Raw genomic sequence first — 106,479 nt, 5'->3', positions numbered from 1 at the left:
AAGATTACGAGCTGATAGGTTAATGTTCTACATCAGTTTCTTCATCTCATCAAGAGCAGGTAAAACATTCTGATTGGAAACCTTTTTTATAGGGAATTATATTTTACTGCTTACCCGTTCACGAATTTTATATCTTCAAATTTGCGTGTTTTTAAATTCAGCCTTAAAATTAAAATAGTTTATTCAAAAAAACAGCACATTTTGGCAATTTGCTTTTGCTGTGCAAAAAAATTCCAATTAAAAAGGAGTGCATAGTTTTATGAAAAAAGTTCTTGTCTGTCGGGAAAAAGACGAAAGAGAAACACGTGTTTCACTTATTCCCGACGATGTAAAAAAACTTATTTCAATGGGTTTTGAAATCAAAGTGGTTTCTAAAGCAGGTTTAAAAAGTGGTTTTAGCGATGAAGCGTACAAAAATGCTGGTGCGCAAATTGTCGATTCTGAAGAAAACGCATATTCAGATTCGCAGATTATCGTCCGCATTATGAAGCCAGAAAGCATAAAAGGCATTCAAAAAGATTCGTTGCATTTAAGTTACATGGATCCGTTCAATCAAAAAGAACTCCTTAACGAATTTGCTTCTCAAGGTGTTCAAGCCGTTTCTCTCGAAATGATTCCGCGCACAACCCTTGCACAAAAAATGGACGTTCAGTCTTCGCAAACTTCTCTTGCAGGCTATGTTGCCGTTTTGAACGCGGCTTCCCACCTGCCAAAAGCCCTCCCAATGATGGTAACTCCGGCAGGAACAATCAATCCTGCGCGTGTTTTTGTAATCGGTGTCGGAGTTGCAGGTTTGCAGGCAATTGCAACGGCAAAGCGACTTGGAGCACGCGTTGACGCCTTTGACACCCGTCCTGTTGTCGAAGAACAGGTAAAATCCCTCGGAGCGTCATTCTTAAAAATCGACCTTGGAGAAATGGGACAAACTGCTCAGGGTTATGCAAAAGAACTTACTCCTGAACAGATTGCAAAGCAGAAAGAAGCGCAGGCAAAAATTTGCGAAAAATCAAACATCGTTATTACGACGGCAAAAGTTTTTGGCCGCAAAGCACCTCGTCTTATCGAAAAAAACGTTCTTGACCGTATGATGCCAGGTTCAATCGTTGTTGATATGGCTTGCTCAACTGGCGGAAATGTTGAAGGTTCTAAACTTTTTGAAAATGTCATAACAGAAAACGGCGTGACGATTATGTCCGGCGACATGCTCGAACGACAGGTTCCTTACGATGCGTCAAAAATGTTCTCAGGAAACATAACGGCCTTCCTTACACATTTTTACGACAAAGAAACAAAAGAATTTAACGTAAACCTCGAAGACGAAATAATGAAAGGGTGTCTGTTAACACAGGGCGGAAAAATTATCCACGAAAGATTTAAGAACTAAAATTTTGTGGCAGTTTTTCCACTTTTGATAAAGCCAGCAGGATTTTAAGGGCGCAGCCCTTAGGAGAATGGGGTGTCGCCACAACGAAGTGTGGCGCAGGGGAAAGGCTTTTCCCCTGCTTTTTTATATTTTTAACTGGAGAAAATTATGGATATAATGCTTATTTTTGTTTTCGTAATTGCGGCTTTTTTGGGACTCGAACTTATTGCTAAAGTTCCAAGCCAGCTTCATACACCGCTTATGTCGGGAACTAACGCAATTTCAGGAATTACTGTTGTCGGAGCGGTGAGCATTACGGCGGTTGCTGTTAAAGCCGGTGGAAAACTTGGTGCAATCTTGGGTTTTCTGGCGATTGTTTTTGCAACTATCAACGTAATCGGTGGATACATGGTTACTGACCGCATGCTCGGAATGTTCAAGAAAAAGGACGATTCTAAAAAATAAATTCAACCTTCATTGCTTCGTAATGATTTACATTTTAGGAGAAATTGATGAACGATATATTTATTAAAATTTTGTATATGATTTCGTGTATTTTCTTTATCCGCGGAATCAAACTTATGGGAAAAACTCCGACTGCACGAAAAGGAAACCTTCTTTCTTCTGTCGGCATGTTAATTGCTGTAATTACGGTTCTGTGCGAAAACGAGGTTCTAGGTTCGTGGAATTCGGCAAACTGGCTGGCAAACGGATATGTTTGGATCGCAGTCGCAATTCTCTTAGGAACAATAATCGGCGCAATCTGGTCTAAAAAAGTTCAGATGACGGGAATGCCGGAACTTGTTGCTTTGTTCAACGGTTTTGGCGGTCTTTCTTCATTTTTAGTTGCTTTAACGCAGTATCTCTGCCAAAAAAAAGGCGACAGTTTTACAGCGATTTCTCTCGGTCTTACAATTGCAATCGGCGCAGTTGCATTTACAGGTTCGCTTGTTGCCTGGGGCAAACTGAGCGGAAAAATGACTTTTAAGGGCTGGAAAATTCCTGCAAAAAATGCGGTAAATGCGGTTTTGTGCGTAATTGGACTTGCAGCAATTGTGTCGTATTCGTTTTTTGACAGTGTGGCGGTTTGTGAAAGTTTGAATGTTGGTCAACTGGGAATTATCGTTTCGAGCGCAGCCTTTTTGATTCTTGGCTTTACGATGGTAATTCCAATCGGTGGCGGTGATATGCCGGTTATTATTTCGTTCTTGAACGCACTTTCTGGTCTTGCGGCGGCTTTTGCCGGTTTTGCAATCAACAACACAGTTCTCGTTGTTTCCGGCTGTCTTGTCGGTGCTTCCGGCTTAATTTTAACTTTGATTATGTGCAAAGCCATGAACCGCACTTTCTCAAGTCTTTTATTCAAAAGTTTTGGCGGAGCAAAAAAGAAGGCTGGCAATGGTCCTGTAAAAGAACCAAAAGCCATGTCTGTCGAAGACGCTTATCTTATTCTCGAAGCTGCTAAAAACGTTGTAATTGTTCCAGGCTACGGAATGGCGGTTGCCCAAGCTCAGCACGCAGTAAAAGAGCTTTGCGACAAACTTGAGGCAAACGGCGCAGAAGTAAATTTTGCGATTCATCCAGTTGCAGGACGAATGCCTGGTCATATGAATGTTCTTTTGGCAGAAGCCAATGTTCCGTACGAGCAGTTAAAAACCGCAGACGAAATGAACGCTCAAATGAACAATGTTGATGTTGCAATCGTAATCGGCGCAAACGACGTAGTAAATCCAGACGCAATCAACGATAAATCAAGTCCACTCTACGGAATGCCGATTGTAAATGCTCACGAAGCGCGTACAGTCTTTGTCCTCAAGCGCGGAAGAGGAACAGGTTTTTCTGGCGTAGAAAATCCACTCTTTACAAACGACAACACAGTAATGCTTTACGGAGACGCAAAGCAGACCGTAACACAACTTGTTGCAGAATTTTCAGAATAAAATTTGAATTGATTTTATTTGTGTCCGCAAAAAAATGTCCGCATTTTTTTGCGGACATTTTTTTAGATAGCTTGAACTATAGTGTAGATGCAGTCGCCAGCTTTTTCAATTTTTCTTACCAGGTCAATATAAGCAAGTTCTGCTTTTACATCGCTTCCTGATTCAATTCGTTTGCGACTTTCGTATTTTAAACTCTTCTTTGTACGGTCAATTTCGTCTTCGAGTTTTTCGTATTCGTACTTCTGTTCACCCGTCATGCCAATCGTAAAGTTTACACAAACACGTTCATAGAACAGGCGAACCGATTCAAGATAACCACAGATTTTTTTTGTCTGGTCTGAAACAAAATTAAAACTTTCGCTTTCAATGTACTTTTTGAGCGTGTACATTATCGAAGAATTTTCATCACTCAAACTTTCAAGAGTATCTGTAATCGTCATTAAACGCAAAAAATGAATCCTGTCTTCATGGTTTGCATTCGGTAGTCGAGAAACATGCTGCAAAAAGTGAGTGATTGCTTCGTTCATTTCGTCAATATATTCTTCCAGCTGCTGAACCAAATCAACCGACTTTTCAACCTCAACTTCCTGAGGATTTCTGCCTGCGCTCGCAAGTGTATTCGAAATAATATCGAACATTTCCATTATTTTTGCAGACATTTTTGAAATTTCTTTCTGAATCTGAAAAAGGTAAACATCTGCCGAAACGTGGCTGTTAGGCAAAATTGCTGGAAATCTATAATGAGAATTGTTTTCTTCTGGAGTGGTTTTAATAATTTTAGTTGCAAGAAATGCAATCTGATCGACAAAAGGAAGGAAAATCAACGTAGAACAAACGTTAAAAATCGTATGGAGCATTGCAATATGAGTTGTAATATTTGAAGCTGGAGTTCCAGGAACAATCATATCAACAAGACTTAAGAAAGGTTTAAAGAAGCACAGAACAATTACAGTTCCCACAACGTTGAACATAACATGCACAAGCGCCGTACGTTTTGCATTGGTCGTAGCACCAAAAGCCGACATAACAGCATCAATCGTCGAACCAATATTACTTCCCAAAACCAAGGCAGCCGAAAGTTCCCAGGTTAAAAAGTTATTTGCCGCCATTGTAAGAACAATCGCTGTCATAGCCGAAGACGAATGTATAAAAGCCGTAACCGTTGCTCCGATAAAAACACCGAGCAAAAGTCCGCCAATTCCCAAATTCGTAAGATGCTGCAAAACTGCCGCCGACTCAGAAGTCAAGGTCAAGGTTTTTTGAAGAAGGTCAAGACCCATAAACAAAATTGCAAATCCCATAAAACAATCTGCAAAATTGTGAATCTTGAATTTTTTCATGCGTTTTAAAAGAAAACCAATTCCAAAAAGCGGAATTGCCGCATCAGCAATCGAAAAACTGAATCCGAAAAGCGAAACAATCCAGGCAGTAACAGTCGTACCAATGTTTGCACCAAAAATTACACCAATCGCCTGTTTGAGCGTAAGCATTTCCGCATTGACAAAACTCACAACCATTACGGTAGTAGCACCAGACGACTGAATAATCGCCGTAACGCCAATTCCGGTCAAAACCGCCGTAAATCTGTTTCCTGCAATTTTTCCAAGCAACTTCTGTAAATTACTTCCCGCACCTTTCTGAATCCCGTCGGAAAGCATATTCATTCCAAAAAGCAAAAGACACAGCGAGCCAACAAAACCAAAAACCTGAGCAAAAATGTTCAAAATCATAAAAAACTACTTACTTAAAAATAACAAAACTCGCCACATTTTAATCAATTTTTAATAAAAATGATAGGTAATTCACCAAAAAAAACATACAAGTTTTTACTTCTTAACCTTATTTTATTTTGGACGGCATTTTTTTTCGCAGTTTAGCCTCGCCTTTTCCGTAAAATTTTCCCAAAAACCGGCTGCTCTGGCTTCGCTCACGCTCATTGCCTCCGGCAACTCCGGCCGCCGCATCCGGCGTAAAATTTACTTTTTCGGTTTTTTACCTTTCAAATTCCAGGCCAATACACAAAACTCAAAATTCCAGTTATCATAAAAAAATGACAACTGGACAATTTAATATTTTTTCAAATTTTCGCAACGATTTTCGCACTTACTGCAAAAAACTTTCAGAAGAATTCTCTTCAATTCTAATTCCGCTTCAAAAAAACGCAGCGCAAAAAGACACTCCAGATTATCCTATCGAAAATTCAGTCGTTTACAACAACGCGCTCGACGAAATTACAGAACAAAGCCAAATTCGGCTGATTGTAATCGGCGACAATCCCGGAAAAGACGAGCAGTTGTCCAAAAATCAAAAATACCTTGTCGGTCAAAGCGGAAAAATAGCGACAAGTTTTTTTCAAAAAAATCCCGAATTCAATACTGATTTCCGCAAAAACGCGATAATTTTAAATAAAACGCCAGTTCACACGGCAAAAACAAAGCACATAAAATTTCTTTTGAGCAATGGCGACGAAAAAATCCAAAAACTGATTTTAGAAAGTCAGGTTTACATGGCTCAAAAAACCGCAGAACTTCACATTTCCCTCTGCCGTGCTGCGCAAACCGAAGCCGAAAAACCAGAAATTTTTCTTGTCGGCTACAGCGAACTCAAAAAAAACGGCATTTTTACCGAATACAAAAACGAGCTCATAAAAGCTTACTGTTCTGCTCCAGAAGAATGGAAAAAAGTTTTTGTATTTCAGCATTTTTCTATGAACCGTTTTTCAATCGACCTCAAAAGCTTTATGCTCGCTCAAAACGGCCAAGACATAGTTCAAGCAGCACACGCTCTCGGAACAATTCACAAAAACGAAATCTGGACTTTGCCGTAATTCCAAACCAAATTTTATTTTAAAATCGTAATTTCAACGCGGCGGTTTTGCGCCCTGCCTTCGTTTGTTTCGTTAGAAGCAACAGGTTTTGTTCCGCCAAATCCACGGCAAATAAACGCTCCAGCTTTTACACCACGCGCCTTGAGTTCTTCCGCAATTTTATGAGCGCGCTGTTCAGAAAGTTTTTGTTCGCCAGCTGGTTTTCCAACGCTTGCAGTATGGCCTTCAACCAGAAGCTGCGCATTTGGAGCCATTTTTAAAACCTCTGCAATTTCGTCAAGCCGCTCACTTTCTCCAGACAAAATCTGCGCACTGTCCGGAGCAAATTTAATGTCACGAATGCTCAGGCGGATTCCTGCCGAAACCTCTTCCGCAACAATATTGTTTTTTGGCAAAACGTCATCAACCTTTTCGAGAACAGTTTTTCCACCAGAAACTGTATTTTTTGTATTTTCTGCAACCGTTTCTTTTTTATCAAAATTATCAAAAATCTCATCTGGCACAAATTTTTCTGTTTTAACCGCGCCCGCTCCAGTTTTTTTGTCAGAACCAATTTTTTCTGCACTTTGTCCAGTTTTTGCCGGCGATTTTGTAGTTTTTTCGGCAGATGCAACTTTTTCAGACTTTTCAGTCGAAAGTTTTTTGTCAGAACCAATCACAGTTCCGTCAGAACCAAATTTTTCCGTTCCAGAATTTTTTTTATCCGTTCCGTTTTGTCCGTTCTTAACCGTCGCTACACGGTTTAACGCCGCCATAATTCTCTGAGAGTCAAATGCCGGCGGAAATTCCGTAAAAAGCGTAATCGTTCCTTTAAAATTTACCTGAGTTCCATCAATCCAAAAAAAAGTTTCGTCAACATTATCAATAGTCAAAATCGGCTCACCAGTTTCCTGCAAAACAATAATATCCGCCTTGTGCCCGCCACGCGCCTTTTGCAGCGAAGGATCTCCTCCAAAATCGCGGTTTTGCGCATCATAATAAGTCTGCCAAATTGCCTTAATTCTATAAACCGCCTGTCCTTTATAAGTTTCTGCGCCAGAAAAAGTATAAAGAACCTGCATCGGAATTTTTGTAAAAACACCTTTATTGAGCGGATCAACCGAACGTTCCGCCACAGCCTTCCAACTTTCTCCAACACTCACCTTTTCCGCAGTATAAGCCGGAAAACTTCTAAAACTCGGATAACCGTTATCCTTGTACATTGTAAGCTGCCCGTTTTTAGAAATATGAAAAACCGACTGAACCGCTTCGTGAATTCCTGCTCCAGCAGCCTGAGAATTACGCAAAGTTTCTTCCATAACATAAAAACTTCCGTCATACCACTGGTCATTTTCGTAAACAGAACCTTTTGCCTTAAAACGCATCAACGGAGGCTCACTCGGACTCACAAAAGAACGCACTTCCCTGCTCGTCAAACCGACATATTTTCCGTTCACATAACGGCGCAAGTTTGTCCGTTCCACAAGCGAATATCCGCCTTTTCCCGAATAATGCAATTTTACAGCCTGCGCCTGAGCAAAAATTTCGGTATCTGACGTCATAAAAAGAGCCATCAAAAAAAATATCCAAAAAGTTCTGTGTTTCATATCGTAATTATCGGCCAAAAAATATATATTTAAAGAAATCCGGGCGTTACTTTTGGCTTTACAGCCAAAAGTCGGGTCTTCCGTGGCTATCGGTGCTTTGCACCCGCTTTGCGGCCACTCCAACCCCTAACGCAAATAATTTTGGAGACGAAAAAAAATGGCTTACAAAGTTTTTATTGACGGCAAAGACGGCACAACTGGTCTTAAAATTTATGAACGTTTTGAAAAACGCAGCGACATCGAAATTCTTTTAATCGATGAGGAAAAACGCAAGGATCCTCAAGAACGTGCAAAAATGATAAACGCTTCCGACTTTACGTTCCTCTGTCTGCCAGACGCAGCCGCAATCGAGGCCGCAAATCTTTGCACAAACCCAAAAACCCGTATTTTAGACGCTTCAACAGCTCACCGCACAAACCCGGATTGGGCTTACGGTTTTCCAGAACTTTCAAAGGAACATCGCCAGAAAATCGAAACTTCAAACAGGGTTGCCGTTCCAGGCTGCTACGCTTCCGGTTTTATTTCTCTCGTTTATCCGCTTATCAAAAACGGAATAATCGCTCCAGATTATCCAGTTGTCTGCCATGCAGTGTCGGGATACTCAGGAGCAGGAAAAAAAGCAATCGCCCAGTACGAATCTACAGACCGCAATCCGGAATTAAAATCTCCTCGTCTTTATGCGCTCACACAAGAACACAAACACCTTCCGGAAATGCAAAAAATAAGCGGACTTTCATACAAACCGATTTTTAATCCTTATGTCTGCGATTATTTTGAAGGCATGACCGTAACAGTAAGCCTTTTTACAAGACTGTTACAAAAAAAACTCAACGGCCAGCAACTTACAGAAGTTTTTAAGGAACATTACAATTCCAGCCGGTTTGTAAAATGCGCAGATTTTTTGGGCAAAGGCACTCTTACGGAAAATTTTATCCCTGCAAACACACTCGCCGGCACAAACAGCATGCAGATTTTTGTCTGTGGCAACGACGAAAGACTGGTTCTTACAAGCCGCTTTGACAATTTGGGCAAAGGAGCAAGCGGAGCCGCCGTTCAATGCATGAATATTATGATGGGAATTGACGAATCTACAGGCTTAACTTACGCCGGATTGTAGTGGTTGCAAAGCAAGTCCGAAGGACCGCAGCCACGAAAAGCCGGATAGACGGTTAACTTCGTCCATATAAAAAACTGCGTTTTAAAGTGTTTTGCGTACTCAGATTATTGATTTTGATACTTATTAAATGTTATTATAATGAAAGTAATTTTTAATTTATTACTGTTAAGAGGATTAAATGGCTAAGATTGAACTTAAAGGTATTACAAAAATCTACGACGGCAACGTTCTTGCTGTAGAAAGATCTAATGTAACAATTGAAGACCGCGAATTTTGTGTATTCGTAGGTCCGTCTGGTTGTGGTAAATCTACAACTCTCCGCATGATTGCTGGTCTTGAAGACATTACTGGTGGTCAGCTTTTAATTGATGGCGAAGTTATGAACGATGTTCCGCCAAGAGACCGCAACATTGCCATGGTTTTCCAGGATTATGCTCTTTATCCACACATGACAGTTTACGACAACATGGCTTATGGTCTTAAAATCCGCAAAATTGACAAAGAAGAAATTGATCGTCGTGTTCGCGAAGCTTCTAAAATTCTTGACCTCGATACATATCTCGACCGCAAACCAAAGGCTCTTTCTGGCGGTCAGCGTCAGCGTGTTGCTGTAGGACGTGCAATCGTTCGTTCTCCAAAAGTATTCTTGTTCGACGAACCACTTTCTAACCTTGACGCAAAACTCCGCGTTCAGATGCGTGCAGAGATTTCTGCTCTCCACAGCCGTCTTCAGGCAACAATGATTTACGTAACACACGACCAGATTGAAGCTATGACAATGGGTACAAAAATCGTTGTAATGTCAGAAAAACGCATTCAGCAGATTGGCGCTCCACTTTATCTTTACAATCACCCGATTAACAAATTCGTTGCGGGATTTATCGGAACACCTCCAATGAACTTCTTCAAAATGAAGATTGAAGCAAACGGTGATAAAGTTGTAGCAAACGAAGGAACATTCAAACTCGTTCCAACAGAAAACCAGCAGAAACACCTTAAGGCTTATGTTGGAAAAGAAGTATGGTTCGGCGTTCGTCCAGAAGACCTTATTTATCAGGATGTTCCAGCAGCAGAAAACAATATTTCTGTAAAAGTTACAAACAAAGAACCACTCGGTGCAGAAACACACGTTTTTGTACAGATTCAGAACACAAAGGTTGTTGCAAAATGCCACCCTACTGTAAATCCAAAACTTGGCGACACAGTAAACTTTGTTCCAAGAATGGACAAATGTAAGTTCTTTGATTTTGACACAGAAATCAACATCTGCGAACCAGAAATCGAAAAAACATGGTAATTTAAGCTATATATGCAGACCAGCCGAAAGGCTGGTTTTTTTATGCAAATTTACACAAATTTTCCGGTGTCTATAACTAAATGAAAACTTCTGTTATACTGATTTTATGGCTAAAACATTCGACGACAAAAAAATCATTTATACCATGGACCGCGTTAGTCGCGCTTATGGTACAAAAGTAGTTCTTAAAGACATTTCGATTTCTTATTACTACGGTGCTAAAATTGGTGTTATCGGTGAAAACGGTGCCGGTAAGTCTTCGCTTTTTAAGATTTTTGCTGGAATTGATAAAGATTACACTGGCGAAACTCAACTTTTGCCGGGATATTCAATGGGCTATCTTGAGCAGGAGCCTTATCTTGAACCAGGAAAAACAGTTCTTGAAGTAGTAAAAGAAGGCGTTAAACCAATTACAGACCTTCTTGAAGAATTTGATAAAGTTAACGAAGCTTTTGGCGATCCTGACGCTGATTTTGACAAACTTTGTGCACGCCAGGCAGAAATTCAGGAAAAACTCGATGCCGCAGATGCCTGGAATTTGGACAATAATCTTGAACTCGCAATGGACGCACTACGCTGTCCTCCGCCAGACCAAATTGTTGATGTCCTTTCTGGAGGAGAACGTCGCCGTGTCGCTTTGTGCCGTCTTCTTTTGCAAAAACCGGACATTCTGCTTTTGGACGAACCAACAAACCATCTCGATGCAGAAACTGTCGCATGGCTTGAACGCCATTTAAAAGATTATCCGGGAACAATTATTGCAATTACTCACGACCGTTACTTTTTGGACAATGTTGCTGGCTGGATTTTGGAAATGGATCGAGGCGAAGGTTATCCGTTCAAAGGAAACTATTCTGAATGGCTCGAAGCAAAACAAAAACGTCTTGAACTTGAAGAAAAACAGGCAAGCGTTCGTCAGCGCGAAATGAAAGAAGAATTGGAATGGATTCACGCAGGAGCAAAAGGCCGTCAGGCAAAACACAAGGAACACATTACAAAATACGAAGCGCTCCTTGCCGAAGAATCAAAACGAATTCAGCTTAAAGACAGCCAGATTTCTATTCCAGCAGGTCCACGCCTCGGAAACGTTGTGATTGATGCTGAAAAATTAACTAAATCTTTTGGCGACAAACTTCTTTTTGAAAACCTTGACTTCCATATTCCTGCTGGAGCTGTTGTTGGAATTGTCGGTCCAAACGGCGCAGGAAAAACAACTCTCTTCAAAATGATTGCAAGCGCCGCTGGACAGGATATTGAATTACCTGACGGAACAACAGGAAAAGAACTTCCTGATTCTGGAAAACTCAAGATCGGCAAAACCGTAAAATTGGTTTATGTGGACCAGATGCGCTCAAAACTCGATCCAAACAAAACAATTTACGAAACTTTGAGTGGAGGAAGCGACCTTGTAAAGCTTGGTGCCGTAGACGAAAAAGGACGTCCGCTTAACGGTGCAGTTCGCGAAGTAAATGCCCACGCTTACTGTTCATGGTTCAATTTTAATTCTGCCGAGCAGAACAAAAAAATCAGCGTTCTTTCCGGTGGAGAAAAAAACCGCCTTAATATGGGACTTATGTTCAAAGAAGCAGGAAATGTTCTTCTTTTGGACGAACCTACAAACGATTTGGACATTTCGACAACACGTTCTCTCGAAGAAGCAATTAACAGTTTTGCTGGAGTTGTGCTTGTAGTAAGCCACGACCGTTACTTCCTGGACCGCGTTGCAACCCACATTCTTGCGTTTGAAAACAATTCGGACATTCACTTCTTTGAAGGAAACTGGTCTGAATACGTTGAATGGAAAAAGAGCGTTCTTGGAATTGATGATGAAGTTCCACACAAAACGGTGTACCGCAAACTTACGCGATAAAACATTCAAAAAACTAAAAAGCCCTGGCCATAAAAACCAAGGCTTTTTTTAATTGCAATTAAAAACTTTTTTCTTGAAAATTTATTTCGCCTTTGAATTTTTATTCAATTTTAACTGCAAAAGACAAAGACCTGCAAATATAACAGCAACAACTGCCAGAACAAACCAAACTGGAACAACCGCATCCGAGCCTTTTACCGCAAGACTTTCCTGCAAAAGCGACAATCCTTGATAAACCGTAAAAATTCCAAATCCGGCAAACAAAGCGAACGAAAGAATTTTCAAAATTCCATCCGGGGCCTTTGTTTTTAATAGATACCCAATTAACATTCCAATTATATCGGCAGCAAAAAGTCCGATTGAGCAAGCAAACCAAATGAGAAAAACTTTGCTCAATCCGTAATTTGCGCCAAAAGTTACTGCGGTCAGTTGCGTTTTGTCACCAAGTTCAGCAATAAAAAAAGTACAAAAAACTGCCAGCGGAGCAAATTTTATTTTATTTCCGTTTTCTTTTTCGTCTTCATCATTGTCCAATTTTAAAGTCGTTACGGCAAAATAAATAAAAGCGCCTGCTGCTACGAATTTCACAACCCATAAAAATGAATTCAAAAGTTCATTTAACGCTCCACCAATAAAAACTGCAATTCCGTTCAAGACAAAAACAGCCACCAAAGTTCCAAGAACAATGTCGCGGATTTTATATTTTGAAGTCATTCCTATCAAAAGCAACTGAGTTTTATCGCCAAATTCAGCAACAAAATCCGTAATCATAACCGTAAAGAATACCGCTAAAAAATTGTCCATCATTTTCTCCAAAAAATTAAAATAAGCAAAAAAAAGACCTGAGCAAAACTGCACAGGTCAAAATCTACAATTTTATGACGCATGCACAGAATTCCTATTTTTTCTGCACATGAGTCTCGCAAATTAAAGAAAGCCAGGTAAAACCAGTATGTTGACTTTCTACTTAAAAATAAGTCTGCTACTCCCTCAAGAGTTAAGTTATGTTTAAACTATAGCAAAATTATTTTTGTTAGGTGAATTTAAAAAATGTTAGTCTAAAACAACCATTTTTCGTCAAATTAAATTCACATTATTGCATTAGTCCGTCCATTTTTCTAAAATACTTCAATATAAGACATAAAACGTCATGCAAATTAAAAAAAACGAAAAGAAATTCACAGTTTTTATTTTTCTCACTTTTTTCTGCATTTTTGACAGTTTTTCGGCAGCGGTAAAGCATGTGTCGCCAATTGAAGGAATCGACTGGACTTTTGAAACAACAATGGGTTTTCAGACGCTAAACAACTCAATAATGTCAAAAGAATCCAATTCTGCTTCTATCAAAAAAGAAGTTCTTTTTTTCTACGGAATTTTATATCACGCATATTTAAACAAAATTCCTATGCTAAAAGCGCAGATGAATTTAGGTCTTAAGGAACACAAATTTATTTTATGGTCGGATAATCCAGATTTTAACCACTCAAACGAACAACTCAACGAACTTTTGCGTTGCATCGAAGTTGATGTTCAGTATCTTCTGCCTTCAGTTAGAATTTACAAAGGAACATTTATTCCATTTTTTGGTTATTCTTTCTACAATTATTCTTATTCAAAAAGTTTTTCTACCGCAAAAGACGACACTTTTAAATTCAACGCTTTTTCTGTTGGACTCGAATATAACACTAAAATTTCAAAATCAATCAGACATAACTATTATTTTTCGTTCGCACCGCTATTGTTCAACGAAAACCAGCACATAAAACCGTATCTTTATTTTAATTACGGAGCAGAAGCAATTTTTGACACAAAACCAGTCGCAGTCACGCTTTTTTTAGCTTTTAAAAACGGACTGAATGCGGATTCAAAACTTTTGCATAAAAAATCCTATGTCTTTTCAAATACAGAACTCGGACTTTCTTTTCATATTTCTCTCAACGGTTAATTACGGTAAAACGCACAATCCTCGACCGCGCATAATTTTTTCGTCAGAATCAGCATTTACTTCCTGCATTTCGCCCATATAATACCAGCGCAGTTTTTGACCGTGTTTTGTCTTTACACGAATTTTTTCACCGCCAAGCCAGAAAATTTTTTCTTTATCTTCAGGAAGAGGTTTTGAAAATTCAAAATCGCGCTTTTTTTCATATTTTTCAATCATTTTTTGAATAAAGTCTGGTCCAACATCTGGTTTTGGAACATTAAAACCAAACCACTTATAAACTGGTTTTTCTAAATTTCTGCCGTGCATCCACTCGTCAAGCGAAAATTCCAGTGCTTGGGCATATTTTTCGGAAGATTTTTCTCCTTCAAAATGCAAACCATTTTTTGCAAATAAAGGAATATTTTTTTCTGCAAGAACCTTTAATTCTGGGTGCAGACCTTTCTTCCATTCATCGTAAACCCGCGAATGTCTGGTCAAAACAAATTTATGCCAAAAACAACTGTCCAAAAGACCGTTTGCATAAAATTGCCGAAGAGTTTCCATCGAATTCATCAAATCCAAAGGTTTTTCAAACCAGTATCCAAAAATCATATAGGCATGAACCAAAACGCCAGCTTCCTTAAAAGCACAGCACGCTCCAACAATCGATTCCAAATCCGTACCTTTATGAATCGCGTTCAGTCCGTTTCCAGTAGCACTTTCAAGCCCGGCACTGACACCGACCAAACCGCCATAAGCCAAAAAATCTGCAATATCGCGAGTAAAATTTTTTTCAAAGCGGATATTTCCCCACCAACTCAAAGGAGATCCGTGAGCAATATTTTCTTTTGCAAAAGCAATCATTGCAGCAGGAGGCATAGCTTCGTCAACAAAATGAATTCCAAAAATATTTTTTTCTGTGCATTGTTTTAAAAGTCCTTCGTACAACAACTTTATATCCGTCATACAAAAACTTTTTACATAATCCAAAGTAACGTCGCAAAATGCGCATTTATGCCAATAACAGCCATGCGCCATATATGCTTTTATCCACGCTCCATCCGACCAAAGACGGTGCATTGGGTTTGTGTCGTCAATCAGCCGCGGATATTTTGAAAAATCAATATCCAAAAAGTTAGGAATTACGGATTTTGTCATTTGAATTTCATAATTCATTTCTTGAGAATTTGGTTTTGCTGGTTCCAAAATTTGAACGCTTTCCGTTCCACAAGAATCACCACGCAAAACAAACTGACGCAAATTATAAATTTCTTCCGTTTTTCGTTCTGTTTTTAAAATTTCCAGCAACTTTTTATAAGAAGCATATCCGCGGTCATAACTAATCGCATCGCAATATTTTGTCAGAGATTTTTCTTTTGTTTCGCGAAGTTCCGTATTAACAAAACCACCGCCAAAACTTACAAAAATTTTTTCTGAATATCTTTGCTTTAAGAATTTCCCAGTGGCCAAGGCTGCGGCAAAAACGCCCGGAAAAGGAATACTTACACAGACAAGAATTTTTTCATTTTTTTTGGCAGATTTTGCCTCAGAAAGCATTTTTTCAATTTCTGGAACAACTTCTTTTTCCAAAAGAGGAACATAAAATTCTTTTAAGATCGGGCTGTCAGCACCTTTTTCGATTTCGCTAAAAACAGATTCGCTTATCGTAAGACTTTCCGCATAGCGGACAAGACTAAAATTTCTGTCAAAAGCAACATTTATAAAATCCGCAAAATCAACCAACGCAAAACTTGCAAGACTTCGGGCATCGTCGGTCGTTAAATCGTGATCGAGATTTGCCAGAAAATTTTCCATTCGGTTTCCACGAGGAACATGCGCTCCAAAAACAAAGGCATGGGCACTTTCAAAACCTTTTCCACACAAGATTTGAACAATCCTGTCAATCCAATCAATCCAATTTTTTTTCTGACAGATATATCTGCGCAAGTTAAAGGCTGTATTTTCATCACTAGAATTTTCCGCTTTTTGGGCAAGTTTTAAAGCATTTTGTTCAGACAGCTCAAAAATTTTTTTCAGCCCGGATTTACAGAAAATTGAATAAAAAAGTTCGATATTTAAATCCAGCCACTTGGTCAGGCAGTTTTCACGCTTAAAAAAATCAGAAAGATACGCTCCGCTAGGATATGCAGTATTAAGTTGCATAACTGGAGGTTGAAGAATCAAAACATTCATAAAAATATTTTAACACATTTATCAAAATGAAAGAAATTACTCAGAAAAAGCCTTGACAGCAAAAAAAAAGCCCCAGAAAAAAATCTGCGAGCTACTGAGAATTAAATAACCAGAAAACTTTTAATGTTTTCTATAAAATCTATAATATCTCAAATTATTTTTTATAGCAATATTTTAACAAAAAATTAATGATGCCGAAAAATTGTTTTTTTAGAAGATTTACAATCTTTCCATTATAAAGCAGTTTCAAAGGTGCAAAATATCCGTTATGTAACATTACTTGTTCTATTGCTTCTGAATATGTCATTTATAAAAACCTTTTATCATCTTTTTAATCTAAGCTATTTTTCCTTTTTTTCTATGCCTTGGGGCGTTGCGGGGTGTCCCCGCTGGGTGGGTAGCGGAAAACCGAAGGATTGGAGCGAGGGAGGGGCTCCTCCCTTCTTTTATAAATTTCTTTTAAGAATTTTTTTTTTGTTTTTTTTCTTGTATAATTTTATATCGAATCTTTTAAGTAAGTTTTATTTATTTTTGAATTTTAGAGGTATTTAATTTCATGCTATTGGACAATATTTCTTCTCCTGCCGACTTAAAAAATCTTTCTTTTGACCAGCTTATTTCTCTTGCCAGCGAAATCCGCGAAGGTCTTTTTAACCGTCTTACGAAAAAAGGCGGACATTTTGGACCGAATTTTGGTTTTGTTGAAGCGACAATCGCCCTTCACTTTGTTTTTGACTCTCCTAAAGACAAAATTGTTTTTGATGTAAGCCATCAGTGTTATCCGCACAAAATGCTGACTGGCCGGGCGTATGGCTTTTTTGACGAAACTCAATTTTCAAAAATCAGCGGCTATTCTAATCCCGACGAAAGTGAACACGATTTTTTTAAGGTCGGACACACTTCAACGGCCGTAAGTCTTGCCTGTGGTCTTGCAAAAGCACGCGACCTAAAAAGTCAGAACGAAAATATTATTGCAGTTCTTGGCGACGGTTCTTTGAGTGGCGGCGAAGCGCTCGAGGCACTGGATTTTGCCGGTGAACAAAATTCGAATTTTATCGTAGTTTTAAACGACAACGATATGTCAATTGCAGAAAACCACGGAGGAATTTACAAAAACCTAAAAGAATTGCGAGAATCGAACGGAAAATACACGTCAAACATTTTTAAATCGTTCGGACTAGACTACATTTACGTGGACAAAGGCAACGACATTCCGTCTTTAATCGAAGCATTCCAGAAAGTAAAGAACATTGATCATCCAATTGTTGTACACATAAATACGCTCAAAGGCTGCGGCTACAAACCAGCAGAAGAAAACAAAGAACTTTGGCACTGGACAGCGCCTTTTAACCGTCAGACAGCAGAACGTCCAGTTGCTAATGCAGAAAATTACAACACTATGACGGCAGAATTTCTTCTCAAAAAAATGACCGCTGATTCAACAGTCGCATTTGTCTGCCCGGCAGTTCCAGCAAATTTTGGCTTTACAAAACAAAACCGCGAAAAAGCCGGCAAGCAGTTTATCGACACGGGAATTACCGAAGAACACGCAATCGCACTCGTAAGCGCAATGGCAAAAAACGGAACAAAACCTGTTTTTGGCACACATTCAAGTTTTATCCAAAGAACTTACGATCAATTGAGCCAGGATTTATGTATCAATAAAAATCCGGCAACACTTCTCGTAAATACAGCAAGCGTCTGGGGAATGAACGATATAACCCATCTTGGAATTTTCGATATTCCTTTAATGTCAAACATTCCGGAACTTGTTTACCTTGCACCCACGAATTGCGAAGAATATTTTTCTATGCTCGACTGGTCAATTGAACAAAATAAATTTCCAGTTGCAATCAGGATGCCATGCAACGGCATAATCCACACAACAGAACCTGTTCAAAAAGATTATTCGGATTTAAATAAATACAAAATTACGCAAAACGGAAGCAAAATTGCAATTCTGGCACTTGGCGACTTTTTCCAGCTCGGAGAAAAAACGGCAGATTATATCGAACAGCAGAGCGGACAAAAACCAACGCTCATAAATCCGCGCTACATTACAGGTCTGGACAAAGAACTTTTGATCGAACTCAAAAAAACGCACGAAAAAATAATCACACTCGAAGACGGAATTTTGGACGGTGGGTTTGGACAAAAAATTGCGTCTTTTTACGGCGCGTCGCCAGTCAAAGTGTACAATTTTGGCTTAAAAAAGGAATTTCTCGACCGTTACAACGCACCTGAAATCCTAAAAAATAATCATCTTACTCCAGAACAAATCTGGCAAGATATAAAAAATTAAATGGGCGACTTTGGGACTTCGTTTATGCACATAAAAACTGTCAAAAAATAATAAAATTTACAAATAAAAGAAAAAAACAGTTTTTAGCAAGTCCCAAACCGGGCTATCCGCCATTATCATTCTAAAAAAGCCGGATAATTAAAAAATTACCCGGCTTTTTTAGAACGCCTTCGGCGTGGCTCCTATCCCTGTCGCAAAACGCTCAAAAATTCAATCTTCATCCCAGGCATCATAATCACCTTTAGAACTTTTTAGAGCACTCCAGCCAGCAGATTTTTCTTCCAACATTTCGGCATCTTCCCTGCCCTGAAAATTCGTCCACTGCGTAAATTCATGCGGTTTGATTTTATTCAACTCACAATTTTTATTTTTTTCTTTTAAATCTTCAATTCCATTCGCCATAAGTTATCCTTATTTTACATTATTTAAACTAAAAAAAGCATCCGTTTTTAAGCAAGATTTCTTAAAAATGGATGCTTTTATTTTAACGCCTAGATTTTATATGCTTATGCGCTGGTTATTGCAATGTGTTTTGGTTGCGCAAGGGCTTTTCTTGGCATTGAAACTGTCAAAACGCCGTCTTTTACGTTGGCTGTTAATTTTTCGCTGTCTACATCATCTGGAAGTGTAAAGCTTCTCTTAAATGATGAAACTGTGCGTTCACGAATGAGCCATTTTGTCTCGTCTTTTTTGTCTGATTTTTCTTCTTTTTTAACTTCGTCTTTAGAAGAAACTGTCAAAACATTCTGGTTCAATTCAATGTCAACGTCTTTGTCTGTTTTTCCAGGCATATCCATTGTCAAAGTATAGTTTTCTTTGCTTTCCTTTACGTCTACCTTTGGCATATGGAACATTTTTTTGTAACTAAATGCCGGCATTGTATAACCGTCATCTCCAAAATCATTAAACAAGTCATTAAAAAGTGCTAAATCGTTCATACATTACCTCCAAAGTTTTGAAAACTTAGTTTTTTCTAGCTTTCATATATCTATAAGCAAAAAGTGTGCCAAGTTAAAAACCTTAAATAAAAAAGCATTTTTTCAATCTAAAAACGAATTTTTTGCATAAAATAAACTTTAAAAACCGCAAATTTTTGTTTTTATATTTTTTATCGGGCAATTTTTGGACAGTTTTCTGAACAAGCTCATTTTTTTGAGCACTTTTGTCCGTTTTTTGCAATTTTTTTTGAAAATCCGGGTAATTTTGACACAGTTTTATGTGCGCTAAAAGCGCACGACCGGGCTTTCAGCCTGGATTGCTGCATGCTATCGCATGCTGCGGCTTTTGCTTGCGCAAAACCCGTTTATTTACGTGTGCGCTAAAAGCGCACAACCGGGCTTACAGCCCGGATTGGAACCCCGGAGTTGCCGGATGGCAATGAGCGCTAGCGAAGGGTGGAAAGCCGGTTTTGACGCCAAGCGTTTTTTTAACCGAATTTCTTTTCTGTTTCGGGAAATGTGCTCCTAAAATTTTTATTTTTTTTCTATACTTATGCGTTTTTTTTTATTATTTTTAAAGTGAAAAACTTTTAAATTTTGGGAGATAGATAAATGGCAAAGTATCAGTTTCAGACAGAAGTTAATCAGCTTCTTAAATTGATAATTCACTCAATGTATTCAAACAAGGATATTTTCCTTCGCGAAATCGTTTCTAATGCTTCCGACGCTTTGGACAAATTGAACTACCTTATGGTTTCGGAAGACGCTTACAAAAATTTAAAGACTGAACCGAGAATTGACATCAGTTTTAACGACGTTGCAAAAGTGCTCACTGTTCAAGATTCGGGAATCGGCATGAACGAAGATGACTTGAACAACAACCTCGGAACAATCGCTCGCTCAGGAACTAAGGCTTTTATCGAAAAATTTTCAAACGACAAAAATGCCGGCGAATCTAATCTAATCGGTCAGTTTGGCGTTGGTTTTTATTCAGCTTTTATGGCTGCAAAAGAAATAAATGTTTACACACGAAAGGCCGCATCTGACAAAATTTACAAATGGTCGAGCGACGGCACAAATTCTTACTCAATTGAAGAAATCAAGGCTGATTCTGACGAAGCAAAAAAATTTGGTTTTGACAAACCAGAAACTCACGGTTCTGCAATAGAGATGGTTTTGAACGATGACAGCAAAGATTATGCTTCTCGCTGGAAGATTGAAGAACTTATTAAGCGCTATTCTGACCACATTGCTTTCCCGATTTATTTGCACTACACACAGAACAAATACGACGACAAAGGCAACGTTACTGGAAGCGAAAACAAAGTTGATCAGGTAAATACTGCATCTGCTCTTTGGAAACGTCCAAAATCTGAACTTAAACCAGAAGATTACAACGCTTTCTACAAAACAATCAGCCACGACAGCCAGGATCCGCTTCATTATGTTCACACTCATGCCGAAGGAACTCAGGAATATACGACTTTGTTCTATGTTCCACAGCAAGCTCCGTTCGATATGTATCAGGCAGATTACAAAAGTGGCGTAAAACTTTATGTTAAACGCGTATTTATTACGGACGATGACCGTGAACTTTTGCCGTCTTATCTGCGTTTTGTGAGAGGAATTATTGATTCGGAAGACTTGCCTTTGAACGTAAGCCGCGAAATTTTGCAGCAGAATAGAATTTTGGACAATATTAAGTCGGCTTCTGTAAAAAAACTTTTGAGCGAATTTAAAAAACTCGGCGAAACAGCGGACAAAGCGCGCAAAGCAGAAAATCCTACAGACGAAGATAAAAAAGCGATTGAAAAATGGAATAAATTTGTAGAAAACTTCAATCGTCCAATGAAAGAAGGACTTTATTCTGACTACACAAACCGCGAAGAAATTGCAGAAATCGTAAGATTCAAGTCTACTGACGAAAGCGGAAACGGCGACGGAAAATGGACAAGCTTTAAGGATTACGTTTCGAGAATGAAGCCAGAACAAAAAGCAATCTACTATATTACAGGCAACAACGAAAAGAACCTTCGTGCAAGTCCTCTCCTCGAGGCATATAAAAACAAGGGTTTTGAAGTATTGATTATGGCTGACGATATTGACGACATTGTAATTCCAAGCCTTATGAAATACAAAGACTTTGAACTCAAGGGTGTAAACCGAGCAGGTTCAGACGAAGAACTCGGAATCGACAAAGACGAAGCAAAGAAAAAGGAAGAAGCATTTAAGCCTGTTCAGGAAAAAATAAAAAAAGCGCTTGGAGAGCGTGTAAAAGATGTAGTTCTTTCAAAAAGATTGAGCGACAGTCCGTCTTGTATCGTTGTTGACGAAAACGATCCTGGAATCCAGATGGAACGGATGATGCGCGCAATGGGTCAGGCAGCTCCAGAAGTAAAACCAATTCTCGAAGTAAACGCTGACCACGCAATCGTAAAAACGCTTGAAAACTCAACCGATGAAGGTTACATTTCTGACGTTTCGGAAGTTCTTCTCGACCAGGCACTTCTCGTAAGCGGAGCCGAACTTTCAAGCCCGACAGACTTTATAAAATCTATGAACAAGTTGATTGCAAAATAGAAAAACCGCTTTTAGAGCAATGTCCCCGCTGTACGGAAAATGTTCTGTTCAGCGGGGATTTTTTTTTACTTTTAAAAATATTTTTCAGTTTCTCAATTTCCAACAAAACCGCTTTTGTTCTATAATAATTTTATGATTATATTTGCTTCTGGACGGACGGATATTCCCGCTTTTTATTCTGAATGGTTTATAAATCGTATCCGCGCTGGATTTGTCGACGTGCGTAATCCTTATGTTCCGCAAAAAATCACACGTTACAGACTTGAACCAAAAGTCGTTGATTGCCTTGTTTTCTGCACAAAAAATCCCAAACCTCTTATTCCTTATCTGGACGAACTCAAAAATTTTGGAACTTATTTTTTTGTCACAATCACTCCGTATGGAAAAGAAATCGAACCCAATGTTCCCGAAAAACAAACCGTAATCGAAGCTTTTGCTGAACTTTCTCAAAAACTTGGAAAAGAAAAAGTCTGCTGGAGATACGATCCGATTTTTGTTGATTCAACTTACACAGTGGCAACTCATATCCGCGAATTCAAAAAAATGTGCGAAAAACTTTCTCCTTATACCGACCGTTGCATAATCAGTTTTGTCGACTTATATTCAAAAACAATTAAAAAATTTCCAGAATTAAAAGAAGTAAGCGAAAACGACCAAAAATTTTTAGCTGGAAGTTTTGCAAGAATTGCTGGAGAATATGGAATAAAAATTGAATCTTGCGCAGAAAAACTCGATTTATCTGACTATGGCATTCAAAAAGGCGAATGTGTTTCAAAAGAACTTATCGAAAGAATAACTAACGTTCGTTTGTCTAAAAATGTGCATCAAATCCTGCGAAAACATTGTTCCTGTCTTCCAACACGCGACATTGGATATTACAATTCCTGTCCAAACCTTTGCAAATATTGTTACGCAAATTATGATGAAAAAACCGTTCAAAAAAATTTTTTACAGCACGACAAGAACTCATCTTTTTTAATTGGAAATTCCCGTCCAAACGACATTATTCAACAAGCAAAGCAGGAAACTTTTAAGGATTCGCAGCTTTTTATGTTTTAGTTTTCGAGCAAACACGAACCTTTAGACCGAGTATGTTTTCAATTTTAACAGAAATTAACTACCGTTCGTTCGACATATTCCGTCTGCCTTTTTCTTTTCTCTTGCTCGCTTCAGAAATTGCAAGGCCTGCAATCGTCAAAACCGCGCCTATGCTTCCCATTAAGGTAATTTTGTCACCCAAAATTAAAAACGCAAAAACAATCGTTACAACTGGAGTCAAATAAAGAAAAACCGTCACCCTTACAGTTCCAAGATTTTTACAAACCAAATTCCAAACCGCAAAAGCAAAAGCACTTGCTGCAATTCCTAAAAATCCAAAATTTAACCAGTTAAAAATATCCGACCAGCGTTCAGCATTTGCCGCTTCAGAAAGATTTATATAAGTCATTGGAGAATTTTTACCGTTCAAAATTCCAAAAACCGCAATAGGAATCATACAAACCAGAGCCCAGAAAAATTGTCGTCGAGTAGAACTTATCGGGTTTAAATTGAACGAAGCAATTTTCGTAACGCTTAAAGAATAAAATGCCCAGCAAACCGCAGCGGCCAAAGCAAGAAAATCGCCTTTTGGGCTCAAATGAAATACAAGCGCACCATTAAATGTAACAAACACAATTCCAGAAATTGCAACAAAAAAACCGACAACAAAAAGTAAGTTAATATTTTTTTCTTTCAAAAAAATCTGGGCAATAATCGCCGTAAACATTGGACAGATTGAAACAATAATGCAAACATTCGCCGGCAAAGTATAGTCAATCGCAATATTTTCCAAAAACTGATAAACAGAGACGCCGCTCGCTCCTGCCGCAAAAAACCACAATTCATCCTTTTTGCGAGGCAGTTTTATCCGCTCTGGCTTCATGAGCCAAAGCATTGCGTAAGCAGTTATAAAGCGGACTGTAAGAATTTCAAACGCGCTAAAGCTTCGCAGTAAATATTTTGTGCTAACAAAAGTAATTCCCCAAATTAGAATTACAAACAACGCAAAAAAGTAATTAAGACCTTTGTTTTTTAAGAGAGGTAAATTAAGCATTTCAGTTTTTCCAAAAATCTTTTGTAAAAAGAATTATCAAATTGTAAATTTCAAGACGACCGGCAATCATCATAAAACTAAAAATCCATTTTAAGAACGACGGAATCCAGCCGTAATCCATAAACGGACCAAAAGCAGGTCCAATATTTCCAAGCATCGAAAAACTTGCCGTAAACGACTCAAAAACAGAAAGTCCGCCAAGAGTTCCAGCAAAAGTCGAAATAAACGCAAGCCCAAAATAAACAAAGACAAAAGATGCAATGTTTAAAACCAAGTCTTCGCGTCCTGCCGAACCATTTACTCGAACAGAAAAAACTCCGTGAGGATGAATCATCTTAAGCATTTCGACGCGCGCTTTTTTTGCCAGAATTACCCATCGAATAACCTTAAATCCGCCAGAAGTTGAACCAGAACATCCGCCTATAAAAAACAAAATGAATATAAAAAACTGACTTGCCGCTGGCCATTTCATAAAATCCGCAGTAGCAAAACCAGTCGTACTCATAATCGTTGCCACCTGAAATGAAGCGTATCTTAAAGCTTTTCCAAAACCGCCATAAAATTTAACAAGCGAAAAAGCCAGGCATAAAACAACAATTCCAAAAATACCGACATAAGCTTTGAATTCGCTGTTATTTTTTAATTCGCTGAATTTTCCGGTAATCACGTAAAAATAAAGGCTAAAATTTACACCTGCCAGAAACATAAAAACAGTGCAGACAATTTCGGTGGAAAGAGAATTAAATCCTGCAATACTTGCATTTTTTGAACTAAAACCGCCTGTTCCCAAAGTCGAAAAAGCATGGCTTAGAGCGTCAACAAAATCCATTCCGCAAAACATTAAAATTACAGTCTGGATAACCGTCAAAGCAAAATAAATTCCCCACAAGGCTTTTGCAGTATTTGCCATTTTGGGAGTGATTTTTCCTTTTTCTGGACCAGTTGATTCAGCTTTTACAAGCGCAAAACCGCCAACACCAAGCAAAGGCAAGACCGCAGTTGTAAGCGCTATTATTCCCATGCCACCAAGCCAGTGCATTTCCATTCGCCACAAATTTACAGCGCGAGGCAAAATTTCAACATCTTTTAAAACCGTTGCTCCCGTCGTACTAAAACCGCTTACAGATTCAAAAACCGCACTCGAAAAATCGTTAATCCAACCGCCGGCAAAAAGAGGAATTGCACCAAAAAAACTTATGGCAACCCAAGCAAAACTTACAAAAACAAAAACCGCTCTTGTTCCAAGTTTTACGGGAACTTTTTTTCCGCCAAAATAAAAAGCAGAACCAAAAATCCACGCAACAACCATTGGAATTAAAAACGGAAGAATCACTTCATATTCACCAAAAGCAAGCGCCGTCCCAATCGGCAACAAAAACGAAGTTCCAATTATCGAAAGAATAATAGCAAAAATTCTTACAAAAACAAAAACCGTCTGCATTTAAAGTTCCGCCCCAAATTTTTCAAGCACATGTTGATTTTCTTCAAGAGTCGTAATCATTACAATTTCATCGCCAATTTCAATTTTTGTGCTTCCAATCGGAATAAAATATTCGTCTGATCCGTTTTTTTGCATCATCAGAACCAAAAATTTACCGTTTTCCGCAATATCGCGAAGAGTGCTGCCAACTACTGGACTTTTTTCGTCAACTTTTATTTCCATAATTTCAAGAGAACCGTCATTGACCGTATGAACACCAGTTACCGCTTTTCCCTTTAAGTGGCTCATAATCGAATCAACAACCGTATCCCGAATCGGAACAGCAACTTCAATTCCAATTTTTCTGGCAATTTCGCCAAAAGCATTATTTTGAACCAGTGCAATGCTATTTTTTATACCAAGGGATTCAAAATAAGCCGCCATTACAATATTCAATTCGTGGTTAGAAGTAGTACAGATTACAAGGTCATATTTATCAATTCCTTCTTCTTCAACAAACCCTTCTTCCGTAGCATCCGTACAAAAAACTTTTATTTTAGAAAATTTTTCTGCAGCAGCCTTAGCAAGATTTTCGTCGCTATCGATAATACAGAATTCTTGAGTTGGATTTCCTTCACGCTTAAAAAGTCGCGTAATAAAACTAGACTTTCGTTCTATCAATTTTTCGGCAACGATCGTTCCAATCCTTCCAGCACCAATAATTGCAATTTTTTTAATTTCTTTAAGTTTTGAACCGCAAAGTTTTAAGAATTCCGGAATATCCTGCTTTAACATCAGCGCGCCAATGCAATCTTCCGCCTTAATTACAGTTTCGCCACTTGGCAAGCGAGTTTCGCCGTTACTTTCAACATAGGCAACCAGAATCGGTCTGTCCGTAATTTTCCTAAGACTAATAATTTTCTGGTTTTCCAGACGACTTCCCTTTTCTACGGTAATTCTAATAAGTTCATATTGATCGCCAAAAGGCATAACATCGGTAATGGCTCCGTGATTTGCCGCATTTGAAATTGCTTCCGCAGCTTCAACGTCAGGATGAACCATATAATCAACACCATAAAGTGGCCGGCGGTTTTTAGCTTTTTCAACAGATGTCGTGTCCACATAATAAGCATAGTTCCGCACACGCGCAATTTTCGTAACATCCGGATAAACAGCGTCAACCAGCGAACACGTAATCATATTTACTTCGTCATTTGAGGTAACGCAAACAAGGGCATCGGCATTTTTAATCCCAGCTTCTTCCAAGACATCCAGATTATTGCCTTCTGCATGAATTACATTGCAATCCAGACTGTTAGAAGCATGCCTTACAACTTCATCATCGTTATCAATTAAAACAACATCATTTTTTCCGTTTACAAGTCTTTTAGCCAATTGAATTCCTGTAAAACCAGCGCCAACAATTACGATTTTCATAATTTAATTATACTCAATAATAAGAACTTTTGACATAATTTTTGGAGCTCATCTTCCTCAGAAAAAACAACTCTGCTTCAAAAAACACAGTTGCCACAAAAACCGGCTTTCCACCCTTCGCTCTCGCTCATTGCCATCCGGCAACTCTGGGGTTCCAAGCCGGGCTACAAGCCCGGTCGTGCGCTTTTAGCTTAACAAAAAGTCCATATAAAAAAATCCGCGCACCTACTTTATTTTTTTTTTACAAAACTGTATGTTAAAAAAGCATTGACTGTCGTTGGCAGCAGTGACTACAATTTTTTTTCACATCTTAAAAGGCATTTGCCTTAATAGACTTGATCTTAAGGACAGGTACTATGACGCTTACTCTCGATGTTGGAAATTCAAACATCACAGGAGGGGTTTTTGACGGCGACCAGCTAATTTTACAGTTCCGCCAGACAACCCACAAAAATTCATCCTCCGACGAAATTGGAATTTTCCTTCGCTCCGTTCTTCGGGAAAACAATATTTCTCCCGAAAAAATCACCCAAATTGGAATTTGTTCAGTTGTTCCGCCAATCAACTATTCTCTTTCCAGTGGAATCCTCAAGTATTTTGGAATCGAGCCTCTTTTTATTCAAGCTGGAATCAAAAACGGTTTAAAACTAAAAATGCAAAATCCAAAAGAAATCGGTGCAGATTTAATCGCCGATTCTATCGGTGCAGTTGCACTTTGTCCAAACAAAAATTTAATCATTGTTGATTTAGGCACGGCAACAACAATTCACGCACTTACAAAAAACAAGGAATATTTAGGCGGCACAATTCTTCCTGGCTTAAAAATTTCAGTTCAGGCACTTGCTTCTGGCACTTCAAAACTGCCACATGTCGACATCAAAAAGAGCGAAAAAGCCTGTGCCACTGCAACAATCGAAGCAATTCAATCTGGAATTTATTTTGGGACAGCAGGCGCAATAAAAGAAATTTGCCACACAATCAGTTCAGAAGTCTTTAAAAGCGAAAATCCCGAAGACAAGCCGTACATTATTGGCACAGGCGGTTTTGCAAAAATTTTTGAAAGTTACAATATTTTTGACGAAATTTTTCCAGAACTTACGCTTATCGGTGTAAAAAAGGCGCTTGAACTTAATTCTTAAAAAACATGCGGTTAATTTTAGACCGTAAAAAACTAACAAGTAGGCATGATAAAAACAGCCGAAAACAGCGTCTGTTTTTATCTTTAAATCATAGGAATACAAAAATGAAAAAATCAATAAAATTTCTTACACTGGCATTGATTGCCGCAACTTTCACATTTTCTTCATGTGGAACAAAAAAATCTCACGACACTTTGAGAATGACAATGTGCTCTGAACCGGACAGTTTTTTTCCATGGAAATCTGCCGCTGCCGAAACTGCTGCCGTTATAGACAATATTTTTGAAGGACTTTTAAAATACGATGGAAACGGTTCGCTTTACCCTGCTCTTGCAGAAAGTTATTCAGTTTCTGAAGATTCTTTAACTTATACTTTTAAACTTCGCAAAGGCGTAAAATTTCACAACGGAACAGAATTTACTTCTGCCGACTGCATTTACACTTACAAAAATTTGGCAGGCCTCGACGGTCTTACAACACGTTCCGACAATATGCAGATTGTAAAATCAGTTTTTGCTCCAGACGACTATACTTTTGTAATTGAACTGAAAAAAACTTCTGGCGCCTTTTTGCTTCTTGTAGCAACAAGTCCAATTCTTTTGCACGATTACAACGACAACGAAACAATGCCAATTGGAACTGGTCCTTATAAATTCGTTTCATATTCTCTCCACGAAAAAATAGTTTTTGAACGCAACGATGATTACTACGACAAAGAACGTGCTGGAAAGATCAAAAACATCGAAATTCTCATCATGACCGACGAAAATTCAACAATTTCCGCACTTCAGTCTGGTCAAATCGACGTTGCACAGATGATTTCTGGAACAAACGCAAAAATGCTCAAAAAGAATTTCAAAATCATAAGTCATCCGCAAAATATGGTTCAAATTCTTGGAATGAACAATTCTTATCCTCCGCTTGCCGACATCAACGTTCGAAAGGCAATTACCTGCGCAATCGACAAAACAGAAATCATAAACGGTGTTTTTGACGGTTTTGCAACTGAACTTTATTCAAATTTTAGCCCAATTTTAGGTGATTGCTACAACGACAAACTCGTCGGAATTTTTTCTTACAATATTGAAAAAGCAAAAGAATATATGAATCAGTCATCTTTCAAAAACGGGTTCGATATGACGATTACTGTTCCTGCAAACTACCAGCCTCACGTTGATACCGCCCAGATTATCGTAAATATGCTCAAACCACTTGGAATCAACTGCACAATTGTTCCCGTTGAATGGACAACATGGCTCGACAAAGTTTATTCAAAAGCTGAATATCAGACGACTGTAATTGCATTTGCAGGAAAAATTGATCCAGCAGAAGTTCTTCGCCGTTACTGTTCAGATTACAAACGCAACTTTGTAAAATATAGAAATCCTGAATACGACAAAAATTTTGCAGCCGCAGAATCAGAAATCGACCTAAAAAAACGTGCAGATTATTTTAAGAAATGTCAGGAAATTCTTACAATGGACTGCCCTGCTGTTTTCATCTGCGATCCAGGCCGCAATATCATCACTCAAAAAAATGTAGCTGGCTACACTCCTTATCCAGTAAATTTTTACGATTTTTCAACACTTTACTTTGTTGACTAGAATATTATTCAACAAAACAGGAACAAAAAATGAACTTTTATGTAAGAAAATTCATCGACTTTATGACAACCCTTCTCCTTGTAACTCTGGTGACTTTTCTTACATTCCAGCTTCTTCCAGGCAACCCGGCGCTTGCCATTCTCGGACCAGACGCAGATCAAGCTCAAATTGAAGCTCTTGAACTTCAACTTGGATTAAATCAAAGCCTTCCATTACGCTATGCAAATTGGCTAAAAGGAGCATTTTGCGGAAATCTTGGAATTTCCTACAAATATAACCAAAGCGTTTCTTCTTTAATTGCAGGAGCCCTAAAAACAACCGCCTCTCTATCGTTGCTTTCGCTTGTTTTTACCATTGCAATCGGAACTTTTCTGGGAATCACATTTGCACTCAACAGAAAAAAAAAGGTCTGGCGCTGTCTTTCGGTTTTAAATCAAATTTGGGTTTCAATGCCGTCATTTTGCACAGCCCTTATTTTGATTTTAATTTTTACGGTCGGATTAAAACTGTTACCCTCGGTAGGTTTTGACGGTCCAAAAAGTCTTATTCTGCCTTCACTGGCAATTTCGCTGGGTTCATCTTCAATTCTCGCAAGATATATAAAAACAAGCATGGAAAATGAATTGAAGCAGGATTATGTAAGAACGGCAAAAAGCAAAGGTTTGAACGAAAAACAGGTTATCGTTCGCCACGTGCTCAGAAATGCGCTAATTCCATCAATTACAACCCTCGGTCTTATTACCGCAGATATTTTTGGAGGAAGCATAATTATCGAAAATGTTTTTTCTCTTCCAGGAATTGGAAAACTTATAATTCATTCAATTTCTTCAAGAGATTTTCCGTTGCTGCAAGGTCTGACAATTTATCTTGCTATAATGACTTTAACTTGTAACTTTGCGGTCGATATTCTTTATTCAATTATTGACCCTAGAACAAGGTCAAAAAAATAAATTTAAAATAGCTTGCAAATAATCTGAAACAGTTGTTCCGGCTCAGGCATTTTTCCGCGGCCACTGTCGCCACAGGCAAGATGTCCTTCTTCTGGTTCAACAACTTTTATACCATATTTTTTGCAAAGTTTAAGGTTATCCTGAGTAATTAGATTGTCATACATTGCTGTATTCATTGCAGGACACACAATTTTTGGACAAGTTGAAGCAAGGATTGTAGTTGTCAGCATATCGTCTGCAAGTCCGTGTACAATTTTTGCAATTGTATTGGCAGTTGCCGGAGCAACCATAAAAACACTGGCTTTTTTAGCCAATGAGATGTGTTTGACGTCAAATTCAAAATTGCGGTCAAAAGTATCAACAAGGCATTTGTTCTTTGTGAGCGTCTCAAAGGTTAATGGAGTAATAAAATTTAGTGCGTGTTCGGTCATTATAACATGAACATCTGCATGATTTTTAACGAGCATACTGGCAAGTGTTGCAATTTTATAAGCAGCAATGCTTCCAGTCACTCCTAAAACAACTGTTTTTCCTTTTAACATAGGAAAAATTTATTTGAATTTTGAGAGGTAGTCAATAATGAATTCAAACATGAAAATTCTTCAAGAAAACCTGACAAAATACTTAAAAAACAAAACGTTTTTAACTGGTTTTTGCATGTTTTCTTTCATAATTCTGTTCATGCTTGCAGGAACAATTTGGCTTCCGTACGATCCAAATTTGACAAACGCCGCTGCAAAACTTCAGCCACCGTCATTTCATCATCTTCTTGGAACAGACTCACTTGGCCGCGATGTTTTAAGCAGAATAATGTTCGGTTTGAGAATTTCCATCATAATCGGTTTTATTGTAATGATGTTTGGACTTTTTACTGGACTGATTCTAGGCTCAATCTGCGGTTGGTTTGGCGGAGTTGCCGACACAATCATCATGAAACTTGTCAGCACACAAATGGCTTTTCCTGGAATTCTCTTGGCTTTAATGCTCGTTGCAGTTTTTGAACCAGACATCAAGGTTACAATTCTGGTTCTCTGCATTATGAGCATCCCCCGCTTTACAAGAATCACCCGTTCCGGCTACATTAAATTTAAAAATTCACTTTTTGTGCAATCCGCAAAAGCTCGCGGTGCTGGAAATTTCAGAATCATGTATATTCATATTTTACCAAACATTTTAAGCGATCTTCTCATAACTGCAACTTTGAGTTTTTCAATGGCAATTTTGAACGAGTCTGGTTTAAGTTACCTCGGACTTGGAGTTCGTCCGCCATACCCAAGTTTTGGAAGAATGTTGAACGACGCACAGCATTACATTTTTACAAACCCGACAGGAATTATTTTTCCGCTAATTTTTCTGATAATTCTTGTTTTTGGGGTAAATTTAATTGGCGATGGAATTTCGGAAGTAAATGGAAAGTAAAATGAATTCACAAAAATCTTTGCTAAAAATAGAAAATTTGTCAGTTGAATTTTGCTCCAGGCAGAAAAATTTTACGGCAGTAAAAAACGTAAATTTGGAAATTTTTCCCGGAGAATTCGTCGCCCTTGTTGGAGAATCTGGTTCAGGAAAAACAGTAACCTCTCTCAGCATAATGGACCTTTTGCCAGAAAATGCAAAAATCACGGAAGGAACAATAACTTTTACTGGAAAAAATAAATCAATTATTTTTCAGGAACCCATGACAAGTTTAAATCCGCTCTTAAAAATCTGTAAGCAAATTGAAGAATCAGCCCTCATAAAAGGAATTTCAAAACAAGAGGCTCAAAAACAAGCTGAAAAACTTGCAAAAATGACTGGACTTGAAGATACAAAAAAAATTTTCAACTGCTATCCGCACGAACTTTCTGGAGGAATGCGACAGCGCGTAATGATTGCAAGTGCGCTTATGACAAATCCTGAACTTTTAATAGCAGACGAACCGACAACCGCATTGGATGTTTCAACGCAAAATAAAATTCTTTCGATAATTAAGAACTTAAAGAGTGAATTCAACACCGCCCTTCTTTTAATAACACACGATTTTACAGTTGTAAAAAAACTCTGTTCAAGAATTTATATAATGTACAAAGGAAAAATCGTAGAAACAGGAAAAACAGAAGAAATATTAAAAAATCCTCAACATCCGTATACAAAGGCACTAATAGATTCAATTCCAGATGCAAAAAAACGGCACGAAAAACTTCCTGTACATTTTGGAGAATGGCAAAATGAATAATCCTCATAGAATAATCGAATGTAAAAATGTTTTTAAATCTTTCTCAACAAAAAATGGAATTACAAATGCCGTAAATGGCGTAAATCTTTCAATAAACAAAGGCGAATGTTATGGTTTAGTCGGTGAATCTGGCTGTGGCAAATCAACCTTAAGCAGTTTAATTTGCGCCCTTCAAAAACCAGATTCCGGAGAAATTTTATTTGAAGGAAAAACTGTCAAAGATGAAAAAAATTTCCGGCGCCACTGCCAAATAATCTTTCAAGATCCATATTCTTCACTAAACCCGAAAAAGAAAATCAAATCAATAATCGAAGAACCGCTAATAATTCACAAAATCGGCAAAACAAAACTAGAACGCAGCAAAATCATAAACGAAATGCGCACTTTAATCGGACTTCCACCAGATTCTCTCGAAAAATTTCCACATCAGCTTTCCGGAGGACAGAGACAGAGAGTTGCAATTGCCAGTGCAATGATTTTAAATCCAGAATTTGTGATTTGCGATGAATGTGTAAGCGCCCTCGATGTTTTAATTCAAGCACAAATTCTAAATCTTCTCAAAACCATGCAAAAATCAATGAATTTGACATATCTTTTTATAAGTCATAATTTAAACGTTGTTGCTTACATGGCAGACAGAATTGGAGTCATGTATAAAGGCCAAATTGTCGAAGAAAAACCGACTGACAAACTTCTGTCAAAACCGGAACATCCTTATACAAAAACTCTTCTACAGGCAGCTGGAATTGAATAAAAATGTTTATAAACGAAAAAATTAAGAATCTTCCCATAACTCCTTACCTTGAACAGATTTGCCAAAATTTAAAAAATTCTCCGTCAAGATTTTTAGTTTTAACGGCACAAACCGCCGCAGGAAAATCAACCGCAGTTCCACTCGCACTTTTAGAAAATTTTAACGGGAAAATTCTCATGCTCGAACCAAGACGGCTTGCAACAGTTGCTCTTGCAGAAAGAATTTCATCACTTATCGGAGAAAAAACTGGCGAAACGATCGGCTACACTTTAAGCTTGGAAAGCAAAATATCTCAAAAAACCCGTTTTGAAGTTATAACCGAAGCAATTTTAACGCGCCGCCTTCAAAATGATCCTCTTTTAGAAGACACAAATGTTGTAGTTATCGACGAATTTCATGAACGCTCTGTACACGCCGATCTTGCACTTGCGTTTTTAAAAGAAGCAATGTCTCTGCGCGACGACCTTTTTGTTATAATCATGTCGGCAACAATAAATTCAAAAAGAGTTGCAGAATTTTTATCGCAGCCAGCCACTCCAATTATGGAAATTCCCGGCAGACTGTTTCCAGTAGAAATCATTTATAAAGACAAAATTTCAGTAAAAAATGCTATTTTGGATGAATTTTCACAATCAATAAACGCAATAAACGACCGTTCGTTAGTTAAAAATCAAAACAGAACCGACTCAATTCTTGTTTTTCTTCCAGGCATTGCAGAAATCAACAATCTCCGTTCAGAATTAGAAAATTCGCTTTCCTCGACAGAAACTGAAATTTTAACCCTACATTCTTCGATTCCATTGTCCGACCAGAAAAAAATTCTCTCAGAAGTTCCAATTTCTTCTCCAAGACGAATAATTTTATCATCATCAATTGCAGAAACCTCTTTAACAGTTCCAGGAGTTTCAACAGTTATCGACAGCGGACTTTCAAGAATCAACAAAATGAACATTTCGCTTGGAATGGAAAGACTCGTAACAGAAAAAGTAAGTCAATTCAGTGCCGACCAGCGGGCAGGACGCGCAGGAAGACTTATGAGCGGACGTTGCGTCAGACTTTGGAGCAAGTTTGACATTCTCAATAGCGAAATTCAACCAGAAATTCTCCGCTGCAACCTTGCGTCTCTAGTTCTTGAATGTGCAAAATGGGGTTCAACTAAAATAGATTCATTTTTTTGGCTGGATTCTCCTTCTAAATCCGCATGGAACGCAGCAACAACGCTTTTAACAGAATTCGGGTTTTTACAAAACGAAAAAATCACTCAAAATGGAAAAATTGCCCTCGAACTCGGAATTGAACCTCGACTAGCCTGTGCAATTATTTACGGAAAAAAAACAAATCATCTTGAGGAAGCCTTGAATTTTGTCCTAAAATTCAGCCGATACGGAACTGCAAATGAAGAACAAAAGAAAAAATTCCTTTCGATATTAAAAAAACGCATCGAAAAGTGCAATTTTTCTTCAATTTCAAACGAATATGAAGAATTTTCACAAACAGAACTTTTGCTCTCTGGATTTCCAGACAGGCTAGGAAAAAAGCAGCCCCTTAAAGAGCAATCTTTTTTAAAAAACGCCGCGCAGACTTTATATCAGTTTCCATCTGCCCACAAAGCAGTTCTTTCAAAAACGTATCAGGAAAGCCCCGAATGGCTCATTGCTCCAGAAGTAAATGCAGGAAGTTCAACAGGAAAAATTTATTCATTTGAAAAAATCGACTCAATTCAACTCGAAAACTGGCTCAAAAATCACTCTGAAATAACAGAAGAATTGGAATTTGATAAAAAAAACTTTTCCGTCAAAAAAACACAAAAAAATTCTTACGGAGCAATCCTTCTAAAAGAAAAAAAATTACCTGTTTCGCCGCAGGATTTTGGAAAAGCACTTTGCGCAGAAATTCAAAAAAACGGTCTTTCTGTCCTTCCATTTGATAAAAAAACTTTTGACTTTTTACTTCGCGCCCAATTTTACGCAAATCATATTGAACCAAAACTTTTTACACAAATTGAATCTCTGCAAAAAAACGCAGAAATCTGGCTTTTACCGTTTATAACTTCCAGCAAAATTGACGAAAACATAGTTTTTGACGCCCTTTTTTATTTTTTTAACGGAACAAAAATCGACAATTCAGTTCCTTCATCAATTATTCTCGAAAACGGAAAAAAAGCTAAAATAAAATACGAAAGCCGGCTTATCAGTTCAGAAACACTGAATATTGACAATTATATAACTAACGTTCGTTTGTTAAACGTCATTCCAATTCTTGAAATTATAATTCAGCAAATTTTCGGCTGTTTTTCGACTCCCCAAATTTCAGGAATTTCTGTACTTTTAAAACTTCTTTCTCCAGCACGCAGACCTTTGCAAATCACCGACAATTTGGAAAATTTTTGGTCTAGCGCCTGGATAGAAATCTGCAAAGAAATGAAAGGCCGTTATCCAAAACATAATTGGGATTATAAACTAACAACCGATAGTTAATTTTAGATATTTAATGCCTTATTTTTATTGACTTAAACAAAGCACTACCTTTTTCGTCAGCCTCCGCATTTCCTATTGCGTAAATTCCAAACCGGCCACCAACCCAATGAGCACTTTCCGTTGTAAAAAAATCACTTTTCCATTTAAAAGAATTTTTCAAGCCTTTTCCTGTTTTTACGGTAAATTGAACTGCACCCGAATATATGCTGAACGAAATAAAATCCATTCGAATTTTTATCGGTTGATTTTCGTTTTTCAATTTTAACTGTTCGCGATAAACCTCAAATTCACTTCTAGTGTCGTCTGTCAAATCTTCATTTTTCGATTTAAAATAAACAAAATCAAACCCCAAAACAGTTTTTTCAATCGCCACAGAAGCATATTCTTCTGCAAGAAAAATCATTCCCGCACGAGAACCATTTGGCAAAGAACTTACGTCAAGCACAGTCTTTAAATAAAAATTTTCATACTGAATTTTTTGAGTCAAAACATTCGAAGAATTCCATAAAACTGGAAAACCCTTTTGATTTTTCGAACCACGATGCAAAACAGCCAGTCTATAATTTTCCGCCTCTGGACTAAAACTTTTTTCAGCTTTTGCAAATTTTTCAGAATGATTCCCGCTCCACTGCCATTCAAGTCCACAATTTTCAAAAGCGCAGACTGATTTTTTTAAGGGATTTTTCAATTTTTTTAAAATATTAAATCTTGGCGATCTGAATTTTAAAACTGGCTCCCCAGGCATAAGACCTGTTTTTACAGAAGTTCCCATCAAAGGCCAGTCATTTTTCCATAAAACCGGTTCAAGGTGAATTATTCTTCCAAAAATTCCACGGTCTTGAAAATGAATAAACCAATTTTCTCCAAAAGGAGTTTCGACAAAAGCACCTTGATGAGGTCCATTTATTCCAGACTCACCTTCCTGTAAAACAATTTTTTCTTCCCACGGTCCTTCAGGATTTTTAGAACGCAAAACAGTCTGCCATCCTTCCGTAACTCCGCCAGCTGGTGCAAAAATATAATAAAATCCGTTCCTTTTATAAACTTTCGGTCCTTCCATTGTCGGCTGAGTTTTAGTTCCGTCAAAGACAATTTTATCCTCGCCTTCGCAAACTTTAAGTTTTTTATTAAATCTTAAAACCCCGATTCTACTGTTAAAACCGCATCGACTTTTTGCATAAGCATGATAAACATAGGCATTTCCATCATCATCAAAAAAAAGTGATGGATCAATAAAACCTTTCGCCTTATAAATCAATTTTAGCGGAGTCCATTTTCCAAAAATATCATCAGTTTGAGTTAAAAAAATTCCTTCATCAGGTAAACCAACGATTATATAAAAAATTCCTTTGTGATACGAAAAAGAAGGCGCCCAAATGCCTTTTGCATTCTGAGGAAAAGTATATTGGTCAAGCGGAATATTTTCAGTCGCATAATTTATCAGTTTCCAGTCAACCAGTTTTTTTGAAAAAAGAATCGGCAACCCCGGCGTAAAATTAAAACTCGAAGCCACCATAAAATAATTTCCACCAACTCGAATAACATCTGGATCTGAATAATCACACAAAATAATCGGATTCTTATACATTGCTCTAATTTTATGATTTTCTGGGCGTTCCGGCAACTTGTTGCCGTCGGGAGTTCCAGGGTTCCGGCTTTCGCCTGCATTGCTCCACTTCGTTCCGCAACGGCTTTGCCGCCCTTCCATTCCCTTACGCTTTTTTCACTAGCGAATAAAACTCGTCATAACTTTTTCAACCCATTCTGGTTGTTTTACAGTTTTTTTACCAGCTTCAATAGATTTTAAAATCCATGCCATATTTTTTCCAAGCATTGTCATTGTCTGAACGCCTTCTTCATCTTTAAGAACATCTTCTGGCGTCTTTCCATGAACTTCATTCCAATAGCAACTTGTAACAATTGGCATTGCGCTATAAGCAAAATATTTATTTATAACATCAAGAGTAGCGGTATTTCCTGCACGGCGACAAGTTGAAACACTCGCCGCAGGCTTAAATCTAAAATCTGCTCCAGCAGCAGCCCAGAGTCTGTCCATAAACATAACAAGTTCACCGCTAGGACTAGCCCAGTAAACAGGAGAGCCAAAAACAAATCCGTCAGCATTTTTAACTTTTTCAGAAGCATCTTTTACAACAGCTTCAATTTCACCATTAAAAACTCTTCGCCCAATATTCAAAATTTCTGTTTCAATTCCTTCAAATTCAAGACTCTTAGCTACCAAATCCAAGGCTGTAAAAGTGCAACCATTGTCTTTCCGGCTGCCGTTAAACAAAACAACTTTCATAAATTTTTCCTCACAAAAAAAAGATAATTTTAATATACTTTAAAAGAAAAGAAGTTTCCAATCCTAACAACTAAAAAACAAACCGCGGTTTGTTTTTTTACAGGATTCAACATAATTCTGTTAGGCATTTTTACCTCCAATAGCATTTGCAAAATATGATGAAATCAATATATTCTCGTTCAATCCATAACTTGCCAACATAAAAAAATCCCGTCCTACAGAAAATCGTAAGACGGGATTTTACCGGTAATCCGGAAATTAGAATTTCAAGCCATCGAATATTTCAATGGTTTGAAACAAAACTTATTTATACAATTCAATAAGTTTCTGCAAGTGAACAAATCTTGCTTTTGCTGCTTCTTCGTTTCTGTCGAACAATACTTTAGCACGTTCTGGGAACTTGCGAGTAAGTGAAGAGTAGCGGGTTTCGTTGTTCAAGAAGTTCTGGTAAGTTCCGTCGCCTTCTTTTGAAGTAAGAGTAAACGGATTCTTTCCTTCTGCCTTGAGAGCAGGATTAAAGCTGAACAGGTTCCAATAGCCGGCTTTTACAGCTGCCTTCATTTCGTCCTGACAGTGGTTCATTCCGCCCTTAACTCCATGGAGTTCACAAGGAGCATATCCAATGATAAGTGAAGGTCCATTATAAGCCTCAGCTTCTTTAATTGCCTTGAGAGCCTGTGCAGGATTTGCACCAAGAGCAATCTGAGCAACATAAACATATCCGTAGCTCATTGCAATTTCAGAAAGCGACTTTTTGCCAACTTCTTTTCCAGCAGCAGCAAACTGACAAACTTCACCAATGTTAGAAGCCTTAGACGCCTGTCCACCTGTATTTGAGTACATTTCTGTATCGAATACCATAACATTGACATTTTCGCCAGAAGCAAGAACGTGGTCCAATCCACCAAAACCAATGTCGTAAGCCCATCCGTCGCCACCAAAAATCCATACAGATTTTTTAGCAAGATAGTCTTTCTTTTCAAGAATTTCTTTAGAAGTTTCACATCCGCAAGCTTCAAGTTCTTTTACAAGAGCGTCTGTTGCAGGAGAGTTTGCAATTGTGTCGTTCTTTGTTTCCAAGTATTTTGCAATTGCATCTTTAAGAGAAGCTTTGTCTGTATTTTCAGCAACTTCTTCAAGTTTAGAAATCAGGCTGTCGCGGATAAATTTCTGTCCTGCATACATACCCAATCCGTGTTCTGCGTTGTCTTCAAATAGAGAATTTGCCCAAGCTGGTCCTTTCTTTGAATCCTTGTTAACTGTGTAAGGAGCTGTTGCTGCAGGTCCTCCCCAGATTGAAGAACAACCAGTAGCATTTGAAATGTACATATGTTCGCCAAAGAGCTGAGTAATAAGACGAGCATAAGAAGTTTCTGCACAACCTGCACATGAACCAGAGAATTCAAGCAACGGCTGGTTGTACTGAGAAGTCATTGGCGAAAGTGGAAGTTCATCAACTTCTGGCTTTTTAGAAACATTTGCAACAAGGTAATCCCACTGTGGCTGATTCTTAACGAGACTTTCCTGTGGAACCATTGTGAGAGATTTTGTAGGACAAACTGTTGTACATTCTCCACAACCCATACAGTCGAGAGGAGAAACAGACAATGTGTATTTGTACTGAGCAAGTTTTGGATTTTTTACAGCAAGTGTTTTTGCTCCAAGACCCTCAACTTTTTCAGCTTCGTCAGCAGTAAGAAGGTATGGACGAATTGTTGCGTGAGAACAAACAAAAGCACAAGAGTTACACTGAACACAAGTTTCAGAATTCCATGCAGGAACCATAACAGCTGTTCCGCGTTTTTCGTAAGCAGAAGCGCCGAGTTCAAACTGACCGTCAGCAATATCTTTGAATGCAGAAACAGGAAGATTGTCACCGTCCATGAGTCCGATTGGGTTCATGAGTTTTTCAACCATAGCAACTGTTTTTGCTTCGCCCTTAAGAGCAGGTTTTGCAGCGTCAGCAGCAGGATTTGCCCAGCTTTCAGGAATCTTAACTTCGTGCAGAGCACCTGCCCCCTGATCGATTGCCTGACAGTTCATATCAACAATGTCCTGACCTTTCTTAGAGAACTTAGCAACAACTTTTTCCTTCATATATTTGATAGCTTCTTCAGAAGGAAGAACGTTTGCAAGTTTAAAGAATGCAGACTGGAGAACTGTTGAAGTACGCTTTCCAAGACCAATCTTTGTTGCAATATCTACAGCATCAACTGTGTATACTTTAATTTTGTTGTCGTAAATATATTTTTTAGATTCAGCCGGAAGATGTTTATCGAGTTCTTCATCAGACCACTGGCAGTTAATAAGGAAAATTCCTCCCTTCTTAACATCCTGAACCATCTTGTATCCCTTAATGATGTAGGACTGGTTGTGGCAAGCTACAAAATCAGCCTGATTGATGTAATAAGGTGATTTAATAGGATGATCGCCAAAACGCAAGTGAGAAATTGTAATACCACCAGTTTTTTTAGAGTCATACTGGAAGTAAGCCTGAATGTACTTATCTGTGTGGTCACCAATAATTTTTGTTGAGTCTTTGTTAGCACCAACAGTACCGTCACCACCAATTCCCCAGAACTTACATTCTACAGTTCCTTCAGCAGATGTGATTGGAGCTGGTTTAATTTCTGGTAAAGAAAGGTTTGTAACATCATCAACAATACCAACTGTAAAGCGTGATTTTGGAGAATCTTTAGCAAGTTCTGTATAAATAGCAAATACTGAACTTGGAGGAGTATCTTTTGAACCAAGACCGTAACGACCGCCAGTAAGAACAACATCGTTCAAACCAGCTTCGCGGAGAGTTGCTGCAACATCAAGGTAAAGAGGTTCACCAAGAGAACCAGGTTCCTTAGTTCTGTCGAGAACAGCAATTTTCTTTACAGTTTTTGGAAGTTTTTCAAGGAATTTAGCAGAAACCCAAGGTCTATAAAGATGAACTTTTACAAGACCAACTTTTTCGCCATTTTTTGTAAGGTAATCGATAACTTCTTCTGCAACATCACAAATAGAACCCATTGCAACGATAACACGGTCAGCATCGGCAGCACCGTAGTAATCGAAAAGACCGTAATTTGTTCCAAGTTTCTCATTGATTTTGTTGATATATTTTTCAACAACAGCAGGAAGAGCATCATAAGTTGAGTTACAAGCTTCACGGTGCTGGAAGAAAACGTCACCATTTTCGTGAGAACCGCGCATTGCAGGATGTTCAGGATTAAGAGCATGTGCACGGAATTCTTTTACAGCATCAACGTTGAGCATTTCTTTAAGGTCAGCATAGTCCCAAAGTTCAATTTTCTGAATTTCGTGAGATGTACGGAAACCATCAAAGAAGTTGATAAATGCAACTTTTCCTTCGATTGCAGCTAGGTGAGCAACTGGAGCCAAGTCCATAACTTCCTGAGGATTAGATTCAGCAAGCATTGCAACACCGGTCTGGCGACAAGCATAAACATCAGAATGATCACCAAAAATGTTCAATGACTGAGTAGCAACACAACGAGCAGCAACATGGAATACACAAGGAAGCTGTTCAGCCGCAATTTTGTACATATTCGGAATCATCAAAAGAAGACCCTGAGAAGCGGTGAAAGTAGTTGTCAATGCACCCGATGCTAAAGAACCGTGTACAGTACCAGCAGCACCAGCTTCAGATTCCATTTCGATTACTTTTACTTTTTCACCGAAAACATTTTTCTGGCCGTTTGCAGACCAGTTGTCAACCCAGTCAGCCATTGGAGACGACGGAGTGATAGGATAAATACCAGCTACTTCGGTAAAAGCATATGCAACGTGAGCTGCAGCCTGGTTTCCATCCATTGACTGTTTCTTTCTGGACATATTGTCCTCCTAAATTAACTATGGATTTTTGTCAAATAGAAAGCAGAAAAGTTAATTCTGAAATTTATATTATTTTTATTTTATAACCTGATTTGATTTTTTTCAATATTATGTATTCTTTTGAATTTGAAAATGCACAAATCTCTAGAGTTTTTTTACAAATTTTAAAATCAGCATAAACAGTTATCTCAACATAGCATTTTTATAACAGCATTAAACAGCAAAAAAAGTATCTTTCATTTTAATCAGTTTTACTTTTTGACCACTATTGGACACTACTAAAAAACATTGCATTTCAAAATGCCATTTTTAATAACAAGGTTTACTTTAAAAATAATAATTGAGATAAAACAAACAACTCAATCTACAATAATCAATTAAAGCGATAAAAAACGTTTTGCCAAAAACTTGAACTTTTATAATTTTCATAAAATTCAAAAATACTATTTAGAATAAAACACTCTCAAAATTCTACAAATTTTTATTTATTTTTAAATGACGAACATTCGTCATTTAAAACAACTTTAAACAAACTAACGGTTAATAGTTTAAAACGAATTTTTCTTTTAATTTAATGTTTCTCATGAAACATTTTTATCAACTAAAACTATCCTCTTAAAAGAATTAAAACTTCTCTTATACACTTATACTTATATTAAATAGTTTTATTTATCTTTTAATAAAAATATCAAATGTTTCTCATGAAACAAATTTACTAGATTTTATATTTTTTTTAATCCATACCTTCATAACTTAATAAATATTGGATACTAGAAAAAATGTTTCTCATGAAACATTTTAATCAGAATTTTTACCAATGCTTTCTATTTATAAAACAATATCCACCCAACTTTTAGTAATTTTGTCAATCTAAAAAAAAACAAAAAGTTTCTCATGAAACATTCTGTCGAAAAAAACATTTATGATTTATCCACCTGAAAAAACTTAAAATTTTATCTTTATGTTAAAAAAATTGTTTCTCATGAAACCTTTTCTTTACAAAAAAAGTATCGTAAATAATACCGCAAATTTTAATTTTTTTTTACTTTCAAAAAAATGTTTCTCATGAAACATAAAACAAATCCATAAGTAAAAGTTATCCACAAGTATTCCACATTTGAGTGGAAAATTAAAATTCGATAAAATTTACTTAAATTCTTTTATAATAAGGAATTAAATTTTTCAAAAATATTTTTTTTTGAGATTGTCACATTTTTAAACAAGTTATCCACAGGCAAGACACAAAATCCTTTATCTACCATAATAAATACCTGTGAACAAAAAAAAGACCAGAGAAAAATCTCTGGTCTACCTGATGGTCAGTTGATCTTTATGAATCTGTCATAAAAAGATCATTTAATAAAAGTCCCCTCAACTTAATTATAATTAAATAAGAAAGTTTTGTCATTACATTAAAATATTTTACTTAATTCTTTATAATATAAGGAATTAAATCACTCTTTATCTTTTTCATCTTCATTTGCCACTTTATCAAAGCCTACAACATAATCTGGTTCATCAATATTTATGATACGTGTTCCAGAAGACGCCCTACCCTGCTTTGAAATCGTTGCTGCCGAAACTCTAAGAGTTTTTCCCTGTCCCGACATACATATTACTTCATCGGTTTCTGAAACTGCAATTGCGCCTATAATTTCGCCCTTGCCTTCAATATTTCCGAAAATTTTCTGTCCGCCAGTTCCACGTCCGTGTTTTCCAAATTCATCAAATCCAACTCGTTTTCCATAACCTTTTTCGGTTATAACAAGTGCATCTTTATTTTGTTCAACACTGATTGCAGCTGCAACTTCATCTCCAGACGCAAGACGAATTCCTGTAACACCAGAACTTGCCCTTCCCATTGGACGAACACTTTCTTCAGAAACTCTAAGCGCCTGACCTTTTCTTGTAATAAGCATTGCATCGTCATTTCCAGAAGTAAGCATTGCAGAAACAAGATGATCTCCATCATGAAGTTTAATTCCAATTACACCACGAGTTTTTGCATTTGCAAATTCCGTAGTTTTGCATTTTTTTACAGTTCCATTTGCTGTCGACATAAATATATACTGTTGATCAGTATAATCTTTCATAGTTACAATAGTAGAAATTTCTTCGTCTGGACTAAGCTGAATCAAAGATTTTACGCTTGAACCGCGGCTTGAACGGCTTGCTTCAGGAATTTCATGAACTTTTATCCAATACACTTTTCCAGCGTTTGTAAAGAAAGTTATAAATGATTTTGTCGTTGCCGTAAAAATCTGATTGATGTAATCACCTTCAATCAAAGTTGCGCTCAAGCTTCCTTTTCCACCACGACTTTGAGCCTTGTACTGGGTAAGAGGAACTCTCTTGATATAACCAAGTTTGGAAATCATAACGACAACTTCCTCTTCTTTAATCATATCTTCTGTATTTATCTGCTCTACTTCGTCAGCAACAATGTCAGTCTTTCTGTCATCGCCATATTTTTCCGCCAGTTCATTTGTTTCGTCTTTTATCAACTGACGAATTTTTTCGTGATGCGCAAGCAAATCTTCCAAATGGTCAATCAAAGCCTGAAGTTCTTTAATCTGGTTCTGTAAATCTTCAATAAGAAGATGTGTAAGCCTTTTTAGAGGCATATCAACTATTGCCTGTGCTTGTTCGTCATCAAAATCAAAGCGTTTTTCAAGACGGAGTTTTGCTTCTTCTGTATCACGACTTGATTTGATAATTGCAATTACTTCATCAATATTGTTGATAGCTGTAATTAAAGCTTGCAAAATCTTCATCTTGTGTTTTGCAACTTTTAAATCATAAATAGTTCTGCGTGTAATTACTTCGTCACGATGCTCTACAAAATATTGAATCAACTGCTTTAAAGTAAGAACCTGAGGTTTTAAATAAACATTTGGAAGCTGCAACTGAGGTTCATTATAACGCAAACCGTCTTTCTGCTGAGGAACAAGAGCAAGATTGATTACGCCGAAATTTGACTGCAAGTCTGTTTTTGCAAAAAGCTGGTTCAAAACAATTTTTGTAATTGCATTCTTTTTAAGTTCAACTACAAGTCTCATTCCAACACGGTCAGAAGTTTCGTCGTTTGCGTCGGCAATTCCTTCAATTACCTTGTTTTCTGCAAGTTCGTTGATTCTTTTTATGATATTCGTTGTATTTACTCCATAAGGAACTTCTGTAAATACAATGCGTTCTTTTCCTTTTTTGTCTGTTTCAATATTGAATTTTGAACGAATCGTAATTCTTCCACGACCAGTTCTATAAGCCTTTTTGATTCCCTCACGACCGTAAATTACGCCACCAGTCGGAAAATCTGGTCCTTTAATATAAGTCATCAATTCATCAATTGTAATTTCTGAATTATCAATGTAAGCCGCAATGGCAGCTGCAACTTCGCGTAAATTGTGGGTCGGCATATTTGAAGCCATACCAACAGCAATACCAGTTGTTCCGTTACAAAGAAGAAATGGAAATTTTCCAGGAAGAACTGAAGGTTCAACTGTCGTATCATCAAAGTTAGAAACCATATCTACAGTTTCTTTGTTAATATCAGCAGTCATTTCCTCAGTGATTTTTGACATTTTGGCTTCGGTATAACGGTAAGCCGCTGGAGGATCACCCGCAATCGTACCAAAGTTTCCCTGCGGAGTCACAGTTGTATAACGCTGTGCAAAATCCTGTCCCAAGCGAACCAATGCATCGTAAACGGAAGCATCACCGTGAGGATGGTAATGTCCCAAAACTTCACCAACAATTGTGGCACATTTTTTTGTTTTTCCACCGCTCGAAAGATTAAGTTTGTCCATTGCGTACATAATTCGCCTATGAACAGGCTTTAAACCATCGCGAACATCTGGCAAAGCACGCTGAACAATTACAGACATCGAATAGTCAATATAAGCCTGCTTAACTTCGTCCTCGATTGGAATTTTTATTACGGTTCCACCTTCAGGTGTTTTTTCTTCTTCTAACATTTTTAGTTCCGTTTTGAGGTGGTTGAGCCTGTCAAAACCACTTTTTATCTATTGGTCATTTATACAGGCTCAATGACCTTTTTTCTTTTATTTTCGTTATGTTATTGTTAAATATCCAAATTCGCGTAACTTGAATTCGATTCAATGAATTCGCGCCTTGGTTCTACTTCTTCACCCATGCAGACTGTAAAAATTCTATCTGCTGCTTCTGCGTCAGGAACAGTTACAACTCGCATTTTTCTTGTAGCAGGATTCATTGTAGTTTCCCACAATTGATTTCCGTCCATTTCACCAAGACCTTTATAACGCTGAACATCTGCTTTTTCTCTCTGCTCTCCAAGCGCTTCCAAAGCAGCATCTCTTTCTGCATCCGAATAACAGTAAACAGGCTCTTTTTTTCCAAGTTGAACCTTAAATAGAGGAGGCATTGCCAAATAAACATAACCTTTTTCAATAATTTCAGGCATATATCTGTAAAAAAACGTCAAAAGCAAAGTTCTAATATGAGAACCGTCGACATCGGCATCGGCCATGATAATTATTTTGTGATAACGAATTTTTTCAATGTTAAAATCTTTTCCAAATCCAGCACCAAGCGTATCGATAATCGGTTTAAGTTTGTCATTGTCCATAACCTTTGCAGGATCAACTTTTTCAACATTGAGCATTTTTCCCCAAAGAGGAAGAATTGCCTGAGTTTTAGATTCCCTTCCTTTTTTTGCAGAACCACCAGCCGAGTCTCCTTCGACAATATAAACTTCGCAAATAGAAGGATTATCTTTTATTGAACAATCAGAAAGTTTTTCAGGCTTTTTAAATCCAGAAAGTCCCGATTTTTTGCGTGAAGCATCTTTTGCCTTACGAGCTGCAATTCTCGCAGTTGCTTCTCCAATAGATTTTTCAAGAACTTTTTCAAGAATTGCTGGATTCAACTCAAAGAAAATTGTCAGTTTTTCTTTTACAAGAGAATCTACAATTCCTCGAACTTCCGGATTTCCAAGTTTGTCTTTAGTCTGACCAACAAATTCTGGTTCAGGAACTTTTATCGAAAGAACTGCAACAAGTCCGGCACGAACATCATCGCCAGTCAATTTTTCATATGGATCTTCTTTTTGATCGATTTTTCCGTCTTTTTTAGGCATTTTTTTCTTCAGTTTTTCATTTCCATCAAGAGCCTTAGAAAGAACCGAAAGAAGTCCCGAACGGAAACCGTCAAGATGAGTTCCACCATCGCCAGTACGAATATCGTTTACATAAGTGTGAATATTTTCCGAATAACCTTCGTTGTACTGAAAAGCAAGTTCTGTAATTACAGCGCCTTTTTCTGGATTGTCATCTTCTTTTTCGCCAACGATAAAAATAGGTTCTTCAGGATATTTTATTTTTGCCTTTAAATTTAATTCCTGAACATAATGAACAATTCCACCTTCGTATTTAAGAATCTGCTCTTTTGGAGTTTCAAGCCGTTCATCGCGGAAAATAATTACAATTCCGCTGTTCAAAAATGCAAGTTCTTTTAAACGTTGAATTAAAACGTCCCAATCGTAAGTTGTCGTAACCGTAAAAATCGATTTGTCTGCTTTCCAGCGAATTATAGTTCCGTGCTCGTCTGTATCGCCAATAGTTTCAACTTTTGTAACTGGAACTCCGCGTTCATATTTTTGACGATAAATATGTCCATCACGTTTAATAGTTGCTTCAAGCCAATCTGAAAGAGCATTTACACAGGAAACGCCGACACCGTGCAAACCGCCAGAAACCTTATAAGATTTTTTGTCAAATTTTCCACCGGCATGAAGTCGAGTCAAAACCAGTTCAAGAGCGCTAATGTGTTCTGTCGGGTGCATTGCAACAGGAATACCACGACCATTATCTTCAACACGCACAATGTCGTCTTTTTCGAGAGCAACAACTATTTTATCACAATAACCAGCCATTGCTTCGTCAATACAGTTATCAACAGTTTCGTAAACAAGGTGATGAAGTCCCTTTGGTCCTGTAGATCCAATATACATACCAGGACGCTTGCGGACAGCTTCAAGACCTTTTAATACTTGAATACTGCCAGCATCATAAGAAGAAGCCATTTTTCTATTCCTTTATATTATATGATTTTATGATTTATTACAAAAGATACGGATAGAATTTTTGAATAGTAAAAATTATATTTGTATTGAAGAAAAAAGTAAAGGTGAATTATAATCAGTTCTATGTCCAGCCAAAATTACAAAGATTTTTTTGAAGAAGCAATTAAACAGATACGAGAAGAAATGAACTCAAACAACCAGTCAGACGAATTTGCTCTCTGGTTTAATATGGATTACGTAGAAGACACACTTTCTCAAATTACAGTTTCTGTTTCTTCAGAATTTATGTGGATTCAGATGAATTCAAAAAAATACGTTCAAAGGCTCGAAAATAAAATAAACGAATTGACCGGACAGCAAATTTCAATCACCCACATTGTAAAAAATAAACAGACCGTTTCAGTTCCCAAAAAAGAACCTTTACCCGAACCTGAAACAAAAACAACAGAACCAGAAATTGTCCGTCCAGTTGAAAAAAAATCCGAACCAACTGAAAATTCTCATAAAAAACATCCTCAATTAAACGAAAATTTTACTTTTGAAACTTTCGTTCCAGGCGAAAACAGCATTTACGCTTACAACGCTTCAATTTCTGCCGCAAAAAATCCAGGAAAAGCTTATAACCCAATATTGATTTACGGTGGAGTTGGTCTTGGAAAAACTCACCTTATGCAAGCTTTGGGAAATTTCATTTATTCAAATAACGAAAAACCAAAAATCGCCTACACAAGCGCTGAAAATTTTACGAATGAATTTACAGCTTCTCTAAAAAATCAAACAATAGATAATTTTAAGAAAAAATACCGCAGTCTTGATGTTCTTCTTCTTGATGATATTCAGTTTCTTGAAGGAAAAGAAGGAACTCAGGAAGAACTTTTTCATACTTTTAATTCAATTTACGATAAAAACGGACAAATTGTTTTTACAAGCGACCGTCCAATAAAAGAATTAAAGGGTTTTACAGAAAGAATCAGTTCTCGCTTTAGTCGCGGTTTAAATGTTGATCTTCAGCCACCAAATTATGAAAACAGGCTTGCAATCATTCAAAAAAAATTGGAACTTCTTCATAAATCTATTCCTCAAGATGTAATCGAATACATTGCAAAAAACTGCCAGACAAACGTCCGCGATATTGAATCCTGCATTACAAAATCAATTGGTTTTGCAGAACTTGTAGGAAAACCTCTTACAGTCGAAATTGCTCAAAATCAACTTAGAGATACAATAAACGACCCTTATTCTGGGACAATAACAATTGAAAATATTCAAAAAGTAGTTGCTGAGCATTACAATGTTTCAGTTTCTGATCTAAAAAGCAAAAAGAAAGACAGAAAATTTGTAATTCCAAGACAAATTTCAATTTATATTTGCTGCTCTTTAACAGAATATTCAACTACCGAAATTGGAAATGAATTTGGAGGAAGAGATCACACAACAATTATGCATGCCCGCGACAAAGTTGAAAGTCTTTTAAAAACTGATTCTTCAATGAATTCAACAGTAAACCTGTTGATTCGCGCTACAAAAGATTTTAGAAAATAAAAAACACAAATTGTTAATCTTATGGTAATATGTTGTGTAAAAAGTGTGGAAAACATTTAGTTCTGTGAATTTGTGAATTTAATGTGAATTCAATCTACAGAGTTATCAACTTTTTAATTCTTTAACCAACAAAGAGTTAAATTAGTTATCAACAAATTCACAACCCTTATTATTACTATTACTAAATTTATTAAAATTTAGAATTTATTAGCTTGTGTGTATAAAAAATTTTGAAAATTAAACTTTTTAAGGAGTCCAAAAATGAAGTTTACTTTTGACAGAAATTCGATGATAAATGAGATTTCAATTGCCCAGGAAATCATTTCAACAAAAAGTGCAATATCAATTCTTTCCAATGTTCTTTTTATTGCACAAAACAATACTCTTACAATCAAAGCAACAGACATAAAAGTAAATTTTGAAACAAAGATTCCTGTCGAGATAGAAGAAGAAGGTTCAACAACTGTATTCTGTGATAAATTTTTAGGAATTCTTTCAGTTCTTGATGAAGGCGAAATTGTTTTTGAATTGCAGCAAAAAGATAATCAGACAATTGCCTTGATTCGTCATTCAACTAAAAAAAATAAATTCCAGTTAAAATGCACATCTCAGGATAAATTCCCAGAATTTCCAATAGCAGAAAAAGTTCCTTTCTTTGAAGTTCCAGCAAAAGAAATTAAAAAAATGATTAGCCAGACTTCTTTTGCAGTTAGTGCAGATGAAACACGCTATTTTATGAATGGAGTTTATTTTGAAAAAAGAGATAATAAACTTGTTCTTGTAGCAACTGACGGCCGTCGACTTGCTTATGCTTCAAAAGAATTTCCAGAAGGAATTGCAGATTTTCCAGCAGCAATCGTTCATCCTAAAGTTTTAAATATTGTTGCAAAGCATCTTTCTGATGAAGGAAACATTTCAATTGCAATTGTTGATAAAATGATTTTCTTCCGTTTCCAGAATTACGAACTTTCTTCGACTCTTATTGACGGACAGTTTCCAAATTATATGCGCGTAATTCCAGAATCTCAGTCTTATAATTTCCAGGTTCAAAAAAGCGATTTAATTGGTGCTCTTAAAAAAACTGCTGTCATGGTCGATAAAAAAGCAGGAAGGGTTTTCTTTAACATCTGTCCTGGAGTTTTAAGACTTACTTCCCAGGAATCAGATTCTGGAGATGCAGAAGTTGAAATTCCGTGTGAATTTGCAGGTGATGAAATTACAATTGCAATGAATTACAAATACATCGAAGAACCTTTGCGTGTAATGGACGTTGAAAGAATAAAATTTGAATTTTCAGGCGAGATGAAAGCTGTAACAATGCTTCCAGAACCTGCAGAAGATTATTTCCACATTATTATGCCGATGCAGATGGCTTAAAAAGGCAGATGCCTGTACTTTCAGTTTCCTTTGTAAATTACAGAAATCTTCAGAACTCAACTATAAATCTTCTCTCAAAGGAGATTTATTTTGTTGGGGAAAATGGACAGGGAAAAAGTAATTTACTCGAATCAATTTATTACTCAGCTTACGGAAATTCTTTTAGAACTCGGGCGGATGCAGAAGTTGCAACAAAAGGTTTTTCCAATTTTTCGATAAAAACTTTGTATCGTCTTGAAAATGGTTCAACAGAAAATATTTCGATTTTTTTTGAAAATGGAAAAAAGAAAATCGATAAAAACGGAAAATGGATAAAAGATCGCAAAGAATTGATAAATACAATGCCTTGTGTCTTGTTTTGTCACGATGATTTGGAATTTGCAGTCGGTGAACCTGAACGCCGTCGTTTTTTTGTTGATCAGTGTCTTTCGATGTACGACGTTCTCTATATTGACACAAGCCGAAATTACAAAAAAATTCTAAAAAGCCGAAATCTTTCGTTAAAAGAAAAAAATTACGAAATGCTGGAAATTTTTGACGCTCAACTTGTTCAAAATGGAATTGAAATTGAAAAAAAACGTCGAGATACAATTTTTCAGTTTAACCAGTTTTTTGGAAAACTTTACGAAAAAATAACAGGAATTGACGGAGTTGTCATAAAATATGAACCAAGTTGGAAATCTGACGATAGTTTGAATATTATTCCTTCGGCGCAAAAGGCATTTGAAATTTTGCAGGCAAAAAGAGAAATTGACAAGGTTGTTATGACGACAATGAGTGGACCTCATCGCGATAAAATTAAGTTTTTTAGAAATGGAACTGATTTTACATCGACGGCTTCTACAGGACAAAGACGACTTTTGGCAATTCTTCTTAGAATCGGACAGGCAATTTTTTATGCAAATGTAACTGGAAAAAAACCGATTTTGCTTATGGACGATGTTCTTTTGGAACTGGATCCTGATAAAAGACAGCTTGTAACTCAGCTCTTGCCGGAATACGATCAGCTTTTTTGTACATTTTTGCCTGGAGAACCTTACGAAAGGTATATGAAAGAAGGAACGAAAATTTTTGAAATCAACGGAGGAATTTGGAATGAACGACAGTAATTTTATAAAAGCTTCCGATATGGTTTTAAGAATTATGAAAAATATCGATCCAGAACAAGTTCGCCAGGGAAATAAAATTTCAAATTTGTGGACGCAGATTGTTGAATCAATAAGGTCGAATAGCATAAACGGAGAAAATATTGGCAAAAATATGGCGAGCCATTCACGTGTAATCGATTTAAAAAACGGAATTTTGCTTGTGGAAGCGGATCATCCTGGTTGGATTCAAATGCTTGGAAACTATAAAAAATATATTTTAAAAGGTTTTCAAATGAAGATTCCAGAACTTAAAATTGAAACCCTCGCCTTTCGTCTTGCTGGAACAAATGCAGAAATTTCTAAAATTCATCGGGAAATTGATGAAGAAAAACAGCGGAATGCCGAAGAATTTAGAATAAACAAAGAACAAAAAGAACTTGAAAAAAAAGGCTTTGTTTATAAAAATTCTGGGCAGAAAAAAGAATTACCGTCGGAAATTCAAAAAATGTTCGACGATATAAAAAACGATATGTTGACTAATAGCAATTAAATTTGTTATATTCTATCGCACTATACTTTTTTGTTTAAAATTTGGATTCTGTCTAACAGTATCCGTAAAATAAGGAGAATGTTCCCATGTTAAGAACATATCAACCAAGTAAAGTTAAAAGAAATAGAAAATTCGGATTCCGTGCTCGCATGGCAACTCGTGGTGGACGCGCAGTTCTTGCTCGTCGTCGTGCAAAGGGTCGTTCAAAGCTTTCTGTAGCCGACGAAAAGAATAAATACTAATTCTTTTAAAAATGAAAACAGTCTTGTCAGAGTCTAGGCGTTTTACTTTTGATGAAAGAATAAAGCGCGCTTCAGAATTCAAGAATCTGTTTAAAAACGGGAAAAGAGTAAGCGTTGTTGGGGCAAAACTGTTTTACCTTCCCAACAACCTGAAATTCAATAGAATTGGATTTCCTCTTCCCCGTGGTTTTGGTAATGCTGTTGAACGTAACCGTGCAAAGCGGTTTAGCCGAGAAATCTTTAGAAATCTAAAATCATACCTGAACACTGGCTATGATATGCTTTTCTTAGTGTATCCTCCTGCCGAAAAAGATTCGTTCCATTCGCGGTGTGATCAATTTCAAACATTATGTAAAAAAGCTGGACTTTTAAAAGAATGCGAAATTTCGTTGTAAAATTTTTGTCTTTTTTTATAAAAGTTTACAGGCTTTGTATTTCGCCACTATTTCCGAAATGCTGTAGATTTTATCCAAGTTGCTCAGAATATGCACTTTTGGCGTTAAAAAAACATGGTGCTTTTAAGGGTTGTTGTCTTACTGCAAAAAGGATTTTAAAATGCAATCCTTTATTTAAGGGCGGTTACGATCCAGTTCCATAACTGAAAAAATAGAAAATAAAATTTCCGGAGAAAACAATGGAAAAAAATACTGCGTGGGCAATTGGCCTTTCGTCTGTTGTTTTGATTGGATTTTTCTTTTTGCAGACTTATTTTATGCCAAAGCCGCAGCCTGTAACTCAGAAAAATGAAACTACTGCTGTTGAAGCTGCCGCTGAAAATTCAGAAAGTATTGAAAAAAATATTTCTGAAAAAACTGGTATTGTAAATTCACAGAATTCGGATTCTCTTGCAGAAGAAAAATTTACACTCGAAACAAATAAAGTAAAAGTTACTTTTACAAATCGTGGTGGCGACATTATCGGTTATGAATTAAAAGATCATATTGATTCAGATACAAACGGTTTTATTCAGATGGCCGATAATATTACTGATTCTAACCGTGCATTTGCAATTTCTGTCGGTGGTGCTGAAAATTCAATTGTAAACGATATTTTTGTTTCTAAAAAAATTAATGAAAATAAAATCGGATTTTTCAAAAACTATGTTGTAAATAATCCAGACGGTTCTAAAGGCGAATTTACACTTGTAAAAACATACACCTTTAATCCAAACGATTACGTTTTTAAGCTTGAGGTTACAGTTGCTCCTGGAGAAAATTTTCAGGGCTTGGATTTAAACGGTTCAAGTTATTCGTTGAGAACTTCTCCTCAAATGGGACCTTTTTATAATCCCAAAGTTAATCGTTACGAAAATCGTCAGTTTATTTCATACAACGGCAAAAATAAAAAAAGAATTATTCTTGGCACAAACCAGACAAAATCTTACGAAAAAGAATGGAACTGGATTTCGATGGCAGGAAAATATTTTGAAGTTTTGCTCTGCCCTTCTGACAGTTCTTCGATGAACAGCAAAGTTACTTATTCTTCAAAAACAGATTTAAAAGATAAAACAGACGCTCAGGCAATTGTTTCTCGCAAATCTGTAGATGCAAATGGTTCTAACGATACATATTATGTTTATGTTGGACCTCGCAACGAAAAAGATTTGAGAATTTACAACGTACCAGAGAACAACGTTTGGAAACTTGATGGAGTTCGTTTTGACAACAGCATTCAGACAAGTGGATTTTTAAGCTGGCTCGAAATTATTCTTAAATTTTTGCTGGAAATGATAAATAAACTTGTTCATAACTGGGGCGTTTCGATCATAATAGTTACTGCAATTTTGAAGTTTGCAATGTTCCCTATTACAGCTAAAACTGCAAAAAGTACGGTAAAAATGCAGGCTTTGCAGCCAAAAATGCAGGCTTTGCAGGAAAAGTACAGGGATAATCCTCAAAAACTCAACGAGCAGACAATGAAGCTTTATAAAGAAATTGGTTATAATCCACTTTCTGGATGTTTGCCAATGCTTTTTCAGTTTGTAATTTTGTTTGCAATGTACAATTTGTTTAATAATTACTTTGAATTCCGTGGAGCAAGTTTTATTCCTGGATGGATTAGCGATTTGAGCGCTGGTGACCATGTGGCAACATTGAAATTCAATTTGCCTTTTCTTGGAAATCAAATTAGAATTTTGCCAGTAATTTATGTAATCAGCCAGCTTTTGTTTGGAAAAATTACACAAAACGGTGGAACTACTGCTGGTCAGAGTGCTATGCAGATGAAGATGATGATGTACGGTATGCCGATTTTGTTCTTCTTCCTGTTCTACAATGCTCCGTCTGGACTTTTGCTTTACTGGACAGTCAGCAATTTGATTCAGCTTGGACAGCAGTTGTACATTAACGCAAAAATAAAAAAATAAATTTAAAAAACGTCTCTAAATTTTTTTTGGAGATGTTTTTTTATTGGATGTGGAATTTGTTCAAAAAATTTTGCACATTCAATACGTACATGGAGATATAAATGAATTACGAATTTGAAGGAAAAAACGAAAAAGAAGCTATTGAAAAAGCTGCTGCCGAACTTGGTCTTGAACGTGATGAATTTGACGTAGAAATTATTGAAACACAGAAAAAATCACTTTTTAAGGCAGGATATGTAAAAATTCGCATTACACCTGTAAAAGAAACAAATGTAAATTCTGACAACGGACGCTCTTATGACCCTGAAAATGTTGCAAAAAGAACTGTTACAAATCCGCTTGCGCAGGATGATTTTGAACAGAAACTTATTGATTTTATAAACGAAATAATTTCTAAAATGGGATATGAAGTTGCAGTTCAAATTTCTTTCCGTGAAGACAAAAAAGTTGGAATAAAACTTACTTCTGAAGCGTCTTCAATTTTGATTGGTCGTCGTGGTAAAAATCTTGATGCTCTTCAGTTGCTTGCAAATGTCTATGCAGGACATCTTGGTCGTGAAGATGTACGTGTAATTCTCGATACAGAAAATTATCGTGTTCGTCGTGAAGAAAACCTTGTTCATCTTGCTTACAACACAGCAGACAAAGTTCGTTCAACACACAAATCAGTTTTGCTTGAACCAATGAATCCTTTTGAACGTCGTTTGATTCACACTACTCTCAATGATGTTCCAGAAGTTGAAACAATCAGTGAAGGCGAAGGACTTTATAAACAGGTTCGTGTAATTTTTAAGGGACAAACTTTTTAATGAATTTTATAAATAGACGGAATTTTTTGTTTACAGTTTTATTTTTTCTTTGTTTGGGTCAAATTTTTTGTCAGGAACAGAATACTTTCTTAAAAGATGAAATTTATGCAGAATTAAAAGAAAAAGGCTCTATAAAACATTTAATTCAGTCTAAAGATGGTTTTGAACTTTCTCTTACTCCAGATACAGAATTTTGTAAACGTGCAGCAAATGCGTGGAATCTTTCTGAAAATCCAAATTTAGTTTCTGAAAACTTGTTTTTAATAAGCAAGGAAGAATTAAAAGAAAAAAGTTCAAATCCTGAAAATGCAGAAGTTTCGATGGATAAGGTTTCTAAAATTGTGCGTTCGATTTCCAAAATGAAAGGAATGCAGTATTTTTCAAACGGAGATCAGCGTTGGGAAACACTTTATCATCAGGCTTATGTTTGCAAATCTGTAAAAGAAAAAAATGAACCTTTGCCAGATGTGCTTGAAGGTTCTGCTGACGGATTGAAAATTTTTGCGTTTTTGGAAGACAATTCGTTTGGAAAAAGTGTTTATTCTCTCGAATATGCGCAAACCGAACACGAAATTGGTTTTTTCCTGACAAACGCAGAAAGTTGGACTTATGCTTTTGTAAAAGCCCTTAATCCTGAAAATGTAAAAATAAATATGGTTGTAATTGACAATGGAGATTCTTTCATTGTTTACATGGTTCTTTTTGCTAAGCATAAAAAAGTTCCTCTTTTGGGAGAAAGAATTCAAAAATCACTTGCAAATAGAATCGATGCAATTTACAACTGGTTTACATTGCAATTTTAATTGGGAGAAAAATATGAAAACTAGATTTTTTGTGGCAATATTTTGCTTTCTAACAATCAGTTTTGGAGGATGTAAAACAATGGATAAAGAATTAAAAGCTATTGAAGGAAAAGACGGTGTTTTTGCAATAATGGAAACTTCAAAAGGTTCAATTGTTCTTGAACTTTTTTATGAAAAAACACCTTTGACTGTAACAAACTTTGTTGGTCTTTCTGAAGGAACCTTGGATGTTTGTAAAGGAAAACATTTTTACGATGGATTGAAATTTCACCGTGTAATTGCAGATTTTATGATCCAGGGCGGAGATCCAGAAGGAACAGGACGAGGCGGCCCAGGTTACCGTTTTGCAGATGAATGTTTTGATGATTTGACTTTTGACAAGCCGGGTTATCTTGCAATGGCTAATGCTGGACCAGGAACAAACGGTTCTCAGTTTTTTATTACACATGTTCCAACAACTTGGCTGAACGGAAAACATACAATTTTTGGACAAGTTGTAAACGCTGATAGTCAGAAAGTTGTAAATGCAGTAAAGCAGGATGATAAAATTGAAAAAATAACTATCGTTCGTCAGGGAGAAAAAGCAAAGAATTTTACTGCTACTCAGGCAGATTTTGATAGACTTGAAGGCGAAGTAAAAGCAAAGGTTGCAGAAGCAAAAAAAGCTGCAAACGCAAAGAAAATTGCAGAAGTTGAAAAGAATTTTCCTGATTATGCAGTTGATGCAAACGGAATTTATTGGAAAACAACAAAAGCCGGAAACGGTGTAAAGATTGGCGGTCGCAAAAACGTTGCCTGTGAATATAAAGGATATTTGGTTGACGGCCGTGTGTTCGATCAGTCGGCTGGACGCGGACCATTGGAATTTGTTACAGCAAGCGGACAGATGATTCCAGGATTTGATATTATGGTTCAAGATATGTCGCTTGGTGAAAAAAGAACTGTTGTAATTCCTTCAGATTTTGCTTATGGCGATCAAGGTTATCCTGGAGTAATTCCTGGCGGTGCTTATATTGCATTTGACATTGAAGTTGTAAAAGCAAGATAACTAACAAGCGTTAGTTAAACTAACGACAGATAGTCTAAAAGTCCGTTTGATTCTTTTGAATTGAACGGACTTTTTTTTGTAAAATTTGAAGTTTTTAAGTGAAATTTGTGGAAAAATAAGTTCTACGCCGGATGCGTAAGGCGTAAGTTTTTGGCGGCGACAAGCCGTCAAAAATGCAGCAAAAGCGGAACCTGAAGCAGCCGGTTTTTGAAAAAAAGAGAACACTGACGGTCGATTTTTATTTTTTAGGGAAATGCCGTCCAAATAAATAAAAAAATTGACTATTAAACAAAACTTGAGTATTTTAGAAAAATGAGTGTATTTTTAATTGTTGAGTTTTTATTTTTTGCTGGAAGTCTTATTGGCTGGGGAATTGAAGTTGTCTGGCGACGTTTTTTTAGCAGTAATAATCCCGAAAAAAAATGGATTAATCCGGGATTTTTGATTGGTCCATATTTACCGCTTTATGGTTTTTCGCTTACGATTTTGTTTTTGCTGAGCTTTATTGATGTAAGTTTTCTGGAAAACGCATTTGCGAGAAAAATTGTGCTTTTTGTGATTATGGCGTTTTGCATTACGCTTTTTGAGTATATTGCCGGTTTGATTTTTATAAAAGGAATGAAAATTAAACTTTGGGATTATTCAAATTGCTGGGGAAATATTCAGGGAATAATTTGCCCTCTTTATACTGTTTTTTGGTGGATTTTAAGCGCAGTTTACTATTTTTTTATTCATCCGAGAATTTTGTCGTGGCTTGCCTGGTTTACAAATCATCTGACTTTTTGCATGGTGATTGGATTTTTTTACGGTGTTTTTATGGTCGATGTTGTTTATTCGTTAAAGCTTATGGCAAAAATCAGAAAATTTGCAAAGGAAAGCAAATTTATAGTCCGGCTTGAAAATTTGCAGCAACAGATTAGAAAAACGAGCGAAGAAAATAAAGAAAAAATACACTTCTGGCTGTCTACAAAATCAGAATCTTTAGAATTAAAAGAAGCTGTTGAAAAACTTAAAGAAAAGTTTGAATTTGAAAAAAAGAAATTTGAAAAAAAAAAATAGATTAAAAACGCCTTTACACAGAGTCTTAAAAAACACGTGCAAAGGCGTTTATTTTAGCAGTTATTTACTAACGAACGTTAGTTTTTTTTTACTAAAGGTTTTAGAAATTTTATTTTCCAAAGTAGTTGAGAGCGTTTCCGAACGAAATGTCTTTTACGATTTTTGTGAGCATTTCCATGTCGTTTGGATATTCACCGTTTTCAACCCAGGTTCCAATGATATTGCAGAGAATTCTTCTGAAATATTCGTGGCGAGAGTATGAAAGGAATGAACGTGAGTCTGTCAACATTCCGACAAATGCTGGAATCATGCCGAGGTTTCCGAGAACCTTAATCTGCTGTTCCATTCCGTCTTTGTGATCACAGAACCACCATCCTGAACCGAGCTGGATTTTTCCTTTAATTCCGCTGCCCTGGAAACAACCCATGATTGTTCCGATTGAGTAGTAATCTTTTGGATTAAGTGTGTAGAGAATGGTTTTTGGAGTTCCGCCAGCAGCTTCGATCAAAGAAAGAAGTCCTGCGAGGTTTTCTGCGATTGGTTTGTCGTGAGAACCGTCAAATCCTGTATCTGGACCGAGTTTTTTGAACATTGCCTTGTTGTTGTCGCGGATTGCGTTCATATGCCACTGCTGTACGATTCCTCTCTGTTCGTAAGCGCGTCCAAGAGCTACGAGAACCTTTGTCTTGTAAGCTTCAGCTTCGGCTTCAGAAATAACTTCGCCGTTGAGAGCGCGGGCAACTACTGCGTCGATATTTGCATCAGAATCAACTTTGCATGGTGGATATTCGAGTGCGTGGTCAGAAGCACGGCAGCCATTTTCGATAAAGTAATCGAGACGTTTGATCAGAGCGGCAATTACATCATCAGAAGTTTTAATGTCGATTCCAGAAACTTCTGAAAGTTTTGCAATGTAGTCTTTGTATGTCGGAAGGTTGATGTTGAGAGCCTTGTCTGGACGATAAGACGGACGAACCTTAGTTTCAATTTTTCCGATTGGAGCTGTTCCTGCAGCGATTGCCTTGTGATATTCAAGAGAATCAATAGGATCGTCAGTTGTTCCAACTGCATAAACGTGGAATTTCTTGAAAATTCCTTTTACAGAAAGTTCATCAGACTGAAGCATTGCATTTGCTTTTTCCCAGATGCGTGGAGCAGATTCAACTGTCAAAGGCTCGTAAATTCCAAAATAGCGCTGGAGTTCGAGATGTGTCCAGTGATAAAGAGGGTTTCCAATAAGGTGTTCAATTGTTTCTGCCCATTTAAGGAATTTTTCGTAATCAGGTTTGTCGCCAGTAATATAATCTTCAGTGATTCCGTAAGTTCTCATCTGACGCCATTTGTAATGGTCACCACCGAGCCAAATCTCTGTAAGGTTTTTGAATTTTTTGTTTTCAGCAATCTGAGCTGGAATAAGGTGACAGTGATAGTCCCAAAGTGGCTCGTCTTTGCAGGCTTCAAAAAGTTTTTGTGCTGTTTTTGTGTCCAGCAGGAAGTTTTTGTCCATGAATTTTTTCATATCTAACTCCAAAAAATAATTTTACGATTCCAAATTTTAGAATCACAATCACTAATATTTTAGTACGATTTTAGAAAATTGTACACGAGGCAAACAAAAATGAACTTTTTCTAAAAAAAATTTATGAAAACTTTGGACGTCATTTCCCACAAAAAAATCAATTTTTTTATTGCGAAATATTTTCTTAAAAACCGGCTGCTTCAGGTTCCGCTTTGCTTCATTTTTGACGGCTCAACCGCCGCCAAAAACCTGGGCCTTGCGCATCCGGCGTAAGTTTTTTTGTTTCGCGATTATAAAAATCGTAGTATAATTAAAATTCTTTTGAAAAAAGGTTGGCAGAATAAAAATGGCAGAAATTTTAGAAAACATAGTTGAAAAAATCTTAAAAGAAAATATTAAAAATCAAGATACAGTTTTTGTTTTTCCTACAGAAATTGCAGCATCTCTTTGGGCAGACCGTTCGATTTTTGTTACGGATTGTCAGGCAGTTGCTCTCGAAAGATTTTTGGCATGGGATAAATTTAAAGGCGAAGCCGTAAGAAGCGAAAATCAAAATAAAATTTCTGTTCCTTCGACTATGCGCCAAATTTTTGTTTCGCGGTTGATTGAACAAAATGCCGAAAAACCTTTTTTTAAGAGTTTAATTTCAGAAAGGTATTCAAAAACTGCGGAAAGTTTTAGCACCTGGATTGCTTCGATTTTGCCAAAACTTGGAATGTGGAAAGAATATTTTGAAAAAAATTCTTCTGAAAAAGATGACGAAGACCAGGATTTGCTTGTTCTTTACGAAAAATACACCGAATTCTTAAATAAATATGGATTTTTTGATCCAGCTTGGGAAAAACCGCCTTTTAAAAGCAACGGAAAGCATTATTTTATATTTTTTCCAGAAATCAATTCTGACTGGGAAGAATATAAATTCATTCTCGAATCAACAAAAGAATTTATTACACTTGTAAACGTTCCTGTTTTTTCTGAAGAAAACAATTTTAATAAAAGCGAAGTAAAATTTTTTAACAATTCGCGCGTCGAACTCAAAAACATTGCAAATAAAATTTTTGAGCTTCATCATCAAAAAAAAATCGATTGGCAAGCAATAGCAATCAGCGTTCCAGATATGGAACTTTACGGTTCATATATTGACCGCGAGCTTGAACTTATGGAAATTCCGCATGTATTAAGATTTTCGCAGCCTTTGAGCGGAACTCCTGCTGGAAATCTATTCAATCAAATAAAAGAATGTATAAGTTCAAAAAATAGTTACGATTCAATAAAAAAACTGCTCTTAAACGATTCTCTTCCGTGGAAAAATCCAGAGATTGCTCAAAAATTGATTGCTTTTGGTCAGGAAAATCACTGTATTTGCAGTTATGTTTATAAAGGCGAAAAAATAGACGTTTGGGAAAAATCTTTTGGCGACGTAAAATACAAAGAGTTTGAAGTTGAGAATTTTTATAATTCACTTAAAATGTATCTAAAAAAATTTCATCAGGCAAAAAATTTCAATTCAATTCGAACTGCTTATTTTGAGTTTAGAAACAAATTTTTTGATATGGAAAATTGTAGCGATAGCGCAAATAAAATTCTTGGAAGATGCGTTTCTGAACTTGGAGCGTTGATAGATCTTGAAAATCAGTATGACTGCACAGTTCCATCTCCGTTTAATTTTTTTTCAGAACAACTTGAAAATAAAAAATATCTTGAACAGGCTTCTGAATTTGGAGTTCAAATTTATGAATATAAGACGGCGGCATGCGCTCCGTTTGACTGTCATTTGATTATTGATTCGAGCCAGGCTTCTCTAAATGTTTCTTATAAGGATTTTTCTTTTTTGAACGAAAACAAGCGTAAAAAGCTTTTGAATCGCGAAGAATCGAACGTTTCGGACAAATTTGTGCAACTTTATCAGCTTAACAGTTTAAAAGAATCAGCATATTTTACGTGTGCAGAAAGAACTCTCGACGCTTATGCTCAGCCGGTGAGTTATTTAAAAGTGAACGATTTGAGAAAAGAAAAAAATGAAAAAATTCTTTTTTCGGAAAATCCATATAATTTAGAAAAAGAATGGTTTATTGGATGCGAAGATTGTGAATTTCCTCCAAAAATCACAGAAATTCAGTCAAAAAGTTTTAAAAACTGGATGAATTTTCAAAAAATCGTACCAGTTTTGCAGGAAAAAGCGGTCGATGCCGTGACAGAATTAAATTCAAAATCAGCCGAAAAAATGGGCCAGAATTCAATTTATGTTTCAAAAAGTTTGCTTTCAAAATTTTACGATTGTCCGAGAAAGTGGCTTTTTGCCTGCCGAGAAATGAATTTAAAAGAACAGAACAAGGCTGCGGTTTTGCTCGACAGATATGCTGCTGGAAATTTGTATCATAAAATTCTTGAAATTTACTTAAAAACACTCAAAAAAAATGGTTTTCATCTAGAAATTGAAGAAGATAAACTTGAAGAAAAATACGAACAAATTCTTGAAAACTCAATTACGGAAGCAATAAATTTTGACGGCGATGGAAACGAAAAAAACTGTTTCTTAAAAAAGGAACTTTTAAAAACCACGCGTCCTGCAATAAAAAGAACAATTTTAAATTTCATAAAAGAGTTTACAAAAATTTTTAATAACTGCGAAGTTGACGATTGCGAAGGCGAACTTCGGATTCAAGATGAAAAATTAAATTTTACTTTTAACGGCAGAATCGACTGTCTTTTAAAAGATTGCGAAAATGGACAGTATTATTTGGTCGATTTTAAAAATTCTGATTCGGCGGTTCCAAAAAATTTGTATTTTGAAAAAGAGAAAGTTGAAACTTCTGAAGAAGGCGAAAATATTCAATTTGACGAAACAAACGAGAATTTGCCACTTGAAGAACAAAATTTAATGGATTTTCAAATGCCAGCTTATACGTGGCTTATGGAAAAACAGAAAAATATTTGCATTCAAAATGCTTCGTTTTTTAGCATAAACGAAGCAAAGGTTTGGCCGGTTTTTGGTTACGAAATGCAAAGAAGGGCAAATTCAAAAAAAGAACTTCCAGATTGCGAAAAATTTAAAAAAACTACAGAAAAAGTTATTGAATTTGTAAAAAATTATGTTCAGCGAATACGAATTGGCGATTTTAAATTGAATGAAAAAGTTCAGAATTACGAAAAATGTTCTGCCTGCGAATACAATTCAATCTGCCGAAAAACTTTTAACGTCGGAAAACACGAGTAACGGAGGAAAAAATGGCTGATATAAAACAGATGTTGCCAGAACAGCAAAAAGCAATTGATTCAATAAAAAATACGGTAGTTGCCGCTGGAGCTGGTTCTGGAAAAACGACAGTTCTTTCGCTCCGATATTTGAATTTGATAAAAAAATATAAATACAACGTTGATCAGATTTTGACTTTGACTTTTACAAAAAAAGCTACGGTCGAAATGTCCTCAAGAATTTACAACGTCTTAAAAAATGAAGCGCCCGAACAGGCTGCGAATTTTTATAAAGCGAATATAAAAACTTTGGACAGTTATTGTAATAGCGTCGCAAAACTTGGTTGCCGTTTTTACGGAATTAGTCCAGATTTTGTTCAGGATGATGAAAACATAAAAACTCAGGTAAAGGCAAAAGCCCTGCCCTTTTTGCTCGAACATCGCGACAATGAAACTTTAAAAGAATTTATAAAAGTTCAAGATTATGAGGCGGTTGCAGAAAAACTCTTTGTTGAACCGATTCTTGCTCATTCAAAAATTGCAAATCCCATAGATTTTCGTGCGGATTTTAAAAAGCAGTTTGCAAAAATTGTTCAAGAATGGAATAAAACAGTTCACAAAATTTCTGAAATTTTGTGCGAAATTGAAAGTTTTGAAGATGAATTTTCGGGAAATCGGGAAAGTAAGTCGTTTGAAGCGTATTTAAAAGAAAAAAATAAAAATATTTCTCCAGAAATTGTAGAAATTACGGACGAAAACATTGAAACTCAAAATTTTTCGTTAATTAAAGAATATGCAGAAAAAATAAACGGAATAAATTATTCAAAACCGAGAGTAAAATCGGAAGAAGTAGATTTGCTTAAGGAAAATATTGATTTATTTCGCTCTGCAAAAAGCGATTTGCTTTCGCTTGCAAATTATATTTACGGAATTCCATATTTGGAAAAAATTTTGCCTCTTCTGGAAGAATTTCAAGAAATTGTAATGAATGTAAAACGTTCATCAAATTGTCTGACTTTTGCAGATGTTTCTAATATGGCATTGCAGATTCTTTGCGATTATCCGGAAATTCGTGCCATGGAAAAAGAAAAATACAAGGCAATTATGATTGATGAATTTCAGGATAACAACCTGGATCAGCGCAATATGCTTTTTCTTCTGGCAGAAAAAAAAGAAAGAATGGAAAAAGGCATTCCTTCGGTTGAAGAACTTGAAAAAGAAAAATTGTTTTTTGTTGGCGACGAAAAACAGAGTATTTATCGCTTTCGTGGTGCAGATGTTGAAGTTTTTAATAATCTTGCAAAAGATTTTTCTGATGGAACTTTGCAAATGTACACAAACCATCGTTCAAATCCAAGACTGATTTCTGCGTTTAACACAATTTTTGGCGGAGATTTGTATTCTGATAAAAATGCAAAAAATGTTGAATTTGCGGTAACTCCGCCGTCTGTGTTTTTTAACGAACGTCAGCAAAAAAATAATTACGAAATTCCTCCTTACGAAGCAATTTATCATTCTGTTTTGCCAGACGAAAAAAAACTCGAAATCGAAGAAAAAAATGAAAATTCAAAGAGAAGAGTAAATCTTGCTTTTTACGAAAAAAATACCGAAGCTCCAAATGGATTTTTTACCGGAACTTATGCCGAAGCCGAATGGGTTGCTCAAAAAATTGCTGAAAAGTACAGAGAGGGATATGATTTTTCTGATATGGCGATTTTGCTCAGGTCATATTCAAAACAAGCCGTTTTTGAACGCGCATTTTTGCGTCATGGAATTCCGTACAACACAGAAACCTTAAAAGGTTTTTTTTCTGACGGACCAGTTAGCGACATTGCCGCTTATTTAAAACTTTGTGCATATTCTGACGACAGAATGGCATACGGAAAAGTTTTGAGTTCACCTTTTGTAAATTTAACAGTTACGGAAACGGAAGCGGTTCTTTCATTAAAGCAGGATGTTTTTTCTGACGAAAGTGCAGAAATTTTGCAGGAAGATTCTTTAATTCGTTTTAAAAATGCAGCAAAATTTTATGAAGAAGTTAAAAAATTTTCAAAAGAAAATTCTCTTACAAAAACTGTTTCAAAACTTTGGTATGAATTTGGTTATCGATTTGAAACAATGTGGAACGAAACTGTCAAAATGTACGAAAAACTTTATGACCTTTTGTTTGCGCTTGCCCGCGAAGGCGATGAAAAGAATTTAAATCTTGCCAGTTTTGTCGATTATTTGTTTGAATATGAAGAAGAAAACTCAAAACTTGAAATAAATGTCCCTGTCGAAAAATCAGAAGGCGTTCATATTATGACGGTTCACAAAAGTAAAGGTCTTGAATTTAAAATCGTCTTTATTTGCGACACTCAACGAGGTTCTGTAAACGAAAAAAGCACTATTCCCGTTTATTACAGTTCAAGATTCGGATTTGCGTTGAATACTCCAGCATATTTTAAAGATTCAAAAAACTATTTTTATATTCTCGCAAAAAACGAAAATGAATTAAAAGAATGTGCGGAAATGCGTCGTCTGACTTATGTTGCCCTTACGCGTGCGGAAGACGAAATTTTTATTACAAACAGCAGTTACGAAGTTCCAAAAGATGTTGAAGAATATTTGCCGGGCGGAACAAAAAATGCCGATTCAATTTATAAAGTTCTTGCTCCAGTTATCAATTTTTACTGTAAAAAGGATGAAAGTGGAAATTCAAATTATCAAGACGCCTCGCCTTTTTCAAAAATTGAAATAATTGAACCATTTTCTCAAGGCGAATTTTTTTCGGAACAAAAACGCCCGAATACTCAAAAAGCAAAAATTGATTTTGTAAAAGCTCTTTCAAAACAAAGTCCTTACGAAACCTCTCAAATTATAAAAAAAGATCTGGTTGAAAAAATTTATGTTTCTCCGAGTAAACTGTACGAAGAAGCCGAAAAAAATGAATTTAAAAAATCTCTAGAAAATAAAAATTGGACGGATTTGCCATTTGCCGAAATAAATGAAATTATTGAAAGACACAAAAATTTTGACTTTAATAATTTTGGTACAATCGCGCATTCCTATCTCGAAACTGCGTTGAAATTTTATGGACAGGAAATAAAAGTTCCGTATAATAATCAGGACGTTTCCGGATTGGAAAATAGCACGGGCGATATTAAGAAAGTTGAAAAAATTTGTGAGCAAATGACGAAAGGATTTTTGAATTCAGAACTTGGAAAAAAAGCATTGAATTCAATCTGGCGAAAAGAAGAATTTGAATTTAAAAGTCGGTTTGGCGAAAAAATTTTGTCTGGTATAATTGATTTGGTTTTTAAAGAAAAGGATGGAAATTTTTTTGTTGTTGATTACAAAACAAACCAGGAAATTCGTCCGGAAATTTATTATTCTCAATTGGCCTGTTATAGACATGCAGTTTCTCAAATGCTGTCGGTTCCAGAAGAAAAAATAAGAACTTTTTTGTTTTATTTGCGTTTTGGAAAGGAAATTGAAATTTTACCAGAAAATCTTTGTTTGAACGAGAGTATTTATGAATATTAAAGAAAATGAAAATATAAAAATAAAGGTGGCTTCTTCAGAAAATGCAGCCGAGCTTTTAGAAATTTATAAGTTTTATGTTGAAAATACGGCGATTAGTTTTGAAATTGAAACTCCAACTTTGCAGGAATTTTGCGCTCGAATCGAAAAAACTCTTAAAAAATATCCGTATTTGATTGCAGTTTCTTCAAGTGACGAAATTTTGGGATATGCCTATGCTAGTGAATTAAAATCCCGGGCTGCGTACGATTGGTCAATAGAAACGTCAATTTATGTAAAAAAAGAATGCAGAAAGATGGGAATTGGCAGAATTTTGCTCAAAAACCTCGAATTTCTTCTTAAAAAACAGAATATTTTGAATTGTTATGCTTGTATTGCCTATACAGAACGAGAAGATGAATTTCTTACAAAAGCCAGTGTTAAGTTCCACGAAAAAATGAACTATCGAATGGTAGGAATTTTTAAAGACTGCGGATACAAATTTGACCGCTGGTATAGCATGGTTTGGATGGAAAAACATTTAGGAGAACATAAAAGTTCTCAAAAAAAGACAATTCCCTTTAGTGCTTTACTCGAACAATTAAAACTGACAAACGGTAGTTTTATAGAGATAGAACAATAGTTTTTTTTATCTAACGAACGTTAGTTTTTCTTCTTTTTGTATTTATTAAGCTTATATCAACTTTAAATAAAAAAAGCCTGAAAAGTAAATTTATACTTTTCAGGCAATCTGTTATTCAATAAAAATTAAAGAGTTACACCGTCTTTGAAGATTGCAATTTCGCGATAACCGTTGATTTCGTTCTTTGTCTGTTTTTTTCCAGAACAAATATCGCAAATCAATTCAAGGAGAGCATCGCGTACTTTGTCGCTTGGTTCGTCTAAAAGTCGTGCTGCGTCAAAATCAATCCAGTCAGATTTTTTTTCTGCGAGAGGATGATTTGTTGCAATTTTTACAGTTGGAACAGGAGCACCGAGAGGAGTTCCGCGTCCAGTAGAGAACAGAATAATGTTTGCTCCAGCAGCGGTCATATCTGTTGTAGAAACAATGTCGTTGCCTGGACCTTCAAGAAGAGTAAGCCCTTTTTCTGTCAGACGTTCACCATATTTGAGTACACCTGTAACAGGCGCTTTTCCACCCTTCTGAACACAACCTAAAGATTTGTCTTCGAGAGTTGTAATTCCACCAGCTTTGTTTCCTGGACTTGGATTTTCGTAGCAAACCTGATTGTGGCGGGCGTAATAATCCTTAAATCCGTTGATAAGATTTACAGTTTCGTCAAAACGTTTTTTATCAACACAACGGTTCATAAGCATTTGCTCAGCGCCAAACATTTCTGGAACTTCAGTGAGCATTACGCGACCGTCCATTCCAGTCATAGCATCGCAAACCCGGCCAATCAAAGCATTTGCCGTAATTCCAGACATTCCGTCCGAACCACCGCACTTCATACCGAGAACAACTTCTGAAAGAGGAACAGACTCGCGCTTAAACTGACCAACATATTTTACAAGTTCAGTAATCAGTTCTTTTCCTGCCGAAAGTTCATCTTCTGTCTGCTGAGTTGTCATGAATTTTACGCGGTTTTCATCATATTCGCCCAAAAACTCCTTAAAATAAGGAATATTGTTTTCTTCACAACCGAGAGAAACAACAAGAACGCCGCCAGCATTCGGATGATGAACTAAATCTGCCAAAATTTTTGCAGTTGTTTCTTTGTCGCCACCCATCTGAGAACAGCCATAAGGATGAGTCCAGGCAAAAATTCCTTCAAGACCGCCATTTGTATTTGGTTTTGGTTCTTCACCGTCAAAAAATTTTGCATTTGCCCAGGTTGCAAGTCGTTCAGAAATTTTATTAACACAGCCAACAAGCGGAACAATCCAAATTTCGTTACGAATACCAATGCGGCCGTCTGCGCGTTTGTAAACGTTTACAGAAGGAACATTTTTGCGCAAATCTTCGGTTTCTTTGTACCATTTTTCGTAAGCAGCTTTTGCGTTTTCTTCGTTATAAGTGTATTCAAATTTTTCAGAAAGCAAGGTGTGGATGTTGTGTGTGTGAACATGGCTTCCAACAGGAATATCCTGAGTAGCAGCGCCAATCGGATATCCGTATTTTATTATAGGTTCGTCTTTTTTAATGTCGCGGATTGCGAATTTATGACCGGCTGTAATATCCTCTGTAAGAGTTACTTTAGTTTCTGGCGCATTTCCAGAAGCTTCAAGAATAACTTCCGTACCTTTTGCCAGTGGCTGAAGTGCGACAGCTACAATGTCAGCCGAATTAATTCTAATAGCGATTTTGCTCATAGTACCCCCAAAAGTGACTTAAAATTAAGTTACGTGCGTTCTGAAAATCTATCATTTTATAAGTAAAAAGTCATTATCAAAATTCGGGCACTCCGCCAAAAGGCGGCGCTACGTTCCGGGCTGCGCTATTCGCTCCGGCCGGCAAAAATGCCGTCTGCTTCGCACCCTGCACATCGCTAGTGCGGTTTATGCGTTTTTTCAATTTTTATCGATGGGATTGATTATACTGTTGTTGAAAATAATGAAACAGCTTCTTATTTAAAGTGATATTTTTTTTTCAAAACCAATAAAAAAAGCGCGGTTCGCTCGAATCGCGCTTTTTGTTTTGTTAAGATTTGTTAAGACAGTTTATTTTACAATGTCTGCAAGTGCAGCTTTCATACCCTTAGACTGAATGTCTGCGAGGTTCTGTGCTACGCTTGCTTCGAGTCCTTCGTATTTTGTGAGGTCTTCTTTCCAGAAGTCAACATTTGAAAGAACTTTGTTTGTAATAACTTTTGCGTCTTTTGTTTCTTTGTTGAGAGCAGCAAAGAATTCGAGAACTGGAAGTGTATCTTTGTTTGGATAAACGCCTTCTTCTCTCTTTGATTCAAGATATTTTGCGCCTTTTTCGTCTGTTTTGATTTCTGTTCCGTTGTAAAAAGCAATTAAAGCGGCAATTGAGAACGAAAGAAGTTTTGGAACTGAGTTGTTCTTTGCCATGTACTGTGTTACAGATGGAAGACAACGTGTCCAGTATTTTGCAACTGAGTTCAAAGAAATTTCGATCAAGCGGTGTGGGTTGAACGGATTCTGGAAACGTGACCATACGTTTTCTGCGTATTCTTTAAGGTCTTCCTGATCTCCGTTGATTGAAGGAATGATTTCGTTGAAGATTACGTTGCGCATAAATTTCTGAGCGTCAGCGTTTGGTGTGTTAAAGCCTGTTCCAACTTTTTCTGAACATACAATGTCCTGAACGTAGTTTGAACCTGCAAGGAAAGCTGCCAATACAGAAGATGTGTGTGCACCGTTCAAGATGCGTACTTTTCTTGTGTGGTAGTAATCCATGTTCTGAACCCACTTAACAGAAAGGCCTGCTTTAACGAGTGGAAGTTCGTCTTCGTGTGATTTTTTAGATTCGATAACCCAGAAGTGGAAAAGTTCTGCTGAGTCGAGGAGTTTATCTTCGTAGCCGAGTTTTTCGCAAATTTCTTCGGCCTGAGTTTTGCCTGTTTTTTCATTTTTTGTAAGAAGTGGGAAATATCCTGGAACAATGCGGTCAACAAGACAAGAACAAACATCGCAAGCTTCGTCAAACCAGTTGATAAAGTCTGGTCCGAGCTGCCACATTTCTGCATAGCGGAGAATGTTGATGCGGAGGTTAAGACCTGCCTGGTCAGAAAGTTCACAAGGAATAAGAATCATTCCCTTTGAAACATCGCCGTTAAAAGCCTGGAAACGTTTATAAAGGAATGCTGTAACTTTTGCAGGGAAGTTTTTCTGTGGCTTCTGGTCAAGAGTTACTGGAACGCCGTCGATTTCTGCGTCGAAACGAATACCTGCTTCAGTTGTGTTAGATACGATAAAGCGCAAGTCTGGGTTTGAAGCCAATGCAATGTAATCATCGTAATTTGTGTAAGGGTTGATAGAACGGCTGATAGAGTTGATTGTGCGTGTTTCAACTGTTGGTTTTCCGTCTTTCATGCCGCGGAGAACAGTTGTGTAAAGGTTGTTCTGAGCGTTCATTGCGTCAATCATACCTTTTTCGAGCGGCTGAACGATTACAACGTTTCCGTTGAAGTCGGTTTTTTCGTTTACAATATCAATCTGCCAGTCTACGAATGCGCGGAGGAATCCGCCTTCACCAAACTGAAGAATTTTTTCTGGACGTTTTACAGTTTTTACAACGTCTTGTATAGACTTTAATGCCATTTTAGAAGCCTCCAAAAATAATGTTTGATTTTATCATTTATGGATAATACTTTCAATTAGAGGAAATTTTATAGCCCCGATTGGAACCCCGAAGTTTCCGGAGGAAATGGAGCGAAAGCGGAAGGGTGGAAAGCGGGTTTTGTAAAAAAATGCGCTCCAGAAACTTTAAAAATATTTTAAATCCTTTGTACAATAACGAAAGCACTTGTAAAAAAAACGACATAATAATAAAATCCGTATGATTATATTTTGGGGGAAAATTTGAATATCGGCACGTCTGGAAAAAGAATCGGTTTTGCTCTGAGTACAATTCATTTTGGATCGTCATTAAAGCTTTGGTTTAAACTTGCAAATTATGCTTCTCAAGAAAAAGGTTCGTTTTTTATTTTTCCTGGAAGCAATTTAAGCAATTCTGGTGCAAATTCTCTTTTTAACGAAATCTATAAACTTGTTAATTCGGAAAATCTTGACGGTTTGATAAGCTGGGCTTCGAGCATAAGCAACGGCGTTTCTTACGAAAAGAGCGTTGAATTTCATAAAAAATTTGAAAATCTTCCATTTGTAACTATTGGTCAAAAAATTAACGGCGCGCCAAATGTTTCTTTTGATGCCTACGAAGGAATGAAAGAATTAACAAAACACTTGATTGAAGTTCATGGTGCAAAAAAGATTGCATTTATCCGCGGTCCAAAAAATCATACTTCGGCTCAGGATCGTTTCCGCGGTTTTTTTGATGCTGTAAAAGAAGCTGGAATTTTAGACGAAATTTTGATTTCTGATTATACGGATTGGTACGAAAGCGAAAAAGGTGCAGTTCAGCTTTATAATGAAAGAAATTTGGTTCCTGGAAAAGATTTTGACGCTCTTTTGTGTGCCAGTGATATGATTGCCCTTTCTTCGGTTGAATATTTTGAAAAACACGGCTACAAGGTTCCAAAAGATTATATTTGTGGCGGTTTTAATGATTCTGTAGAAAGTCGCGTAAGTTCTGTTTCTTTTTCTACGGTTCATATGCCAATGGAAAAACTCGGAATTCTTGCTTATCAGAAGCTTGTTCAGCTTTTGAATGGCGAAAAAGTTGAAGATACGGTTTTGCCAGCATATCCTGTAATCCGTGAAAGTTGTGGTTGTAATAATTTAAAGCATCTTCAGAATTTTTATGATTCAAAAAAACGTATAAAAAATCGTGATGACTTTGTTGAAGCGATTTCAAAACTCTTTCATGCGGACGAAAAAGAGCGTGAGGAACTGATACAGCCACTTTTTGAAGCGTTGTTTGAAAATAATCAGTCGGATTTCTATCGTCGTTTGAGCGACGGTTTGACGGTGTATTTTAAGAAAGATGGTGAACTTTTTACTCTATATGAAGCATTGCGCCTTCTTAAAAATTCAACATTTTTGCCAGAAGAATATGTAACGAAGATTATCAGCACTGTAAATTTGATAATTCCTCAGATTCAGCGAAAAATTTGCGAACTTCGGACTTTTAGCGAAAAAAATGCGTCGATTGTGAGTTCGTTAAAAAGCGCCCTGCTCGCTGCCCACGATTTTGACGCTTTAATGAAAATTCTTTCGGATTATTTGCCAAAAATCGGAATTAGAAGTACGGCTCTTGTTCTTTATGAAGAAGACGGAACTTCAAGATATATCGGTGGATTTAATCCTTCTGGCGAACTTTGCCTCGAAGAAAAGCTTTTTTCTTCAAAACTTTTGGTTCCAGAAGAATTAAAAAAAGATTTTGAATACGGAGTTTATCTTGTTCAGCCACTTTTTATGGAAAATAAACCTCTCGGTTACATGATAAATGGCTATTCTGACTGTGATGGAAGTGTTTACGAAGGGTTGAGGGTTTCGGTTGGAAACACAATAGAAAATATTCTTCTATTTAAAGAAATTGATAAGGCACGTCAAAAAGCCGAAAAAGCGGAATTTGCTAAAACTGAGTTTTTTGCAAATGTTGGAAGTGAACTTTGCGATCCTTTAAAAGATTTGTCTGCAAAAATATTCCAAATGCAGGGAAATATTGAAAAAGGCATTGTAGATCAGGATATTCTTACTGAACAGTTGATATTTCTTCGCTCTCAAATTCAATCTCAGTTACATAAAACCGTCACTCTTGTTGAACTTACCCGTTCTCAAGTTGACGATTTACCAATGGATAAAAAGCTTTTTGACATTCGTCAGGTTTTGCCAGGAAGCGTTGTTGCTTCCTTAAACCAGAAATTTCCGCTTGTTTACGGAGATCCTGACCGCTTAAAAAAAGCCCTCCTTACTTTTTTTGGTGACGGAAAAGGAGCGATGTCGCTTTCTGCCGGATATGAAGGTTTAAAAATCAACTTAAAGACAAAGCATCTCGATTGGAAAGATCCGGAATTTTTGCTGGCAGAAAAGATAATTCTTTTGCAGTACGGCGAAGTTCAAAAAATTGATGATGAATCTCTTTTAATAATTTTGCCTTGGCCTAATCTTGCAGGACTTCCGCCGGTAAAAATGGAAAGAACTTCGAACAATGTCGTAAATCTTTCTTCTAAAGAAAAAAAATCGGAAATTTTCAATATGCCGGTTGTAAATTTTGACTCTTTGGCTGATGATAAACTCGAAAATATAATTCTCTACTGGCGTTCTGACAATGCTCCGATTGACGAATGGGTAAAGGTTTACAGTTTGCGTCATAACGAAAATCTTTTCCGTGCGCCGATTTTGTGTTACAGTCACGAACTCATAAGTCATAATTTTGTTGAAATGCTTGAATCGAAGGTTCGTTCTCAAAAATCTGCTCCAGTTTTATTTATAAATGCAAAACGTACGAATTATGGAACTTGGGCAACTGATTCTAACAGCGTAAAAATTCAGTCAATGGCGGAATTTGAGCATATTCTTGAAGAAATTACACCTTCGCTGATTGTTTTTGAATCAATTGATGAAGAAAGCATCAAAAAAATCAGAAAAAATCCAAAAACTGTCCTTGTGCCGATTATCGTCTTGCCGGAAATAATTTCTTCTGAAGAAGATGTTGAGCTTTTGTGCGCTCATCCAAGAATTATTTTGTGTAATAGTGGAGCGGCTGATTCTGAACAGTTTGACAATAGAATTCACGAAATTCTCGCAGGTGATGAAATTATGCCGCCTCATACAGGTGCGCTGGTAAAAAAAGCGATTCTTTATCTTAATAAAAATGCTTCTCAGCAGATTGTGAGATGGAAGCTTGCCGACACTGTTCACGTTAGCGAAGATTACTTAACGAGAATTTTCCATAAAGAAATTGGACTTTCGCTCTGGGAATACTTAAATCGTTATAGAATTTTCCTTGCGACAAAAATGCTTCTTGAAACGAATGATACAATTTATGAAATTGCAGAAAAATCTGGTTTTCAGGATCAGGCATATTTTTGTAGAGTGTTTAAAAAGGTCTACGGTATTCCGCCTGGAAAAATTCGGACAAAACAGTAAGAATTTTTTAAGCATAGTTCGTTTTTGTCCAATAAAACGCTTGTCAATTTTATATAAAAAAAGTTATTATAAAAGAACTGAGGTTAAATATGATCGCACAAGAAACAACAGCTCTTAAAGCTCCGAAGAAAAACCTTTGGAAAGATGTTAAGAGACACTATTCTGTTTATGCACTGCTCGTTATCCCAGCTGTTTACTATGCTATCTTGAAGTATGGTGCAATTGTGAACGGACAGATTGCTTTTAAAAGCTTTTTGCCTGCAGATGGAATTTGGGGAAGTAGCTGGATTGGATTCCGTAATTTCGTAGACTTTTTCCAGTCATTCTATTTTGGTGAATTGCTTCGCAACACAATTTTTTACAGTTTGTTAAAACTCGTAATCAGTGTTCCACTTTCAATTATTCTTGCTGTAACTCTTTATGAATGTACGCATGACATTCTTCGTAGAGTTGTACAGACACTTGCTTACCTTCCGCACTTCCTTTCATGGGTTATTATGTACGGTATCTTGCTTGTACTTTTGGCTCCTGGTGATGGTATGGTAAACGACATTGTTAAATTTTTTGGCGGTGAGCCGGTAGATTTTCTTACAAACACTCACACATTCCCTGCTATTGTAATCATTTCTGATGCATGGAAGGAAATGGGATGGGCTGCGATTATCTTTATTGCTGCTTTGATGGGAATTGACCCTTCATTGTTTGAAGCTGCAATGGTTGAAGGTGCATCTGCTGTTCAGCGTGTTTGGTATATTACAATTCCGTCTATTAAACCAGTAATTGTAACTGTAGTTCTTCTTAAACTCGGTACAGTTCTTGATGCTGGATTTAACCAGATGTTCATGTTGTACTCTGTTCCTGTATATTCTGTAGCCGATATTATCGATACTTGGGTATATCGTCAGGGTCTTCTGCAGTTCAAGTTTGCTCTTGCTACTGCCGTTGGTATTTTCAAGGGTGTAATCGGTATGTTTCTTGTAATGGCATCTAACGCTGTTACTAAAAAACTTGCTGATTCTTCACTTCTGTAATTAAGGGAGACTAAAATGACAAAACCAAGTACAGTAAAACTTACTGCAGGTGATCGCACATTCTATATTTGTATCAATGCATTTCTTATTTTTGTTGGTGTAATTATTGCGATCCCTATGTGGTCTACAATCACACTTTCTTTCCGTCCAAACTCATTCCTCGGAACAAACTTTGAAGGTATGTTCCTTCCTGTATGGAAATGGGATGTTTCTGCTTACAAAGCTTTGCTCGGTAACGCTGGATTTATTACAGCGTTCTGGAACTCATTGAAGATTATGGCATTTGGTGTTGTAACTGCTCTCGCTCTTACAGTTCCTATGGCATATTGTATGTCTGTTTCTGATCTTCCAGGACGTAAAATCCTTAACTACTTTGTACTTATTCCGTATTTGTTCAACATTGGTGTAATCCCAACATACCTTGTTGTAACAAATCTTCACCTTACAAATCACTTGGCTTCAATCTTCTTGCCTGGTGCAATTGGTACATACAACTGTTTGATTATGCGTGGTTTCTTTGAAGGAATCCCTGAATCTTTGAAAGAATCTGCTCGTATTGACGGTGCTGCTGAATGGTATGTTCTTGTGTCTATCATTCTTCCATTGTCAAAACCAATTATTATGACAATCGGTTTGTACTACGCTGTAAACTTCTGGAACGACTTCATGCACGCTATGCTTTACTTGAATGAAGCTTACTTACAGCCACTTCCAATCTTGCTCCGCAATATTTTGATGGCTTCTGGTATGAACGAATATGTTGAAGTAAACGCTTTCGGTAATGCTTCTGTACAGGCTATTAAGGCAGCTTCTGTATTTATGTCGGCAATTCCTATGATTATTGCTTATCCATTTATTCAGAAATACTTTACAAAAGGTACAATGCTTGGTTCTGTTAAGGGCTAAGTTTTAATACTACATTTGCTTGACCAGATGATAAAAAAATATTGTCTGGTCAATTTTTTGTGCTATAATTAAGGTATCGCGATTTTAAAATCGGGTATTTTTATTTATAAAATTGTTTTCATTCGATTCAATATAAGGAGGATAAAATGAAAAACTTTTTCAAGAATCTCGCGCTCATCGCTTTGGTTCTTACAGTTGCTTCTCCAGTTTTTGCTGCAAAAAAATGGAAGGTAAACAAAGACGGTACAGTTGACATTGAACTTTGGTACGGTGCTGCTGTAACAGAAGCTGGTCCACCACCTGCAGACTGGGTTGCTTATAAAATTATTAAGGAAAAGCTCGGAATTAACTTGGTTGTAACAGCTCTTCCTTCAAACGAATCTGACCAGGATACAAAAATTAACGCTGCTGGTGCTGCAAACTCTCTTCCTGACTTGTTCATGGTAAGCGATAACTGTTTCCAGATTTTGACAAAACAGAGACTTCTTGCTCCTGTAGACGATATGTTTGCAATGATGCCTAACCGCACTGCAAAACTTTATGATAAAGATGCTCGCAAGCATTCTACTGTAAATGGTGTTTGCTATGGTCTTGATCAGCCAGGTACAATCGTTCGTAACGAAGGTATCCTTATCCGCAAAGACTGGCTCGACAAGCTCGGACTTAAAGTTCCTAAGACAACAGATGAATTCTTTGAAGTAATGAAAGCATTTACTTTCAAAGATCCAGATGGAAACGGAAAGAACGATACATACGGTCTCGGTGCTTATATCGAACTTAAGCCAATGTGTGAAGGTCTTGGTGCTCGTTTTGACCCATGGTTTGGTGCATTTGGTGTTGCTGGAACTTGGTCTATGTCTAAAGACGGTGCAGGTCTTAACATCAACAAACCAGAATATTATGAAGCTCTTGAATTCCTCAAGAAAATCATTGATGCAAAAGTTATCGATCCAAACTGGACAGCTTACAAAAAGGATGACTACCGTGCTTCTTGGAAACAGGGAAAATTCGGTATCTTCCGTGAACAGAATGCTGCTGCATTTGCAGAATCTAACTATGCTCCATTTGATCAGAACTTCCCTAAAGGTGATTTGATTATCGTTGATCCACCAGTTGGACCAAAAGGAAAATCAGCTGCTGGTGTTTATGATCAGGCTTACCGCCGCTACTGTGTAGCAAAAACAAACGCTAACCAGACAATCAAAGGTTGGAAAGATGTTGATGGAACTAAAAAGACCATTACAAAGAAAGAGATGATTGCTCGTCTTCTTGAATGGATGTCTTCTGACGAAGGTTACTACCTCCTTGGATACGGTGTTGAAGGTGTAAACTATGTACTCGATCCAAAAACAGGTGCACCAACAAAAGACGGTATTCCAGATAAGAACTTGGCTTTCTCTAAACCAAAAATGCAGCCTTTGACACAGCTCCGCAATATGGTTTACTACAACTCAGATGCTGAACTTATTTCTCGTTACCCAACTTATACAACAGCAGTTTCAAAGAAACAGCTTTCTTCTTTGAAGGCTCTCCGCGAAATGCAGTCTAAACCATGGACACCAGTAATTGGTGCTTCTCTTCTCCCTCTTCCAGATGCTGACCTTCAGCGTTTCTACGAACAGGGTGTAGTTGAATTTATGACAGGCAAACGTCAGCTTACAAAAGCTAACTGGGATGCTTGGTTGGCAGAATTCAACAACATGGGTGGAAAAGCTTGGGAACAGGCTGGTATTGCTAAGATGAAGGAAATGAACCTTCTTTACTAGTTTTAGTAAATTAGCATAACCCGAAAAGCGGTATCGAAAGGTACCGCTTTTTTTTTATTTAAATTTGATTTATATTCAATATATGAAAAATACACAAAAGAAAGAACTTGCAGTCTGTGGTTTTGAGGCTGTAAAAGCACTTGCAAAAGAAAATCCCCAGAAAATTAAGCGGTTTTATTATACCGAAGAAAGAATGAATTCTTTTGGAGACTTATGTAAATCACTTGCAAAAAGAAAAGCTCCGTACAATAAAGTAAAAGATGAAAAAGAATTAGAAAAACTTTGCGGAAGTGTTCATCATCAGGGTGTGGTTGCAATGATTGATCAGCCGGAAATTAACCCTTTGGACAGCGATGTGACCAGCAAATGGCTGCATGAAAAAGAGTCTGCCCTACTCCTTGATCGCGTTGGCAATGCAAATAATCTTGGTGCGATTGTAAGAAGTGCGGCTTTTTTTGGTGTTAAAAACGTTATTATTCCATTAGATGAAGCGCAGTCTTCTATTACAACAAGTTCGTACCGGGTTGCGCAAGGCGGTATGGAATATGTAAATATTTATTCTGTAAAGTCGATTGTCCGTTTGCTGGAAGCGATGAAAGGAAAAATGCTTCGTTTTGGCACAGATGTAAATGCAACTCAGCCAGTAGGAAAATTAAAAGAATTAAGCGCAAATAAAGCCGCTTTGATAGTTCTTGGAAATGAGGAGCACGGAATTTCAAAACAGGTAAAAGAAAATTGCGACGAACTTATTATAATTCCTAATACGAGTTCTTTTGGAGAAAGTGCTGTTCGTCCTATTGAAAGTTTGAATGTTGCACAGGCAGCGGCAATTGTCCTGTATGAAATGAGAAAATAAAAAAAATTGCAATGTTTGGCATTTTGCCTGGACGAAAAATTTATTTAATCGATAAAAAAAATCGGTGGTCAAAAGTTTATTTGCTCTTGGACCACCGATTTTTTTTGAAAATGAACAGTTTTGTTAACGGTTCATTTCTGACTGTTTGCCTTTTGACTGATGAGCCTTGATAATCGCTTCTATTTCGCGGAAGTCGGAAACTGGAAGGTCTCCGAAAATTGTATTTTTTGTAGCACAGGTTGCGTTGCCGAATTCAACCGCTTTTTGAGCATCGTCGTAATGAAGAAGTCCAAAAAGAACACCAGCACAGTAAGCGTCGCCAGAACCAATGCGGTCAACAACATCGATGTCTTTGTAAGGTTCTTCGCGATAAAATTTGTCCAAGCGTTTTAAATACAGCGTAGAACCGAATGAATGCACTTTTGGACTGATTACTTCTCGCTGTGAAGTTGCAATCAATTGGATGTTTGGATAATCGCGACAGAACTGTCTGTGCATGTCTTCGAGAGTTCCTTTCATTTGGAACATGCGGTGGCAACTTTCTTCGGAAATAAAAAGAACGTCGACATAAGGGAGAACGTGTTTAATTGTTTCGCGGGCTGTTTCTTCGTCCCAGAGTGTTGCGCGGTAGTTTACGTCAAATGCAATCTGAGTTCCTTCTGCTTTGAATTTTTTTATCATGTCGATTGCGAGAGTACGGGTTGCTTCGCTCAAAGCCAGTGTGATTCCTGACGTGTAGAACATTCTTGCTTTTTTGTAAATGTCTTCTGGAATTTCAGATTCCTTTATTTTTGTGATGGAAGAATTTTTGCGGTCGTAAACAACTGTCGGTTTTCGAGGATAAGCCCCATTTTCGTAAAAATAAATTCCGACACGAGCCTCTGGAGATTCGTCCCAAATGATAAAGTCATCGCTGACAGAAGATGAGCGGATGCGGTTTTTGATGAAAGTTCCAAGTTGATTCTTTGGAAGACGGGTGATGATTCCAGAACGGCAACCTAAAAGAGAAACTCCACAGGCAACATTGAGTTCTGCTCCGCCCGCATGCTTTTTAAAAGAGTCGCTTTTGTAAATAAGTTCATTTACTGGAGGAGAAAGACGAAGCATTGTTTCTCCAAAAGTAATTAAATCAAATTCTTTGTGTTCGTAGAAAGCACCTTTTTTATCCATAAATCGCCTCAATTTAAAATTTCGTACGAATATTAGTTTAATGTTTAAAAGAAAATGGAACAAGTGGAATTGTGAAAATTTTTCGCTTCTGCAAACTTCGGCTTCTTTGCGTGGACTTTTAATTTGCTGTCAATTATACTAGATGATATGGCAAAAAATGAAAAAAACAGAAAAAATTCAACAGGATTGGCATTTGCTTGCTGGATTCTTGGATTTTTGATTCTTTTAATTGTGTTTTTGGTAAAACAGGACGATATATATTCAAATTTAAAAACGACGCGGTTTTTTGAACGTCTTTTTGGAACTACTCCGGAATTTATTCAAAAGCATGAGGTAAAAGAAAAAAAAGTACCGGAAATTGAAACTGTTATTGAATTAAAAACCGAAAAAAAACAGAATTCTCAAGAAAATTTGGGAACAGAAATTTTGCCTTTGGTTGAACAAATTGATGAAAATAAATCCGCGAATGAAAGTGTTTCTGACCAGAAAAAGAGAAATTCGGGCGCAGAAATAAAAAAGATCGAAAAAACGGAAGAAAAACCGCAGATTGTAAAAAATGAGGAAAAAATAGAAAAAAGTGCGGAAAAATCTCCGGCAAATATAAAAAAAGAAGAAAAACCAAAAGCTCCTGAAAAGAAAACTATTACTGTAACTAATCAGAAAATTTATTTTGTTTATATTGGCGAAGATGGAACTTTGAGCAGAAAAATGATTACGCGTCCTGTTGAAAAAAATGATTCGCCTCTTGTGACTAATATGAATCTTTTGCTTGCTGGTCCGAATGCGCAGGAAAGTGGACGCGGTTATAGAAGTTTAATTCCTGAGGGAACAAGGCTTTTGTCGGCTTCTGTGCGTGATGGTGTTGCCTATTTGAATTTTAACGAGCAATTTGAATTTAATACGGTCGGAATGGATGGTTATCAGGCTCAGCTTATGCAGATTGTTTATACTGCGACAGAATTTGGCACGGTAAACAGCGTTCAGTTTTTGATTGAAGGTCAGAAAAAAGAATACTTGGGAAGTGAAGGAATTTGGATTGGAAGTCCGCTTTCGCGTTCAAGCTTTAATTAAAAATAAAAAATGTGGCAGGGATTGTAAGGGCGGCGAAGCCGGACACTGGACTGAACGAGAGTAGCGAGTGAAGGAAGCGGCTGGAGCCGAAAGGCGGAACCCTGAAAAGCCCGATTTTTGCGATGCAAAAAGCCACCCAAAATTTAAAAATTATTTTGCCGAATACGATTTTAGAATTGAATCGAAATATTTGTTGTTTTTGCTGTAGACTCCTTGAAAAACTGTCAATGACAGTATTGCGAGGTGGTTTTCGTCGAGTTGTGTTAAAATTTTGAAATCTCGCGTAAAAGATTTTGAAATGTCGTTAAAAAAGAGGTTTGAAACTTTTGTTTCGGATGTTGAGGTTTCTAATTTTTGCAATTGCGAATAAGGATAAGTTCCGTCTGTGCCGAGTGTGAATTTTTGTAAAAGAGTGTTGGAAATGTTTGTTTTTTGTGCGGAATCGGTTTTTGAAAGGTCGATTATGTCGAAAGCGAGAATTGCGCTGTTTGAAAGTGTGTAAAAATTTTCAGCTTTTGCTGTCCACTGGCTGTCGAGAGTGATTTTTTGAGTGAAACTGGAAGTTTTTTTATAGGTGATTTTTTGTTTTTCGGCTTTTTTGTTGGGAGAAAATGAATGTTGGTCTTCGGTTTTTACAGGAAGACCTTCAAAGGCACTGAAATTTTCGTCGGAAGAAGAAGAAAGTTGACCTGCGGTTACGAGGTTAAAAACGATTTTGCCAGTTGAGTCTTCGATTGATTTTATATTGAAAATTGGAATGAGCGGGTCGAAATTGACTTTTACTTGGCCGCCAAATTGTTCAAATTCCTGTGGAACGGTAATTTTGTTTTCTATAAAACCGTTTGGAGAAGCTTTTTGGAGACGGGCTGTAAGTTCGTAAAGCATATCGTGAAGGTAATTGATTATGTCTGTATCTTCTGGAGAAATTGCGGAAATTATGCGTTCACCAGTGAGCTCAACGTATTTTTTTGTAATGTCGAGAGAAAAAAGAATTTGAATGTCTTTTTTTGGTAAAAGTGGTTTGACGTCTGTTTTTGACGGTGCAAAATAGCGCAGACCGTAAGTTCCTTCGTCGTAGAAAATGATTCCGAAATATGATTCGCGTTCAAAGCTTTTGTCTTCGTAATAAACGAACTGTCCCGATAAATCCGGAATTTTTTTTGTTACCCCTGGAAGGGCAAAAAGACAAGAAAAAAGTGAAAAAAACAAAACTGAAAAAAGGGATTTTTTTGAAAGAGCGAATTTCATATTTCCTCGATTGAAAAAGGTGAAAAAGACGGTCATTTTAGTTTTGCCTGTTTTGGCTTTTTTTAATGACCGTCTTTTTATTTTGATGACAATTTTTAAGCTCAAAGGCTGAAAATCGGCATTTTGAGCTTTTTTATTTTATGCCTGAAGTTTTGCGAGTTCGTCTTTTACAAATTGAATTGCTTTTTCTGCTGCTTTTTCTGCTGGAACAAGTTCTGCTTCGGCTGCGCTACGTGGTTTGAATTCAATATTCGGAAGATTTTTGTCGCCAATTGTAATTCTGAGAGGAATTCCAATCAGTTCCATATCAGCGAATTTAACTCCAGGGCGTTCGTCGCGGTCGTCAAGAAGGACTTCAATTCCTGCTTTTGTGAGTTTTTCGTAAATTGTGTCGGCAACTTCTTTCATTGCTCCGTTGTATTTGATCGGAACGATGCAAACTTGGAACGGTGCAACTGACATTGGCCAAATAATGCCTTTTTCGTCGTTATTTTTTTCGATGATTGAAGCAAGGGTGCGGTCAACGCCGATTCCGTAGCAGCCCATTGTTGGTTCTGCCGGTTTACCGTCTTTTGCAAGGAAGGTTACGTGCATTGATTTTGTGTATTTGTGTCCGAGTTTAAAGATGTGTCCGAGTTCGTTTCCTTTTCTTGTATAGAAAGTTTCGCCACAGAGAGGGCATTTATCGCCTTCTTTTACTGTGCGTACGTCTGCATTGATGTATGGAACAAAGTCGCGGAGCGGTTCAACGTGAGTAATGTGATAGCCCTCTTTTCCAGAACCTGCGATTGCGTCGTGCATCTGCGCTTCGCCGTCTTTTATGACAGAATAATCAACTATGAGCGGACATTTTGCTGTGATTGGACCAACAAAACCGTGCGGAGCGCCTGCGTATTCAAGAATTTCTTCTGCTTCTGCAAGAACAACTTCCGATGCTTTGAGGGTTGCTGCAAGTTTTGCTTCGTTTACGTCTAAATCCGCACGGATAAGAACACAAACATAAGAAAGTGGATAAAAATCGCCAGCAGGGTCTTTTACTCTCTTCCATTTGTCTGCACCGTTTGCACCTGTCATATCGAGTGATGAGTTGATTACGCGGTAAATGAGAGCTTTGATAAACATTTTTGGTGATTCGTCAAAGAATTTTTCCATATCTTCGATTGAGAAAACGTTTGGAGTTGCTACCATTTCGACAGGGAGATCTGTTTTTGACGGTTTTTCGCCTTTTTTGTTTACAGAATCGTCAGAAGCGCACCATGCTTTTTCGACATTTGCCGCAAAACCACATTTTTCGTTTGGGCAGATAATCAATGTGTCGTCGCCGATTGGGGATTCAACCATGAATTCTTCTGAACCGCTTCCTCCCATTGCGCCAGAATCTGCACGTACAGGAATAATTTTGAGTCCGAGACGTTTGAAGATACGGAAATATGCTTTTTCGTAGAGTTTATATGATTCGTCCAAAGATTCGTCATCGGCGTTCATTGTGTAACCGTCAGCCATGATAAATTCACGGCCACGCATTACGCCGTAACGAGGGCGAATTTCGTCGCGATATTTTGTGTTTATTTGGTAAAGGTTTACAGGAAGCTGTTTGTAAGAACTGAGGCCGTCACGAACAATAACCGTAAACGCTTCTTCTGCGGTTGGAGAAACAACCATGTCCTGTTCACCGCGGTTTTTTGCTTTGAGCATTTGCGCACCCATTGTTTCCCAGCGACCAGATTCTTTCCAGATGTCGCCTGGAACAATTACTGTTGGCTTAAATTCGAGAGCTTCTGCTGTATTGTTCCATTCTTCGCGGATTATTTGTTCGAGTTTATAAAGAGAGCGCAATCCCAGCGGAAGATAAGTGTAAAGTCCGTTTCCAAGTTTGCGGGTGATTCCTGCTCTGAGCATAAGTTTGTGGCTTGCGATTACGGCTTCTGCCGGAGCTTCGCGGAGCGTTGAAATATAAAATTTTGAAGTTTTCATGATTTATATATTTTATTGAAATAAAACTTTAGTGGCAACTAATCGAAAAGAATGTATAAAGGGAATACAAAAAATTGAAAAATATTATGGGAAAAAAACTGGGTTGAATAAACGAATTTCGGTGCAGAAATTGAGCTTTCCGCTGAACCTGTCAATTCGTATTAGTCAACCCAAAAAAAGTGAATTAGTTGCAGTTTAACGTCAAGTGGCGTGGAAGACCGTCAACCATAATTGGACTAAGTTCTGCCTGAATTAAAGGATGAATGTAGTGAATCAAGTCTTTTGTAACATGGTCGTCACCAGAAATCCATTCAAGAGGAACTTTCTTTTCAACATTTGCAATGTCGCGAACGTCGGCAGTTTCTGTAATACACATGTATGGATCGTCAGAAACACGCTTAAGAACAACGACTTTTCCAGTTTCGCCTTCAAATGCAGCTTTTACGGCAGCTCCACCAACATTGAATGCTTCTGTAATGTCGGTGCGACTTGAAATATGGGCAGCGCAACGCTGGAGGGTTGAAAGTTCGATTGCACGGGCCTTTACTCCGAGTTCAAGCTGAAGTTTTGTTGCGAGGAAACTTGCGGTTCCAGACATTTGTTTGTGACCAAAAGCATCAACCGAATCTGCATGCTGGCCGAGTTCGAAAACATAACGTCCGTCAGGAAGTTTAATTCCTTCAGAAACAGCGATTACAACAGATTTTCCAGAAGCGGAAATTTCTTTTACGCGGGTAATGAACATGTCGATGTTGAAAGGTTTTTCTGGAAGATAAATTAAATCAACGCCTTCGCAATCTTCTGATTTAGAAAGTGCAGAAGCGGCAGTGAGCCAGCCTGCATTGCGACCCATAATTTCAACGACAGTTACAGTTGGATAGTCGTAAACAAGACCGTCACGGATGATTTCTTTCATTGTAGAAGCGATGAATTTTGCTGCTGAACCAAAGCCAGGTGTGTGGTCTGTAATTGCCAAATCGTTGTCGATTGTTTTTGGCACGCCAATAAAGCGGATTGGGCTTTTGATTTCTTCAGCATACTGAGAAAGTTTTGCAATCGTGTCCATTGAATCATTTCCGCCGATGTAGAAGAAATACTCAATTTCGAGTTCTTTTAAAATTGCAAAGATTTTTTCAAAAGTCGCTCTGTCGCTGGCAACGTCAGGAAGCTTATAACGGCAAGAACCGAGATAAGAAGACGGAGTTCTTTTTAAAAGATCTATTTCCATTGCTGAACGGATTTTCTGGGACAAATCAACATACTGTCGGTCGAGAAGCCCTTTGATACCGTGAAGCATACCATAAACTTTTTTAGCACCACGATCTCTAGCGGTTTGATAAACGCCGGCGAGTGATGAATTGATTACAGCTGTAGGTCCGCCAGACTGTCCAACAATTACATTTCCAATCATAAATTTCTCCATTAATTTTTAAAGTTAAAACTTTTTGTTAAAAAATACCTTTTTATATAATATCACTAAACCATAGGAATAGAAACAAGAAATTCAATTTTAAAATTTTAATTGTGTTAAAAATAAAAATAGGCTTTTTTAGTGGGAATAAATGATTTTTAGAACTAATACAAAGTTTTTTTTATTTTTTTTTCAAATTTTTTTGTCGTTTTTTAACATTCAGCGCAACTAAATATATAGAAAGATGAAAAGTTTTTTTGACTGGCTTTTTTGTTTGTGGCAGGGATTGTAGGGGCGGCAAGGCCGTTGGCGAGCAGCCAATGGAGCGTTAGCGGAACCCCGAAAAGCCCGATTTTTGTGCAGCTTAGCGGAACAAAAAGCCACCCAGAAACTTTTTATTATGGAGGAAAAATGAAAAAAGAAAATCTTAAGAAAATGACGGAATTTTTAGCTTTGGCGGTTTGTGTTTGGGTTTTGTTCGGATGTTCACATGGTTCTTCTGGCGGAGAAATGGCTGAAAATGAAAAATTTGAATACGGAAGCACAAAAATTACGGTTTTTGTTCCAGATTATGTAAAAATTGCAAAACAAAATGCCCGTGTTGTTGCGACTCAGACAAATTCTGTAAAACTGGCATATAAAACTGAAGGTAAATTTGTTTGGTTGGAAGAGCTGGATTTTTCTTGCGCGGAGAAGATTGAAACTGAGGAAAATTCTCAAGAAAGTTATGTTCCTGGAAGTAATTATGTTTTTACGTTTGAAGGAATTCCGTGCGGAATTTATGCTGAAGGCGAAATTGAAATTTATCTTTTGGATAAAAATGGAAAAACAGTTTCTAAAGGAAAAAATTCTAGGGAAGTTGAAATTTTGACGGAAGAAACGGCAACTGCAAGTTTTTATGCAGTTCCAGTTGAAGTTGAAGAAGGAGATTTTGCTCTTTCTAAAAGCGAAATGAAATTTGTGAAAATAAAAACGGAAGCTGGCTATGATTACGAAATTTCTGTAATTCTTGGGGAAAATGACTCTTTGTTTCCGAATTTGGCAATTTTTTACGCTGACGGTTCCTTAAAAGATTTTGTTTGTCTGGAAAGCGGAACTTTAAAGCTTGACAGTACAGAAACAAATGCAACGTATTTTGTTGGAATTTGGACTGTGGATTTTGAAATTTCTTCGTGTTCTGTGGTTTCTAAAAAAATTGAAAGTGAAGCTGATGAAAGTGAAAAGAATGATTGCGGAAATTTAATTGCAAAAATTGACTTTGGAGAAAGCACTTTTTTTTGTTTGAATTGCGGAATTCATTATGAAAGTCTGGAAGAAGCGGGAAAATGTTGTTTTGAAGAAGGTTGTCCGAATTTTGGAAAAACAAAATTTGTAGTTGTTGGGCATTATAAAATGGGCGTAAACGGCGGATTCCAAAAGCAGGCGGCAAATGAAGGATTTCAAACCGTAAATAATATTAGTATAAGTTCAAAAATTGATGAAGATTTTGCGGTGCTTGAATTAAAGAATAAAGAACAGCAGGGATTTGTGGAATTTGCGCTTGAAAAAAATATGTATTTGACAGTTACCGAAACACTGGGAAGTTCACAAAAAAAATTATATGGAATTTCAATTGCTTCAAAAGACGGAAAAGCGGTTTTTGAGGAGGAAACTGTTTCTGCAGAAGAGTTGCCGAAAACCAAAACAGGAAGTATAGACATTGCCGGGAAAAAAATGACGTTGACGGCAGGAACGTACAGGCTTGGTGCACATCAGGCGGAAGGAAATGCAAAACTGTCGGAACTGCTGTTTGAGGAATTTGAAAAATAAGGATAGTTTTTTGCAAATGTCTGCGTCTTTTTTGAGGAGAATAAAAAGGCGCAGAAGAATTTTATAAATCTTTGTGGATGTAGCGTTTTATTGCTTTTTGCTCAAGTTTATTTTGCAAATCGAATTTTTTAATTGTCCAGCTTATTGTTTTTACGCTGAGCATCATTGCGAGGATGATTCCTGCAAAAAGTATAAATGGAAGCAAAACGTTTACCGAAATTCCGTTTGCAATAGCTGGAAATTTTGAGAGGAAAATAAAACTTCCTCCAACTAATACGAGTTCTATTGCAAGTCCGAGTATTATATTAAAAAGTGCGACACAAAGATTGAAAATTAATGTTCTGTCGTGGGTTGTCATTTTTTCCTCCCATAAATTTGTGAAAGCAACGCTTGAACAAACAGTAATGATAAAAATTACACGGATGTAGTTTTTATCATGCCTCCTTGTTTGAATTTGATTTTTTTACTGTAAATGCGAATGAGATTAAAAGAAGAATTCCGCAGACTACAACTGCTGCATCTGCAACGTTAAATGTTGGCCAGCGGTCCATTCCAAAAATTCCGTAGAATTTTACATCAATAAAATCAATTACACCTTCTTTGCGGAAAAAACGGTCGATTAAATTTCCAAGTCCGCCGCCAGCAATTCCTGCGATTGCCCATCTTTGAAGTGAACTGAATTCATCATTTCTAAAATAGACAATAAGCACTAAGATAATTACAACTAACGGAACTATGCGAAATAAAAAGGCTCTTGCGGTTAAAGACCAGCCCTGCCCTATGCTGAATGCAATTCCTGGATTGCAAACGTGTATAATTCTTAAAAAATCACCAAAGAAGAAAGCGCCGATACTTGGTGGAAAAGTAAGCGGAATAAATTTTACGATTAATTGCTTTGTAATCTGATCTGCGACGATTACGAAAAGCATTAAAATAAGTGGAATCAATTTTTTTGAAAGAGAAGTTTTTGTTTTAAATTCCACAACGATATTTTCTGTGTCCATAAATTAAAAGTATAAAAGAATAAAAGTTTATAGTCTAGAGTTTTTAATTGGCTGTAGAAATTGCGTTTTATTCAAATTCTATTTGTTCTGCGGTTTTATTTGCCAGATAGCGCGGAATAAATAGAGATGAATCTCTCGAAAGTCCATATTTTTTTGCAAGAGGAATATTTGTCTGTTCGATAAATCCAAATTTCGGGGTTTTGTATTCTTGGATTGTGTTCAAACTGAAAAATCCTGCGGTTTGAATGCCTGCGTTTTCTGTAACCTGGCAGATCGAATTAAAATCCAGGCTGTCGAATACAAAATAGAGCGGAAAATCTTTTCCATAAAGTTTTTGTGCAAGTTTTGTGAGCGCTTTGTAGGAATTTGTGTGATTTAATTTTGTTGCAAGGGTTTCGTTTTTTTGAAAATTATTTTTGTCGTTTAAAAACATAAATTTTCTAAAAATACGCGAATTGAAAATTCCTGGAAGATAAAGACAGTCGTGCGAATAAAAATCTGTCGCCAAAACCGTAAAGCCTTTTTTTGACAAAAAAAGCAGATAAGGTTCATAATCTTGAGTTTCGGCAGTTTCGCTTCCGCAAAAAATAATTATCGGTTTTTGCTTTTTTTGCGTTAATTCTTGTGTTGAAACGGGAAGTTCAAGTACTGTATTTTCTGAAAAATTTGTCAACGGTTCATAGATTTTTAAGGTTCCTGTTGATTTGTAGAAAAAATCGCCTGACAAAAGTGGTTCAAATCCGTGCGAAATGCTTCCGCTTAGACGGTAAACTGTTTTTTTTGAATCGAAATTTCTTGGTTCAATTTTGACAGGACGGTTTAAAATCAAAATTACTGCCGAAAAAACGATTAAAATCAATTCCAAAATGCTAAAAATTGAAAACGCAATCGAATACCGGTCGACAAAAACTTTCGAGAAAAGTCTTAAAATTGCACGGAAATTTGTTGCAAAAACGATGAACGAAAGGACTGCAAGAAAGATGTTTTGTATGGTTAAATTCCACAAAAAAATGTTTGCGAGAGAAATAAAAAATGCAACCGGAGCAAGGACTGCGCAGGAGTCGATTGTTAAATTCTGCGCAAAAAAGAATCTTACGCAGACTATAAATAACAAAAAAACTATTAGCATTTGTGAAAGAAAAGCGTCAAACATATATTTATAATAGTGAAAATTTGAGTTATAATCTATAAATAGTTATGCCACCTGTTAAAAAAGTAAAACTTGATTTGTCAAAAATCAAAATGGCCATAAGGGCTGGAATTCCTCTTTCGATAACGACTTATACACTTCCGAGGGAAATGGAAGCGTATATCGATTCTGTGTTGAAGGCGTTTTTAAACGAATTGAATCAAGACCAAATGTCAGAGTATTTGACGTATTGTTTAAACGAACTTTTGGTAAACAGTAAAAAAGCAAATACAAAGAGAATCTTTTTTAAGCAGAAGAATCTCGATATTTTTAACGAAGAACAATATTCTGAAGGTATAAAAACTTTTAAGGCAGAGACGCTCTCTAATATTCGCTATTATCTTGATTTGCAAAAAAAAGCCGGACTTTACGTAAAACTTGTTCTTCAGGCGCGCAACAATAAAATCAAAATTGAAGTTCGCAATAATTCAGAATTGACAGTTGAAGAATACAAACGAATGCATGACAAACTCAGCCGTGCTCAGCAGTATACTTCGGTTGATCAGGCAATGACCCAGGTTCTTGACGAAACAGAGGGTGCTGGACTTGGGCTTATAATTATGATTTTGATGCTGGAAAAAATTGGACTTACAGAAGAAAATTTCCAGATTTTGTGCGAAAATGGCGAAACTATTACAAGAATAATTCTTCCGCTAGACGAAAAAACACAAAAGAATTTGAGCGTTGTAAGCCGCGAATTTGTCAATTTGATTGATGAATTGCCACAGTTTCCAGATTCTGTTATGCGGATAAACCGTCTTTTAAACAATCCTGACTCAAAAATGAGCGAAATTGCTACGCTTATTTCCAGCGACATTTCTCTTACTTCCGATTTGTTAAAACTTGTAAATTCTGCAACTTTTGCTCTTGCTTCTCCTTGCCGAAGTATTTCTGACGCTGTTAAACTTGTCGGAATTCGCGGAATAAAAAATATGATTCTTTCTGTAAGTTCGATGAATGTTTTGAATACACTTGGTGAAGAAACAAAAACATTGTGGACACACGCTTACCGCGTAGCTTTTTATACTTACAATCTTGCAAGAAATTTTTGTTCTTCAAACAGGACTATAGTCGAAGACTCTTATATCTGCGGTCTTTTGCACGATATGGGAAAATTGATTTTTGAAACAACTCATCCTGCATACATAAACCGAATAAAAGACATTTGCGCTCAAAAAGGAATTCAGCCGGATATTTTTGAAAAACTCGTTGCTGGTGTAAACCATGGAGAAATCGGTGCCCTAATCGCAGAGAAATGGAATTTCCCGGAAGTTATTGTTTCTGTAATTCGGCATCATCACGAGCCAGATCTCGCTCCAGAAAATGTAAAAAAACTGACAGAAATTGTTTATCTTTCGGATATGCTTGCTCATTATCAGGAAAAAGATATTGATTTTTATCAGTTTGATCAGGAAGTTTTGGCGAAATTCCATATTACGAACGAAAGTCAACTGCAAAAAATCAGCGAAAGTTTGGAAAAGGCTTTTGACAAAGAGTCGAAGTAAATTCATTTTTAACAGAATTTACGCGACTCTTTTGTAAAATTTTATGCAGATTTCATTGCAAAAAAGACAGAAAAAAAGTGAAGGACGCTTCCTGCGATTACAAAAAGATGGAAGATTGAATGTGCCCATTTTACGCCTTTTGCGCTGTAAAATGCAAATCCGACTGTATAAATAAGTCCGCCCCAAATCAGCATTGAAAAACTGAATTTTGGCAGTGCGTTTTTTAATGGAATAAAAGCGACTAAAACAAGCCAGCCCATTAAAATATAAGTGATTGAACTGATTTTTCGCATTTTATTGCCAAAAACTGAGTAGATTGTAATTCCTAAGGTGGCAAGCCCCCAGATTATTCCAAACATTGTCCATCCGAACGCTCCGCCGAGATTTACAAGGCAATATGGCGTGTATGTTCCTGCAATTAAAAGATAAATCGAAACATGGTCAAAAATCTGGAATACTTTTTTTACGCGCATATTTGTAAAAGCATGGTAAAGACAAGACATTGTGTAAAGAAGAAGCATTGATGCGCCGTAAATGGAAACACTTGTAATGACTATTGGTCTTTTTGGCGAAAAAACAATTAAAAGTACTATTGCTGCAATTGCCAGAAGTGAACCTGCTCCATGGCTTACGGAATTGAAAATTTCTTCGCCCAAAGTGTAAGGTTTGACAGGTGAATTCTTGTTTGGTTCAAAAACTTTGTTTTCTGTTTTGTGTGTCATAATTTTCCTCGCATTTTTGTGAATTTGTTTTCTGAAAAATTAGACACTCTTTTTGTAAAAAGGTTGCAGTTTTTTTTGTATGCGTTAGGGATTGCTAGCCGCGTAAGCGGTTCGGACGCGTTTGCGCGGCTGAACGGAAAAATTGCGGAGCAATTTTATAACGCAAAAGCCCGGCTCAATAAAAACGCTTAGTTTTTATTGAGAATCGCCCTGACTTTCTTTTTTTAGATTTTTCCAGGCGAAAAAGAAAATTGGAAGTTCAACCGCGAGCATTGCAATCCAGCCAGCGAGACAGGCGTAGGCTGTTCCTATAATTCCAAACATTTTGCAGAAAATAAAACTGAAAATTACGCGGAAAATTATCTGGGATGTTGTTGAGATTACGGTTATTTTTATGTCGCCTGTTCCGCGGAAAAATGCCTGAATTCCGTTGGTGGTTGCCGGCAAAAAGTAAAGGCAGGCCATGACAAAAAGATATTTTTCGCCAAGACGCAAAACTTCGCTTTCGTTTCGTCCTGCAAAAAGTAAAATCAATTGCTTTTTAAAAAGGAGAACCAGAATTGCTGTAACGATAATATAAATCCATTCGAGTGAAAAACCTTTTAAAAAACCTTCGCGCTGACGAGCCGGTTTTTTTGCTCCGCGGTTTTGTGCCATAAAGGTTGTGATTGTGTGTCCAATGCTTTGTGTCGGCTGGTAGCAGAAATCGTCAATTTTTGTTCCAGCGTTGAAAGTTGCGATTGCATCAACTCCGAGAGGATTGACTGCGCACTGAACCAAAAGTTTTCCGACATACAAAACGCATTGCTGTAAGGCTGTTGCCCAGGAATAATTGACTGTTCGCAAGATGAGTGAGCGTTCAACCTTAAATTCCCGAGGTTTTAGTGCGAGAAGCGGAACTTTTTTGTAAACATAGGCGATTATCAGAATGCAGCTGATTAACTGAGAAGCAACTGTTGCATAAGCTGCTCCGTGCATTTCAAGACCGCAGACAGCAACTAGAAAATAGTCAAGAATTCCGTTAAAAATTGCGCTTATTGCAACGCAGATGATTGGAGAAGTTGAGTCTCCGGCAGCACGCAGGGCGGAAGCGTAAACGTTGTAAAAAAAAGTAAAGATTAGTCCAGCGAATACGACGCGGAGGTAATTTGCTGTATGTTCGATTAAATCTTCTGGACAACGGATTGCACGTAAAAGTTGTTTTACAAAAATAAAGCATGCGGCGCTTACAACAAGTGTAAAGCAAAAACCGATTGCTATTGTAGTGCTGATTTCGTTTTTAAGTTTTTTTTCGTCTTTTGCACCGTAAAATTCCGACATGATTATGCTGGCGCCAAGGCAGATTCCAACGATAAGAAAAATCATGATGTTCATTACGGGATTTGCGATTCCGACGGCGGCAAGACATTCTTTTCCTGCAAAACGACCGAGAATTATCGAATCAACTGCATTGTAAGTTAATTGAAAAAAATTTCCCAAAATCAAGGGAATTGCGTAGTTTATAAGCTGCGGATATGTTTTTCCGACTGTAAAATCTTTCATTTTTGAATGCCTCGTAATTTTACGGCAATTTTGAAGATTTTTTAGAAATTGCTGTATTTTTGGGGAAAACTTTAAACTTTTTTATTGGGGCCATTTTGGACTGTCCAATTTTTTTATGCCGTTGTTGCGTTTGGTCAAAATTTTCATTTGACGACGCAACTTTTGCATTTTTTTGTTTTTGGACAGTCCAAAACCGAGTCTTTCAGAGTTCCGGCTTTCGCCTGCATTGCTTCACTTCGTTCCGCAACGCGCTTTGCGCGCTCTTACAGCCTCTTGTCCGAATTTTAGCGTTTTATCATTGCATGGTATTCCTGCAATGATTTTACTCCGCCTTCACCGCCTTTTCCTGTTTTAACGGCTTCAATTCCCTGTACTGCGGCATAAGCGCCTGCTAATGTCGTAATGTAAGGAACTTTGTATTTAAGACAGGCTTTGCGGATTGTCTTTCTGTCTTCGGCATAATTGCGTTTTGCCTTTGGTGTGTTGATTACGAGGCAAACTTCTTTATTCATAATTATGTCTACAACGTCTGGACGTCCTGCGCCAATCTTGTTTACTTCTTCGCACTTAATTCCGTTTTCTCTGTAGAATTCGGCGGTTCCCTGTGTACATACAAGGGTAAATCCTAGTTTAGAAAGTGTTTTTCCAATGTAGAGAACCTGTCCTTTTAAGCTTTCTTTGTCGCTGAGCGAAATGAGGACTTTTTTGTTTTCCCATGGAGCTGGAGCGTGTGGAAGTTCTGAACCTGCGGCTTCCTGTGCCTTGTAATATGCGAGAGGGAAGTTGTCTGAAAGTCCGAGAACTTCGCCTGTTGAGCGCATTTCCGGTCCAAGAATCGGGTCAACGCCTGGGAATCTTGCCCACGGAAGAACTGCTTCTTTTGCTCCAAAATATGGAATTACCTTGTCTTTGAGGCCGAGAGATTTTAACGATTCTCCGAGCATCATTCTTGTTGCAAGACGAGCCATCTGGGTGTCGCAGACTTTGGAAACGAGAGGAACGGTACGACTTGCGCGTGGATTTGCTTCGATTACGTAAACTTTTCCGTCTTCGATCGCGTACTGCATGTTCATAAGACCGCAAACGTGGAGAGCTTCGGCAATTTTCTTTGTGTAATCTTTGATTGTTTCAAGATTTGCAAGAGGAATTGAAACTGGAGGAATTACGCAGGCAGAATCTCCCGAGTGGATTCCTGCAAGCTCGATGTGTTCCATAACTGCTGGAATATAAACGTGTTCTGAATCTGCAAGAGCGTCGGCTTCGCATTCGAGCGCATTTTTAAGGAAGCGGTCGATTAAAAGTGGACGGTCTGGAGTTACGCCGACAGCCTTTTCAACATATTCACTCAATGTTTTTTCGTCGTAGATAACTTCCATTCCACGTCCACCAAGTACAAATGACGGACGAATCATAATTGGGTAGCCGATTTTGTCTGCAATTGCCTTTGCTTCGTCAAAATTAACAGCCATTCCGCTTTCTGGCATTGGAATTTCAAGTTTTTCCATCATGTGGCGGAACAAGTCGCGGTCTTCGGCAATATCGATCGAGTCGATAGAAGTTCCGAGGATATTTACTCCGTTTTCCTGAAGTTCGCGTGCAATATTGAGAGGAGTCTGTCCTCCAAACTGAACGATAACGCCAAAAGGCTTTTCTTTTTCGTAAATCTGAAGAACGTCTTCGGTTGTGACTGGTTCAAAGTAAAGTTTGTCAGAAGTGTCGTAATCGGTAGAAACTGTTTCTGGGTTGCAGTTTACGATGATTGTTTCGTAGCCGAGTTCTTTGAGCTGCATTGCGGCGTGGCAACAGCAGTAGTCGAATTCGATTCCCTGTCCGATTCTGTTTGGCCCACCTCCCAAAATCATTACTTTTTTCTTGTTGTCAGTGGCAACAGAGGTGTCTTCTTTTGCGTTGTATGTTGAGTAATAATAGCAGGCATTTTCTACTCCGCTTACAGGAACTCTGAGCCATGCTTCTTTTATTCCGAGTTCGTTGCGACGTTTGCGGATGTCTTTTTCTGCAACTTTGAGAATTTTTGAAAGATATTTGTCGCTAAATCCGTCTTTTTTTGCCTGAATCAAAAGTTTGTCTTCTGGAACGTGTCCTGGATTTTTGAGCATTTCTTCTTCAAGGTCAACCATTTCCTTCATTTCTTTTAGGAAATATTCTTTTACGTAAGTAATTTTTGAAAGTGTTTCAAGAGAAACGCCTTTGCGGATTGCTTCATAAAGTTGGAAATATCTTTCAGAAGAAGAGGTTTTTAGCATTTCGCAAAGTTCGTCGGCAGATTTTTTGTTAAAGTCTTTTGCAAAGCCGAGACCAGCGCGTCCGTTTTCGAGACCGCGAATTGCTTTTTGGAAAGTTTCTTTAAAATTCTTTCCGATTGCCATAACTTCGCCGACAGCCTTCATTGAAGTTCCAAGTTCGTCCTTAGCCCCGCGGAATTTTTCGAAAGCCCAACGTGCGAATTTGAGAACGACATAATCTCCGTCAGGAGCGCCACCGAGAGTGTATTTTTCCAAAGTTCCGTCGCGCCAGTAAGGGATTTCGTCCAAAGTCATTCCAGATGCAAGTTTTGCAGAAATCAAGGCAATTGGGAAACCTGTTGCTTTAGAAGCAAGGGCAGAAGAGCGTGAAGTTCTTGGGTTGATTTCGATGATTACGATTCTTCCAGTTTTTGGATTGTGGGCAAACTGAACGTTGGTACCGCCGATAACACCAATGCTTTCAACGATTTTAAATGCCATTTTCTGAAGTTTCTGTTCGAGTTCCTTGTCAATTGTCATAAAAGGAGCGGCGCAGAAAGAATCTCCAGTGTGAACTCCGACAGCATCAATATTTTCGATTGTACAGATTGCAACCATCTGGTTTTTTGCATCGCGGACAACTTCAACTTCAAGTTCTTCCCAGCCCAGAATAGATTCCTCAATCAAACACTGGTGAGTGAGCGAAAGTTCCAGGCCATTTGCAACGATTGTGCGTAATTCTTCAACATTGTAGCAAAAACCGCCACCAGCACCGCCCATTGTGTATGCAGGGCGAACAACAAGAGGAAAGCCGATTTCTTCGGCAATTTTTTCAGCTCCTTCGACAGTGTGGCAAATATCTGAACGAGGAGTATCGATTCCCAGAGTTTTCATCGTTTCCTTGAAAATTTCGCGGTCTTCTCCACGTTCAATTGCTTCAAGGTTTACACCGATTACTTTTACGCCATATTTGTCGAGAACACCGAGTTTGTTAAGCTCCATTGCCATGTTCAATCCAGTCTGACCGCCTAAGTTTGGCAAAAGCGCATCTGGACGTTCTTTTTCGATAATCTGGCTGATTCTTTCAACATTAAGCGGCTCGATATAAGTAGCATCTGCCATAACAGGGTCGGTCATAATTGTAGCTGGGTTTGAATTTACCAAAACAATCTTGTAGCCGAGTTCACGCAAAGCTTTGCAAGCCTGAGTTCCCGAATAGTCAAATTCACATGCCTGACCAATAACAATCGGGCCAGAACCAATAATCAAGACTTTCTTAATGTCGTCTCTTTTCATTCTATGTTACTCCTATAAAAACCAATTTTATTTTTTTTAGGAGGGGGAAGTCTCCCCCTCGCTCCAAAGCCAAGCCGCTGTGCTTTGTTGGCTTTTCCGCTACCCCCTCTCCTAGGGCTCCGCCCTAAAACCCGGAAGTATCGGTTTTTCAAAAAAAAAGCCCGTTTCAAAAAGAAACAGGCTGACAAATTAGCAAATAAAAACAATATGACCGCAAACTTTAGTAACGAGAGTTGAACATATTTTTACATTGCTGCTAGTCATACTAAAATTGAATACTACAGGATTTATCAAAAAGTTTCAAGAAAATGCAAGGTATTGTAAATTATATTTTTTTGCAGTTTTGCTTGTGCTATAATTAATTTTATGAAATCTCAACTTACAACGCTTTGCTATATCGAAAAAAATAATTCTTACCTTATGCTGCACCGCGTAAAAAAACAGAACGACATAAATTACGACAAATGGATTGGTGTCGGCGGTCATTTTGAGCATCACGAAAGCCCGGAAGACTGTCTTTTACGGGAAGTTAAAGAAGAAACCGGACTTACGCTCAAAAACTTTGCTTTTCGTGGAATCGTCACTTTTGTTTCGGACGAAGATCCCGCCGAATATATGTGTCTTTACACTTCCGACAAATTTGAAGGAAATCTCATTGATTGTAACGAAGGCAGTTTGGAATGGGTTCCGTTTGAAAAAATCGAAAGTCTTGAACTTTGGGAAGGAGACGAAATTTTTCTCCGGCTTTTACGCACAAATGCGCCGTTTTTTTCGCTCAAATTGATTTACAAAAATGGAAAACTTGTAGAAAAATTTTTAAATGGAAAGGCAATTTAAAACAAAAAAACCGGTTATTTTCCGGTTTTTTTGTTTAAGATAAGCGCAACCGAGAAGTGGTTATTCTACATCGCAATTGTCTGCTTTTTCTGTTGTAATTTCTTTTCCAGCGGCGAGAGCTTTTTTTCCTGCAATCATAAAATTATGATTTTCGATTTTGTAACTTACTTTGCAGAACTTATCAATATCGATTTTTGCAGGTTTTTCGCAAGGCTCACTTCCTTCCAAAGAAATTACAGTTCCTGGAGCAGCCCAAGGGGCGGTTAAAAGTTCAACTTTTTCTTTTCCGTCTTCTGTATAATCGCAGGCAAGCAACATTCCACGGCTTTCTACACCTTTCATTTTGCGTGGAGCTAAGTTTGCCGCAATAATTACGTGTTTTCCGAGAAGTTCTTCTTCCTTCAAATATGGGCGCAATCCAGATTGAATGATTCTTGGTGTTCCAGAACCGTCATCCATTGTTTCGACGTACAGTTTGTCGCCCTGAGGATTGGTTTCAACTTTTTCGATTTTTGCGACTAAAAGTTCAATGTGGCTGTTAAAGTAAGCTGCCGGGTCTGTTTCTGCAGGGCTTACATTTCCAGCTGGTTTTGACTCGTTTTTTGTTTTTTCTGCCGATTTTGAATGTGGTTTTTCTTTTGGCATGAGTGATTCAATATCAATTTCGCCAGCAACACAAGGAACAATAATTCCCCAGTTTTCCAAAACCTGCGGATGAACTTCGCCAAAAACACCAACTTGTTTTCCGTTGAGCATGATTGCGGCCTGTCTTCCAGGAATAAAGCGAGGGTCTTCAACTTCTTTTACGTCATATTTGTGGTCGAGAAGGTAAAGAAGTGTGCTTACTTCGCTTGCAAGACTGTTAAAGTTTGCATTGTTGCAGGCTGTCATAAATCCAAGCGACTGAATTGTTTTTGTTCCAGTGTTTTCGCTTGAATCCAAGAAAGCAACTTTTCCGATTTCGAAAATTTTGTGAGGGAACACGGCCTGTCCAGCCTGGCTTTCTGCTCTCAGCAAAGAAGCAATGATTGAAGGACGAACAAACTGATAGTTTTCGCTCATAGGGTTTGAAATTTCGATTACATTTTCTGAACTTACGCACATGCGGTCGATATAGTCGCGTTTTGAACCAAGATAGTTAAAAATCATTTCCTGATAACCAAGACCGACCATAATTTCTTTTGCCTTGCGGCTAAAAAGCGTAACGTCAGAAAGCTGTCCAACTGTAAAATCGCTTGGACGAACAGGTTTAAAATTGTCCAGGCCAACGCCAATCATGACATCTTCGATTATATCAACTTCGTGTAAAAAGTCGTTTCTGTATGGAGGTGGATTGAGAACAAATTCAACATCGTTTTTATTTGCTTTGAGATAAGATGCAGTTTTTTCAGAAGCGTCAAAATCTTTGGCAGAAACATCGTTGTCCATTCTGGCAAGCGCATCCAAAACTTCATCTTTTGTCAAATCGCATCCAAGTTTTTTATTGATTGCCGCAAGTGTTGTTTTTGTTGATGGCTGGAAATAGAACGGAGCAACAACCTCTTTTCCGAGTGCGGTTTCGTATGGGTGAACAACTTTTACTGGCAAAATTTCATAACCTGCATCAAAAAAGTCGCAGGCAACAATATTTGCAGAAAGCATAAGGTTTTCCATGTTGTCGCCAGTAAGCTCAACCATAAGGTCTTTGTCGCCAACCTGCACTGCTCCAAGTGTTGCGGAATTGATAACAGGAGCCATCGAAAGAACTTCGTCAGTGTCGTCTGTCAAAAGCGGAAATTTCGGCAAATCTTTAATAATCCAGCCAAAATCCTTACCTTTTGGGTGTTCAGTTAAAATCTGACGGCAAGTCATAGGCTGCTCACACTGCAAAGGAACAAAAGAAGTCTTGTCAGGATCAACAGCCTTGTAATGACAAGGCCACTTAATATCAGCCATTCTGTAAACGCCCATAGAAATTGAACGGCGCTTGCGACCAAAGTTCCAGCAGAGTTTTTCCTGAGTCTGGATAATGTCTTTTAGCATTGGATCATCGATTGGTTTTCCAGAAATTACAAAACTTACCATATACGGACGAATATTTTTCATTTCTGGATCAACCGTAATTACGCGGTTTGCGCAATCTTTTATACTGTCTTTTTTAGACAAAAAAGAAGAATAATTTGAGCGTTTTGCGCCTTCATGAATACGGAGCTGACGGGTAACGCCACCAGTCGACCAAAGGTCAGGACGGTTTGTGTCGTTTAATTCGATTTTAATAACGCGTTCATTTTCCGGCTGAGACATATCTGGTTTTTCATCGAGTTCAGCTTTAGCAAAAGTAAGCTTTTTTTCCAAGGTGTCAAAGTCGTATTTTTTTCCAAGAAGATTAAAAAACAGATTTTCGTTTACTTCAATTTTTGGCATGATTTTCCTCTAATTTTCGCGTTTAATTGCCTTTAAAATAATAGAAAAATTATATCGAATTAAAACTTTGCTGTCCACAAAAGCAAAAGCTTCGCGAGGCTTGCACAGCTTTAAGAAAGTTAAAAGAGAGAGATTATTTTTTATTTCTGTCAGAAACGTGGTTTAGCGAATATAGATTTGAAGACGGCTTGTCCAAAATAAATTCAATCGCCTGATTTAATTTTAACTGAAGTTCTTCCTTTAAATACATTTGGTCGGAATCGTAACTTAAAAGAAATTTTGCATCGATGTTTAGGGCTTTGGAAATCGCTGTTAAAGTGTGGGCAGACGGCCAACGCCCTTTTTCCAGGTTGCGGATTGTGTTTACAGCAACACCGCTTTTTTCGGATAATTTTTCTTGTGTAATGTGCCTTTCGTGTCTGATTCTTTTGACGTTGTCACTGATTATTTCGCCAAGACTTTTATCGCTGTTCATTTTAGAAATTTATATCGGAATTACTTACAAAAACAGACTTACTTATTGTTGAAAATGTATCGAAATAACCAATAAGTTGCGGTTTACTAAGCGAAAAATCTCTTTAATTGATATTTTTTTCTACAAAAGATATTATTTCTTTTATGATTGAATTAACTAGCAAACAGAGAAAATTCTTGGAAAAATCCGCTCAGCCAATGTCGCCTCTTGTTTTGATTGGTGGTGCCGGAGTGACAGAAGAGCAGATAAAGCAAATTCAGGCAGTTATAAAAATTCACGAACTCATTAAAGTAAAATTTAACGAGTTTAAAGATGAAAAAAAAGAACTTGCAAGAACGATTGAAGAAAAAACAGACTCGACTCTTGTGCGTATAATTGGAAACGTTGCGATTTTTTACAAAGAAGCCGAAAAAATGGCTGACAGAAAATTTGTAAAAGGACTTTTAAAAGCGTAAAAAAATTTGTCGGTTTTTCTTGAAAAAGCGCAAGGTGTTGCCTGTTAAATTAAAATATTCTGTTATAAATTTGTTTTGATTTAGTTGCAGTAAAAATTCGTAAAGTCTTACCAGAAAAATAATTCTTTTAGAATCTGTTGCTGAATCCGGGCTTTTTGATAAGTTTTATCTTTAAGCCCTTTTGCAACTTTAAAAAGCGGAACGAACAATGCTGCGGCGGACGCGACGGCCGAAGTTGCCGTAGGCAATGAGCGTGAGCGAAGCCAGAGCGGCCGGTCTGACGGTTAAAAAAAACGCAAAAAAAAAGTCTTAAAACTGGCAGAAAAATGACGCCCGAAAATTCCCCAAAAATGGAAAAAATAAATTATCAAAAAGAGCTTGAAAAAATAATTTCGCAATTTTCGCAGAATCAGGATGGAATTAAACCTTCGCTTTTGCTGCATGCTTGTTGCGGACCTTGTAGCAGTTATGTAATCGAGTATCTTTCTGGAATTTTTGATATAACGATTTACTATTATAATCCGAATATTCATCCCGAAAATGAATATTTTAGGCGGCTTGAAGAATTAAAAAAGTTTTTGACGGTTTTTCCTAATGCCTTAAAAAATAAGGTTAAACTCGTTGTTGATGATTATAATCCGGAAGATTTTTTTGCTGCGACAAATGTCAGAAACGAAGTTGAGCTTCAAAAGGAAAGGGAACGCGGAGAACGATGCCGACGCTGCTATCGGTTGAGAATGAGCCGTTCCTGGGATTTTGCATGTAAGAATGGTTTTGACTGGTTTACGACAACTTTGAGCATAAGTCCGCATAAAGACAGCCAGATGATAAACGAAATCGGAATTGCGCTGGAAAAGGCGAAAAATGACGGTTTTGCACAGACGAGATTTTTGGTTTCGGATTTTAAGAAAAAAGGCGGATTTTTAAGGAGCACGCAACTTTCGGACGAGTATGGGCTTTGGCGGCAGGATTATTGTGGTTGCGTTTTTTCTATGCAAAATAATAAAATAGAAGAAAACGAAAATCTTTAAGGGAAAAATATGACGCAGGCTGAAAAATCGATTCAAGAAAGGGCGGACAGTATTCGCGATGTAATCCGGTATATTGGAAGGTTTAACAACGCGATTGTCGTAATTTATATTGACGATAGAATTATAGATTCGCCAATGTTTACGAGCCATATTCACGATATTGGGCTTATAAAGCAGTCTGGATTGAAAGTTCTTTTGGTTCCCGGTGCGCATAAAAGAATTGATGGAATTCTTTCAAAAAATTCAATTGAATGGACGAGTTGTAACGGAAGTCGGATTACTTCTCCGCAGGCAATGGAACTTATAAAAACCGCCGCCTTTGAAGTTGCAAACAACGTTATGACAAGCCTTGCAGGAGAGCACATAACTGCCGTAATCGGAAACTGGGTTCGGGCGCGCGGAAAAGGCGTTATAAACGGAATTGATTTTGGAACGGCCGGCGAAATTGACAAAATTGATGATTTGAGCCTGAAAACTGTTTTGGAAGACGGGTTTATTCCGATTTTTCCGTGTATTGGCTGGAGTCTGAACGGAAAACCTTACAATATTTCTTCGATGCAGCTTGCAACTCAGCTGGCTGTTCATTTGAAGGCGGACAAACTGTTTTTTCTTGTGCCAGATGGCGAAGTTACAGAAAAAAATTTTAAACTTCCTGAGGGAATTGGACTCTCGCCGGAAGGTCATGTGCCGGCTTTGAATATTGAAGAAGCTGAAGAATTTATTTCGGTTAATGAAGGTGAAGAAAAATTAAAAGCTTCTGACAAAAAAACTCTTTTTGAAAAAGAAAACGCCTTGCGCAAAAATATAATTTCGATTTTAAGGCTTTCCAAAGAAGCGTGTAAAAAAGGTGTTGCTCGTGCGCATATTTTGAACGGCAGTGTTGACGGAACTTTGCCGTGCGAAATTTTCAGCAATCTGGGTTCTGGAACGATGGTTTATTCATCGGATTACGGAAAAATCCGGGCAATGCGACGCGAAGATATTTCTCAGGTGCTTTCGATAATAAGGCCTTTTGTTTTGGACGGAATTTTGCTTCCTCGCACAGAAGAGCAACTCGAAGCGTCTTACAGCGATTACATTGTTTTTGAAATTGACGGTGCGGTTCGCGCCTGCTCTGCCCTGCATATTTACGACAGGACACAGGCAGAAATAGCGGCTGTTGCGGTTGATAAAACTTTTGCGCATATTGGAATTGGACCAAAAATGATTGCTTATCTTATCGAAAAAGCAAAAACGATAAATCTTGAAAGCATTTTTATTTTAACGACGCAAACCGCCGACTGGTTTGAAAGTCAGGGTTTTAAAGCTGATTCGGTTGACTCTCTTCCAGAAAAACGCCGGAAAATGTGGAACGAAAAGCGCGGTTCAAAAGTTTTTAGGCTTTTTCTTTAGTTTTTAAGCGGTCAAAATTGAACTGACCGCAAAATGCAAAAAAAAAACGATAAAACTTTTAAGAACGCAAAACTTAGCCCGTGCCGGAGCAGCGCGAAGCGTTAAAAAGCGTCCTGCGCTTTTTAATGGAGCAAAGGCGGAACTGCGCAGGGACGGTTTGAGAGAAAAATGCGCTCCATTTTATAATTATAAGTTTTTTTGTTTTAATTGAATAAACACGATATTTTCTGTAAAATTGTATTGTTATATAGAAACAAAATGATTAAAAGACAAAAATCTGGAAAAACCGGATTTTTTGGGAGTGCTTATGGATTGGACGTTGATAGCAAAAATCAGCGCTTTTGTTCTTTATTTGGGCGTGATGATTTATGTTGGTTTGAGTAATACAAACAAAAACAACACTTCTTCGGACTTTTTTCTTGGTGGACGAAATGTTGGTCCTTGGGTAACTGCGCTTTCGGCTGAAGCTTCGGACTCTTCTGCCTGGCTTTTGATGGGGCTTCCAGGCCTTTGCTATCTTGGCGGCGTAAAAGAAACTTTTTGGACTGCGCTTGGTTTGTGCGTTGGAACTTACATTAGCTGGCTTTTTGTTGCTAAGCCTTTGCGCAAATGTTCGGTTTCGTTCGGCGACTCGATTACGATTCCTGAATTTTTTAAAAATCGTCTGAACGACAAGAGCAACCTTCTTTCGGTTATTTCCGTAATTCTTATCGTATTCTTCTTTACGATTTATACAGCTTCGGGTTTTGTTGCCTGTGCAAAGCTTTTTAATTCGGTTTTTGGACTTCCGTATCATGCTGGTCTTGCAATCGGTCTTGTCGTAATTTTATGCTACACGATTACAGGCGGATATATTGCCGTTTGTACGACGGATTTTATTCAGGGAGCGCTCATTTTCTTTGCAATCGTAATTTCTGGAACAATTGCCGTAATTTCGTTGGGAGGACCTTCGGCGGCTCTGGCAAGTGTTCAGAGTTTTGATGCGCAGGCTGTTGCCGGAAATTTTGGCGAAACTATCAAAAATGTATTTGTCGCAAACAAAAGTTACAGCGCAATGAAAATTGTTTCTGCTTTAGCGTGGGGACTTGGTTATCTTGGAATGCCACATATTATCGTAAGATTTATGGGAATTGATTCTCCAGAATCAATCACAAAAGCACGCAGAATAGGCATTTCGTGGATGGTAATTTCTTACATTGGAACATTTGTAATCGGAACGGTTGGAACTGCTTTCTTATTAAAGCACGGAATTATCCTTGGTCTTGATGCAGGAACAGTTGTTGAAGGCGTAAAAGCGACTGGCGACGCCGAAACGATTTTTTCAGTAACAATGCAGAATATTTATCCAGCTTTTATTGCAGGAATTTTCCTTTGCGCAATTTTGGCGGCTTCAATGTCAACCGCTGATTCACAGCTTTTGGCGGCCTCTTCTGCTGTTGGACAGGACATTTATAAGGGCATTATAAAAAAGAATGCGAGCGAAAAAGAAGTTTTGAACGTAAGCCGCTTTACAGTATTTTTGATTGCCCTGATTGCACTTTTGCTTTCGCTTAATCCGAATTCTTCGATTTTTGGTCTGGTTTCTTATGCCTGGGCTGGGTTTGGCGCAACATTTGGACCGCTGGTTCTTCTTTCGCTTTATTGGCGCGGATTGACAGCAAAAGGCGCAATTGCTGGACTTATCGGCGGCGGCGTTGTCGTAGTAATATGGCACAAACTTTCGGGCGGAATTTTCAATCTTTACGAAATAGTTCCAGGATTTGTAGTTTGCCTTGTTCTTGCCGTAGCAGTTTCGTTAATTACAAAAAAAGACAAGAACGTGCTTGAACAGTTTGACGCTTACAAAAAAGCCTAAAAAAAATATAAAAACTAAAAAAACGGTGGTTTTGAAAATCAGTCAAAATCATCGTTTTTTTTTATTTTAAAGGAGCGCACCACAGCCACAAACCGGCTTCTTCACGGTTCCGCTCACGCTTCATTCAAAAGCGGAAAAGTTTTTCCCGCTTTTGAACGCTCCGCGCCGTTCCGATCCGGGCTAAGTTTTTCCGTAAATGCGGCATTTTCTCTTCCTGTTCTAATAGGAAAATGTTTTTTGTTTTAAGCGGAAAGG

76 protein-coding genes are annotated in these 106,479 nt (G+C 37.3%); 46 read left to right on the top strand and 30 right to left on the bottom strand.

The features are described 5' to 3' along the window. Window positions 1-259 precede the first annotated feature (259 nt). The 3 genes from ACT6XC_RS03390 (at window position 260) to ACT6XC_RS03380 (ending at window position 3,303) form a co-directional block, all read left to right on the top strand. A complete protein-coding gene (locus ACT6XC_RS03390; RefSeq protein ID WP_443738139.1) occupies window positions 260-1,384 on the top strand; it encodes an NAD(P) transhydrogenase subunit alpha in 1,125 nt (374 codons plus the stop codon). A gap of 147 nt (window positions 1,385-1,531) precedes the next feature. Next, window positions 1,532-1,828, top strand: a complete 297-nt coding sequence (locus ACT6XC_RS03385; RefSeq protein WP_443738138.1) for an NAD(P) transhydrogenase subunit alpha — start codon at window positions 1,532-1,534, stop codon at window positions 1,826-1,828. 47 nt (window positions 1,829-1,875) lie between these two features. After that, complete coding sequence (locus tag ACT6XC_RS03380) at window positions 1,876-3,303, top strand: NAD(P)(+) transhydrogenase (Re/Si-specific) subunit beta (RefSeq protein WP_443740798.1); 1,428 nt, start codon at window positions 1,876-1,878, stop codon at window positions 3,301-3,303. A gap of 62 nt (window positions 3,304-3,365) precedes the next feature. Here the strand turns inward: ACT6XC_RS03380 and ACT6XC_RS03375 are convergent, their stop codons facing one another. Then, window positions 3,366-5,033: a Na/Pi cotransporter family protein gene (locus ACT6XC_RS03375; RefSeq protein WP_443740797.1), complete on the bottom strand. Its 1,668-nt coding sequence runs from the start codon at window positions 5,031-5,033 to the stop codon at window positions 3,366-3,368. A gap of 320 nt (window positions 5,034-5,353) precedes the next feature. Between ACT6XC_RS03375 and ACT6XC_RS03370 the strand changes: the two genes are divergently transcribed. Further along, a complete protein-coding gene (locus ACT6XC_RS03370) occupies window positions 5,354-6,130 on the top strand; it encodes a hypothetical protein (RefSeq protein WP_443740796.1) in 777 nt (258 codons plus the stop codon). Window positions 6,131-6,144: 14 nt separating this feature from the next. Here the strand turns inward: ACT6XC_RS03370 and ACT6XC_RS03365 are convergent, their stop codons facing one another. Beyond that, on the bottom strand, window positions 6,145-7,716 hold the full coding sequence (locus ACT6XC_RS03365) for an OmpA family protein (RefSeq protein ID WP_443740795.1): 1,572 nt from the start codon (window positions 7,714-7,716) through the stop codon (window positions 6,145-6,147). Window positions 7,717-7,873: 157 nt separating this feature from the next. Here ACT6XC_RS03365 and argC point away from each other — a divergent pair, with 157 nt between their 5' ends. From argC to ettA, 3 genes are all read left to right on the top strand, one after another. Further along, on the top strand, window positions 7,874-8,833 hold the full coding sequence (gene argC, locus ACT6XC_RS03360) for an N-acetyl-gamma-glutamyl-phosphate reductase (protein WP_443740794.1): 960 nt from the start codon (window positions 7,874-7,876) through the stop codon (window positions 8,831-8,833). A 178-nt stretch (window positions 8,834-9,011) separates the two neighbouring features. After that, window positions 9,012-10,130, top strand: coding sequence for an ABC transporter ATP-binding protein (locus ACT6XC_RS03355; RefSeq protein ID WP_443740793.1), 1,119 nt, complete (start codon window positions 9,012-9,014; stop codon window positions 10,128-10,130). A 106-nt stretch (window positions 10,131-10,236) separates the two neighbouring features. Then, a complete protein-coding gene (gene ettA / locus ACT6XC_RS03350; protein ID WP_443740792.1) occupies window positions 10,237-12,000 on the top strand; it encodes an energy-dependent translational throttle protein EttA in 1,764 nt (587 codons plus the stop codon). 81 nt (window positions 12,001-12,081) lie between these two features. Here the strand turns inward: ettA and ACT6XC_RS03345 are convergent, their stop codons facing one another. Next, window positions 12,082-12,804 carry a TMEM165/GDT1 family protein gene (locus ACT6XC_RS03345; RefSeq protein ID WP_443740791.1) on the bottom strand — a complete coding sequence of 241 codons (723 nt, stop codon included), beginning with the start codon at window positions 12,802-12,804 and terminating at the stop codon, window positions 12,082-12,084. Window positions 12,805-13,150: 346 nt separating this feature from the next. On the opposite strand from ACT6XC_RS03345, the gene ACT6XC_RS03340 reads away from it, so the two are divergent. Then, window positions 13,151-13,945, top strand: coding sequence for a hypothetical protein (locus tag ACT6XC_RS03340; protein WP_443740790.1), 795 nt, complete (start codon window positions 13,151-13,153; stop codon window positions 13,943-13,945). Here ACT6XC_RS03340 and ACT6XC_RS03335 read toward each other — a convergent pair whose 3' ends face one another. Next, window positions 13,946-16,117, bottom strand: a complete 2,172-nt coding sequence (locus tag ACT6XC_RS03335; protein WP_443740789.1) for a radical SAM protein — start codon at window positions 16,115-16,117, stop codon at window positions 13,946-13,948. A 556-nt stretch (window positions 16,118-16,673) separates the two neighbouring features. Between ACT6XC_RS03335 and ACT6XC_RS03330 the strand changes: the two genes are divergently transcribed. After that, window positions 16,674-18,419 carry a 1-deoxy-D-xylulose-5-phosphate synthase gene (locus ACT6XC_RS03330; protein ID WP_443740788.1) on the top strand — a complete coding sequence of 582 codons (1,746 nt, stop codon included), beginning with the start codon at window positions 16,674-16,676 and terminating at the stop codon, window positions 18,417-18,419. A gap of 210 nt (window positions 18,420-18,629) precedes the next feature. Here ACT6XC_RS03330 and ACT6XC_RS03325 read toward each other — a convergent pair whose 3' ends face one another. Both ACT6XC_RS03325 and ACT6XC_RS03320 read right to left on the bottom strand, forming a co-directional pair. Then, window positions 18,630-18,821, bottom strand: a complete 192-nt coding sequence (locus ACT6XC_RS03325) for a hypothetical protein (protein ID WP_443738125.1) — start codon at window positions 18,819-18,821, stop codon at window positions 18,630-18,632. A 104-nt stretch (window positions 18,822-18,925) separates the two neighbouring features. Beyond that, window positions 18,926-19,357 (bottom strand): Hsp20/alpha crystallin family protein, encoded by a 432-nt coding sequence (locus tag ACT6XC_RS03320; protein ID WP_443740787.1) that lies wholly within the window; start codon window positions 19,355-19,357, stop codon window positions 18,926-18,928. 612 nt (window positions 19,358-19,969) lie between these two features. On the opposite strand from ACT6XC_RS03320, the gene htpG reads away from it, so the two are divergent. Then, the gene (gene htpG, locus ACT6XC_RS03315; protein WP_443740786.1) at window positions 19,970-21,937 is read left to right on the top strand and encodes a molecular chaperone HtpG; all 1,968 of its coding nucleotides are present in this window, start codon (window positions 19,970-19,972) and stop codon (window positions 21,935-21,937) included. A 132-nt stretch (window positions 21,938-22,069) separates the two neighbouring features. Beyond that, window positions 22,070-22,996, top strand: coding sequence for a DUF1848 domain-containing protein (locus tag ACT6XC_RS03310; protein WP_443738122.1), 927 nt, complete (start codon window positions 22,070-22,072; stop codon window positions 22,994-22,996). 58 nt (window positions 22,997-23,054) lie between these two features. Here ACT6XC_RS03310 and ACT6XC_RS03305 read toward each other — a convergent pair whose 3' ends face one another. From ACT6XC_RS03305 to trkA, 3 genes are read right to left on the bottom strand one after another with little or no spacing between them, the layout of a single operon-like run. Next, entirely contained in the window at window positions 23,055-24,029 is a 975-nt protein-coding gene (locus ACT6XC_RS03305; RefSeq protein ID WP_443740785.1) for a DMT family transporter, read from the bottom strand. A 1-nt stretch (window position 24,030) separates the two neighbouring features. After that, on the bottom strand, window positions 24,031-25,470 hold the full coding sequence (locus tag ACT6XC_RS03300) for a TrkH family potassium uptake protein (protein WP_443738120.1): 1,440 nt from the start codon (window positions 25,468-25,470) through the stop codon (window positions 24,031-24,033). Further along, window positions 25,471-26,886 (bottom strand): Trk system potassium transporter TrkA, encoded by a 1,416-nt coding sequence (gene trkA / locus ACT6XC_RS03295; RefSeq protein WP_443738119.1) that lies wholly within the window; start codon window positions 26,884-26,886, stop codon window positions 25,471-25,473. Window positions 26,887-27,242: 356 nt separating this feature from the next. Between trkA and ACT6XC_RS03290 the strand changes: the two genes are divergently transcribed. The 3 genes from ACT6XC_RS03290 (at window position 27,243) to ACT6XC_RS03280 (ending at window position 30,579) form a co-directional block, all read left to right on the top strand. Further along, window positions 27,243-28,025: a type III pantothenate kinase gene (locus tag ACT6XC_RS03290; RefSeq protein WP_443740784.1), complete on the top strand. Its 783-nt coding sequence runs from the start codon at window positions 27,243-27,245 to the stop codon at window positions 28,023-28,025. Between the two features lie 104 nt (window positions 28,026-28,129). Further along, window positions 28,130-29,629, top strand: coding sequence for an ABC transporter substrate-binding protein (locus ACT6XC_RS03285; RefSeq protein ID WP_443738613.1), 1,500 nt, complete (start codon window positions 28,130-28,132; stop codon window positions 29,627-29,629). A 29-nt stretch (window positions 29,630-29,658) separates the two neighbouring features. Beyond that, on the top strand, window positions 29,659-30,579 hold the full coding sequence (locus ACT6XC_RS03280) for an ABC transporter permease (protein WP_443740783.1): 921 nt from the start codon (window positions 29,659-29,661) through the stop codon (window positions 30,577-30,579). 2 nt (window positions 30,580-30,581) lie between these two features. On the opposite strand, the gene ACT6XC_RS03275 is transcribed toward ACT6XC_RS03280, so the two are convergent. Next, window positions 30,582-31,121, bottom strand: a complete 540-nt coding sequence (locus ACT6XC_RS03275) for a flavoprotein (RefSeq protein ID WP_443740782.1) — start codon at window positions 31,119-31,121, stop codon at window positions 30,582-30,584. A 37-nt stretch (window positions 31,122-31,158) separates the two neighbouring features. On the opposite strand from ACT6XC_RS03275, the gene ACT6XC_RS03270 reads away from it, so the two are divergent. The 4 genes from ACT6XC_RS03270 to hrpB are packed head-to-tail and all read left to right on the top strand — an operon-like array spanning window position 31,159 to window position 36,025. Continuing rightward, window positions 31,159-31,998, top strand: a complete 840-nt coding sequence (locus ACT6XC_RS03270; RefSeq protein ID WP_443738616.1) for an ABC transporter permease — start codon at window positions 31,159-31,161, stop codon at window positions 31,996-31,998. 1 nt (window position 31,999) lies between these two features. Then, window positions 32,000-32,794: an ABC transporter ATP-binding protein gene (locus ACT6XC_RS03265; RefSeq protein ID WP_443740781.1), complete on the top strand. Its 795-nt coding sequence runs from the start codon at window positions 32,000-32,002 to the stop codon at window positions 32,792-32,794. Next, window positions 32,787-33,548 (top strand): ATP-binding cassette domain-containing protein, encoded by a 762-nt coding sequence (locus tag ACT6XC_RS03260; RefSeq protein WP_443738618.1) that lies wholly within the window; start codon window positions 32,787-32,789, stop codon window positions 33,546-33,548. The genes ACT6XC_RS03265 and ACT6XC_RS03260 overlap by 8 nt, the downstream gene beginning before the upstream one ends. A 2-nt stretch (window positions 33,549-33,550) precedes the next feature. Beyond that, window positions 33,551-36,025 (top strand): ATP-dependent helicase HrpB, encoded by a 2,475-nt coding sequence (gene hrpB, locus ACT6XC_RS03255; protein WP_443740780.1) that lies wholly within the window; start codon window positions 33,551-33,553, stop codon window positions 36,023-36,025. Window positions 36,026-36,035: 10 nt separating this feature from the next. Here the strand turns inward: hrpB and ACT6XC_RS03250 are convergent, their stop codons facing one another. The 5 genes from ACT6XC_RS03250 to gyrB all read right to left on the bottom strand — a co-directional run bounded on the left by ACT6XC_RS03250 (window position 36,036) and on the right by gyrB (window position 48,237). Next, a complete protein-coding gene (locus tag ACT6XC_RS03250; RefSeq protein WP_443740779.1) occupies window positions 36,036-37,733 on the bottom strand; it encodes a family 43 glycosylhydrolase in 1,698 nt (565 codons plus the stop codon). 18 nt (window positions 37,734-37,751) lie between these two features. Beyond that, window positions 37,752-38,330 (bottom strand): flavodoxin family protein, encoded by a 579-nt coding sequence (locus tag ACT6XC_RS03245; protein WP_443740778.1) that lies wholly within the window; start codon window positions 38,328-38,330, stop codon window positions 37,752-37,754. A 303-nt stretch (window positions 38,331-38,633) separates the two neighbouring features. Then, the gene (gene nifJ / locus ACT6XC_RS03240; RefSeq protein WP_443738622.1) at window positions 38,634-42,176 is read right to left on the bottom strand and encodes a pyruvate:ferredoxin (flavodoxin) oxidoreductase; all 3,543 of its coding nucleotides are present in this window, start codon (window positions 42,174-42,176) and stop codon (window positions 38,634-38,636) included. A 1,454-nt stretch (window positions 42,177-43,630) separates the two neighbouring features. Next, entirely contained in the window at window positions 43,631-46,150 is a 2,520-nt protein-coding gene (gene gyrA / locus ACT6XC_RS03235) for a DNA topoisomerase (ATP-hydrolyzing) subunit A (RefSeq protein WP_443740777.1), read from the bottom strand. A gap of 107 nt (window positions 46,151-46,257) precedes the next feature. Continuing rightward, window positions 46,258-48,237: a DNA topoisomerase (ATP-hydrolyzing) subunit B gene (gene gyrB, locus ACT6XC_RS03230; RefSeq protein WP_443738624.1), complete on the bottom strand. Its 1,980-nt coding sequence runs from the start codon at window positions 48,235-48,237 to the stop codon at window positions 46,258-46,260. A 123-nt stretch (window positions 48,238-48,360) separates the two neighbouring features. Between gyrB and dnaA the strand changes: the two genes are divergently transcribed. The 12 genes from dnaA (at window position 48,361) to ACT6XC_RS03170 (ending at window position 59,120) form a co-directional block, all read left to right on the top strand. Beyond that, a complete protein-coding gene (gene dnaA, locus ACT6XC_RS03225) occupies window positions 48,361-49,779 on the top strand; it encodes a chromosomal replication initiator protein DnaA (RefSeq protein ID WP_443740776.1) in 1,419 nt (472 codons plus the stop codon). 261 nt (window positions 49,780-50,040) lie between these two features. Then, window positions 50,041-51,156 (top strand): DNA polymerase III subunit beta, encoded by a 1,116-nt coding sequence (gene dnaN, locus ACT6XC_RS03220; RefSeq protein WP_443740775.1) that lies wholly within the window; start codon window positions 50,041-50,043, stop codon window positions 51,154-51,156. Window positions 51,157-51,164: 8 nt separating this feature from the next. After that, a complete protein-coding gene (gene recF, locus ACT6XC_RS03215) occupies window positions 51,165-52,265 on the top strand; it encodes a DNA replication/repair protein RecF (RefSeq protein WP_443740774.1) in 1,101 nt (366 codons plus the stop codon). Further along, on the top strand, window positions 52,252-52,794 hold the full coding sequence (locus ACT6XC_RS03210; protein ID WP_443740773.1) for a DciA family protein: 543 nt from the start codon (window positions 52,252-52,254) through the stop codon (window positions 52,792-52,794). Before recF ends, ACT6XC_RS03210 begins: the two co-directional genes overlap by 14 nt. Window positions 52,795-52,880: 86 nt before the next feature. Then, window positions 52,881-53,036, top strand: coding sequence for a 50S ribosomal protein L34 (gene rpmH / locus ACT6XC_RS03205; RefSeq protein WP_078931603.1), 156 nt, complete (start codon window positions 52,881-52,883; stop codon window positions 53,034-53,036). Window positions 53,037-53,047: 11 nt separating this feature from the next. Further along, window positions 53,048-53,431 carry a ribonuclease P protein component gene (rnpA, locus tag ACT6XC_RS03200; protein ID WP_273066294.1) on the top strand — a complete coding sequence of 128 codons (384 nt, stop codon included), beginning with the start codon at window positions 53,048-53,050 and terminating at the stop codon, window positions 53,429-53,431. Beyond that, on the top strand, window positions 53,413-53,634 hold the full coding sequence (gene yidD, locus ACT6XC_RS03195; protein ID WP_078931604.1) for a membrane protein insertion efficiency factor YidD: 222 nt from the start codon (window positions 53,413-53,415) through the stop codon (window positions 53,632-53,634). Before rnpA ends, yidD begins: the two co-directional genes overlap by 19 nt. A 36-nt stretch (window positions 53,635-53,670) precedes the next feature. Then, a complete protein-coding gene (yidC, locus tag ACT6XC_RS03190; protein WP_443740772.1) occupies window positions 53,671-55,401 on the top strand; it encodes a membrane protein insertase YidC in 1,731 nt (576 codons plus the stop codon). Window positions 55,402-55,502: 101 nt separating this feature from the next. Beyond that, complete coding sequence (jag, locus tag ACT6XC_RS03185; protein ID WP_443740771.1) at window positions 55,503-56,210, top strand: RNA-binding cell elongation regulator Jag/EloR; 708 nt, start codon at window positions 55,503-55,505, stop codon at window positions 56,208-56,210. Continuing rightward, window positions 56,210-57,013: a DUF6675 family protein gene (locus ACT6XC_RS03180; RefSeq protein WP_443740770.1), complete on the top strand. Its 804-nt coding sequence runs from the start codon at window positions 56,210-56,212 to the stop codon at window positions 57,011-57,013. The genes jag and ACT6XC_RS03180 overlap by 1 nt, the downstream gene beginning before the upstream one ends. A 79-nt stretch (window positions 57,014-57,092) precedes the next feature. Then, window positions 57,093-58,061 (top strand): peptidylprolyl isomerase, encoded by a 969-nt coding sequence (locus ACT6XC_RS03175; protein WP_443740769.1) that lies wholly within the window; start codon window positions 57,093-57,095, stop codon window positions 58,059-58,061. A 312-nt stretch (window positions 58,062-58,373) separates the two neighbouring features. Further along, window positions 58,374-59,120 (top strand): putative ABC transporter permease, encoded by a 747-nt coding sequence (locus ACT6XC_RS03170; protein WP_443740768.1) that lies wholly within the window; start codon window positions 58,374-58,376, stop codon window positions 59,118-59,120. A 109-nt stretch (window positions 59,121-59,229) separates the two neighbouring features. On the opposite strand, the gene uxaC is transcribed toward ACT6XC_RS03170, so the two are convergent. Beyond that, entirely contained in the window at window positions 59,230-60,639 is a 1,410-nt protein-coding gene (gene uxaC, locus ACT6XC_RS03165; protein WP_288518497.1) for a glucuronate isomerase, read from the bottom strand. A 346-nt stretch (window positions 60,640-60,985) separates the two neighbouring features. Here uxaC and ACT6XC_RS03160 point away from each other — a divergent pair, with 346 nt between their 5' ends. Genes ACT6XC_RS03160 through ACT6XC_RS03150 form a run of 3 tightly spaced genes read left to right on the top strand, consistent with a single transcriptional unit; the run spans window position 60,986 to window position 67,978 of the window. Next, window positions 60,986-63,856 carry a PD-(D/E)XK nuclease family protein gene (locus ACT6XC_RS03160; RefSeq protein WP_443740767.1) on the top strand — a complete coding sequence of 957 codons (2,871 nt, stop codon included), beginning with the start codon at window positions 60,986-60,988 and terminating at the stop codon, window positions 63,854-63,856. Between the two features lie 11 nt (window positions 63,857-63,867). Continuing rightward, entirely contained in the window at window positions 63,868-67,359 is a 3,492-nt protein-coding gene (locus ACT6XC_RS03155; protein WP_443740765.1) for a UvrD-helicase domain-containing protein, read from the top strand. Next, window positions 67,349-67,978: a GNAT family N-acetyltransferase gene (locus tag ACT6XC_RS03150; protein ID WP_443740764.1), complete on the top strand. Its 630-nt coding sequence runs from the start codon at window positions 67,349-67,351 to the stop codon at window positions 67,976-67,978. Before ACT6XC_RS03155 ends, ACT6XC_RS03150 begins: the two co-directional genes overlap by 11 nt. A 125-nt stretch (window positions 67,979-68,103) precedes the next feature. Here ACT6XC_RS03150 and ACT6XC_RS03145 read toward each other — a convergent pair whose 3' ends face one another. Then, complete coding sequence (locus ACT6XC_RS03145) at window positions 68,104-69,669, bottom strand: UxaA family hydrolase (protein ID WP_443740763.1); 1,566 nt, start codon at window positions 69,667-69,669, stop codon at window positions 68,104-68,106. A 348-nt stretch (window positions 69,670-70,017) separates the two neighbouring features. After that, entirely contained in the window at window positions 70,018-71,583 is a 1,566-nt protein-coding gene (locus tag ACT6XC_RS03140) for a tagaturonate reductase (protein WP_443737975.1), read from the bottom strand. A gap of 261 nt (window positions 71,584-71,844) precedes the next feature. On the opposite strand from ACT6XC_RS03140, the gene ACT6XC_RS03135 reads away from it, so the two are divergent. The 5 genes from ACT6XC_RS03135 (at window position 71,845) to ACT6XC_RS03115 (ending at window position 79,592) form a co-directional block, all read left to right on the top strand. Beyond that, entirely contained in the window at window positions 71,845-75,033 is a 3,189-nt protein-coding gene (locus ACT6XC_RS03135) for a helix-turn-helix domain-containing protein (RefSeq protein ID WP_443740762.1), read from the top strand. Between the two features lie 89 nt (window positions 75,034-75,122). After that, window positions 75,123-76,064: an ABC transporter permease gene (locus ACT6XC_RS03130; RefSeq protein WP_443737977.1), complete on the top strand. Its 942-nt coding sequence runs from the start codon at window positions 75,123-75,125 to the stop codon at window positions 76,062-76,064. Window positions 76,065-76,079: 15 nt separating this feature from the next. Next, window positions 76,080-76,970, top strand: coding sequence for a carbohydrate ABC transporter permease (locus ACT6XC_RS03125; protein WP_296016250.1), 891 nt, complete (start codon window positions 76,080-76,082; stop codon window positions 76,968-76,970). 146 nt (window positions 76,971-77,116) lie between these two features. Beyond that, window positions 77,117-78,736 (top strand): extracellular solute-binding protein, encoded by a 1,620-nt coding sequence (locus ACT6XC_RS03120; protein WP_443737978.1) that lies wholly within the window; start codon window positions 77,117-77,119, stop codon window positions 78,734-78,736. A gap of 82 nt (window positions 78,737-78,818) precedes the next feature. Next, window positions 78,819-79,592: a TrmH family RNA methyltransferase gene (locus tag ACT6XC_RS03115; protein ID WP_443740761.1), complete on the top strand. Its 774-nt coding sequence runs from the start codon at window positions 78,819-78,821 to the stop codon at window positions 79,590-79,592. Window positions 79,593-79,715: 123 nt separating this feature from the next. Here ACT6XC_RS03115 and ACT6XC_RS03110 read toward each other — a convergent pair whose 3' ends face one another. Continuing rightward, window positions 79,716-80,762, bottom strand: a complete 1,047-nt coding sequence (locus ACT6XC_RS03110; protein ID WP_273066308.1) for a sugar kinase — start codon at window positions 80,760-80,762, stop codon at window positions 79,716-79,718. Between the two features lie 147 nt (window positions 80,763-80,909). Here ACT6XC_RS03110 and ACT6XC_RS03105 point away from each other — a divergent pair, with 147 nt between their 5' ends. Beyond that, window positions 80,910-81,833: a GerMN domain-containing protein gene (locus tag ACT6XC_RS03105; RefSeq protein ID WP_443740760.1), complete on the top strand. Its 924-nt coding sequence runs from the start codon at window positions 80,910-80,912 to the stop codon at window positions 81,831-81,833. 150 nt (window positions 81,834-81,983) lie between these two features. Here the strand turns inward: ACT6XC_RS03105 and ACT6XC_RS03100 are convergent, their stop codons facing one another. The 3 genes from ACT6XC_RS03100 to ACT6XC_RS03090 form a co-directional block, all read right to left on the bottom strand. Continuing rightward, window positions 81,984-83,081 carry a hypothetical protein gene (locus ACT6XC_RS03100; protein ID WP_443740759.1) on the bottom strand — a complete coding sequence of 366 codons (1,098 nt, stop codon included), beginning with the start codon at window positions 83,079-83,081 and terminating at the stop codon, window positions 81,984-81,986. 138 nt (window positions 83,082-83,219) lie between these two features. Next, on the bottom strand, window positions 83,220-85,055 hold the full coding sequence (locus ACT6XC_RS03095) for a proline--tRNA ligase (protein WP_443740758.1): 1,836 nt from the start codon (window positions 85,053-85,055) through the stop codon (window positions 83,220-83,222). Window positions 85,056-85,239: 184 nt separating this feature from the next. Further along, window positions 85,240-86,466 carry a 6-phosphofructokinase gene (locus ACT6XC_RS03090; protein ID WP_288516395.1) on the bottom strand — a complete coding sequence of 409 codons (1,227 nt, stop codon included), beginning with the start codon at window positions 86,464-86,466 and terminating at the stop codon, window positions 85,240-85,242. 411 nt (window positions 86,467-86,877) lie between these two features. Between ACT6XC_RS03090 and ACT6XC_RS03085 the strand changes: the two genes are divergently transcribed. After that, window positions 86,878-88,275: a hypothetical protein gene (locus ACT6XC_RS03085; protein ID WP_443740757.1), complete on the top strand. Its 1,398-nt coding sequence runs from the start codon at window positions 86,878-86,880 to the stop codon at window positions 88,273-88,275. Window positions 88,276-88,336: 61 nt separating this feature from the next. Here ACT6XC_RS03085 and ACT6XC_RS03080 read toward each other — a convergent pair whose 3' ends face one another. The 3 genes from ACT6XC_RS03080 to ACT6XC_RS03070 form a co-directional block, all read right to left on the bottom strand. After that, the gene (locus ACT6XC_RS03080) at window positions 88,337-88,633 is read right to left on the bottom strand and encodes a hypothetical protein (protein ID WP_443737985.1); all 297 of its coding nucleotides are present in this window, start codon (window positions 88,631-88,633) and stop codon (window positions 88,337-88,339) included. Between the two features lie 76 nt (window positions 88,634-88,709). Continuing rightward, window positions 88,710-89,279, bottom strand: a complete 570-nt coding sequence (lspA, locus tag ACT6XC_RS03075; RefSeq protein WP_443740756.1) for a signal peptidase II — start codon at window positions 89,277-89,279, stop codon at window positions 88,710-88,712. Between the two features lie 67 nt (window positions 89,280-89,346). Continuing rightward, window positions 89,347-90,432 (bottom strand): hypothetical protein, encoded by a 1,086-nt coding sequence (locus ACT6XC_RS03070; protein WP_443740755.1) that lies wholly within the window; start codon window positions 90,430-90,432, stop codon window positions 89,347-89,349. 44 nt (window positions 90,433-90,476) lie between these two features. Here ACT6XC_RS03070 and ACT6XC_RS03065 point away from each other — a divergent pair, with 44 nt between their 5' ends. Beyond that, complete coding sequence (locus ACT6XC_RS03065) at window positions 90,477-91,973, top strand: HDOD domain-containing protein (protein WP_443740754.1); 1,497 nt, start codon at window positions 90,477-90,479, stop codon at window positions 91,971-91,973. Window positions 91,974-92,014: 41 nt separating this feature from the next. Here ACT6XC_RS03065 and trhA read toward each other — a convergent pair whose 3' ends face one another. The 3 genes from trhA to carB all read right to left on the bottom strand — a co-directional run bounded on the left by trhA (window position 92,015) and on the right by carB (window position 97,776). Next, a complete protein-coding gene (gene trhA / locus ACT6XC_RS03060; RefSeq protein ID WP_443740753.1) occupies window positions 92,015-92,695 on the bottom strand; it encodes a PAQR family membrane homeostasis protein TrhA in 681 nt (226 codons plus the stop codon). Between the two features lie 195 nt (window positions 92,696-92,890). Further along, on the bottom strand, window positions 92,891-94,294 hold the full coding sequence (locus ACT6XC_RS03055; RefSeq protein WP_443740799.1) for an MATE family efflux transporter: 1,404 nt from the start codon (window positions 94,292-94,294) through the stop codon (window positions 92,891-92,893). Between the two features lie 227 nt (window positions 94,295-94,521). After that, window positions 94,522-97,776 carry a carbamoyl-phosphate synthase large subunit gene (carB, locus tag ACT6XC_RS03050; RefSeq protein WP_443740752.1) on the bottom strand — a complete coding sequence of 1,085 codons (3,255 nt, stop codon included), beginning with the start codon at window positions 97,774-97,776 and terminating at the stop codon, window positions 94,522-94,524. Between the two features lie 366 nt (window positions 97,777-98,142). Between carB and ACT6XC_RS03045 the strand changes: the two genes are divergently transcribed. After that, complete coding sequence (locus tag ACT6XC_RS03045; protein WP_443740751.1) at window positions 98,143-98,613, top strand: NUDIX hydrolase; 471 nt, start codon at window positions 98,143-98,145, stop codon at window positions 98,611-98,613. Window positions 98,614-98,673: 60 nt separating this feature from the next. On the opposite strand, the gene pheT is transcribed toward ACT6XC_RS03045, so the two are convergent. Further along, window positions 98,674-101,016 (bottom strand): phenylalanine--tRNA ligase subunit beta, encoded by a 2,343-nt coding sequence (gene pheT, locus ACT6XC_RS03040; RefSeq protein ID WP_443740750.1) that lies wholly within the window; start codon window positions 101,014-101,016, stop codon window positions 98,674-98,676. A gap of 133 nt (window positions 101,017-101,149) precedes the next feature. Next, window positions 101,150-101,491, bottom strand: a complete 342-nt coding sequence (locus ACT6XC_RS03035; protein WP_443740749.1) for a helix-turn-helix domain-containing protein — start codon at window positions 101,489-101,491, stop codon at window positions 101,150-101,152. 143 nt (window positions 101,492-101,634) lie between these two features. Between ACT6XC_RS03035 and ACT6XC_RS03030 the strand changes: the two genes are divergently transcribed. The 4 genes from ACT6XC_RS03030 (at window position 101,635) to putP (ending at window position 106,224) form a co-directional block, all read left to right on the top strand. Further along, complete coding sequence (locus tag ACT6XC_RS03030; protein WP_443740748.1) at window positions 101,635-101,946, top strand: YhbY family RNA-binding protein; 312 nt, start codon at window positions 101,635-101,637, stop codon at window positions 101,944-101,946. A 350-nt stretch (window positions 101,947-102,296) separates the two neighbouring features. Continuing rightward, a complete protein-coding gene (locus ACT6XC_RS03025; protein WP_443740747.1) occupies window positions 102,297-102,977 on the top strand; it encodes an epoxyqueuosine reductase QueH in 681 nt (226 codons plus the stop codon). A gap of 9 nt (window positions 102,978-102,986) precedes the next feature. Next, window positions 102,987-104,369, top strand: coding sequence for an amino-acid N-acetyltransferase (gene argA / locus ACT6XC_RS03020; RefSeq protein ID WP_443740746.1), 1,383 nt, complete (start codon window positions 102,987-102,989; stop codon window positions 104,367-104,369). 307 nt (window positions 104,370-104,676) lie between these two features. Next, a complete protein-coding gene (gene putP, locus ACT6XC_RS03015; RefSeq protein ID WP_443740745.1) occupies window positions 104,677-106,224 on the top strand; it encodes a sodium/proline symporter PutP in 1,548 nt (515 codons plus the stop codon). Window positions 106,225-106,479: the final 255 nt, after the last annotated feature.

Origin of the sequence: Treponema berlinense (assembly GCF_052273165.1) — a bacterium.
Lineage (GTDB): Bacteria > Spirochaetota > Spirochaetia > Treponematales > Treponemataceae > Treponema_D > Treponema_D berlinense_A.
This window is presented reverse-complemented; position numbering and strand designations above follow the sequence as displayed.

What these genes read in the sequence shown, in the direction of transcription:
- ACT6XC_RS03390 (WP_443738139.1), top strand. Translation starts at nt 260, where the DNA reads ATGAAAAAAGTTCTTGTCTGTCGGGAAAAAGACGAAAGAGAAACACGT.
- ACT6XC_RS03385 (WP_443738138.1), top strand. Translation starts at nt 1,532, where the DNA reads ATGGATATAATGCTTATTTTTGTTTTCGTAATTGCGGCTTTTTTGGGA.
- ACT6XC_RS03380 (WP_443740798.1), top strand. Translation starts at nt 1,876, where the DNA reads ATGAACGATATATTTATTAAAATTTTGTATATGATTTCGTGTATTTTC.
- ACT6XC_RS03375 (WP_443740797.1), bottom strand. Translation starts at nt 5,033, where the DNA reads ATGATTTTGAACATTTTTGCTCAGGTTTTTGGTTTTGTTGGCTCGCTG.
- ACT6XC_RS03370 (WP_443740796.1), top strand. Translation starts at nt 5,354, where the DNA reads ATGACAACTGGACAATTTAATATTTTTTCAAATTTTCGCAACGATTTT.
- ACT6XC_RS03365 (WP_443740795.1), bottom strand. Translation starts at nt 7,716, where the DNA reads ATGAAACACAGAACTTTTTGGATATTTTTTTTGATGGCTCTTTTTATG.
- argC (WP_443740794.1), top strand. Translation starts at nt 7,874, where the DNA reads ATGGCTTACAAAGTTTTTATTGACGGCAAAGACGGCACAACTGGTCTT.
- ACT6XC_RS03355 (WP_443740793.1), top strand. Translation starts at nt 9,012, where the DNA reads ATGGCTAAGATTGAACTTAAAGGTATTACAAAAATCTACGACGGCAAC.
- ettA (WP_443740792.1), top strand. Translation starts at nt 10,237, where the DNA reads ATGGCTAAAACATTCGACGACAAAAAAATCATTTATACCATGGACCGC.
- ACT6XC_RS03345 (WP_443740791.1), bottom strand. Translation starts at nt 12,804, where the DNA reads ATGGACAATTTTTTAGCGGTATTCTTTACGGTTATGATTACGGATTTT.
- ACT6XC_RS03340 (WP_443740790.1), top strand. Translation starts at nt 13,151, where the DNA reads ATGCAAATTAAAAAAAACGAAAAGAAATTCACAGTTTTTATTTTTCTC.
- ACT6XC_RS03335 (WP_443740789.1), bottom strand. Translation starts at nt 16,117, where the DNA reads ATGAATGTTTTGATTCTTCAACCTCCAGTTATGCAACTTAATACTGCA.
- ACT6XC_RS03330 (WP_443740788.1), top strand. Translation starts at nt 16,674, where the DNA reads ATGCTATTGGACAATATTTCTTCTCCTGCCGACTTAAAAAATCTTTCT.
- ACT6XC_RS03325 (WP_443738125.1), bottom strand. Translation starts at nt 18,821, where the DNA reads ATGGCGAATGGAATTGAAGATTTAAAAGAAAAAAATAAAAATTGTGAG.
- ACT6XC_RS03320 (WP_443740787.1), bottom strand. Translation starts at nt 19,357, where the DNA reads ATGAACGATTTAGCACTTTTTAATGACTTGTTTAATGATTTTGGAGAT.
- htpG (WP_443740786.1), top strand. Translation starts at nt 19,970, where the DNA reads ATGGCAAAGTATCAGTTTCAGACAGAAGTTAATCAGCTTCTTAAATTG.
- ACT6XC_RS03310 (WP_443738122.1), top strand. Translation starts at nt 22,070, where the DNA reads ATGATTATATTTGCTTCTGGACGGACGGATATTCCCGCTTTTTATTCT.
- ACT6XC_RS03305 (WP_443740785.1), bottom strand. Translation starts at nt 24,029, where the DNA reads ATGCTTAATTTACCTCTCTTAAAAAACAAAGGTCTTAATTACTTTTTT.
- ACT6XC_RS03300 (WP_443738120.1), bottom strand. Translation starts at nt 25,470, where the DNA reads ATGCAGACGGTTTTTGTTTTTGTAAGAATTTTTGCTATTATTCTTTCG.
- trkA (WP_443738119.1), bottom strand. Translation starts at nt 26,886, where the DNA reads ATGAAAATCGTAATTGTTGGCGCTGGTTTTACAGGAATTCAATTGGCT.
- ACT6XC_RS03290 (WP_443740784.1), top strand. Translation starts at nt 27,243, where the DNA reads ATGACGCTTACTCTCGATGTTGGAAATTCAAACATCACAGGAGGGGTT.
- ACT6XC_RS03285 (WP_443738613.1), top strand. Translation starts at nt 28,130, where the DNA reads ATGAAAAAATCAATAAAATTTCTTACACTGGCATTGATTGCCGCAACT.
- ACT6XC_RS03280 (WP_443740783.1), top strand. Translation starts at nt 29,659, where the DNA reads ATGAACTTTTATGTAAGAAAATTCATCGACTTTATGACAACCCTTCTC.
- ACT6XC_RS03275 (WP_443740782.1), bottom strand. Translation starts at nt 31,121, where the DNA reads ATGTTAAAAGGAAAAACAGTTGTTTTAGGAGTGACTGGAAGCATTGCT.
- ACT6XC_RS03270 (WP_443738616.1), top strand. Translation starts at nt 31,159, where the DNA reads ATGAATTCAAACATGAAAATTCTTCAAGAAAACCTGACAAAATACTTA.
- ACT6XC_RS03265 (WP_443740781.1), top strand. Translation starts at nt 32,000, where the DNA reads ATGAATTCACAAAAATCTTTGCTAAAAATAGAAAATTTGTCAGTTGAA.
- ACT6XC_RS03260 (WP_443738618.1), top strand. Translation starts at nt 32,787, where the DNA reads ATGAATAATCCTCATAGAATAATCGAATGTAAAAATGTTTTTAAATCT.
- hrpB (WP_443740780.1), top strand. Translation starts at nt 33,551, where the DNA reads ATGTTTATAAACGAAAAAATTAAGAATCTTCCCATAACTCCTTACCTT.
- ACT6XC_RS03250 (WP_443740779.1), bottom strand. Translation starts at nt 37,733, where the DNA reads ATGGAAGGGCGGCAAAGCCGTTGCGGAACGAAGTGGAGCAATGCAGGC.
- ACT6XC_RS03245 (WP_443740778.1), bottom strand. Translation starts at nt 38,330, where the DNA reads ATGAAAGTTGTTTTGTTTAACGGCAGCCGGAAAGACAATGGTTGCACT.
- nifJ (WP_443738622.1), bottom strand. Translation starts at nt 42,176, where the DNA reads ATGTCCAGAAAGAAACAGTCAATGGATGGAAACCAGGCTGCAGCTCAC.
- gyrA (WP_443740777.1), bottom strand. Translation starts at nt 46,150, where the DNA reads ATGTTAGAAGAAGAAAAAACACCTGAAGGTGGAACCGTAATAAAAATT.
- gyrB (WP_443738624.1), bottom strand. Translation starts at nt 48,237, where the DNA reads ATGGCTTCTTCTTATGATGCTGGCAGTATTCAAGTATTAAAAGGTCTT.
- dnaA (WP_443740776.1), top strand. Translation starts at nt 48,361, where the DNA reads ATGTCCAGCCAAAATTACAAAGATTTTTTTGAAGAAGCAATTAAACAG.
- dnaN (WP_443740775.1), top strand. Translation starts at nt 50,041, where the DNA reads ATGAAGTTTACTTTTGACAGAAATTCGATGATAAATGAGATTTCAATT.
- recF (WP_443740774.1), top strand. Translation starts at nt 51,165, where the DNA reads ATGCCTGTACTTTCAGTTTCCTTTGTAAATTACAGAAATCTTCAGAAC.
- ACT6XC_RS03210 (WP_443740773.1), top strand. Translation starts at nt 52,252, where the DNA reads ATGAACGACAGTAATTTTATAAAAGCTTCCGATATGGTTTTAAGAATT.
- rpmH (WP_078931603.1), top strand. Translation starts at nt 52,881, where the DNA reads ATGTTAAGAACATATCAACCAAGTAAAGTTAAAAGAAATAGAAAATTC.
- rnpA (WP_273066294.1), top strand. Translation starts at nt 53,048, where the DNA reads ATGAAAACAGTCTTGTCAGAGTCTAGGCGTTTTACTTTTGATGAAAGA.
- yidD (WP_078931604.1), top strand. Translation starts at nt 53,413, where the DNA reads ATGCGAAATTTCGTTGTAAAATTTTTGTCTTTTTTTATAAAAGTTTAC.
- yidC (WP_443740772.1), top strand. Translation starts at nt 53,671, where the DNA reads ATGGAAAAAAATACTGCGTGGGCAATTGGCCTTTCGTCTGTTGTTTTG.
- jag (WP_443740771.1), top strand. Translation starts at nt 55,503, where the DNA reads ATGAATTACGAATTTGAAGGAAAAAACGAAAAAGAAGCTATTGAAAAA.
- ACT6XC_RS03180 (WP_443740770.1), top strand. Translation starts at nt 56,210, where the DNA reads ATGAATTTTATAAATAGACGGAATTTTTTGTTTACAGTTTTATTTTTT.
- ACT6XC_RS03175 (WP_443740769.1), top strand. Translation starts at nt 57,093, where the DNA reads ATGGATAAAGAATTAAAAGCTATTGAAGGAAAAGACGGTGTTTTTGCA.
- ACT6XC_RS03170 (WP_443740768.1), top strand. Translation starts at nt 58,374, where the DNA reads ATGAGTGTATTTTTAATTGTTGAGTTTTTATTTTTTGCTGGAAGTCTT.
- uxaC (WP_288518497.1), bottom strand. Translation starts at nt 60,639, where the DNA reads ATGAAAAAATTCATGGACAAAAACTTCCTGCTGGACACAAAAACAGCA.
- ACT6XC_RS03160 (WP_443740767.1), top strand. Translation starts at nt 60,986, where the DNA reads ATGGCAGAAATTTTAGAAAACATAGTTGAAAAAATCTTAAAAGAAAAT.
- ACT6XC_RS03155 (WP_443740765.1), top strand. Translation starts at nt 63,868, where the DNA reads ATGGCTGATATAAAACAGATGTTGCCAGAACAGCAAAAAGCAATTGAT.
- ACT6XC_RS03150 (WP_443740764.1), top strand. Translation starts at nt 67,349, where the DNA reads ATGAATATTAAAGAAAATGAAAATATAAAAATAAAGGTGGCTTCTTCA.
- ACT6XC_RS03145 (WP_443740763.1), bottom strand. Translation starts at nt 69,669, where the DNA reads ATGAGCAAAATCGCTATTAGAATTAATTCGGCTGACATTGTAGCTGTC.
- ACT6XC_RS03140 (WP_443737975.1), bottom strand. Translation starts at nt 71,583, where the DNA reads ATGGCATTAAAGTCTATACAAGACGTTGTAAAAACTGTAAAACGTCCA.
- ACT6XC_RS03130 (WP_443737977.1), top strand. Translation starts at nt 75,123, where the DNA reads ATGATCGCACAAGAAACAACAGCTCTTAAAGCTCCGAAGAAAAACCTT.
- ACT6XC_RS03125 (WP_296016250.1), top strand. Translation starts at nt 76,080, where the DNA reads ATGACAAAACCAAGTACAGTAAAACTTACTGCAGGTGATCGCACATTC.
- ACT6XC_RS03120 (WP_443737978.1), top strand. Translation starts at nt 77,117, where the DNA reads ATGAAAAACTTTTTCAAGAATCTCGCGCTCATCGCTTTGGTTCTTACA.
- ACT6XC_RS03115 (WP_443740761.1), top strand. Translation starts at nt 78,819, where the DNA reads ATGAAAAATACACAAAAGAAAGAACTTGCAGTCTGTGGTTTTGAGGCT.
- ACT6XC_RS03110 (WP_273066308.1), bottom strand. Translation starts at nt 80,762, where the DNA reads ATGGATAAAAAAGGTGCTTTCTACGAACACAAAGAATTTGATTTAATT.
- ACT6XC_RS03105 (WP_443740760.1), top strand. Translation starts at nt 80,910, where the DNA reads ATGGCAAAAAATGAAAAAAACAGAAAAAATTCAACAGGATTGGCATTT.
- ACT6XC_RS03100 (WP_443740759.1), bottom strand. Translation starts at nt 83,081, where the DNA reads ATGAAATTCGCTCTTTCAAAAAAATCCCTTTTTTCAGTTTTGTTTTTT.
- ACT6XC_RS03095 (WP_443740758.1), bottom strand. Translation starts at nt 85,055, where the DNA reads ATGAAAACTTCAAAATTTTATATTTCAACGCTCCGCGAAGCTCCGGCA.
- ACT6XC_RS03090 (WP_288516395.1), bottom strand. Translation starts at nt 86,466, where the DNA reads ATGATTGGAAATGTAATTGTTGGACAGTCTGGCGGACCTACAGCTGTA.
- ACT6XC_RS03085 (WP_443740757.1), top strand. Translation starts at nt 86,878, where the DNA reads ATGAAAAAAGAAAATCTTAAGAAAATGACGGAATTTTTAGCTTTGGCG.
- ACT6XC_RS03080 (WP_443737985.1), bottom strand. Translation starts at nt 88,633, where the DNA reads ATGACAACCCACGACAGAACATTAATTTTCAATCTTTGTGTCGCACTT.
- lspA (WP_443740756.1), bottom strand. Translation starts at nt 89,279, where the DNA reads ATGGACACAGAAAATATCGTTGTGGAATTTAAAACAAAAACTTCTCTT.
- ACT6XC_RS03070 (WP_443740755.1), bottom strand. Translation starts at nt 90,432, where the DNA reads ATGTTTGACGCTTTTCTTTCACAAATGCTAATAGTTTTTTTGTTATTT.
- ACT6XC_RS03065 (WP_443740754.1), top strand. Translation starts at nt 90,477, where the DNA reads ATGCCACCTGTTAAAAAAGTAAAACTTGATTTGTCAAAAATCAAAATG.
- trhA (WP_443740753.1), bottom strand. Translation starts at nt 92,695, where the DNA reads ATGACACACAAAACAGAAAACAAAGTTTTTGAACCAAACAAGAATTCA.
- carB (WP_443740752.1), bottom strand. Translation starts at nt 97,776, where the DNA reads ATGAAAAGAGACGACATTAAGAAAGTCTTGATTATTGGTTCTGGCCCG.
- ACT6XC_RS03045 (WP_443740751.1), top strand. Translation starts at nt 98,143, where the DNA reads ATGAAATCTCAACTTACAACGCTTTGCTATATCGAAAAAAATAATTCT.
- pheT (WP_443740750.1), bottom strand. Translation starts at nt 101,016, where the DNA reads ATGCCAAAAATTGAAGTAAACGAAAATCTGTTTTTTAATCTTCTTGGA.
- ACT6XC_RS03035 (WP_443740749.1), bottom strand. Translation starts at nt 101,491, where the DNA reads ATGAACAGCGATAAAAGTCTTGGCGAAATAATCAGTGACAACGTCAAA.
- ACT6XC_RS03030 (WP_443740748.1), top strand. Translation starts at nt 101,635, where the DNA reads ATGATTGAATTAACTAGCAAACAGAGAAAATTCTTGGAAAAATCCGCT.
- ACT6XC_RS03025 (WP_443740747.1), top strand. Translation starts at nt 102,297, where the DNA reads ATGGAAAAAATAAATTATCAAAAAGAGCTTGAAAAAATAATTTCGCAA.
- argA (WP_443740746.1), top strand. Translation starts at nt 102,987, where the DNA reads ATGACGCAGGCTGAAAAATCGATTCAAGAAAGGGCGGACAGTATTCGC.
- putP (WP_443740745.1), top strand. Translation starts at nt 104,677, where the DNA reads ATGGATTGGACGTTGATAGCAAAAATCAGCGCTTTTGTTCTTTATTTG.